General features: G+C 60.5%; 99 protein-coding genes, 1 tRNA gene, 1 other RNA gene and 2 pseudogenes (1 of these 103 running past the window's edge). 45 read left to right on the top strand and 58 right to left on the bottom strand.

Translation table 11 applies throughout. From position 1 onward, the window contains the following. The 3 genes from OC445_RS13150 to OC445_RS13140 form a co-directional block, all read right to left on the bottom strand. Positions 1 to 55, bottom strand: partial view of a YbaB/EbfC family nucleoid-associated protein gene (locus OC445_RS13150; protein ID WP_003193199.1) — the 5' portion only. 284 nt of this gene lie to the left of the window's left edge; only the first 55 of its 339 coding nucleotides appear in the window; it begins with the start codon at positions 53 to 55; the stop codon falls past the left edge of the window. A gap of 43 nt (positions 56 to 98) precedes the next feature. Continuing rightward, positions 99 to 2,174, bottom strand: coding sequence for a DNA polymerase III subunit gamma/tau (gene dnaX, locus OC445_RS13145; protein ID WP_054898606.1), 2,076 nt, complete (start codon positions 2,172 to 2,174; stop codon positions 99 to 101). Positions 2,175 to 2,251: 77 nt separating this feature from the next. Beyond that, positions 2,252 to 3,193, bottom strand: coding sequence for a DMT family transporter (locus OC445_RS13140; protein ID WP_198791448.1), 942 nt, complete (start codon positions 3,191 to 3,193; stop codon positions 2,252 to 2,254). A gap of 98 nt (positions 3,194 to 3,291) precedes the next feature. Here OC445_RS13140 and OC445_RS13135 point away from each other — a divergent pair, with 98 nt between their 5' ends. After that, the gene (locus OC445_RS13135; protein ID WP_060772981.1) at positions 3,292 to 4,155 is read left to right on the top strand and encodes a LysR family transcriptional regulator; all 864 of its coding nucleotides are present in this window, start codon (positions 3,292 to 3,294) and stop codon (positions 4,153 to 4,155) included. Positions 4,156 to 4,296: 141 nt separating this feature from the next. Here the strand turns inward: OC445_RS13135 and OC445_RS13130 are convergent, their stop codons facing one another. From OC445_RS13130 to OC445_RS13110, 5 genes are all read right to left on the bottom strand, one after another. Further along, positions 4,297 to 4,887: a hypothetical protein gene (locus tag OC445_RS13130; RefSeq protein WP_034128387.1), complete on the bottom strand. Its 591-nt coding sequence runs from the start codon at positions 4,885 to 4,887 to the stop codon at positions 4,297 to 4,299. Between the two features lies 1 nt (position 4,888). Beyond that, a complete protein-coding gene (locus OC445_RS13125; protein WP_034128386.1) occupies positions 4,889 to 5,935 on the bottom strand; it encodes an N-acetylmuramidase family protein in 1,047 nt (348 codons plus the stop codon). Between the two features lie 158 nt (positions 5,936 to 6,093). Next, a complete protein-coding gene (locus tag OC445_RS13120) occupies positions 6,094 to 8,055 on the bottom strand; it encodes a hypothetical protein (RefSeq protein ID WP_054898609.1) in 1,962 nt (653 codons plus the stop codon). Positions 8,056 to 8,205: 150 nt separating this feature from the next. Further along, positions 8,206 to 8,302, bottom strand: an RNA gene (gene ffs / locus OC445_RS13115) — signal recognition particle sRNA small type. Between the two features lie 98 nt (positions 8,303 to 8,400). Further along, a complete protein-coding gene (locus tag OC445_RS13110; protein WP_034128384.1) occupies positions 8,401 to 9,567 on the bottom strand; it encodes a putative zinc-binding metallopeptidase in 1,167 nt (388 codons plus the stop codon). 77 nt (positions 9,568 to 9,644) lie between these two features. Here OC445_RS13110 and OC445_RS13105 point away from each other — a divergent pair. Further along, a pseudogene (locus tag OC445_RS13105) lies at positions 9,645 to 9,734 on the top strand (outer membrane lipoprotein carrier protein LolA); the annotation flags it as partial. A gap of 120 nt (positions 9,735 to 9,854) precedes the next feature. Here OC445_RS13105 and ligA read toward each other — a convergent pair. The 4 genes from ligA to OC445_RS13085 form a co-directional block, all read right to left on the bottom strand. After that, complete coding sequence (gene ligA / locus OC445_RS13100) at positions 9,855 to 12,221, bottom strand: NAD-dependent DNA ligase LigA (RefSeq protein ID WP_034128382.1); 2,367 nt, start codon at positions 12,219 to 12,221, stop codon at positions 9,855 to 9,857. 87 nt (positions 12,222 to 12,308) lie between these two features. Further along, positions 12,309 to 13,172, bottom strand: coding sequence for a cell division protein ZipA (gene zipA / locus OC445_RS13095; protein WP_198791447.1), 864 nt, complete (start codon positions 13,170 to 13,172; stop codon positions 12,309 to 12,311). 259 nt (positions 13,173 to 13,431) lie between these two features. After that, complete coding sequence (gene smc / locus OC445_RS13090; RefSeq protein WP_198791446.1) at positions 13,432 to 16,920, bottom strand: chromosome segregation protein SMC; 3,489 nt, start codon at positions 16,918 to 16,920, stop codon at positions 13,432 to 13,434. Between the two features lie 2 nt (positions 16,921 to 16,922). Next, positions 16,923 to 17,582 (bottom strand): GntR family transcriptional regulator, encoded by a 660-nt coding sequence (locus OC445_RS13085; protein WP_034128379.1) that lies wholly within the window; start codon positions 17,580 to 17,582, stop codon positions 16,923 to 16,925. A gap of 280 nt (positions 17,583 to 17,862) precedes the next feature. On the opposite strand from OC445_RS13085, the gene xdhA reads away from it, so the two are divergent. From xdhA to guaD, 4 genes are all read left to right on the top strand, one after another. Beyond that, the gene (gene xdhA / locus OC445_RS13080) at positions 17,863 to 19,311 is read left to right on the top strand and encodes a xanthine dehydrogenase small subunit (RefSeq protein WP_054898613.1); all 1,449 of its coding nucleotides are present in this window, start codon (positions 17,863 to 17,865) and stop codon (positions 19,309 to 19,311) included. Next, a complete protein-coding gene (gene xdhB, locus OC445_RS13075) occupies positions 19,304 to 21,730 on the top strand; it encodes a xanthine dehydrogenase molybdopterin binding subunit (RefSeq protein WP_198791445.1) in 2,427 nt (808 codons plus the stop codon). Before xdhA ends, xdhB begins: the two co-directional genes overlap by 8 nt. 65 nt (positions 21,731 to 21,795) lie before the next feature. Next, positions 21,796 to 22,635 carry a xanthine dehydrogenase accessory protein XdhC gene (gene xdhC / locus OC445_RS13070; RefSeq protein WP_198791444.1) on the top strand — a complete coding sequence of 280 codons (840 nt, stop codon included), beginning with the start codon at positions 21,796 to 21,798 and terminating at the stop codon, positions 22,633 to 22,635. A 12-nt stretch (positions 22,636 to 22,647) separates the two neighbouring features. After that, positions 22,648 to 23,952: a guanine deaminase gene (gene guaD, locus OC445_RS13065; RefSeq protein ID WP_198791443.1), complete on the top strand. Its 1,305-nt coding sequence runs from the start codon at positions 22,648 to 22,650 to the stop codon at positions 23,950 to 23,952. A 155-nt stretch (positions 23,953 to 24,107) separates the two neighbouring features. On the opposite strand, the gene OC445_RS13060 is transcribed toward guaD, so the two are convergent. Then, on the bottom strand, positions 24,108 to 24,872 hold the full coding sequence (locus OC445_RS13060; protein WP_014719469.1) for a GntR family transcriptional regulator: 765 nt from the start codon (positions 24,870 to 24,872) through the stop codon (positions 24,108 to 24,110). A 222-nt stretch (positions 24,873 to 25,094) separates the two neighbouring features. Here OC445_RS13060 and OC445_RS13055 point away from each other — a divergent pair, with 222 nt between their 5' ends. Then, positions 25,095 to 26,285, top strand: coding sequence for a benzoate/H(+) symporter BenE family transporter (locus OC445_RS13055; protein ID WP_019820510.1), 1,191 nt, complete (start codon positions 25,095 to 25,097; stop codon positions 26,283 to 26,285). Positions 26,286 to 26,322: 37 nt separating this feature from the next. On the opposite strand, the gene OC445_RS13050 is transcribed toward OC445_RS13055, so the two are convergent. Further along, positions 26,323 to 26,667 carry a YggL family protein gene (locus OC445_RS13050; RefSeq protein WP_003193255.1) on the bottom strand — a complete coding sequence of 115 codons (345 nt, stop codon included), beginning with the start codon at positions 26,665 to 26,667 and terminating at the stop codon, positions 26,323 to 26,325. 236 nt (positions 26,668 to 26,903) lie between these two features. On the opposite strand from OC445_RS13050, the gene dacB reads away from it, so the two are divergent. Continuing rightward, the gene (gene dacB / locus OC445_RS13045) at positions 26,904 to 28,364 is read left to right on the top strand and encodes a D-alanyl-D-alanine carboxypeptidase/D-alanyl-D-alanine-endopeptidase (protein WP_034128373.1); all 1,461 of its coding nucleotides are present in this window, start codon (positions 26,904 to 26,906) and stop codon (positions 28,362 to 28,364) included. A 120-nt stretch (positions 28,365 to 28,484) separates the two neighbouring features. Here the strand turns inward: dacB and OC445_RS13040 are convergent, their stop codons facing one another. Continuing rightward, positions 28,485 to 30,869 carry a GGDEF domain-containing protein gene (locus tag OC445_RS13040; RefSeq protein ID WP_198791442.1) on the bottom strand — a complete coding sequence of 795 codons (2,385 nt, stop codon included), beginning with the start codon at positions 30,867 to 30,869 and terminating at the stop codon, positions 28,485 to 28,487. 226 nt (positions 30,870 to 31,095) lie between these two features. Then, positions 31,096 to 33,360 (bottom strand): bifunctional 23S rRNA (guanine(2069)-N(7))-methyltransferase RlmK/23S rRNA (guanine(2445)-N(2))-methyltransferase RlmL, encoded by a 2,265-nt coding sequence (gene rlmKL, locus OC445_RS13035; RefSeq protein WP_198791441.1) that lies wholly within the window; start codon positions 33,358 to 33,360, stop codon positions 31,096 to 31,098. Positions 33,361 to 33,892: 532 nt separating this feature from the next. Between rlmKL and rmf the strand changes: the two genes are divergently transcribed. Next, entirely contained in the window at positions 33,893 to 34,108 is a 216-nt protein-coding gene (gene rmf / locus OC445_RS13030; protein WP_002553055.1) for a ribosome modulation factor, read from the top strand. Between the two features lie 127 nt (positions 34,109 to 34,235). Here rmf and OC445_RS13025 read toward each other — a convergent pair whose 3' ends face one another. The 5 genes from OC445_RS13025 to OC445_RS13005 all read right to left on the bottom strand — a co-directional run bounded on the left by OC445_RS13025 (position 34,236) and on the right by OC445_RS13005 (position 37,499). After that, positions 34,236 to 35,255 (bottom strand): quinone-dependent dihydroorotate dehydrogenase, encoded by a 1,020-nt coding sequence (locus tag OC445_RS13025; protein ID WP_034128370.1) that lies wholly within the window; start codon positions 35,253 to 35,255, stop codon positions 34,236 to 34,238. A gap of 85 nt (positions 35,256 to 35,340) precedes the next feature. Further along, entirely contained in the window at positions 35,341 to 35,808 is a 468-nt protein-coding gene (locus OC445_RS13020; RefSeq protein WP_054897185.1) for a transglycosylase SLT domain-containing protein, read from the bottom strand. Next, positions 35,795 to 36,184, bottom strand: a complete 390-nt coding sequence (locus tag OC445_RS13015) for a winged helix-turn-helix domain-containing protein (RefSeq protein WP_054897216.1) — start codon at positions 36,182 to 36,184, stop codon at positions 35,795 to 35,797. Before OC445_RS13015 ends, OC445_RS13020 begins: the two co-directional genes overlap by 14 nt. A 164-nt stretch (positions 36,185 to 36,348) precedes the next feature. Next, complete coding sequence (locus tag OC445_RS13010) at positions 36,349 to 36,564, bottom strand: FliM/FliN family flagellar motor switch protein (RefSeq protein ID WP_054897186.1); 216 nt, start codon at positions 36,562 to 36,564, stop codon at positions 36,349 to 36,351. A 14-nt stretch (positions 36,565 to 36,578) separates the two neighbouring features. Continuing rightward, positions 36,579 to 37,499: a secretin N-terminal domain-containing protein gene (locus tag OC445_RS13005; protein WP_262020174.1), complete on the bottom strand. Its 921-nt coding sequence runs from the start codon at positions 37,497 to 37,499 to the stop codon at positions 36,579 to 36,581. Positions 37,500 to 37,745: 246 nt separating this feature from the next. Between OC445_RS13005 and OC445_RS13000 the strand changes: the two genes are divergently transcribed. From OC445_RS13000 to cobA, 8 genes are all read left to right on the top strand, one after another. Beyond that, complete coding sequence (locus OC445_RS13000) at positions 37,746 to 38,945, top strand: CmpA/NrtA family ABC transporter substrate-binding protein (RefSeq protein WP_198791440.1); 1,200 nt, start codon at positions 37,746 to 37,748, stop codon at positions 38,943 to 38,945. Positions 38,946 to 38,958: 13 nt separating this feature from the next. Then, positions 38,959 to 39,534, top strand: a complete 576-nt coding sequence (locus tag OC445_RS12995) for an ANTAR domain-containing response regulator (protein WP_003193274.1) — start codon at positions 38,959 to 38,961, stop codon at positions 39,532 to 39,534. Positions 39,535 to 39,680: 146 nt separating this feature from the next. Further along, a complete protein-coding gene (locus tag OC445_RS12990) occupies positions 39,681 to 40,892 on the top strand; it encodes a nitrate/nitrite transporter (protein WP_032903097.1) in 1,212 nt (403 codons plus the stop codon). Next, positions 40,892 to 42,559: a bifunctional protein-serine/threonine kinase/phosphatase gene (locus OC445_RS12985; RefSeq protein WP_198791439.1), complete on the top strand. Its 1,668-nt coding sequence runs from the start codon at positions 40,892 to 40,894 to the stop codon at positions 42,557 to 42,559. Before OC445_RS12990 ends, OC445_RS12985 begins: the two co-directional genes overlap by 1 nt. Before the next feature lie 232 nt (positions 42,560 to 42,791). After that, the gene (gene nirB, locus OC445_RS12980; protein WP_198791438.1) at positions 42,792 to 45,245 is read left to right on the top strand and encodes a nitrite reductase large subunit NirB; all 2,454 of its coding nucleotides are present in this window, start codon (positions 42,792 to 42,794) and stop codon (positions 45,243 to 45,245) included. Further along, the gene (gene nirD / locus OC445_RS12975; RefSeq protein ID WP_014719483.1) at positions 45,242 to 45,559 is read left to right on the top strand and encodes a nitrite reductase small subunit NirD; all 318 of its coding nucleotides are present in this window, start codon (positions 45,242 to 45,244) and stop codon (positions 45,557 to 45,559) included. Before nirB ends, nirD begins: the two co-directional genes overlap by 4 nt. Further along, on the top strand, positions 45,559 to 48,267 hold the full coding sequence (locus OC445_RS12970) for a nitrate reductase (protein WP_198791437.1): 2,709 nt from the start codon (positions 45,559 to 45,561) through the stop codon (positions 48,265 to 48,267). Before nirD ends, OC445_RS12970 begins: the two co-directional genes overlap by 1 nt. A gap of 10 nt (positions 48,268 to 48,277) precedes the next feature. Continuing rightward, positions 48,278 to 49,021: a uroporphyrinogen-III C-methyltransferase gene (cobA, locus tag OC445_RS12965; RefSeq protein ID WP_054897190.1), complete on the top strand. Its 744-nt coding sequence runs from the start codon at positions 48,278 to 48,280 to the stop codon at positions 49,019 to 49,021. A gap of 60 nt (positions 49,022 to 49,081) precedes the next feature. Here cobA and OC445_RS12960 read toward each other — a convergent pair whose 3' ends face one another. From OC445_RS12960 to ppsA, 8 genes are all read right to left on the bottom strand, one after another. Beyond that, positions 49,082 to 50,062: an OmpA family protein gene (locus tag OC445_RS12960; RefSeq protein ID WP_019820540.1), complete on the bottom strand. Its 981-nt coding sequence runs from the start codon at positions 50,060 to 50,062 to the stop codon at positions 49,082 to 49,084. Between the two features lie 107 nt (positions 50,063 to 50,169). Further along, positions 50,170 to 50,760, bottom strand: a complete 591-nt coding sequence (gene sigX, locus OC445_RS12955; RefSeq protein WP_003193286.1) for an RNA polymerase sigma factor SigX — start codon at positions 50,758 to 50,760, stop codon at positions 50,170 to 50,172. An 87-nt stretch (positions 50,761 to 50,847) separates the two neighbouring features. Continuing rightward, positions 50,848 to 51,672: a mechanosensitive ion channel family protein gene (locus OC445_RS12950; protein ID WP_003193288.1), complete on the bottom strand. Its 825-nt coding sequence runs from the start codon at positions 51,670 to 51,672 to the stop codon at positions 50,848 to 50,850. A gap of 2 nt (positions 51,673 to 51,674) precedes the next feature. Further along, the gene (locus OC445_RS12945; protein ID WP_014719486.1) at positions 51,675 to 51,920 is read right to left on the bottom strand and encodes a hypothetical protein; all 246 of its coding nucleotides are present in this window, start codon (positions 51,918 to 51,920) and stop codon (positions 51,675 to 51,677) included. 86 nt (positions 51,921 to 52,006) lie between these two features. Further along, a complete protein-coding gene (locus OC445_RS12940) occupies positions 52,007 to 53,002 on the bottom strand; it encodes a zinc transporter ZntB (RefSeq protein ID WP_054897192.1) in 996 nt (331 codons plus the stop codon). 25 nt (positions 53,003 to 53,027) lie between these two features. Beyond that, positions 53,028 to 53,519, bottom strand: coding sequence for a ribonuclease E activity regulator RraA (rraA, locus tag OC445_RS12935; RefSeq protein WP_014719488.1), 492 nt, complete (start codon positions 53,517 to 53,519; stop codon positions 53,028 to 53,030). Between the two features lie 229 nt (positions 53,520 to 53,748). Then, positions 53,749 to 54,738, bottom strand: coding sequence for an alpha/beta fold hydrolase (locus tag OC445_RS12930; RefSeq protein ID WP_034128358.1), 990 nt, complete (start codon positions 54,736 to 54,738; stop codon positions 53,749 to 53,751). 106 nt (positions 54,739 to 54,844) lie between these two features. Then, positions 54,845 to 57,220 carry a phosphoenolpyruvate synthase gene (gene ppsA, locus OC445_RS12925; RefSeq protein ID WP_003193296.1) on the bottom strand — a complete coding sequence of 792 codons (2,376 nt, stop codon included), beginning with the start codon at positions 57,218 to 57,220 and terminating at the stop codon, positions 54,845 to 54,847. Positions 57,221 to 57,398: 178 nt separating this feature from the next. Here ppsA and OC445_RS12920 point away from each other — a divergent pair, with 178 nt between their 5' ends. After that, on the top strand, positions 57,399 to 58,217 hold the full coding sequence (locus tag OC445_RS12920; RefSeq protein ID WP_003193298.1) for a pyruvate, water dikinase regulatory protein: 819 nt from the start codon (positions 57,399 to 57,401) through the stop codon (positions 58,215 to 58,217). 123 nt (positions 58,218 to 58,340) lie between these two features. Here OC445_RS12920 and OC445_RS12915 read toward each other — a convergent pair whose 3' ends face one another. Then, positions 58,341 to 59,765, bottom strand: coding sequence for a PLP-dependent aminotransferase family protein (locus OC445_RS12915; protein ID WP_054897194.1), 1,425 nt, complete (start codon positions 59,763 to 59,765; stop codon positions 58,341 to 58,343). A gap of 109 nt (positions 59,766 to 59,874) precedes the next feature. On the opposite strand from OC445_RS12915, the gene OC445_RS12910 reads away from it, so the two are divergent. The 5 genes from OC445_RS12910 to OC445_RS12890 are packed head-to-tail and all read left to right on the top strand — an operon-like array spanning position 59,875 to position 65,403. Beyond that, complete coding sequence (locus OC445_RS12910; protein ID WP_034128416.1) at positions 59,875 to 60,819, top strand: DMT family transporter; 945 nt, start codon at positions 59,875 to 59,877, stop codon at positions 60,817 to 60,819. A gap of 23 nt (positions 60,820 to 60,842) precedes the next feature. Then, complete coding sequence (moeB, locus tag OC445_RS12905) at positions 60,843 to 62,705, top strand: molybdopterin-synthase adenylyltransferase MoeB (RefSeq protein ID WP_054897195.1); 1,863 nt, start codon at positions 60,843 to 60,845, stop codon at positions 62,703 to 62,705. 16 nt (positions 62,706 to 62,721) lie between these two features. Then, positions 62,722 to 63,636 (top strand): PLP-dependent cysteine synthase family protein, encoded by a 915-nt coding sequence (locus OC445_RS12900; protein ID WP_181124874.1) that lies wholly within the window; start codon positions 62,722 to 62,724, stop codon positions 63,634 to 63,636. 37 nt (positions 63,637 to 63,673) lie between these two features. Then, positions 63,674 to 64,666, top strand: coding sequence for a serine O-acetyltransferase (locus tag OC445_RS12895; RefSeq protein WP_034128354.1), 993 nt, complete (start codon positions 63,674 to 63,676; stop codon positions 64,664 to 64,666). 2 nt (positions 64,667 to 64,668) lie between these two features. Further along, positions 64,669 to 65,403 carry an alanyl-tRNA editing protein gene (locus tag OC445_RS12890; protein WP_072447400.1) on the top strand — a complete coding sequence of 245 codons (735 nt, stop codon included), beginning with the start codon at positions 64,669 to 64,671 and terminating at the stop codon, positions 65,401 to 65,403. 133 nt (positions 65,404 to 65,536) lie between these two features. Here OC445_RS12890 and prpD read toward each other — a convergent pair whose 3' ends face one another. The 6 genes from prpD to OC445_RS12860 form a co-directional block, all read right to left on the bottom strand. Next, on the bottom strand, positions 65,537 to 67,021 hold the full coding sequence (gene prpD, locus OC445_RS12885; RefSeq protein WP_181124873.1) for a 2-methylcitrate dehydratase: 1,485 nt from the start codon (positions 67,019 to 67,021) through the stop codon (positions 65,537 to 65,539). 158 nt (positions 67,022 to 67,179) lie between these two features. Then, the gene (gene prpF / locus OC445_RS12880; RefSeq protein ID WP_181124872.1) at positions 67,180 to 68,370 is read right to left on the bottom strand and encodes a 2-methylaconitate cis-trans isomerase PrpF; all 1,191 of its coding nucleotides are present in this window, start codon (positions 68,368 to 68,370) and stop codon (positions 67,180 to 67,182) included. An 11-nt stretch (positions 68,371 to 68,381) separates the two neighbouring features. Continuing rightward, positions 68,382 to 70,976, bottom strand: coding sequence for a Fe/S-dependent 2-methylisocitrate dehydratase AcnD (gene acnD, locus OC445_RS12875; RefSeq protein ID WP_198791433.1), 2,595 nt, complete (start codon positions 70,974 to 70,976; stop codon positions 68,382 to 68,384). Positions 70,977 to 71,159: 183 nt separating this feature from the next. Next, on the bottom strand, positions 71,160 to 72,287 hold the full coding sequence (gene prpC / locus OC445_RS12870; RefSeq protein WP_054920630.1) for a 2-methylcitrate synthase: 1,128 nt from the start codon (positions 72,285 to 72,287) through the stop codon (positions 71,160 to 71,162). 42 nt (positions 72,288 to 72,329) lie between these two features. Further along, entirely contained in the window at positions 72,330 to 73,223 is an 894-nt protein-coding gene (gene prpB, locus OC445_RS12865) for a methylisocitrate lyase (protein WP_003193320.1), read from the bottom strand. Then, on the bottom strand, positions 73,220 to 73,933 hold the full coding sequence (locus OC445_RS12860) for a GntR family transcriptional regulator (protein ID WP_057976273.1): 714 nt from the start codon (positions 73,931 to 73,933) through the stop codon (positions 73,220 to 73,222). Before OC445_RS12860 ends, prpB begins: the two co-directional genes overlap by 4 nt. A 270-nt stretch (positions 73,934 to 74,203) precedes the next feature. Here OC445_RS12860 and OC445_RS12855 point away from each other — a divergent pair, with 270 nt between their 5' ends. From OC445_RS12855 to OC445_RS12830, 6 genes are all read left to right on the top strand, one after another. After that, positions 74,204 to 74,728: an ATP-dependent zinc protease gene (locus OC445_RS12855; protein WP_262020173.1), complete on the top strand. Its 525-nt coding sequence runs from the start codon at positions 74,204 to 74,206 to the stop codon at positions 74,726 to 74,728. An 18-nt stretch (positions 74,729 to 74,746) separates the two neighbouring features. Next, a complete protein-coding gene (locus tag OC445_RS12850; RefSeq protein ID WP_181124870.1) occupies positions 74,747 to 76,279 on the top strand; it encodes an inactive transglutaminase family protein in 1,533 nt (510 codons plus the stop codon). Next, on the top strand, positions 76,279 to 77,265 hold the full coding sequence (locus OC445_RS12845; RefSeq protein WP_003193326.1) for an alpha-L-glutamate ligase-like protein: 987 nt from the start codon (positions 76,279 to 76,281) through the stop codon (positions 77,263 to 77,265). The genes OC445_RS12850 and OC445_RS12845 overlap by 1 nt, the downstream gene beginning before the upstream one ends. 186 nt (positions 77,266 to 77,451) lie before the next feature. Further along, positions 77,452 to 78,795, top strand: a complete 1,344-nt coding sequence (pabB, locus tag OC445_RS12840) for an aminodeoxychorismate synthase component I (RefSeq protein WP_054920624.1) — start codon at positions 77,452 to 77,454, stop codon at positions 78,793 to 78,795. A 227-nt stretch (positions 78,796 to 79,022) separates the two neighbouring features. Beyond that, entirely contained in the window at positions 79,023 to 79,325 is a 303-nt protein-coding gene (locus OC445_RS12835; protein ID WP_034128346.1) for a type II toxin-antitoxin system HigB family toxin, read from the top strand. Then, positions 79,325 to 79,687: a type II toxin-antitoxin system HigA family antitoxin gene (locus tag OC445_RS12830; RefSeq protein WP_034128345.1), complete on the top strand. Its 363-nt coding sequence runs from the start codon at positions 79,325 to 79,327 to the stop codon at positions 79,685 to 79,687. The genes OC445_RS12835 and OC445_RS12830 overlap by 1 nt, the downstream gene beginning before the upstream one ends. A 120-nt stretch (positions 79,688 to 79,807) precedes the next feature. Here OC445_RS12830 and thrH read toward each other — a convergent pair whose 3' ends face one another. Further along, a complete protein-coding gene (thrH, locus tag OC445_RS12825; RefSeq protein WP_014719505.1) occupies positions 79,808 to 80,425 on the bottom strand; it encodes a bifunctional phosphoserine phosphatase/homoserine phosphotransferase ThrH in 618 nt (205 codons plus the stop codon). Positions 80,426 to 80,576: 151 nt separating this feature from the next. On the opposite strand from thrH, the gene OC445_RS12820 reads away from it, so the two are divergent. From OC445_RS12820 to OC445_RS12810, 3 genes are all read left to right on the top strand, one after another. After that, a complete protein-coding gene (locus tag OC445_RS12820; protein WP_054920611.1) occupies positions 80,577 to 81,311 on the top strand; it encodes a phosphoadenylyl-sulfate reductase in 735 nt (244 codons plus the stop codon). Positions 81,312 to 81,801: 490 nt separating this feature from the next. Beyond that, positions 81,802 to 83,331, top strand: coding sequence for an NCS1 family nucleobase:cation symporter-1 (locus OC445_RS12815; RefSeq protein WP_181124869.1), 1,530 nt, complete (start codon positions 81,802 to 81,804; stop codon positions 83,329 to 83,331). 13 nt (positions 83,332 to 83,344) lie between these two features. Continuing rightward, positions 83,345 to 84,073: an aspartate/glutamate racemase family protein gene (locus OC445_RS12810; protein ID WP_181124868.1), complete on the top strand. Its 729-nt coding sequence runs from the start codon at positions 83,345 to 83,347 to the stop codon at positions 84,071 to 84,073. A 105-nt stretch (positions 84,074 to 84,178) separates the two neighbouring features. On the opposite strand, the gene OC445_RS12805 is transcribed toward OC445_RS12810, so the two are convergent. Continuing rightward, the gene (locus OC445_RS12805; RefSeq protein ID WP_054920603.1) at positions 84,179 to 85,102 is read right to left on the bottom strand and encodes a LysR family transcriptional regulator; all 924 of its coding nucleotides are present in this window, start codon (positions 85,100 to 85,102) and stop codon (positions 84,179 to 84,181) included. Positions 85,103 to 85,209: 107 nt separating this feature from the next. Between OC445_RS12805 and OC445_RS12800 the strand changes: the two genes are divergently transcribed. Next, positions 85,210 to 85,956 (top strand): 3-oxoacyl-ACP reductase family protein, encoded by a 747-nt coding sequence (locus OC445_RS12800; RefSeq protein WP_057976282.1) that lies wholly within the window; start codon positions 85,210 to 85,212, stop codon positions 85,954 to 85,956. Positions 85,957 to 86,084: 128 nt separating this feature from the next. Here OC445_RS12800 and OC445_RS12795 read toward each other — a convergent pair whose 3' ends face one another. After that, entirely contained in the window at positions 86,085 to 86,771 is a 687-nt protein-coding gene (locus OC445_RS12795) for an HAD-IA family hydrolase (protein WP_054920599.1), read from the bottom strand. A 224-nt stretch (positions 86,772 to 86,995) separates the two neighbouring features. Between OC445_RS12795 and OC445_RS12790 the strand changes: the two are divergent. The 3 genes and pseudogenes from OC445_RS12790 to OC445_RS12780 all read left to right on the top strand — a co-directional run. Beyond that, a pseudogene (locus OC445_RS12790) lies at positions 86,996 to 87,247 on the top strand (type II toxin-antitoxin system RelE family toxin); the annotation flags it as partial. Next, a complete protein-coding gene (locus OC445_RS12785; protein ID WP_096143563.1) occupies positions 87,231 to 87,557 on the top strand; it encodes a helix-turn-helix domain-containing protein in 327 nt (108 codons plus the stop codon). The pseudogene OC445_RS12790 and the gene OC445_RS12785, both read left to right, overlap by 17 nt. Positions 87,558 to 87,608: 51 nt before the next feature. After that, positions 87,609 to 87,965: a DUF2784 domain-containing protein gene (locus OC445_RS12780; protein ID WP_014719513.1), complete on the top strand. Its 357-nt coding sequence runs from the start codon at positions 87,609 to 87,611 to the stop codon at positions 87,963 to 87,965. Here the strand turns inward: OC445_RS12780 and OC445_RS12775 are convergent. Beyond that, a complete protein-coding gene (locus OC445_RS12775) occupies positions 87,952 to 88,920 on the bottom strand; it encodes an NAD-dependent epimerase/dehydratase family protein (RefSeq protein ID WP_181124867.1) in 969 nt (322 codons plus the stop codon). The genes OC445_RS12780 and OC445_RS12775 overlap by 14 nt on opposite strands. Before the next feature lie 94 nt (positions 88,921 to 89,014). On the opposite strand from OC445_RS12775, the gene OC445_RS12770 reads away from it, so the two are divergent. The 4 genes from OC445_RS12770 (at position 89,015) to OC445_RS12755 (ending at position 92,155) form a co-directional block, all read left to right on the top strand. Beyond that, the gene (locus OC445_RS12770; RefSeq protein ID WP_054920598.1) at positions 89,015 to 89,899 is read left to right on the top strand and encodes a LysR family transcriptional regulator; all 885 of its coding nucleotides are present in this window, start codon (positions 89,015 to 89,017) and stop codon (positions 89,897 to 89,899) included. A gap of 53 nt (positions 89,900 to 89,952) precedes the next feature. Then, positions 89,953 to 90,531, top strand: a complete 579-nt coding sequence (locus OC445_RS12765; protein ID WP_003193347.1) for a DUF4337 domain-containing protein — start codon at positions 89,953 to 89,955, stop codon at positions 90,529 to 90,531. A gap of 178 nt (positions 90,532 to 90,709) precedes the next feature. Next, positions 90,710 to 91,045 carry a hypothetical protein gene (locus OC445_RS12760; RefSeq protein WP_003193349.1) on the top strand — a complete coding sequence of 112 codons (336 nt, stop codon included), beginning with the start codon at positions 90,710 to 90,712 and terminating at the stop codon, positions 91,043 to 91,045. A 69-nt stretch (positions 91,046 to 91,114) separates the two neighbouring features. Then, positions 91,115 to 92,155: a DMT family transporter gene (locus tag OC445_RS12755; RefSeq protein ID WP_198791432.1), complete on the top strand. Its 1,041-nt coding sequence runs from the start codon at positions 91,115 to 91,117 to the stop codon at positions 92,153 to 92,155. Between the two features lie 148 nt (positions 92,156 to 92,303). Here the strand turns inward: OC445_RS12755 and OC445_RS12750 are convergent. After that, positions 92,304 to 92,393: transfer RNA gene (locus OC445_RS12750), tRNA-Ser, on the bottom strand. Positions 92,394 to 92,714: 321 nt separating this feature from the next. On the opposite strand from OC445_RS12750, the gene OC445_RS12745 reads away from it, so the two are divergent. The 3 genes from OC445_RS12745 to OC445_RS12735 all read left to right on the top strand — a co-directional run bounded on the left by OC445_RS12745 (position 92,715) and on the right by OC445_RS12735 (position 95,461). After that, the gene (locus OC445_RS12745; RefSeq protein ID WP_054920502.1) at positions 92,715 to 93,407 is read left to right on the top strand and encodes a crotonase/enoyl-CoA hydratase family protein; all 693 of its coding nucleotides are present in this window, start codon (positions 92,715 to 92,717) and stop codon (positions 93,405 to 93,407) included. A gap of 212 nt (positions 93,408 to 93,619) precedes the next feature. Continuing rightward, positions 93,620 to 94,342, top strand: a complete 723-nt coding sequence (locus OC445_RS12740) for a 1-acylglycerol-3-phosphate O-acyltransferase (RefSeq protein ID WP_054920500.1) — start codon at positions 93,620 to 93,622, stop codon at positions 94,340 to 94,342. Positions 94,343 to 94,489: 147 nt separating this feature from the next. After that, on the top strand, positions 94,490 to 95,461 hold the full coding sequence (locus OC445_RS12735) for a magnesium and cobalt transport protein CorA (RefSeq protein WP_003193449.1): 972 nt from the start codon (positions 94,490 to 94,492) through the stop codon (positions 95,459 to 95,461). Here the strand turns inward: OC445_RS12735 and OC445_RS12730 are convergent. From OC445_RS12730 to OC445_RS12720, 3 genes are all read right to left on the bottom strand, one after another. After that, the gene (locus tag OC445_RS12730) at positions 95,458 to 96,183 is read right to left on the bottom strand and encodes an amidotransferase (RefSeq protein ID WP_054920497.1); all 726 of its coding nucleotides are present in this window, start codon (positions 96,181 to 96,183) and stop codon (positions 95,458 to 95,460) included. The two genes, OC445_RS12735 and OC445_RS12730, sit on opposite strands and share 4 nt — an antisense overlap. 203 nt (positions 96,184 to 96,386) lie before the next feature. After that, entirely contained in the window at positions 96,387 to 98,531 is a 2,145-nt protein-coding gene (locus OC445_RS12725) for a 3-hydroxyacyl-CoA dehydrogenase NAD-binding domain-containing protein (RefSeq protein WP_262020172.1), read from the bottom strand. A gap of 16 nt (positions 98,532 to 98,547) precedes the next feature. Then, positions 98,548 to 99,753 (bottom strand): acetyl-CoA C-acetyltransferase, encoded by a 1,206-nt coding sequence (locus OC445_RS12720; protein ID WP_034126758.1) that lies wholly within the window; start codon positions 99,751 to 99,753, stop codon positions 98,548 to 98,550. A gap of 647 nt (positions 99,754 to 100,400) precedes the next feature. Between OC445_RS12720 and OC445_RS12715 the strand changes: the two genes are divergently transcribed. Further along, on the top strand, positions 100,401 to 101,201 hold the full coding sequence (locus OC445_RS12715) for a c-type cytochrome (protein ID WP_127881152.1): 801 nt from the start codon (positions 100,401 to 100,403) through the stop codon (positions 101,199 to 101,201). Between the two features lie 171 nt (positions 101,202 to 101,372). Here the strand turns inward: OC445_RS12715 and OC445_RS12710 are convergent, their stop codons facing one another. The 14 genes from OC445_RS12710 to OC445_RS12645 all read right to left on the bottom strand — a co-directional run bounded on the left by OC445_RS12710 (position 101,373) and on the right by OC445_RS12645 (position 113,053). Continuing rightward, positions 101,373 to 102,155: a transglutaminase N-terminal domain-containing protein gene (locus OC445_RS12710; protein ID WP_198791657.1), complete on the bottom strand. Its 783-nt coding sequence runs from the start codon at positions 102,153 to 102,155 to the stop codon at positions 101,373 to 101,375. Further along, entirely contained in the window at positions 102,152 to 103,102 is a 951-nt protein-coding gene (locus OC445_RS12705) for an alpha-E domain-containing protein (RefSeq protein WP_034126756.1), read from the bottom strand. The genes OC445_RS12710 and OC445_RS12705 overlap by 4 nt, the downstream gene beginning before the upstream one ends. Before the next feature lie 4 nt (positions 103,103 to 103,106). Then, positions 103,107 to 104,516, bottom strand: a complete 1,410-nt coding sequence (locus OC445_RS12700) for a circularly permuted type 2 ATP-grasp protein (protein WP_197900424.1) — start codon at positions 104,514 to 104,516, stop codon at positions 103,107 to 103,109. Positions 104,517 to 104,961: 445 nt separating this feature from the next. Next, positions 104,962 to 105,303: a ribonuclease E inhibitor RraB gene (locus OC445_RS12695; protein ID WP_003193463.1), complete on the bottom strand. Its 342-nt coding sequence runs from the start codon at positions 105,301 to 105,303 to the stop codon at positions 104,962 to 104,964. A gap of 213 nt (positions 105,304 to 105,516) precedes the next feature. After that, the gene (locus OC445_RS12690) at positions 105,517 to 105,777 is read right to left on the bottom strand and encodes a hypothetical protein (protein WP_034126755.1); all 261 of its coding nucleotides are present in this window, start codon (positions 105,775 to 105,777) and stop codon (positions 105,517 to 105,519) included. Positions 105,778 to 105,856: 79 nt separating this feature from the next. Next, a complete protein-coding gene (locus OC445_RS12685) occupies positions 105,857 to 106,462 on the bottom strand; it encodes an START domain-containing protein (protein WP_034126754.1) in 606 nt (201 codons plus the stop codon). Positions 106,463 to 106,503: 41 nt separating this feature from the next. After that, positions 106,504 to 106,758, bottom strand: coding sequence for a YkgJ family cysteine cluster protein (locus OC445_RS12680; RefSeq protein ID WP_034126753.1), 255 nt, complete (start codon positions 106,756 to 106,758; stop codon positions 106,504 to 106,506). A gap of 162 nt (positions 106,759 to 106,920) precedes the next feature. After that, positions 106,921 to 107,412, bottom strand: coding sequence for a hypothetical protein (locus OC445_RS12675; RefSeq protein ID WP_034126752.1), 492 nt, complete (start codon positions 107,410 to 107,412; stop codon positions 106,921 to 106,923). A 93-nt stretch (positions 107,413 to 107,505) separates the two neighbouring features. Continuing rightward, positions 107,506 to 108,945, bottom strand: coding sequence for a PLP-dependent aminotransferase family protein (locus OC445_RS12670; protein ID WP_003193472.1), 1,440 nt, complete (start codon positions 108,943 to 108,945; stop codon positions 107,506 to 107,508). Positions 108,946 to 109,214: 269 nt separating this feature from the next. Further along, on the bottom strand, positions 109,215 to 110,027 hold the full coding sequence (locus tag OC445_RS12665) for an OmpA family protein (protein ID WP_034126751.1): 813 nt from the start codon (positions 110,025 to 110,027) through the stop codon (positions 109,215 to 109,217). Next, positions 110,024 to 110,386, bottom strand: a complete 363-nt coding sequence (locus tag OC445_RS12660; RefSeq protein ID WP_003193475.1) for a DUF4398 domain-containing protein — start codon at positions 110,384 to 110,386, stop codon at positions 110,024 to 110,026. The genes OC445_RS12665 and OC445_RS12660 overlap by 4 nt, the downstream gene beginning before the upstream one ends. Before the next feature lie 9 nt (positions 110,387 to 110,395). Further along, positions 110,396 to 111,211, bottom strand: a complete 816-nt coding sequence (locus OC445_RS12655; protein ID WP_054922611.1) for a substrate-binding periplasmic protein — start codon at positions 111,209 to 111,211, stop codon at positions 110,396 to 110,398. 160 nt (positions 111,212 to 111,371) lie between these two features. After that, a complete protein-coding gene (locus tag OC445_RS12650) occupies positions 111,372 to 112,301 on the bottom strand; it encodes an electron transfer flavoprotein subunit alpha/FixB family protein (protein ID WP_096143571.1) in 930 nt (309 codons plus the stop codon). A gap of 2 nt (positions 112,302 to 112,303) precedes the next feature. Further along, on the bottom strand, positions 112,304 to 113,053 hold the full coding sequence (locus tag OC445_RS12645; RefSeq protein WP_014719538.1) for an electron transfer flavoprotein subunit beta/FixA family protein: 750 nt from the start codon (positions 113,051 to 113,053) through the stop codon (positions 112,304 to 112,306). A gap of 516 nt (positions 113,054 to 113,569) precedes the next feature. Here OC445_RS12645 and OC445_RS12640 point away from each other — a divergent pair. Next, the gene (locus tag OC445_RS12640) at positions 113,570 to 115,234 is read left to right on the top strand and encodes an electron transfer flavoprotein-ubiquinone oxidoreductase (RefSeq protein WP_034126749.1); all 1,665 of its coding nucleotides are present in this window, start codon (positions 113,570 to 113,572) and stop codon (positions 115,232 to 115,234) included. Positions 115,235 to 115,343 lie beyond the last annotated feature (109 nt).

Raw genomic sequence — 115,343 nt, 5'->3', positions numbered from 1 at the left:
TTTCCTGCATCTGCTGCGCCTGCTTCATCAGGCCGGCCATGCCACCTTTCATCATGGGAATCACCTCAAAAGTACGTGGATCAATGAGTAGCCCGGTGTCATGACGCTTGGGGCACCGGGGCTTCGACAGGTTCAATAGTATCGTGGCGGACGACCGCACCGAACTGTTGCATCATTTGTTGGATAAGCGGATCTGCGTGGATCGAGTCCTCGGCCTCGCGCTGGCGGTTAAGGCGCCGACGGGTCGCTGCCTGGGCCGGGGTTTCCTGCTCGGGCTTGATCAGCTCGATGGCGATGGTCAGCGTGCGCCCATGGTACTGGTTGAGCGCATCGTTGAGCCGGCGCTGCTGGGTGGCGTTGAACAAGGCGCTATGGGCCGGGTCCAGGTGCAGCAGCCAGTGGTCGCCTTCGATGGAAATCAGGGTGCAGTTGGCGGCGATACTGCCGGTCATGCCGGAGATCGGCAATTTCGGAAACAATTCCAGCCATTGCAGGGCCAGGCCGGTAGCCGGGGCCGCGGCAGGTTCTGCCTCGGGCTCGGGCGCAGGTTCCGCGGTGTGCTCACTGGCCAAATCATCCAGGTAGCTGTAGGCCGAATCCATGTCCGGCTCGATGTAGTCTTCATCCAGCGGCGGTTCGTCGTCCAGGTCAATGCCGGGAGTGGCCGCGTCGACCTGGGCGACCGTCGGTTCAGGAACGGGGGCCGATACCCACTCAGGGGCATCCGGCACCACGCTGTCCGGAGTCGGCGCAGGCATCGGCGTCAGCTCGGGTTGCTCGCCGGTGGTTTCCAGCACGGGCTCCACGGCGGGCTGTTGCTCGGGCTCTACTTGCGCTTCGACCGGGTCATTCCAAGGCAAGTCGACCACGGGCTCGGGCTCGATGACCGGCTCGGGCTCGACCACCGGTGCGACGGCAACCGGCGCAGGTTCGGGCTCAGGTGCCGGCGCAACCGGCTCAGGCACAGCAACCGCAGGCGCAGTAACTACTGGCGCGACAACGGCCGCGCCAGCCACTGGTTTGGCGGAATCAACTGTGGCCTGGCTGATCCCCACTGGCTTTAGCGGCTGTCTCGGTGCGTCTGCCGAATCTGCCGGCCGGAATGCCAGCATGCGCAGCAGCACCATTTCAAAGCCACCCCGAGGGTCGGGTGCCAGGGGCAGGTCGCGGCGACCGATGAGGCCCATCTGGTAGTAGAACTGTACGTCTTCGGCCGGCAAGGCCTGGGCCAGGGCCAATACGCGATCTCGGTCGCCATGGCCGTTGTCCACGCCTTCCGGCAGGGCCTGGGCGATGGCGACGCGATGCAATACGTTGAGGATTTCCGAAAGCACGCCATTCCAGTCCGGGCCTTGCTCCGACAGGTGGCGCACCGCTTCGAGCAACGCCTTGGCGTCTCCTTCGATCAGCGCGTGGAGCACGTCGAACACCTGGCCGTGGTCCAGGGTACCGAGCATGGCGCGCACGTCGGCGGCCATGACCTTGCCTTCACCAAACGCGATGGCCTGGTCGGTGAGGCTCATGGCATCGCGCATCGAACCATCAGCGGCGCGGCCCAGCAACCACAGCGCGTCGTCTTCGAACGGTACGTTCTCGACGCCCAGCACATGGGTCAAATGCTCGACCACACGCTCGGGGGTCATGTTTTTCAGGGAGAACTGCAGGCACCGCGACAAAATCGTTGCCGGAAGTTTCTGCGGGTCGGTGGTGGCCAGGATGAACTTGACGTAGGGCGGCGGCTCTTCCAGGGTTTTCAACAAGGCGTTGAAGGAGTGGCTGGACAGCATGTGCACTTCGTCGATCAGGTAGACCTTGAAGCGGCCACGGCTCGGCGCGTACTGCACGTTGTCCAGCAGCTCGCGGGTGTCTTCGACCTTGGTTCGGCTCGCGGCATCGATCTCGATCAGGTCGACGAAACGCCCCTCGTCGATCTCACGGCACACCGAACAGGTGCCACACGGCGTCGAGGTAATACCGGTCTCACAATTCAGGCACTTGGCGATGATGCGCGCAATCGTGGTCTTGCCCACCCCACGCGTACCGGTGAACAGGTAGGCATGGTGCAGCCGTTGGCTGTCCAAGGCATTGATCAGAGCCTTGAGCACATGGGTCTGGCCGACCATTTCGCGGAACGAGCGCGGGCGCCATTTACGTGCAAGAACCTGATAACTCATCGAAAACCGTCGCAACTGGGAAGCAGAAGCCGGTAATGCTAGCGGAGCAAGGGGGAAATTGCATCCGGCACGCTCGTCTAATCTGACGAAGCTTGTTCGATTGGCCTCCCGGAGGGTACCTGCGGGCGTTTTGCTGGCACCTTGGGGCGCCAATTCCCTTCCAGACTGATAGCGGCGACACTTGCCAGCACGATCACCGCGCCCAGCATCACCTGCAGGGTGACGTGTTCGCCAAGCAGCGTGGCGGCCATCAGCATGGCAACCGGTGGAATCAGGTACATCGCCACCGACGCACGACTGACCTCGACGTGCTTCAACACGTAACCCCAGGCCAGATAGGCCAAGGCACTGGGAAAAATGCCCAGCACCAGCACGGCAAGATTCTCCACCATCGGTGCCTGCACGATGGCGACGGGCAGGCCCGGCAGGTTCACGCACAGCATCAGGGTGCCGGACCACACCATGTAGCACGCCATCGTCAACGGGCTGTAGCGATGGGCGTAATGTCGCTGAATGGCGAAGTACACACTCCATGAGCAGGCCGCCAACAAGATCAGCAAACCCCGTGGGTTGATATCGCCTATGCCCCGGTCGCCCCAGATCACCACCACTACGCCGGCCAACCCCAACAGCACGCAGCCCCAGCGCCAGGCGCTGACCTGCTCCTTCAAGCACAAAAACGCAATCAACACACTGAACAACGGCGCCGACTGTGCCAACACACTCGACGCAGCCGCCGTCACCCATTGCTGCCCATGATTGAGACTGGTGTGGTGCAGGAACACCCCGAAAAAGCCCAGCACCAACAACCACGGCAGGTCGCGCAATGGTGGCCGTCCAATTCCCACCACCGAGGCCACGCCGCCCATGAATACCGACGCGATCAAAAACCGCAGCAGCGCCAATTGGCCGGGGCTGTAACTGTGCAGCCCCATGTGCACGCCGATGGGGGAATACGCCCAACAGAGGATGACGCTGGCAATGACTAGCGTAAGCTTCAGAGGTGACGGAGTATTCATCGACAGCATCCACGCAAAAGGAATGCTGCCAGTCTTGGCCCAGGCAAGGCATAGGACAATTAAGCGTTTCTGACTTCTGAAATCATTGGAACTGAGCAATGGAACTGGCCCAACTGAAAATGGTGCGAGCCGTGGCGCAAACCGGCAGCGTGGCCCAGGCTGCGCTGCAATTGCACTGCGTGCCGTCCAATATCACCACGCGCATCAAGCAGCTGGAAAGCGAGTTGGGCACACCGCTGTTTATCCGTGCTGGCCGAGGGCTGGCGATCAGCGCCGCGGGAGAGATCTTCCTGGATTACTGCGAACGTATCCTGGCCTTGGTGGATGAATCCAAACGCGCCGTGGATGCCAGCGCCATTCCCCGTGGCACCTTGCGCATCGGTGCGGTGGAATCCAGCGCCAGCGGGCGCTTGCCGCCGCTACTGGCGGAATACCACCGGCGTTATCCCGATGTCAGCCTGGAACTGGTCACCGGTGCCTGGGCGCAACTGCTGGACGACCTGCAGCACCACCGCCTGGATGTGGCGCTGGTGGCTGCCGGCGGCAAACGCACGAAGCTGGAACAGAGCGTGGTCTACAGCGAGCGCCTGGTGCTGATCGCCAGCGCGTGCAGCGCACCTATCAACAGTGCCGAGGACCTGGCCGGCCGAACCCTGCTGGTGTGGCCGCCGGGCTGCCCTTATCGCGCCGCCCTGGAAAACTGGCTCAAGCCCCATGACATCAAGCCAGCAATCGCCAGCTACGCCAGTTGGGGCACGATCATCGGATGCGTGAGCGCGGGGATTGGCGTGGCGTTGGCGCCCGAGGGGATCCTGGCGCGCTATGAACAGGCCAATCAGCTGGCATCGTATCGCTTTGAAGCACTGGCGCCCGTGGACAACCTGTTGTTCTGGCACACGGACACCCAGCGGCACCTGGCGCGAGATGCGTTTGCCGGGCTACTGCGCGAGACCTTTGGCTGACACAGTCCTAAATGTGCGACGAAAATCGCCCTGATACCAAGTAGGAGCGAGCTTGCTCGCGAAAAACTCACAAGCGCCGCGTTTATTCAGGAGGCACGCGTTATCGTTGACGTTTTTCGCGAGCAAGCTCGCTCCTACAATTCAGGGCTTCGGCGCAGCCAACCGTGCGTACTGGCCCTGGCTGATCCAGCCCGTGAACGAACGGTCGTCAGCGTTGATGAACTCCACCTGCGCCCAACCGTCCTTGAACGCCAGTACGCCCACCACGTCATGCTTGACGATGTAGGGCCGCTTTGCCGCTTTGGCGCCCGGCGTTTTCAGCAAGTAAGCCTTGTCGGCAGACACCGTCACCAAGCCTATCCATTGTTTGCTGGCCGTCTGGCTCAGCTCCAGGCCGGTGGCGATTTCCGGCATCAGCACATTGATGCAGCCGGGGTGTTGACGGCCCTGCGCCACGGTCAGGGTCACCCCGTCGGACGCCGCTGCCACACTGCCTGGGTAGGCAGCGTCCAGCCAGGTGGTGAGCGCTTCGGGTTTGCCTTGCAAGTAGAACGTGCAACCACGGGCCACACCCTCGCCCATCGACTCCTGGTAGAAACCCTCCACCTGATGCCCCGGCGTCACCGCCAGCATCAGCCCTTCATATTTGCCTGAATGCAACGCCGCCGAGCCGGCCAACGCAGGCGCCACGGCGCACCACGACAACACTCCCATCGCCAGATAACGAATCATCTTATTTCTTCCCTTCAAAGGCTTCGTAGGCTTGTTTCATCAGGACGTCATAGTTGCCGTAATCATCGCCGTTATAGTTTCGGGCCATGGCGGTAAAATCCTTGTTTTTCATGGCACTCAATAATGCCGAGTTGTGGCTGCAAAGGCTGAGATAGGCTTTGAGTTGGTTACCGGCATTGATCTTTAATGACGCCACGAACTCAAACACCGTCTTGAATCCGCACGCAGCAAAATTGAACCCCATGATTTGAAACATGCCCCAGGAGGCCGACATCAAGGCGGCTTCCTGGTCCAGCGCAAAGGCAGTGGCCATGGTCTCCCAGGCCTTGACCTGATCCTTATTGTTCGTCTGCCATTGCGGGCCGGCTTTTTTCTTGTAGATATACGACAGCAACGGCTGCGACTGGTCGTAGATGTGCTTGGTGTACTTGCGAAAGTGGTGCCCTTCAAAAGCGATGATCGGCAACTTGGCGGGCCCGAACCCCACCTTCCCGCCCGACTCCACCGTGGCGAACGCCTTGACCACATTCACCGAAATGCCGTTGCCCAATTGCTTGGCGGCGTTCTGGAAATCCGTGTCGCTCAATGTCGTCCCGCCATCGCAGGTGGACTGCATCATCAACTGCCGGTTACGCCGCTCGGCCTCGATCACCGCACGCACGCGGTCCAGGTACACATTGACCGTGGCCTGTACCGCATCGACGTTGTTATTGCCGAAAATGTTGAGAAACGTCGGAATGCGCGTATTGGGAAAAGCCCGCACCGGTACCTTCAGCGCCTCTTCGATCAGACTGTTGAACGTCCGCCCGGTGGGGTCGATCACGCCATCGGGATGGGCGTACTTGAGATGGCGAAACTGATACTGGCTGATGCATTGCACCAACTGGCCGTCGCACTTGCCGTTTTCCAGCAAGGCAAACCCCATCTTGGGAATGATCAAATTGAATAAATACTGGATGCACTGAACATCGGCGGGCAAGTTGCGGGCTTTGCCGGGCGTCCCTACCGACGCGCTGATAAGACGAGGCAACCCTTGCAGGCTTTTCATGACAGACATCCTTGTGAGTGAAAGAAGTGATAGCACTTCAATATCAAATCCAAGCCCTTGTCATATTCTGAAACAAGTGGCCGGCGCAAGCTAACAAGGCGGTCTGCGGATTGTCCAGAGGACGTTATGAAAGTTGTGAAACAGCCGGATTAAATCCGTCAGTAACCGTGGGATTCACGGGTCTTTTGATACTTGTGATAGTCGAGCCACTCGACCACATCGTAGGGCAGGTACAACTGCACCCTGGCCCGTGAAATCGCGATATACACCGCACAGAGTCGTTGATCGAACGCGTAAGCGTCCTGGAACTTCACATTGGTCAACAATTCCGGGGTGAGCAGTACCCGGTCGAACTCCATGCCGCCCGCATCCTGCGCCAGCATCAACAGGACGCGCTCGTCCGGATGGCCAATCAACCTGTTCAAACGCGTGACATCCGCCACGTTAAAGCCTTTTTCCAGCTCGGCCTCGACCCACAGAAACGCCTCATCGAACTGGCAGGCTTCGCGCACCTGCTGCCAATCGGCCATGTCGCTGAAAAACGCATGGGGGCCGAGGTCATTGAACTCATTGCTATAGAAATCGGGTTTGAACAACGCGATAACCGTGTCCATGAAATGCTTGAGCGACTGCTGGGCCTCTTTGCTCGCGAGGCCGAACGCACAGCGGGCGTGGCTCAACTGGATCGCCCACTGCATGGTGTCCCAATGGGAAGCGGTCAACACCACGCAACCTTGCGGGGGCACGAAACCCTGCGGATAAAACTCAATGCCGACATCGGCATCGCGCGCGCCCTCGAAAAGCGATTTGCTTTTTTCCGAGTGCAAGCTGATCAACGGGTTGACCAGGCGCTCGACATTGCGCCCGGAACGCACGGAGTAGCACACGTCGGTATGGCGAACCTCACGGGCACGCTTGACCACGCCGCCACTGGCCTGCTGATATTCATCCCCCAAAGTGATCAGCACCTGGCGCCCGCGCTCGATGATTTGCAACAGCGGCGCCGGGATGTCCTGGCTCTCATCGATGAGCACGTGGGTATAGCGCTCGGGCACCACGCAGCCTGCAAGGCTGGCGCGCTTGATCATCAACAAGGCTTCAAACCCGGTATGCCGGCCCCAGGCCGGGTTAGCCTCTAGGTAGCCCCATAACCGGCTGGCATATTCGAGCAGCGCCCTGGCATCGACGCCGGCGAGCGGTTGCTTGAAATGCGGCAAATGCTGGGCCGACAAGCTGTACTCCCAGGAGCGGCAGTAGGCCTCAAGCACCTTGAGGCACACCTCCACCACCGCTTGCCCTTCCAGGCGGCGGAAACCAAAGATATTCAGTTCTTGAGCGAGCGCCTGCTTGGTCGGCACCCTCACCGGCGTATTCAGCGGCTTTGGCCTCGGGCCATGCAATAGAGCATGGGCGAAGTCCTGGAAGGTATGCCCGGCCTTACGCTCCCGCGCTCCCACCATGCGCGCACGCAGGGTTTCGAGTTTTGCCGGGGTGCGTGCCAACAGTAAGGTCTTTTCCGGGCGCAGGTGCTCCAGCAAGGCCACCAGCAGGTGACTCTTGCCAATGCCTGCATAGCCTTGAACATGCAGGTCTTCGTTCAGGTTGGCGCGGAAGGTTCTGAGCAGCTTGTCTTGCTCGGCGCTCAACCAGCGCTCGCGATGCCTGGGCGTGATTACCTGCTGGCTGAACGGATCATTGGCCTTGAGGTGGCGGACTTTATACTCGACGTCCCATTTGCCACTGGGCAACAGATAGTCCCGAGCCTGTACTTCCTCCTCCAGCAGAAAGCGCAGCTTCAGGCTTTTGACCACATTGAGGCCGAAATACAGCTTCCTCTGATCGAACAGCCGCTGCGCTTCAGAGAGCAGGGACACACTGGCCGAATGGCTGGCATCGACTGCCCAGTCAACCAGTTTGGCCAACACTTTTTCAGCACCATTGGCGCTCAGCTCGCTTTCCGGCACCTGCGCCAGGTTCTGGATCACCAACACCGCCGCCAATTCGGGCTCACTCAGGGCTACAAGCGCATCGATACCCTCGCCGCCCAACAAACCCGCACAGGTGTGCTCGGTGATCGGCAAGAATACGGGGCTGGATAAGTCGAAATGTTCCGAGTGCATAGAGCCTCGTAGCCAGGGAAAGAGACGCTTGGGAGTATGCCACTAGACGCGAAATGACCGTCATGCACTGTGCAAGAAGCATCACAGATGACTGGCTGAAAATAACTTGAGTTTTAGAAGGGACTGCAGAAGGGAGCGTTATGGAGGCAACCCCACCAGCCACACCCCGGCACACAATGTTCCCGCTGTGGCTGCTGCCTTCCGGCTCTGACCAGGTTCACGGGTAATCGTTGCGGGGGGACCGATGGGGTCACCATAACGACGCTGCCTCTCGGCAAGCCGCGCCATTGTACCCATCTCATCGGAAGTTACAACCGTTGGTTCCGGATTAAAAAATGAGAAGGCTCAAGCACTTGCCATAACCCCATCGGCCCTGCCGCCCTCTTCCTGGATGACCAGGTGAATAAAGTGCAGCTTGGCAATCACCGCGGGCGGCAGCACGAAGGGGTAGAAATCCGGCTGGCCCATGGCGCGGGACAGTTCGTTGAGCATGCCGGCCAGTTCGATCCAGGCATTGACGAAGCAGAGGAATGCCGGGCCGCCAGGGTGTTGAGGGTCGTAGAGCGTGGTCAGGGGGAATGGCTGGTAATCCAGGTCCATCTCGCGGGCGCTCATACCAAAGCCCAGGGCCGTGTCCACGGCGTCCATCATGTGCAGGTAGTGAGCCCAGGTTTCGGCCCAGTCTTCCCAGGGGTGCATGGTGGCGTAGGCGCTCACGCAGGTGAGTTGCCAGTCCGGGCGCGGGCCGTTCTGGTAGTGCCGGTCGAGGGCCTCGGCATAACTGGCGCGTTCGTCACCGAACAGGTTGCGAAAAGGTGTGAGCCAGTGACTGTTGGCGATCAGGCGATCCCAGTAGTAATGGCCGACTTCATGGCGAAAATGGCCAAGCAAGGTCCGGTATGGCTCGCGCATCTGTACACGGACTTTTTCGCGGTGGGCGTCGTCGGCTTCCTTGATGTCCAGGGTGATCAGCCCATTGGCGTGGCCGGTGGTGGGCGCGTTGCCTTCCAGGTCGATACCGATGAAGTCGAAGGCCAGGCCAGCCTCTTCGTCAACGCTTTTGGGCACCACTTGCAGGCCTAGACTGATCAGTTGCGCCACCAAGCGGCGCTTGGCGGTTTCAACCTTGCGCCAGCGTTCGGGGTTTTCCGGAACCGAGAGATCAGGAATGGTGCGGTTCAGGCTACAGGCCACGCACAACGGCGCGGTGCTGTGGGCAGGAATCAGCCAGTTGCAGGCGGCGGGTGAATCGAGGTTTGCACAGCGCCGGAATGCGCCGGCATCGAGATTATCGTCCGCCAGCCAAGTACCGACCGCCGGCCCAGGTTGCAAGGACGACAGGCGGCTTTGCTGCGGCTGGTAACCCAATGCCGCCTGGCAGGCCAGGCACTGGCTGTTGCGAAAAAACAGCGACTGGCCACACCGGCATTGCCACACCTTGCTGTTGCGCGAGGTTTCGGCCATGAACGGAGCGGCGATGCGCGTGCTGAGTTGCTCGAAGTAGCGGAACATGGCGATCTCTCCCTGGGTGACAGAGACTAGATCATTTCTCGCTCGGGATCGTTCAACTGCTCCCTGTAGGAGCGAGCTTGCTCGCGAAGATCATCAACGATAACGCGGGCTGCCTGGTTCACAGCGGCGTCCTCCGGTTCTTCGCGAGCAAGCTCGCTCCTACAGTGTTGAGAGATCGTTCCCACGCTCCGCGTGGGAATGCCGCCTTGGACGCTCTGCGTCTGCGCGAAGGCCGTGACGCGGAGTGTCACAGGATGCGTTCCCACGCGGAGCGTGGGGACGATCAATCAGACGGTGATGTTGTGCTTGGCCAGGAAGGCGACGAAGGCCTCTTCGTCCAGTACTTTCAGGCCCAGCTCATTGGCCTTGGCCAGTTTCGAGCCAGCGCCCGGTCCCGCCACCACACAGTGGGTTTTCGCCGAAACGGAACCGGCCACCTTGGCCCCCAGGCTTTCGAGCTTGTCCTTGGCCACATCGCGGCTCATCAGCTCCAGGGAGCCCGTGAGTACCCAGGTGTGCCCGGCTTCGGGCAAGCCTTCAACGACCTTTTTCTCGCTCTGCCAATGCATACCAAAGTCCTTGAGCTGCTGCTCGATGGCCAAGGCATGGCTGGCGTTGTCGGCATTATCGAAAAAGTCCCGCACAGCCTTGGCTTGCTTCTCGGGCAGCGCCTGGCGCATATCGAGCCAGTCAGCCTTGATGACGCCTTCCAGCGAACCGAACTTGTCCGCGAGTTTCTGCGCAGCACCTGGCCCCACCGACGGCACGTGCAGCTTGTCGAGCAAACCGCCCAAGGTGGTGCTGGCGGCGAATTCCGCGCTGAGTTCGCCCTGCTCCTGCAATTGCAGGCCGCATTCGTCTGGCGACAACAGCGCGCCAATCACCTGCTGGTTGTGCCCGTCTTCAAAGAAGCTATGGATCTCATGGGCCACTTCCAGCCCAACATCCGGCAAGTACGTCAGCACCTCTGGCAACGCCTTTTGAACGCGCTCCAGGGACGCCAGCGAGCGCGCCAGGACCTTGGCCGTCTCCTCGCCCACATCGGGAATGCCCAAGGCGTAGATAAAGCGTGCCAGGGTCGGGGTCTTGCTGTTTTCGATGGCGCTGATCAGCTTCTTGCTGGAGATATCGGCAAAGCCTTCCAGGTCGATGATCTGTTCATATTTGAGTTTGTAGAGATCGGCCGGCGAACCAATGAGCTGTTCATCCACCAGTTGCTCGATGGTCTTGTCGCCCAGGCCGTCGATGTCCATGGCCCGGCGCGAGACGAAATGAATGATTGCCTGCTTGAGTTGCGCACCGCAGGCCAGGCGCCCGACGCAACGGTACACCGCGCCTTCGCTGACGGTTTCCTTGCCCTTGCTACGCTTGACCAGTTGCGTGCGCTCCACATGGGAACCGCACACCGGGCAATTCTGCGGGATCTGCACGGCGCGGGCGTTTTCCGGGCGGCGCTCGGTGACCACCGAGACCACCTGCGGAATCACATCACCGGCGCGGCGGATGATCACGGTGTCGCCAATCATCAGCCCCAGGCGTGCCACTTCGTCCATGTTATGCAGGGTGGCATTGGACACGGTCACGCCGGCCACCTTGACCGGCTTGAGGCGCGCCACCGGCGTGACCGCACCGGTACGACCGACCTGGAACTCCACGTCGAGCAGCTCGGTGAGTTCTTCCATGGCCGGGAATTTGTGCGCGATCGCCCAGCGCGGCTCGCGGGCACGGAAGCCCAGTTCACGCTGGTAGGCAATGCTGTTGACCTTGAACACCACGCCGTCGATTTCATAGCCCAGCGCATTGCGGCGCTCGCCGATGTCGCGGTAGTAGTCCAGACATTCCTGGATACCCTTGGCCAGCTTCAATTCGTGGCTGATCGGCATACCCCACTTCTGCAACTGCTTGAGGTTGCCGATATGGGTGTCGCTGATATCCGCGGTCACCTGGCCGATGCCATAGCAGCAGAATTCCAGCGGACGACTGGCGGTGATCTTCGAGTCCAGTTGGCGCAGGCTGCCCGCCGCGGCGTTGCGCGGGTTGGCGAAGGTCTTGCCGCCCACTTCCAGTTGCGAGGCGTTCAACCGCTCGAAACCGGCCTTGGACATGAACACTTCACCGCGCACTTCCAGGGTGGCTGGCCAGCCCGTGCCGTGCAGTTTCAGGGGGATATTGCGCACGGTGCGCACATTGACGCTGATGTCCTCGCCGGTGGTGCCGTCGCCCCGGGTGGCACCGCGCACCAGCTCGCCATCCTGGTACAGCAGGCTGACCGCCAGGCCATCCAGCTTCGGCTCGCAGCTGTATTCCACCGCCGCGCCAGCGCCAAATAGATCGCCCACCGGCAGATCAAGGCCCTCGGTGACCCGGCGATCAAACTCCAGCATGGTGGTTTCATCGAAGGCGTTGCCCAGGCTGAGCATCGGGATCTCGTGCTTGACCTGGGTGAACGCCGACAATGCCGCACTGCCGACCCGCTGCGTCGGTGAGTCACGCGTCACCAGTTCCGGGTGCTCGGCCTCCAGGGCCTTGAGCTCGTGGAACAGGCGGTCGTATTCGGCGTCCGGAATGCTCGGCTCGTCGAGGACGTGGTAGCGATAGTTGTGCTGATCCAGCTCAGCGCGCAGTTCGAGGATGCGGGTTTGGGCGGCGGTCATGGGTGTTCTCTCATAAAGCAAAAGAGCAGCCGAAGCTGCTCAATATGTTAGTGCACGGATTCTACAGACAACGCTTAAGATCGATCCTCAGCGTTTCTGTGTCAGGGCGCGACGCTCGAACTCGACGATGCGCTGACGGTAGTGTTCGATGGTCTGGGCGGTGAGCACGCTGCGCTGGTCGTCCTTGAGCTCGCCGTTGAGCTCCTGGGACAGCTTGCGGGCAGCGGCCACCATCACGTCGAACGCTTGTTTGGGGTGACGCGGGCCTGGCAGGCCAAGGAAGAAACTCACCGCCGGGGTGCTGAACAGGTCGATATCGTCCAGATCGAACGTGCCCGGCTTGACCGCGTTGGCCATGGAGAACAGCACTTCGCCGTTACCGGCCATGCTTTCGTGACGATGGAAGATATCCATCTCGCCAAAACGCAGGCCGCTTTCGAGGATGTTCTGCAACAGCGCAGGGCCCTTGAAGCCACCGGCATCGCGGCAGATCACGCTGATGACCAGGACTTCTTCGGCAGCCGGCTGATCGTTGACCGATTGGCGCGCCGCACTCTTGGCGGACATCTCGTCCGGGAAATCGTCATCGCGGCTGCTGAAGCTCGGGCCATCATCGACGTCAAGGTTCAGGTCGCCCTGGTGCGGCTCGGCAACCGCCGCGCTACCGCGCTTGCCACGCTTGGACGACGGCTCGCGGGCTTCACGCAGCGGGGCGCTCATCGACGGCAGGTCGTGCTCGTCCAGTTGCGGCTCTTTATGGGTATCCAGCACACGGGGCGGCCCCAGCAGCTCGGCGGCGCCGTCATCGTCAGGCAAGTTGGACAGGTTTCGGTCCAGCCGGAACTTGAGCTTGCCCTTGCCACCGCGCATGCGGCGCCAGCCATCAAAAAGAATACCGGCAATGACAATAATGCCGATGACGATCAGCCACTCGCGCAGACCGATTTCCATGTAATCCCGTGCCTCTAATAAAAAATGCTGAAAAATAAGGGGTTTAGCACCGTGCAAACCGCTTTAAAACGTGGCGCCAACTCTATGTTCTGACTGACGTTTTGCCCACGCACACGAAAAATTGACATTAAACTAGCACGACCAAAGATAACTTTACACCGTCTGTCAAAATGCCTTGAACAAATATGTCCATTTGCCACTTTCCCCAGACCGGTAAATCGCCCTACAGCGTGCTGTAAATTCTCTCTCCCGGCGTGGCTCAGGATTCCACCATCGCCATCGCCTCTTCCACATCCACCGCTACCAATCGCGAACATCCAGGCTCATGCATCGTCACCCCCATCAACTGGTCGGCCATTTCCATGGCGATCTTGTTGTGGGTGATATAGATGAACTGCACGGTCTGGGACATCTCTTTGACCAACCGAGCGTAGCGTCCAACGTTAGCGTCATCCAGCGGCGCGTCAACTTCGTCGAGCATGCAGAACGGCGCCGGGTTCAACTTGAAGATGGCAAATACCAGGGCCAATGCGGTCAGGGCTTTTTCGCCGCCAGACAATAAATGGATGGTGCTGTTCTTCTTGCCCGGAGGCCGCGCCATGATCGTTACCCCTGTATCGAGTAGATCTTCGCCCGTCAGTTCCAAGTAGGCGCTGCCACCACCGAAAACTTTTGGGAATAACGCCTGTAAACCGCCATTAATCTGATCAAAGGTATCTTTGAAGCGGTTGCGGGTTTCCTTGTCGATCTTGCGGATCACGTTTTCCAGGGTGTCCAGGGCTTCAACCAGATCGGCGTCCTGGGCATCCAGATAACGTTTACGCTCGGACTGCTGCTGGTACTCATCGATAGCGGCGAGGTTGATCGCGCCCAGGCGTTGAATACGTGCGGCAATCCGTTCAAGTTCTTCTTCGGCGTCTTTCTCGTTGGCCTGGGCGGTCAGGGTGTTGAGCACGCCGTGCAGGTCATAGCCGTCTTCCAGCAATTGGTCTTGCAAGGTCTTGCGGCGCACGGTGAGGGCTTGCCATTCCATACGCTGTTGTTCGAGCTGGCCGCGGATCAACTGCGATTGCTGCTCGGCCATGGTGCGACGCTTTTCGGCGTCGCGCAGTTCACGGTCGGCGTCTTCCAGGGCGATCTGGGCGGTCTTGAGTTCGACATCGACGGTCATGCGCTTGTCGAGCAATTCCTCAAGCTTGAGGCGCAGCTCTTCCAGCGGCGCCTCGCCCTCCTCCAGGTTGAGGCTCAGTTGCTCGCGCTTTTCGGTCAGGCGTTCGGACTGCATCTCCAGGCGCTCAAGGGCCTGGCGCGTGGAATCATGCTGGGCGCGCAACGAGCCCAGGCGTACGGCCAACTGATGGGCGTGGTCCTTGTGCTGCCGGGCTTCCTGGCGCACGCGGTCAAGGCGCTCGCGCAGGCTGTCGCGCTGGGCCAGCAGCAACTCGCGCTGTTCGGTGTCCAGGGCCATGCTGTCGAGGGCCTCCTGCAAGTGCAGGCGCGCTTCACCGATCTGTTCATGTTCCAGGGCGCGCTGTTCGCCCATCTCGGCCACTTCTTCGTCAAGACGGGTGCGGCGCAGGGTCAATTGCTCGACCTTGGCTCTGCTCGCGGAAAGTTGGGCTTTCAACTCGCCTTGCTGGCGCGCTTCGTCCTGCAACAGCCGACGCAGGTGTTCGCGGCCGGTTTCCTGCTGGCGCTGGGTAGCGCGCAGGGTTTGCAGTTCGGTTTCCAGGCTTTCCAGTGTGGCTTCGCGTTCTTCACGCTCGGCGCTCAGGTTGACGATTTCCTGGCCACGGGCCAATACGCCACTTTCCGCCTCACTGGCGCGGCGCACGCGCAGGAAGTGGCGGCCGACCCAATAACCATCGCGGCTGATCAAGCTTTCGCCGGTCGCCAATTGGCCGCGTTGGGCCAAGGCTTGCTCAAGGGTCTCCACGGGCCTGACCTGGCCCAGCCATGGCGACAGATCCATCGCCGCCTCGACCTTGTCCAGCAAGCTGCCCGGCACCCGTGCACCCTCGGGCGCCGGGCTGAGCAGGCGCAAATCGCCCTGGGCAAACCCGACCAGGTCGAAACCCGCAAAATCATCCACCAGCACCGCTTGCAGATCGGCACCCAGCACGGTTTCCACCGCCAGTTCCCAGCCGGCTTCGACTTTCAAGCCTTCAGCCAGGCGCGGGCGCTCGGCCAAATGCTGGTCGCGCAGCCATTCGGCGGTGCCGGTGCCTGGGTCGAGCGCGGCCTGCTGCAAGGCTTCCAACGAAGCCAACCGACCATTGAGCCGCTGCAAGTCGCCCTGGGCTTGCTGCTGCGCCTGGGTCGCGGTGTGCAATTGCTGGCGCAGTTGCTCCAGGCGCTCCACTTGCTGTTCTTCGCTGGCCTCCAGCTCTTCCAGGGTCATTTCGCTTTCGGCCAGCTGTTCGCTCAGCGCCATGATCGCCGCGTCTTCCGGATCGGCAGCGAGCAATACGCGCTCCTCCTGCAACCGACGCTGGCGCTCGGCCAGGCGTTCCATGCTGGTTTCCAACTGCTGGATGCGCGACTGCTGCACCTCGGCCTGGCGGCGTGGCTCGGCGGATCGCAGATTGAAGGCGTCCCACTGTTCCTGCCAGCCGTGCATGGTGGCTTCGGATTCTTCCAGGGCGGCGGCGGCTTCTTCGGCGGCGGCGCTGGTGATTTCCTGCTCGGGGGTGAGCATGTCCAGCTCTTCGCCCAGGGTCAGCAGCAAGGTACGGTCATGGCCCAGGTGCGACTCGGTCTCCAGGCGTGCGCGCTCGGCTTCCTTCAAGTCATCCTGCAACTGGCGCAAACGCTGCTGGCCGTGCTGGATACTCTGCTCGACCCGGGCAATGTCACCGCCCACCGAATAGAAGCGGCCTTGCACCAGATTGAAGCGTTCGGACAACTCATGGTGACCGTCACGCAGGCGCTCAATGCTGGCGTCGGCATTACGCTGCTCGGCCACCAATGCTTCAAAACTGACTTCCTGGGTGCCAATAATCGCTTCGCGCTGGCCCACCTGGTCATTCAATGCTTGCCAGCGCAGCGCCGACAATTGCGCCTTGAGCTGGCGCTCTTCACCCTTGTATTCCTGATACTTCTCGGCGGCCTGGGCCTGGCGGTGCAGGCGTTCGAGCTGGCGCTCCAACTCTTCGCGCAGGTCGGTGAGGCGGGCGAGGTTTTCATGGGTGCGGCGAATACGGTTTTCGGTCTCGCGGCGGCGCTCCTTGTACTTGGAGATACCAGCCGCTTCTTCGATAAAGTTACGCAGGTCTTCGGGCTTGGCCTCGATCAGCTTGGAGATCATGCCCTGCTCGATGATCGAGTAGCTGCGCGGGCCCAGGCCAGTGCCAAGGAAGATATCGGTGATATCGCGACGGCGACACTTGGTTCCGTTGAGGAAGTAACTGTTCTGGCTGTCGCGGGTGACTTTACGACGGATGGAAATTTCCGCGTAGGCTGCGTACTCGCCGATCAGGGTGCCGTCGGAATTATCGAATACCAGTTCGATACTGGCCTGGCTCACCGGCTTGCGGCTGGTGGAGCCGTTGAAGATGACGTCGGTCATCGACTCGCCGCGCAGGTTTTTCGCCGAGCTCTCGCCCATCACCCAGCGCACGGCGTCGATGATGTTCGACTTGCCGCAGCCATTGGGCCCCACCACCGCCGCCATGTTGCTGGGGAAGTTGACGGTGGTCGGGTCGACGAAGGATTTGAACCCCGCCAACTTGATGCACTTGAGCCGCACGCTTAAGCGTCCGCCAAGGCTGCGATGACCAGCGAACTGCTGCGCTGGCAATAGGCTGTGAGCACCAGGCGAATCTGCACCAGATCACGGGCCAGTACTGCGGCGAGCAATTGCTCGAACAGCGCCAGGAACTCGCTCATGGACGCCTTGCGCTGATCCAGCGCCAAGTAATAGGCGCGGTTCATCGCCGGTTGCAGGTTTTCGACGGTTTCCTGCAAGTACGGGTTGTTGGCGAAGGGGTACGCGGCGCGCATCACATTGAAGCTTTCTTCGACGAAGGCGCGGATGTCCTCGCGCTCCAGGCTCAGCTGCAGGCGTTGCTGGATCTGCAGGAACGGAGCCATGTCGGCCTGGGTCTGCCAGCCTTCGGCAACCGCATTGCCGAGCAGGATGTACATCTCGCCCATCAACGTACACAGGCTCTGCACCTTGTGCGCGGTGAGTTCGGTGACGTGGGCGCCACGGCGCGGCAGGATCGCAATCAGATGGCGGCGCTCAAGGATCAGCAAAGCTTCGCGCACGGAACCACGGCTGACGTTGAGCGCCAGCGTGACTTTCTGTTCCTGGATTCGCTCCCCAGGCATGAGATCGCCGCGAATGATACGTTCGGCGAGGTGGTGAGCAATTTGCTCGGCGAGACTGTCCGGCGCCTTGAACGTCATGTTTTCCCTTCGAAATCTGCTATCGGTACAAGCGCGGCAGTGTAGCGCATTGGCCCGCTGATGGCGCTACGCCCACCTTGGCGAATTTGGCACGAAATAAGCAACGTTGAAAGCCTGTAAGCCGCCAAAAACGCCGGTTCCAGAAGACTGGACCATAATTGAAAGTGTTGTGATCGTATTTTCTTGACCCTTAGGTCAGAAAACCATTGACCGAAAAGTCAGACATGACTAGATTCGGCGCAAAGCGGTTAACAACAATAATGAGTCTGCGAGGCCTTCCGTGATCCAGTTTTTACTTAACCAGGAACTCCGTAGCGAGCACGCCCTGGACCCCAACCTGACCGTGCTCAATTATCTGCGCGAGCATGTGGGCAAATCCGGTACCAAGGAAGGTTGCGCCAGCGGCGACTGTGGCGCGTGCACCGTGGTGGTCGGCGAGTTGCACACCGACGAGCAAGGCGTCGAGCAGATTCGTTATCGCAGCCTCAATTCCTGCCTGACGTTCGTGTCGTCACTGCACGGCAAACAACTGATCAGCGTCGAAGACCTCAAGCACCAGGGCCAACTGCACAGCGTGCAACAGGCCATGGTCGAGTGCCACGGTTCGCAGTGCGGCTTTTGTACCCCAGGTTTTGTGATGTCGCTGTTTGCCCTGCAAAAGAACAGCGATGCACCCGACAGCCAGAAAGCCCATGAAGCCCTGGCCGGCAACCTGTGTCGTTGCACCGGATATCGCCCGATCCTCGCCGCCGCCGAACAGGCCTGCTGCAACAAACCCCAGGATCAATTCGACAGCCGCCAGGCTGAAACCATCGCCAGCCTCAAAGCCATCGCGCCGACGCAAACCGGTGAACTCAACAGCGGTGACAAGCGCTGCCTGGTGCCACTGACCGTCGCCGACCTGGCCGACCTCTATGACGCCTACCCGCAAGCCCGCCTGCTGGCCGGCGGCACTGACCTGGCGCTGGAGGTCACCCAGTTCCACCGCACCCTGCCGGTGATGATCTACGTCGGCAACATTGAAGCCATGAAGCGCATCGAGCAGTTCGACGACCGCCTGGAAATCGGCGCGGCCACCGCCCTCTCCGACTGCTACGCCGCGCTGCACCACGAATACCCGGACTTCGGCGAACTGCTGCAGCGCTTCGCCTCCCTGCAAATTCGTAACCAGGGCACCCTGGGCGGCAATATCGGCAACGCTTCGCCGATTGGTGATTCGCCGCCGCTGCTGATTGCCCTGGGCGCGCAGATCGTACTGTGCAAAGGCAACACCCGCCGCACCCTGGCGCTGGAAGACTATTTCATCGACTACCGCGTCACTGCGCGCCAGGACAGCGAGTTCATCGAGACCATCATCGTGCCCAAGGGCCACACGCTGTTCCGGGCCTACAAGGTGTCCAAGCGCCTGGACGACGATATTTCCGCGGTTTGCGCAGCGTTCAACCTGAACATCGACAACGGTGTGATCAGCGCGGCTCGCGTTGCCTTCGGAGGCATGGCCGCCACACCAAAACGCGCAAAAAATTGCGAGGCCGCGTTGGTGGGCGCCATCTGGAACTTGGCCACGGTCGAGAAAGCCTGCGCCGCCCTGGCACAGGACTTCACCCCACTCTCGGACTTCCGCGCCAGCAAGGAATATCGCCTGCTCAGCGCGCAAAACCTGCTGCGCAAATACTTCATCGAACTGCAAACGCCGCACATCGAGACTCGGGTGACCGCTTATGTCTAACCATCACGCCGTGGTAAAAACCGAGGCTGAACTTGCCGCACTCTTTGCCCAGGACCTCACCACCGGGGTAGGTCGCAGCGTCAAGCATGACAGCGCCGCCAAGCACGTCAGCGGTGAAGCGCAGTACATCGACGACCGCCTGGAATTTCCCAACCAGTTGCACCTGTATGCGCGCATGTCCGACCGCGCCCATGCCCGGATCATCAGCATCGACACCGCGCCCTGCTACGCCTTCGACGGCGTACGCATTGCCATCACCCATGAAGACGTACCGGGACTGAAAGACATTGGCCCGTTGATGCCCGGCGACCCGCTGCTGGCCATCGACACCGTGCAGTTCGTGGGCCAGGTGGTACTGGCCGTGGCCGCCCGCGACCTGGAGACCGCACGCAAGGCGGCGATGGCGGCGGTGATCGAATATGAAGACCTGGAACCGGTACTGGATGTGGTCGAGGCGTTTCGCAACAAGCACTTCGTGCTCGACAGCCACACCCACCAGCGCGGCGATTCGGCCACTGCGCTGGCAAGCGCCAAGCACCGTATCCAGGGCACCTTGCATATCGGTGGCCAGGAACACTTTTATCTGGAAACCCAGATCTCTTCGGTGATGCCCACCGAAGACGGCGGCATGATCGTCTACTGTTCCACGCAAAACCCCACCGAAGTGCAGAAGCTGGTGGCCGAAGTGCTGGATGTGTCGATGAACAAGATCGTGGTCGACATGCGCCGCATGGGTGGTGGCTTTGGCGGCAAGGAAACCCAGGCCGCCAGCCCGGCGTGCCTGTGCGCCGTGGTGGCGCGCCTCACTGGCCAGCCGACCAAGATGCGCCTGCCACGGGTCGAAGACATGCTGATGACCGGCAAGCGTCACCCCTTCTATATCGAATACGACGTGGGGTTTGACGACAACGGCCGACTGCACGGCATCAACCTGGAACTGGCGGGTAACTGCGGTTGTTCGCCGGACCTGTCCAACTCGATTGTCGACCGCGCCATGTTCCACGCCGACAACTCATATTACCTGGGCGACGCCACGGTCAATGGCCATCGCTGCAAGACCAACACTGCCTCCAACACGGCCTATCGCGGCTTCGGCGGCCCCCAAGGCATGGTCGCCATCGAAGAGGTAATGGACGCCATCGCGCGCCATCTGGGCCAAGACCCGCTGGCGGTGCGCAAGGCCAACTACTACGGCAAGACCGAGCGCAACGTCACCCACTACTACCAGACCGTCGAGCACAACATGCTCGAAGAAATGACCGCCGAACTGGAAGCCAGCAGCCAATATGCCGAGCGCCGCGAAGCAATCCGCCTGTACAACGCCCACAGCCCGATCCTAAAAAAAGGCCTGGCGCTGACCCCGGTGAAATTCGGTATTTCGTTCACCGCCAGCTTCCTCAACCAGGCCGGCGCGCTGATCCATATCTACACCGATGGCAGCATCCACCTGAACCACGGCGGCACCGAGATGGGCCAGGGCTTGAATACCAAGGTCGCGCAAGTCGTGGCCGAGGTATTCCAGGTCGAAATCGACCGCGTCCAGATCACCGCCACCAACACCGACAAGGTACCCAACACCTCGCCCACCGCTGCCTCCAGCGGCGCCGACCTGAACGGCAAGGCCGCGCAGAATGCGGCCGAAACCATCAAGCAGCGCCTGGTGGAGTTTGCGGCGCGCAAGTACGACGCAAGCGAGGCGGACGTGGAGTTTCGCAACGGCCATGTGCGCGTGCGCGAGCAGATCCTGAGCTTCGAGGCGTTGATCCAGCAGGCGTATTTCGCCCAGGTATCGCTCTCCAGCACAGGTTTCTACAAAACCCCGAAAATTTTCTACGACCGCAGCCAGTCACGCGGGAGACCGTTCTACTACTACGCCTTCGGGGCGGCTTGCTGCGAAGTGATCGTCGACACTCTGACCGGTGAATACAAGATGCTACGCACCGACATCCTGCATGACGTCGGCGCTTCGCTGAACCCGGCCATCGACATCGGCCAGGTGGAAGGCGGCTTCATCCAGGGCATGGGCTGGCTGACCATGGAAGAGCTGGTGTGGAACAACAAGGGCAAGCTGATGACCAACGGCCCGGCCAGCTACAAGATCCCGGCCGTGGCCGACATGCCGCTGGACCTGCGGGTGAAGCTGGTAGAGAACCGCAAGAACCCGGAGGACACGGTGTTCCATTCCAAGGCCGTGGGCGAGCCGCCGTTCATGCTCGGGATTGCTTCGTGGTGTGCGATCAAGGATGCGGTAGCGAGCTTGGCTGACTATCGCCAGCAGCCCAGGATCGATGCGCCGGCCACGCCCGAGCGGGTGTTGTGGGGGTGTGAACAGATGCGGCAGTTGCGGGCGCTAAAGGCTGTTGATCGTTCCCACGCTCCGCGTGGGAATGCCGCCCTGGACGCTGTGCGTCCGCTCTAGTGACGCTGAGCGTCACGGTATGCATTCCCACGCGGAGCGTGGGAACGATCTGACTGGAGGTAGACATGGACAACTGGATCAGCGCCCTCGCCACCCTGCAAAACCAGGGCGAACCCTGCGTGCTCGTCACCATCATCGAAGAACTCGGCTCAACCCCGCGCAACGCCGGTTCCAAAATGGTCATCAGCGCCGCGCAAGCCTTCGACACCATCGGCGGCGGGCACCTGGAATACAAGGCGATGCAGATCGCCCGGGACATGCTGGTGCGCGGCCAGCAGAACACCCATCTGGAGCGCTTCAGCCTCGGCGCCAGCCTGGGCCAGTGCTGCGGCGGCGTGACCGTGCTGCTGTTCGAACCCATGGGCCAGGCGCAAGCGCACATCGCCGTGTTTGGCGCCGGCCACGTCGGCCGTGCGTTGGTACCATTGCTGGCGAGTCTGCCCTGCCGGGTGCGCTGGATCGATTCCCGCGAGCAGGAATTCCCGCAGCACATCCCCGAAGGCGTGCGTAAAATTGTCAGCGAAGAGCCGGTCGACGAAATTGCCGACCTGCCTGCAGGCAGCTACTGCATCGTCATGACCCACAACCACGCGCTGGACCTGGAACTGACCGCCGCCCTGCTCAAGCGCAACGACTTCGCCTACTTCGGCCTGATCGGCTCGAAAACCAAGCGGGTCAAATTCGAACACCGCCTGCGTGATCGCGGCTTTGACGCCGCGCAGTTGCAACGCATGCGTTGCCCCATGGGCCTCCCCGAGGTCAAGGGCAAGCTTCCGATGGAGATCGCCATCTCCATCGCCGGTGAAATCATCGCCACCTATAACGCCAATTTCGGCCAGCATCTTGCCGGCGCCGAACCTATTGCCAAACTGCTGCCGGCTTCGCGCCGCAGCCACGCTATCTGAATTGAGACGATCATGCCTTTGACTCGCAAAGCCTACCGTGCCGCCATCCTGCACAGCATCGCCGACCCTGCCATCGTGGGGATCGAAGCCTCTTATGAATATTTCGAGGACGGCCTGCTGGTGATCGACAACGGCCAGATCAGTGCCCTCGGGCACGCCTGCGACCTGCTGCCGAGCCTGCCCGCCGATATCGACATCACCCATTACCAGGACGCGCTGATCACCCCTGGCTTGATCGACACCCATATCCACCTGCCGCAGACCGGTATGGTCGGCGCCTATGGCGAGCAGTTGCTGGACTGGCTCAACACCTACACCTTCCCCTGTGAAAGTCAGTTTGCCGACAAGGCTCACGCCGAAGAAGTCGCCGATATCTTCATCAAGGAACTGCTGCGCAACGGCACCACCACAGCGCTGGTGTTCGGCAGCGTGCACCCGCAATCGGTGAATGCATTCTTTGAAGCGGCCGAGAAACTCGACCTGCGCATGATCGCCGGCAAGGTGATGATGGACCGCAACGCGCCGGACTACCTCACCGACACCGCCGAATCCGGCTACCAGGAAAGCAAGGCGCTGATCGAGCGCTGGCACGGCAAGGGGCGCCTGCATTACGCGGTGACGCCACGCTTCGCCCCTACGAGCACGCCGGAGCAACTGACGCTGGCCGGTCAGCTGCTGGGCGAGTACCCGGATTTGTACATGCAGACCCACATCAGCGAGAACAAGCAGGAAATCGAGTGGGTCAATGAGCTGTTCCCGGAGCGCAACGGCTACCTGGATGTCTACGACCACTACAAGCTGCTCGGCGAGCGCTCGGTGTTTGCCCACGGCGTACACCTGTGCGACGACGAATGCGCACGGCTGGCAGAGACCGGCTCGGCGGTGGCGTTCTGCCCGACTTCGAACTTCTTCCTCGGTAGTGGGTTGTTCAACCTGCCGATGGCCGAGAAACACAACTTGAACGTGGGCCTGGGCACCGACGTGGGCGGCGGCACCAGCTTCTCGCTGCTGCAAACCCTGAACGAAGCCTACAAGGTCATGCAACTGCAAGGTGCGCGGCTGAGCCCGTTCAAGTCGCTGTACCTGGCGACCCTGGGCGGCGCTCGAGCGCTGCGCCTGGAAGACAAGATCGGCACGTTGCAACCAGGCACCGATGCAGACTTCCTGGTGTTGGATTACAACGCCACGCCGCTGCTGAGCTACCGCCTGAAACAGGCCAATAACATTGCCGAGACGTTGTTTGTGCTGATGACGTTGGGGGATGACCGGACGGTGTTGCAGACCTATGCAGCCGGGCAGCTCGTTCACCAGCGCTGATCTCAGAGCCCCCCCACAAAACCAATGTGGGAGGGGCTTGTGTGGGAGCCGGGCTTGCCCGCGATGCAGGCACCGCGGTATGTCAGTTACACCGCGGTGATGCTATCGCAGGCAAGCCAGCTCCCACACAAGCCTGCTCCCACATTTGATTGGGTTTACAACTTTACAGACGAGCGCCCAGGTTTTTTAGTCTGTAAAAGATGCGAAAACACCGCATGCAAATCATCCGACGCACTCTCTTCATCGAGGTTGAGCTTGCTGTCGATGTGATCCATGTGATGCATCATCAAGTTCACCGCCAACGTCGCATCCCGGGCTTCGATCGCGTCGATCAACTGGGTGTGCTCATCGTAGGAACAGTGCGAGCGGTTGCCGCTTTCGTACTGGGCGATGATCAATGACGTCTGAGAAACCAGGCTGCGCTGGAAGCTGATCAGCGGCGCGTTCTTCGCGGCTTCGGCCAGCTTCAAGTGGAACTCGCCAGAGAGACGGATACCGGCGCCACGGTCACCGCGCGAGAAGCTGTCTCGCTCGTCGTTGACCATCTGGCGCAACTCGGCCAACTGCTCGGCCGTGGCGTGCTGCACCGCCAATTCTGTGATCGCCCGCTCCACCAGGCGCCGGGCCATGAACACCTGGCGTGCTTCTTCGACGCTTGGGCTGGCAACCACCGCACCGCGATTGGGCCGCAGCAGTACCACGCTTTCATGGGCCAGGCGCGACAGCGCGCGGCGAATGATGGTGCGGCTCACGCCGAAGATCTCGCCCAGTGCCTCTTCACTCAATTTGGTTCCGGGCGCCAGGCGTTGTTCAAGGATCGCCTCGAAGATATGCGCATAGACGATATCGTCCTGGGTTCCGCTGCGACCGGCCTTGCCGGCTCGCGGTTGTTTCTTGAGAGGTTGCAACTGTTCGTTCATGGGCACTCGGGTTTGAGAACGGCGAATTAACGGTAATACGGCAACAGCGTGTCGCTGGCAAGTATCACCTAAAAACAGCGCACATTGTACACAACCCACTGCGCCAACACACTGTACGGCTGTTTGCGGGCTCGGCTGTATTGCAATGACTCGTTACGTTTGAGTTTAGGCTTGAATCAGAGCCGCCAGCGGCAAATTCCCGGCAATAAGGAACACCTCTCCATGACCGACGCCACCCAAGCGCCCTTGCGCCCGCTGGCCGACACTTCTGCGTCGGCCGTCGTCGCCGGCTTTATCGCCATGATGACCGGCTACACCAGCTCCCTGGTGCTGATGTTCCAGGCCGGCCAGGCCGCCGGCTTGACCACGGCGCAGATTTCTTCGTGGATCTGGGCGATTTCCATCGGCATGGCGGTGTGCAGCATCGGCCTGTCCCTGCGCTATCGCACACCGATCACCATCGCCTGGTCCACCCCTGGCGCGGCGCTGCTGATCACCAGCCTGGGCGGCGTGAGCTATGGCGAGGCCATCGGTGCCTACATCACCTGCGCGGTACTGGTGACGCTCTGCGGGTTGACCGGCAGCTTTGAGAAACTGGTCAAGCGGATTCCGGCGTCACTGGCGGCGGCGTTGCTGGCGGGGATCCTGTTCAAGATCGGCAGCGAGATTTTCGTCGCCGCCCAGCATCGTACCGGGCTGGTGCTGGGGATGTTCTTCACCTACCTGATCATCAAGCGCCTGTCGCCGCGTTATGCCGTGCTGGCCGCCTTGCTCATCGGTACCGCCTTGTCAGGGCTGATGGGGCTGCTGGATTTCAGCGGTTTTCATCTGGAGGTGGCGACGCCTGTTTGGACGACGCCGCACTTCTCGCTGGCGGCGACCATCAGCATCGGCATTCCGCTGTTCGTGGTGGCCATGACCTCGCAGAACATGCCCGGCGTAGCCGTGCTGCGAGCCGACGGCTACACCGTGCCGGCGTCGCCGTTGATCACTACCACTGGCCTGGCGTCATTGGTGCTGGCACCGTTCGGCTCCCACGGCATCAACCTGGCGGCGATCAGCGCCGCGATCTGCACCGGGCCGCACGCCCATGAAGACCGCAACAAGCGCTACACCGCTGCGGTGTGGTGTGGGGTGTTCTATGGGATTGCCGGGGTATTCGGCGCCACGCTGGCAGCATTGTTCGCAGCCCTGCCCAAGGAACTGGTGCTGTCGATTGCGGCGTTGGCGTTGTTTGGCTCGATCATCAATGGCTTGAGCATCGCCATGAATGAGCCGAAGGAACGGGAAGCGGCGCTGATTACCTTTATGGTCACGGCGTCAGGCTTGACGTTGTTTTCCATCGGGTCGGCGTTCTGGGGGATTGTGGCGGGGGTGTTGACGCTGCTGATTCTGAATTGGCGCAAGGCATAAAAAAACGGCGACCCTCAGGTCGCCGTTTTTTTCAGTATCACTTAGCCGCGTTGATCGGCTTTTCCGGATACCACACGTCCAGCAACGGGCTGACTTCAGCCTTGGTCAGCTCGGAACGGGTTTTCAGCCAGGCTTCGACCGCAGCACGCTGCTCTTCGGAGACCGAGCCACGCTTTTGCAGGCAAACCAGACCGTAGTCATCGCCGCCGACATAGCCCAGGCCATTGGCTTCCATGGCTTCTTTGATGAATGCTTCGAGGAAAGCGTCGATAGCTTCTTCACTCAGGCCTTCGTTGAAGTCCAGGTTCAGTTCGAAACCCAGCTCTTGAAATTCATCAACGCACAGTTTTTTGCGCAGACGCTGGGAACGGTTAGTCGCCATTGGAACAATCCTCATAAGTATTAACGGGCGGCACTTTAGCAGTTTAAGGCGGCAATTGCCCGACTCTCTGGGACCGACGGGCAAATGCGCGCAAAAAAACCGCAATTAGCGGCTATCGTTCAGCTACAAGCAGCGCCAGCTTGGGGCATAATGCCGACACTTTCGTGACCAATGAGGGATTTTCTTCCGTACCCCTCGCCTTTTTCACCCTCCTCAGCAGTAGGGTTTTATTTCTTATGATCAAATCTTTGCGTTCAGTGTTACTTGCCAGTGTTGTCTTGCCCCTGGCCTTTTCCGTTTCCGCTGCTCCCGTCAATAACACCCTGCCACCCAGCGTTGCGCAGGCCTTGCAGAAGGCCAAGCTGCAAAATACCGCGCTGTCCCTGGTGATGCTGCCCCTGAACGGCCCTGGTACCCCTACGGTTTTCAACGCCGACGTCTCGGTGAACCCGGCTTCCACCATGAAGCTGGTCACCACTTACGCGGCCCTGGAAATGCTCGGCCCCAACCATCAGTGGAAGACCGAGTTCTACACCGATGGCACCCTCAGCGGCGGCGTATTGCGTGGCAACCTGTACCTCAAGGGCGGCGGCGACCCCAAGCTGAACATGGAAAAGCTCTGGCTGCTGATGCGCGACCTGCGCGCCAATGGCGTTCAGCAAGTCACCGGCGACCTGGTGCTGGACCGTAACTTCTTCAACCAGCCGCAATTACCCGAGTTCAACGACGACGGCAACGATGAGAACAAGCCGTTTCTGGTCAAGCCCGACGCCTTGCTGGTCAACCTAAAGGCCCTGCGCTTCGTGACCCGCAATGATTCGGGGCGGGTGATCGTATCGGTCGAGCCGCCGATTGCCAGCATTCGCATCGACAACCAGGTGAAAGTCACCAACGCCAAGCAGTGCACCGGTGACGTGCGCTACAGCCCGGTGACCGCCGCCGACGGCAGCGTGACCGTGACCGTCAGCGGCCAACTGGGTGATGGCTGCAGCTCGCAGACTTACCTGTCGCTGCTCGACCACGCCACCTACACCGCAGGCGCCGTGCGGGCGATCTGGAAAGAGTTGGGCGGTACCATCCAGGGCCGTGATATCCAGGCACCGGTGCCCAAGGATGCCAAGGTGCTGGCGCGCGCCTTCTCGCCGGACCTGGCGGAGATCATCCGTGACATCAACAAATACAGTAACAACACCATGGCCCAGCAGTTGTTCCTGAGCCTGGGTGCACAGTTTCGCAACGATGCCGATGGCGACGATGCCAAGGCCGCGCAACGCGTCGTGCGCCAGTGGCTGGCCAAGAAAGGCATCACCGCGCCGCACCTGGTGATGGAAAACGGCTCCGGCCTGTCCCGCGCCGAACGGGTCAGCGCCCGGGAGATGGCGGCCATGCTGCAAGCGGCGTGGAAAAGCCCTTATGCAGCAGAGTACATCAGCTCGATGCCGATCGCCGGCACCGACGGCACCATGCGTAAACGCCTGAAAACCACCGCCTTGCGCGGCGAAGCCCACGTAAAGACCGGCACCTTGAACACCGTACGCGCCATTGCCGGTTACAGCCGCGACAACAATGGCAATACCTGGGCGGTGGTGGCGATTCTCAACGACTCCAAGCCTTGGGGAGCCTCGTCGGTGTTGGATCAGGTGCTGCTAGACCTGTATCGCCAGCCGAAGGCCGTTGCGGCCGCGCCGGTCCTCTAAGCACCCCTCTGATCGTTCCCACGCTCTGCGTGGGAATGCTTTTTTGGACGCTCTGCGTCCGCGCTCAAGGCGTGACGCGGAGCGTCTTAGGATGGATTCCCACGCGGAGCGTGGGAACGATCATTCAAGCATCAGGGCTTCCTCGACCCGATCCCTGCCCGCCTGCTTGGCCACATACACCGCCGAATCAGCGCGCAGCAGCAACCCATCGATGCCTTCGTCAACCCGCCAACTGGCCACGCCGAAGCTGGCGGTGACCACTCCCACCGGTTCCATCGCCGCATCGCGCAACGACTGCCACAACTGTATCGCCAGGCTGTAGGCCTGAGCGCCATCGGTGTTGGGGCACAGCACCACGAACTCTTCCCCGCCGATCCGGCAAAACACATCGGTGCGGCGCAAGCGTTGGCCGATACGCTTGCACAACTCCTGCAACACGCTGTCGCCCACGGCATGGCCGTGCTGATCGTTGATGCGCTTGAAGTGGTCGATATCGAGCATGATCAACGACAGCGCGCCAGATATACGGTTGAGCCGAAGCATTTCGCCCTTGAGACGATCCTGGAAATAGCGCCGGTTATAGATCCCTGTCAGGGAGTCGGTGATGGACAGCGCGCGCAGTTCTTCCTCGACCCGTTTGAGATCAGAAATATCCGATACATAACCGTGCCAAAGCGTACCGCCTCCCGGCAACTCTTCCGGCGTCGCTTCGCCGCGAATCCAGCGCAGGCCTCGCTGGGGTAATTGCACGCGGTACTCTTCTCGCCAATGGCTCATTTGCAACGCAGAAAGGCGTATCGACGCACGCACTCGCTCCAGATCCAAAGGGTGAATGCGCTCCAGGACCGTGCGCGCATCCTTCTGCAGCATGCCCAGCTCGATTTCATAGATATCGCGCATGCCTTCGCTGGCATAGATGAAACGCCCGTTGTCCTGGGGCTCCAGGGTGAACTGGAAGATGCCACCAGGCACATGGGCGCTGAGTTTTTTCAGCAGGCGGTCGCGGACGGCAAGGGCCTCATAGGCGCGCTTTTGCTCGGTGACATCCAGGTAAATCGCCAAGTGCCCGACCCATAGGCCATGGTCATCCAAGAGCACGGTCGGCAACATGTTGACCGTCAACTGGCTGCCATCCTTGCGCACCAGCGTCCACTCACGTCCTTCATGTTGACTGTCTGGGCTCTCCACCAGCATCGCCTGACTCGCTGGAATGCGCTTGCCCAGCGCCCTGCTCAACGGCTCGGCGCGGGCGTCAAGTTCCACGGCCACATGCAGACGGTCCAAGGTCATATGCCCAAGCACCTCCTCGGCCTTGAAGCCCAACATCTGTTCGGCACCGGCATTGAAGGTGTTGATCACACCGCGCAGGTCAGTGGCAATGATCGCCACTTGAGTCGCCGCATTCAACACGCTGCGCAGTTGCCCATGGGCGCCACGCAACTCCTGCTCACGGGCACGCAATTGAACGGTGCGTTGCTCCACCAATTTCAGTGCGCGCTGGCGCTGGCTGACCAACATGTAAAGCAGCGCACTGAGCAAGGCGCTGAGCAACACACCCATCGCCAGAATGGCGTGCATCGAAGAATGGTTGGCCCTGTCGAACACTTCGCTGGCGCTCAGGCTAAGAGCGTAGACATGATCGCCCAGGGAGAGGCGGCGTGCAGCCGTCAAGCCACTGCTGCCCAACGCGTTACTGGACGCATATAACACCCGTTGCTGGGTGTCGGAGGTGTCTACGATCTGCATCACCAGGTTGTCACGGTTGGGCCTGGGCAACCCCTCGGCCACCAGCTGGCGCATGCTGATCACCGCCATCACAAAACCATAAGGCTCGGCCCCCGCGACTTTGCTCACGGGCGCCACCAATAACACGCCTGCCGCATAAGCGGGCTCCACCCCCACCAATTGCATGGGCTGTGACACCGCCAACTGGCCGCTTTGTTGTGCACGCTCCAGCGCTGCACGGCGCAGGGGCTGCGCCAGCAAATCAAAGCCCAGCGGCGAGCCCAGCAAACTTTGCGTCTGGCTGTACAGCACCGGTACGTATTCATCGCGCTCGGCCGCTGGCGCCAATTCACCGGAGGTATTCAGTTCGCGGATACTGAAGGGAATGCCACGCTGGCGAGAAATGTCCTGTTCAAACAGGCTGCGCTGCGTGCGAAATATCCGTGGTGCCCAGGCATAAGCACGGGCATGCAACAACAGCGGTTTGGCGAAACCGTCGAACTCGGTGCGGGACACCTCGCCGGAATTGACGAAGAAACGCTGCAGGCTACCCAGGCGTTGTTCCTGGTCTTCAAAACGTTCCTGGATGCGGCTGTAGCGCTCGTTGACCAGCAACTGGAACCGCTGGCGCACCTGTTGCTGATACAGGTCGGACGCCGCCCACGCGACGACCACCGTCAGCGCGCTACCAACCACTAACACCACCAATGCCACCAGCCAAGCCGATGCCTGCTCACTGATAAAACCAAGGATTTTCGGGCGAACGACTTGCATCGGCATAGGCAACACTCACAGCGCCAGTGTGCGGGGGTGTCACTTTGGCTAGGGCTTAAGTTATAGCCATCGGTCATGGGTTTGACCAGCGCAAAACCGTCAACTGGCTTATTGTGGCGAGGGAGTTTGCTCCCGCTCGGGTGCGAAGCGCCCGCAAGTTTCCGGGGGGCCGCTGCGCAGCCCAGCGGGAGCAAGCTCCCTCGCCACAGAAGCTCGCTCCTACAGGGAAAAATCAGCGTGCGGTGATTTTCCAGGCGCGGTGGATCTTGGCATTGCGCGCAAAATCCGGGTCGATGGTCTTGTCGCTGATCTCCTCGACCGCATAGCGTTCGCTGAGGTTGTCTTCCAGCTGGAACTTGCGGAAGTTGTTGGAGAAGTACAGCACGCCACCCGGCGCCAGGCGCGCCATGGCCAGGTCGAGCAACTGCACATGGTCACGCTGCACGTCGAAGATGCCTTCCATGCGCTTGGAGTTGGAGAAGGTCGGCGGGTCGATGAAAATCATGTCGAATTCATCGCGGCTCGCTTCCAGCCACGCCATCACGTCACCCTGTTCCAGGCGGTTCTTGTCGGAGAAGCCGTTGAGGGAGAAATTGCGACGCGCCCAGTCCAGGTAGGTCTTGGACAGGTCGACGCTGGTGGTGCTGCGCGCGCCGCCCTTGGCAGCATGCACACTGGCTGTGGCGGTGTAGCAATACAGATTGAGGAAGCGCTTGCCCGCCGCTTCCTTCTGGATGCGCATGCGCATCGGGCGATGGTCGAGGAACAGGCCGGTGTCCAGGTAATCGGTGAGGTTGACCAGCAACTTAACGCCGCCTTCACTGACCTCGGTGAATTTACCTTGGGCACTCTGACGCTCGTATTGCTTGGTGCCGCTCTGACGCTCACGACGCTTGACCACCACACGGCTCTTGTCGACGTTCAGTGCCTGGGGAATTGCCGCCAGGGCATCGAACATGCGGGCCGAGGCTTTTTCCGGGTCGATGGATTTAGGCGCGGCGTATTCCTGTACGTGCACCCAATCGTGGTACAGGTCGATGGCCATGGAGTATTCAGGCATGTCGGCGTCATACACACGGTAGCAATCCACCCCTTCGCGCTTGGCCCATTTGCCCAACAGCTTGAGGTTCTTCTGCAGGCGGTTGGCGAACATCTGCCCGCCTTCGCTCAAGCGCGCCTGTTCCACCACGGGGGCCGGGGCGGGCTTGATCGGGTTGCCGTTCTTGTTGTACTGACGCTCTGCCGGCTCGCTCGGGGCCTGGTCGTAGGCCGCTTGCTCACGTTCGGCCTGGCGCTGTTCAGGAGTGCGGCGCTCGCCCGTGACGAACTGATCCGGGTTGACCTTGATCAGCAGCAACTTGCACGGCAATGCGCCGTTCCAGAACGAATACTGTTTGTGGCTACGGATACCCATGCGCTTGCCCAGGTCCGGCGCGCCGGTAAACACCGCCGCTTCCCAGCCCATGCAGGCCTGGCGCAGGCGCTCGCCGAGGTTCTGGTAGAGGTACAACAGGCTGGCTTCATCACCCAGGCGCTCGCCGTAAGGTGGGTTGCAGATGACCAGGCCTTTCTGGTTCTGGTCCGGGCGCGGCTCGAAAGTACCGACTTCGCCTTGGTACACCTTGATCCAATGGCTCAGCCCGGCGCGCTCGATGTTATTGCGAGCAGGCTGGATCAAGCGTGGGTCGGCTTCATAGCCACGCACCCACAACGGCGACTTGTTCATGCCGATAGCGGCGCGCTCAGTGGCTTCTGCGTGCAGTTTTTTCCACAGCGCCGGGACGTGGCCCAGCCAGGTGGTGAACCCCCACAGTTCACGATTGAGGTTGGGGGCCATGTCGGCGGCGATCATCGCGCCCTCGACCAGAAAGGTACCCACACCGCACATCGGGTCTGTCAGCGCGCCGCCTTCGGCCGCAATACGCGGCCAGCCGGCGCGGATCAGGATCGCCGCCGCCAGGTTTTCCTTCAGCGGTGCCGCGCCCTGCTGCAGACGGTAGCCGCGCTGGTGCAGGCTGTGGCCGGAAAGGTCCAGGGACAGGATGGCTTCGCCACGGTCCAGGCGCAGGTGAATGCGCAGGTCAGGGTTGATCTTGTCGATGGACGGACGTTCGCCGGTCGGGGTGCGCAGTTTGTCGACGATCGCATCCTTGACCTTCAGCGCGCCGAAGTGGGTGTTGTCGATGCCCGAGCCGTGCCCGCTGAACTCCACCGCAAGGGTACCGTCGGGGACCATGTGGTCAGCCCATTCGATGTCCAGCACGCCGTGGTAAAGATCTTCGGCGTCCTTCATCGGGAAGCGTTTGAGCACCAGCAACACACGGTTGGCCAGGCGCGACCAGAGGCACAGGCGGTAGGCGGTTTCCATGTCGGCCATGCCGCGCACGGCCGAGGTGTGCTCGCGGGCTTCCTCAAGGCCAAGCCCGACGGCTTCCTCGATCAGCAGGCCTTCGAGGCCCTTGGGGCAGGTGAGGAAGAGTTCAAAACGGTCCGACATGGGGCATTCCAGGCTTTTCAGCAATAAGTGAACAGGCGACGCATCGCCGGTTCGATTTTCAATCAAGCACTTTTCTCGAAGAGTGCTCGCGTGGCACGAATGTGCCGTTCCACCCCGTCTGACGGGCCCTTGAGCCTTTATTGGCGAGGCAGAAGAAGAATGTTGTGCAATAAAAAGAAATATTCCGACCCTTCGTCGAATAATAACCGACTGCAACAGGCGGTCATTCTCACCAAGGGATTAAACCTTTCCTCTGTGCAGGGCACATCATAGCTGGCTTTGCCCTATAAAAGGGGCGAATAACCATCCCAGCTTATGGCTATAGCATCGTTATCGTTACGTGCTTATGACAAAACGATCATTGAATACATGTGACCTATTGGTTAGAACTCAACACAGGTTGGCGCCGTAACGGTGCCGACACATCGGCTCGCCACGCCGGCAGCGAGCCCACCAACGGCAGAAAAACTCTGCCCGGCCTTGGACAAGGCCGAAGGATATCTAGACAGTCAACAAGTGAGGGAAACACCCTATGAGAAGACTTAAGCGTGATCCGTTGGAAAGAGCATTTTTACGCGGATATCAATATGGCGTTCATGGAAAATCCCGTGAGCTTTGCCCATTTACTCTACCGTCGGTACGCCAAGCCTGGATCAACGGCTGGCGAGAAGGACGCGGCGACAACTGGGACGGTATGACTGGCACTGCGGGCATCCACAGACTCAACGAACTTCACGCCGTCGGCTAATCAGGGGCACTTTATTCCGACACACATCTCTGAACGAGTAACGACTTAACCACGCGCGCCCCATCCGGGCGGCGGGCTTCGGCCCAGGGGCTCCTTTATGGAGCCCTTTTTATTGCCCAGCAGATTGTCAGCGCAAGGCAGCGATGGCATCCACCGACTGGCGAATCAATGCCGGGCCTTTGTAGATGAAGCCGGAGTACAACTGCACCAGGCTGGCGCCGGCCGCGATCTTCTCAGCCGCGTGTTTGCCTTCGGTGATACCGCCCACCGCGATGATCGGCAAACGCCCGGCCAACTCGGCCGCCAGCACCTTGACGATATGGGTGCTCTTGTCACGCACTGGCGCGCCCGACAGGCCGCCCGCCTCGTCACCATGGGCCAGGCCCTCGACACCCATGCGGCTGAGGGTGGTATTGGTTGCAATCACCGCGTCCATCCCTGAATCCACCAGGGCCTGGGCCACCAGGACGGTTTCTTCATCGCTCATGTCCGGCGCGATCTTGATGGCCAGCGGCACACGCTTGCCATGACGCACGGCCAGGTCTTCCTGGCGCTGACGCAAGGCTTCGAGCAGTTGCTTGAGGGAATCGCCAAATTGCAGGCTGCGCAGGCCCGGAGTGTTGGGCGAGCTGACGTTGACGGTGACATAGCTGGCGTGGGCGTAGACCTTGTCCAGGCATATCAGGTAGTCATCCACCGCACGTTCCACAGGGGTGTCAAAGTTCTTGCCGATGTTGATACCCAGGATGCCGGTGTATTTCGCCGCCTGAACCCGCGACAGCAGATGGTCGACGCCGAGGTTATTGAAGCCCATGCGATTAATGATCGCCTCCGCTTCCGGCAGGCGGAAAATGCGGGGCTTGGGGTTGCCCGGTTGCGGCCGTGGGGTCACGGTGCCGATTTCGACAAAGCCGAAACCCAACTGCGCAAACCCGTCGATGGCGGCGCCGTTCTTGTCCAGGCCGGCTGCCAGCCCGACCGGGTTGGGGAAGTCGAGCCCCATCACCGACACCGGCATTTTCGCCGGTGCCTTGCATACCAGGCCATTGAGCCCCAGGCGGCCACCAGCACCGATCAGGTCCAGGGACAGATCGTGGGAGGTTTCCGGGGAGAGTTTGAACAACAGCTGGCGGGCCAGGTTATACATGGGCGGGCTAGACTCGGATGGCGGTAAAAGGTGGCGGTGATTATAGCCGCGGCGGTGGGTTGCATGCGAGGCATGACACTCGATCTCATTGACGCTGCGCCATCAAGGCCTCATAGCGCACCCAGATCCTCTCGGCGTAGCGCAGGCGTAATGCCTCACGCTGAGGGCCGGGGCCGGGCCCAACGTTGTAAGCGCCCACTGCCGTCCAGTTGTAGCCAAAACGCTGTATAAAATCGGCAAGAATCGAGGCGCCTACTTCCACCGACAGGCAAGGTTCGTTCAACAACCGCTCTTCGGTAATACCCTGCTTGAGCAAACGAGGCAGGTGAATGCTGTTTATCTGCATCAAGCCAATATCCCGTGTGCCGTTTCGGTTGCTGTAGTTCATCGCTTGCGCACGGGAACCCGACTCGACTGAGGCGATAGCCTGCAGTAACTCTGGCTCGAGATCGTAGCGGCTGGCCGCCTCTTCCCAGCAATAGGCCCATGCCGGGTTACAGCCCATCAGCACACTGAACAACAGGCCTCTGCCCCCGACCCTAACTTTTAACATTACTGGCCTGACCACAGACGGCGCACAGGTGCAGGACAGCCCTCGGTTGATCACCCACCCGTACCGGGCATGTAAAGCGATAGCCCTTGCCATAAATAGTCTTGATAAAGCCTTTGTCGGCCCTCAAGTGCTTGCGCAGGGAATAAATACAACGCGTAAGTGACTCATCGGCTACCTCGCCCCGAGGCCAGGCCAGTTCCAGCAAGCGGTCCTTGGTCATCAGTGCGCCACCGGAGGCCAGCAGCAACCTCAGCACCTGCCCCTCCTTGGGAGGCAGCTGTATATCCGCATCCGCGCCTATCAAACGACCATCGCCGTGCAAGGTCCAGCGAGCGAAGACCAGGGATGCCGCCGCTTCTTGCGTCACGACGGCCATACGCACCTCTGTATCGACTACTGACATTCAAATCCTTACTGTGTGAACCGGCTCACCTGCCATTGGCACGACTATAAAAACCGCCCCGCAGACTCGCGTTAGGAAAAAACCCATTCAATGGTTTTTTTTGGGCCGCTGCCGGTCAGACAAATCGCTTGCACCCCTTATCGCGACAGCCACTCCTGGAAAGTCTCCTGCAACTCAACCCCTAGCCGGTCCTCCAACTGCACCAACTCACCTAACGCCATCAGTTGTCCATTGACCCGCACCTCCACACATCGTGTGACGCCTGGGTCCAAGGGCAGCACCTTTCCCGGCGCGAACGCGGCCAAACGCTTGCGGCTGATCAATCGCTCCTGCAGCAGTATTTCCAGGTGCATGGACAAATGCCTTTTCAGGGGGAAAACTCGCGCTCCGTCCGTAGGAACGCACGTTGCACACGCTCATATTGCGCGGCGGTCAACTGAGGTGGCCCGACCTGCGGGTCGCCACCACCGGCATGCGCCTGCCCTGGCAAGGTTTCACTCAGCACCTGGGCCACATCCAGCTCGGCCAGCAGTTTCTCGATAACTTTCACCTGGGCAGGCGAGCCCTTGATCAACACACTGTTGGTATCCGGATAGGCCAGCAACGCAAGGCGGCCGTCGGCCAACCGGACCCTCTGCGCCTGGGATAGCCGGGCATGGATCATCGAGAGCATGCCTGGTACCCGGCCCCTGTTGGTACCCACGCCGTGCGGGTGATCTTCCACCGGGAAATTGATCACTTGCACCACGCCAAATGCAGGCGGGCGCTCTGGCGCCTTGCGAGGGGGCAGATCCATCAGTTGCGTCAGCCGCAATATATGATCGACATAGCTGGGAGGCCCGGACACGTAGAACATGCGCGCCCCGTTTGCGCGCAGCGGATAACGCGGCTCATCCAGCCCTGCACGTCGCATGATGCCACGCAGCCTGTCGACACTAATATGTTGCAGCGCCACCGCCGAGCTTCTCGCTTCGTCGGCAGCGTAGACGTGCAACACTTGGCCATCGCTGTGCCAGATCAAGCCTTCGCGCGCGGCGAGCGTTTCAATGACCTGTTGCGGCGCCGCAAAATCGAACGCTCCGCTCACCTGCCTACTAGCCACGGCACGGCTGGTCACCACGGGCATGCCCAATGACACAGACAACGCAGCAAAGAAAGCCGGCAGCCCCTCATCCTGTGCCTGGTACACCTCGCCACAGGCGGTGCGACTGCCCAGCAACAGCGCGGCGCACAGCAGCACGCTGTACAGCCAGCGGCAATTGAGGGTTGCGAGGAAATCAGCGTGCACCGTGGGAATGCCTGGCGGTCTGGCCTGAGGAAGCGGCCATACTGCGAGGCGCACGAGGTTCAATCATGATGGAAAGTTGACGGCCAGTTGCACCGGCCCACCCATGGCATGTGCCTTGCTATGCACTCTGTATCAGGCTCGCACCAACGGCGGCACGGGCCTACGGACAAAGGCGTCGTTTCCCTGCAATGGCCTGTAACGCCAGCCTGGGAAACGGCGCTTTTTTTTCAGAAAAGGCAGGTATTGATGAACGATCCGCTGGCTTGGGTACACGGCAGCGATGCCCCGGAAAAGAGCAGCCTGGACCTTGGGTTCATGGCCCTGACCGATTGCGCCTCGTTGGTGGTCGCCGCCACCCAGGGCTTCGCCCAACCTTACGGCCTCACACTCAACCTCAAGCGCCAGGCGTCCTGGGCCAACCTGCGCGATAAGCTGGTCAGCGGTGAACTGGACGCCGCCCACAGTCTCTACGGGCTGATCTATGCCGTACACCTGGGCATCGGCGGCGTCGCCGCCAGCCCCATGGCAGTGCTGATGGGGCTGAACCAGAATGGCCAGGGCATCAACCTGTCCCACGGCCTGCAACAGCAAGGGGTGATCACTCCTGAGGCGTTGAAAGGCCATGCGCACCAAAGCCGGACAAAACTGACCTTCGCTCAGACGTTTCCCACCGGCACCCACGCCATGTGGTTGTATTACTGGCTGGCGAGCCAAGGCATTCATCCATTGCAGGATGTGAACAGTGTGGTGGTGCCGCCGCCGCAAATGGTGGCGCACCTGCAAGCCGGACGCATCGACGGACTTTGCGTAGGTGAACCCTGGTGCGCCAGCGCAGTGCAACAGAACCAGGGCTTTACCCTGGCGACCAGCCAGGCAATCTGGCCGGACCACCCGGAAAAAGTCCTGGGCTGCACCCAAGCCTTCGCTGACGCGTACCCCAATACCGCACGCGTGCTGGTCATGGCGATTCTCGAGGCCAGCCGGTTTATCGAACAGAGCCGTGAAAACCGCCGCTCTACCGCCCAGTTGCTCAGTGCCAGTGAATACCTCGACGCACCTGTGGGCTGCATCGAACCGCGCCTGCTGGGGCACTATGACGATGGCCTGGGCAACCACTGGCAGGATCCCCATGCACTGCGCTTTTTCGCCGACGGCGAGGTGAACCTGCCTTACCTCAGCGATGGCATGTGGTTCATGACCCAGTTCCGGCGCTGGGGCTTGCTGCGGGAAGACCCTGACTACCTGGGCGTTGCCCGGCAAGTTCAGCAATTGGCACTGTATCGCCAGGCTGCCGAGGCGCTGGGCATTAACGCAGGCAACTCGGACATGCGCCGCAGCCAGTTGCTCGACGGCAAGACCTGGGACGGCAGCGACCCCGCTGGCTACGCCCGCAGCTTCCACCTGCATGCCCTGGCCGATGATGCCAATCGCCAAGCGCTGCGCTGACAGGAGCCCGACGATGCTGCGAATCCTGTTGATCAACGACACCCCGCGCAAGGTCGGGCGCCTCAAGGCCGCATTGACCGAGGCCGGCTTCGAGGTGATCGATGAGTCCGGCTTGACCATCGACCTGCCCGCACGCGTCGAAACAGTGCGTCCTGATGTGATCCTGATCGATACCGAGTCACCCGGGCGCGATGTGATGGAGCAAGTGGTGCTGGTCAGCCGCGATCAGCCACGGCCCATCGTGATGTTCACCGACGAGCACGACCCGAATGTAATGCGCCAGGCCATCAAGTCTGGCGTCAGTGCCTATATCGTCGAAGGTATCCAGGCCCAGCGCCTGCAACCGATCCTCGATGTGGCCATGGCGCGCTTCGAGAGTGACCAGGCCCTGCGCGCCCAGCTTCATGCCCGCGACCAGCAACTGGCCGAACGCAAGCGCATCGAGTTGGCCAAGGGCCTGCTGATGAAGATGAAGAGCTGCAACGAGGAAGAGGCCTACACCCTGATGCGCCGCCAGGCCATGAGCCGTCAACAGAAACTGATCCAGGTGGCGGAGCAGATTATTGCCATGAGCGAGTTGCTCGGCTGATCTGGCTCAGCTCTTGCTAAAGAATTATCACAGGTAGCCAACGGCGGTTGCCCCCTCACGACAAAGACGTCGCCCACCCGGTTTGCCCTCGCGAACCCGGTGGCGGCGTTTTTTCGTTTCTAGACCCCCAACCGTTGAGGTGCGTGATGAAATCAAGCTTCTGGAAATCCGGGCACACCCCGACCCTGTTTGCCGCGTTCCTGTATTTCGACCTGAGCTTCATGGTCTGGTACCTGCTGGGCCCCCTGGCGGTGCAGATTGCCGCTGACTTGCACCTGACCACCCAACAGCGCGGCCTGGTGGTGGCCACCCCAATCCTGGCGGGCGCGGTACTGCGCTTCTTGATGGGGATGCTGGCCGACAAGCTGTCGCCCAAGACCGCCGGGCTGATTGGCCAAGTGATTGTGATCGTGGCGCTGTTCTGCGCCTGGAAACTGGGGATCCACAGCTACGAACAAGCGCTGCTGCTGGGCATGTTCCTGGGCATGGCCGGTGCGTCCTTCGCGGTCGCCCTGCCTTTGGCGTCACAGTGGTACCCCGCGGAGCACCAGGGCAAGGCTATGGGCATCGCCGGCGCCGGTAACTCCGGCACCGTGTTTGCGGCGTTGCTGGCGCCCGTGCTGGCGGCCGCCTTTGGTTGGAGCAATGTATTCGGCTTTGCGCTGATCCCACTGGTGCTGACCCTGATCGTATTCGCCTGGCTTGCGCGCAATGCGCCTGAACGGCCGAAAGCCAAATCCATGGCCGACTACTTCAAGGCCCTGGGCGACCGCGACAGCTGGTGGTTCATGTTTTTCTACAGCGTGACCTTCGGCGGGTTTATCGGCCTGGCCAGCGCCCTGCCCGGCTACTTCAACGACCAGTACGGCCTGAGCCCGGTGACCGCCGGCTATTACACCGCCGCCTGTGTGTTCGGTGGCAGCCTGATGCGCCCATTGGGTGGCGCTCTGGCAGACCGGTTCGGCGGGATCAAGACCCTGCTTGGCATGTACAGCGTGGCGGTGATCTGCATTGCGGCAGTGGGGTTCAACTTGCCCAGCTCCTACGCAGCCTTGGCGCTTTTTGTCTGCACCATGCTCGGCCTGGGCGCCGGCAATGGCGCAGTATTCCAACTGGTGCCGCAGCGTTTTCGCAGTGAGATCGGCGTCATGACCGGCCTGATCGGCATGGCCGGTGGCATCGGTGGCTTCGCCCTTGCGGCGGGCATGGGCGCCATCAAGCAGAGTACTGGCAGCTATCAACTGGCCCTGTGGTTGTTCGCCAGCCTCGGTGTGTTGGCCTGGTTCGGCCTGCATGGGGTGAAACGGCGCTGGAGAACCACCTGGGGTTCGGCCGCCGTGACCGCCGCCCGCGTCTGATGAGCCTGCAACTGAGCGTCGCCCAGGCCAGTGCCATCGGCCCGCGCAGCGAGAACCAGGACGCGCTGCGGGTGGTCACGCCCATGGCGGAACTGGCCGCGAGCAAAGGCTACCTGTGCGCACTGGCCGACGGCGTCAGCCAGTGCGCCGACGGTGGCCTGGCCGCACGCTCGACCCTGCAGGCCCTGGCCCTGGACTACTACGCTACGCCACAGACCTGGGGCGTGGCCCAGGCGCTGGAGCGCTTGTTACTGGCGCAGAATCGCTGGTTGCAAGCCAACGGCGGCGGCCAACCGTTGCTCACCACCCTGAGCGCCCTGGTGTTTCGCGGCCAGCGTTTCACCCTGGCCCATGTCGGTGATTGCCGGGCGTATCGTTGGCTTGACGGAGAGTTGCAACGCATCAGCGAAGACCATGTGTGGGAACAGCCGGGCATGCAACATGTGCTCAAGCGCGCCCTCGGCCTGGATCAGCATCTGGTGCTGGATTTCCTCGATGGCCCGTTGCGCGAGGGCGAGTGTTTCCTGCTGCTCAGCGATGGGGTGTGGGCCACGCTGGGCGATCACAGCATCGGCGCGATCCTGCGCGAACAAAGCGACCTCGAGCTGGCCGTCAACACCCTAGTCAACGCCGCCCACCTGGCGGGTAGCCAAGACAACGCCAGCGCCTTGCTGGTGCGCATCGATCAACTCGGCGCGGCCACCCTCGGCGACGCCTTGGTGCAGTTGCAGCAATGGCCACTGCCGCCACTGCTGAAAGTCGGGCAAACCTTTGAAGGCTGGCAGGTGCAAAGCGTGCTGGCGCAGAGTCGGCAGTCGTTGCTGTACCGAGTGCACGACGCCCAGGGGCAACCCTGGCTGCTCAAGACCTTGCCGTTGCGTTGCGACGATACCGACGCCGCCCAGGCTTTGTTATCGGAGGAATGGTTTCTGCGCCGGGTCGCCGGCCGGGCCTTTCCCGAAGTGCATGCCGCCAGTGGCCGTCAGCATTTGTACTACGTGATGCGCGAATACGCCGGGCAAACTCTGGCCCAACTGTTCCAACAACAGGGCCCGCTGCCGTTGGCACAATGGCAGTCGATTGCCGAACGCTTGCTGCGCGCCGTGGGCCTGTTGCATCGCCGGCAGATCCTGCACCGCGACATCAAGCCAGAAAACCTGCTGCTGGGAGAAGATGGCGAACTGCGGGTGCTGGACTTCGGCCTGGCCTATTGCCCCGGGCTCTCCGAGGACCGTGCCCACCTGCTGCCCGGCACCCCGAGTTTCATCGCGCCCGAGGCGTTCGCTGGCGAGCAGCCTACGGCACAGCAGGATTTGTACAGCGTCGGCGTGACCTTGTATTACCTGCTGACCGGGCATTACCCCTACGGTGAAATCGAGGCCTTCCAACGGCCCAGGTTTTCCCAACCCGTCAGCGCCAGCCGTTATCGCCCTGACTTGCCAGAGTGGTTGCCCCATAGCCTGGAACGAGCGGTGACCGCTGTCCCGGCCCAACGTTATGAAACCGCCGAAGAATGGCTGTTGGTGCTGGAGCAGGCCGATCGCCGCGAATTGAGCGTACGCCCACGCCCCTTGCTCGAACGCGAACCCTTGAAAGTCTGGCAGACCCTGGCGATGGCCTCGCTTTTGCTCAATCTGGTGCTGCTGTACTGGTTGATGCACCACTAACGGGCAGAATGCGCCGACGCTCCGTGTAAACGCCCAGTAAACCTGGGCTATAGGGACTTGGCACAGCTGCTGCATTAACGTTCTCAACACCCCACATATAGCCGCTCCTTCAACGACGAAGGGCCGAGCTTCCCGATAGAACGGGACCAGGACAAAGGCGTCCTCGCTAGCTGACTAGCGGGGATGCCTTTTTTGTTTGCGCACGATTTGTCGAGCCATTGCGGAGAACGACATGAAAAAACTCAAACTGGTGATGATCGGCAACGGCATGGCCGGGGTTCGCACCCTTGAAGAACTGCTCAAGCTGAGCAACGAGCTGTACGACATCACCGTGTTCGGCGCCGAGCCTCACACCAACTACAACCGCATCCTGCTGTCGCCAGTACTGGCCGGTGAGCAAACCTTCGAAGAGATCGTGCTCAACGACCTGGATTGGTACCTGGACAACAACGTCAAGTTGCTGCTCAACCGCAAGGTGGTGCAGATCGACCGGGTCAAGCGCAAAGTCATCGCCGAAGACGGCACCGAAGCCGAATATGACCGCTTGCTGATCGCCACCGGGTCCACGCCGTTTATCCTGCCGATTCCCGGCAACAGCTTGCAGGGCGTGATTGGTTACCGCGACATTGCCGACACCCAGGCGATGATCGACACCGCCAAGACACACAAGCATGCGGTGGTGATCGGCGGCGGCCTGCTCGGCCTGGAAGCGGCCAACGGCCTGATGCTGCGCGGCATGCACGTGACGGTGGTGCACATCGGTGAATGGCTGCTGGAGCGGCAACTGGACAAGACCAGCGGCCAGCTATTGCAAACCGAACTGGAGAGCCGCGGCCTGGTGTTCCGCCTGTGCGAGCAAACCCAGGCCCTGCACGATGCCGGCAATGGCCGCGTCGGCTCGGTGCAGCTCAAGAATGGCGACATCATCCCCGCCGACCTGGTGGTGATGGCTGCCGGCATCCGCCCCAATACCGAACTCGCGGAAAAGTCCGGCATCCCCTGCAACCGTGGGATCCTGGTCAACGACACAATGCAAACCTACGACCCGCGTATCTATGCGATCGGTGAATGCGCCAGCCATCGCGGCATCGCCTATGGCCTGGTGGCACCCTTGTTCGAACAGGCCAAGGTCTGCGCCAACCACCTGGCCCAATTGGGCTTTGCCACTTACAAAGGCTCAGTGACCTCGACCAAGCTGAAAGTCACCGGCATCGACCTGTTCTCCGCCGGCGACTTCATGGGCGGCGAAGGCACCGAAACCATCACGCTCTCCGACCCGATTGGCGGCGTGTACAAGAAGCTGGTGATCAAGGACGACATCCTGGTCGGCGCCTGCCTGTACGGCGATACCGCCGATGGCGGCTGGTATTTCCGCCAGATCCGTGAGAACCACGCCATCGGTGAAATCCGCGATCACCTGATGTTCGGTGAAAATGCACTCGGCGATGTCGGCCACCAAGGCCAGGACAAAGCCATGAGCATGGCCGACAGCGCCGAAGTCTGCGGCTGCAACGGCGTGTGCAAGGGCACCATCGTCAAGGCGATCCAGGAACAAGGGCTGTTCAGTGTCGATGAGGTGAAAAAACACACCAAGGCCGCCAGTTCCTGCGGCTCCTGTGCCGGGTTGGTCGAGCAGATACTGATCAACACCGTGGGCGGCGCCGCCGACGTCAAACCCAAAAGTGAAAAAGCCATCTGTGGCTGCAGCGACCTCAACCACGGGCAGATCCGCCAAGCCATCCGCGAGCAGCACCTGCTGACCATCGACAGCACCATGCGTTACCTGAACTGGCGCACCCCCAATGGCTGCGCCACCTGCCGCCCGGCCCTCAACTACTACCTGATCTCCACCTGGCCCGGTGAAGCCAAGGACGACCCGCAATCGCGGCTGATCAACGAACGGGCCCACGCCAATATTCAAAAAGACGGCACCTACTCTGTGGTCCCACGGATGTGGGGCGGCGTGACCAATCCTTCGGAGTTGCGCCGCATCGCCGATGTGGCCGACAAGTACAACGTGCCGATGGTCAAGGTCACCGGCGGCCAGCGCATTGACTTGCTCGGTATCAAGAAGCAGGACTTGCCAGGGGTATGGAAGGACCTGGATATGCCGTCCGGGCATGCCTATGGCAAATCCATCCGCACCGTCAAAACCTGTGTGGGCAGCGAGTTCTGCCGGTTTGGCACGCAGAACTCGACACAACTGGGCATCGAGCTGGAGCATGACCTGTTCAATATGTGGTCGCCCCACAAGGTCAAGTTGGCGGTCTCCGGGTGCCCACGCAACTGCTCGGAAGCGGGCATCAAGGACGTAGGCATTATCGGTGTCGACTCGGGCTGGGAGATGTACATCGGTGGCAACGGCGGGATCAAGACCGAAGTCGCGGAGTTCTTCGTCAAGGTGAAAACCGCCGAGGAAGTACGCGAATACAACGGCGCATTCCTGCAGCTATACCGCGAAGAAGCCTTCTACCTGGAGCGCACCGTGCACTACCTGCAGCGGGTGGGCATGGAGCATATCAAGAAGGCTGTGCTGGAAGACCCGGCCCGCCGCCAGGCCCTCAATGAGCGTTTGCAGTTCTCGTTGTCATTCGAGCAGGACCCATGGAAGGAACGCCTGGAACAGCCGCTGCTGAAAAAGGAATTCGACGTGATCCCCGTCAAACAACTGGAGGTCTCGCTATGAACTGGCTGGATATCTGCGCGCTCGATGAAATCAACGCCCTGGGCTCGCGCATCATCAGCGGGCCGAAAGGTGACATTGCGATTTTTCGCACCAGTGACGATGAAGTCTTTGCCCTCGACGACCGCTGCCCACACAAAGGCGGGCCGCTGTCCCAAGGCTTGATCTACGGCAAGCGAGTGGCCTGCCCGCTGCACAACTGGCAGATCGACCTGGCGACTGGCCAAGCCCAGGCCCCGGATATCGGCTGCGCCCACCATCATCAAGCCCGGGTCGAAAACGGCCGGGTGATGCTGGCCCTGCGGGACGCGGGTTGATGAACCGCCAGACCACCGCGTCCACCTGTTGTTATTGCGGGGTGGGCTGCGGCGTGCTGATCGAGCATGACGGCGAACAGATCCTGGGGGTGCAAGGCGACCCCAGCCATCCGGCCAACTTCGGCAAGTTGTGCAGCAAAGGCGCGAGCCTGCACCTGACCGGCGACTTGAGCGCCCGTGCTCTTTACCCGCAATTGCGCTTGGGCAAAGAACTGGCGCGCACCCGCACCGACTGGGACACCGCCCTGGACCACGCGGCCAACGTGTTCGCCGATACTATTGCCGAACACGGGCCCGACAGTGTGGCGTTCTATATCTCCGGGCAACTGCTGACCGAGGACTACTACAGCTTCAACAAGCTGGCCCGCGCATTGGTGGGCACCAATAATATCGACAGCAATTCTCGGCTGTGCATGTCTTCGGCGGTGGTCGGCTACAAGCGCAGCCTGGGCGCCGATGCGCCGCCGTGCAGCTATGAAGACCTGGAAAACAGCGACTGCGTGATGATCGTCGGCAGCAATATGGCCTACGCCCACCCGGTATTGTTCCGACGCCTGGAGCAAGCCAAGGCGCAACGCCCGCAGATGAAAGTGCTGGTGATTGACCCTCGGCGTACCGACACCTGCGACTTGGCCGACCTGCACTTGGCCATCTTGCCGGGAACGGATGTGGCGTTGTTCCACGGCATTTTGCATTTACTGCTGTGGGAAGACTGGGTCGACCGTGCGTTTATCCAGGCCCATACCGAAGGCCTGGCCGAACTCAAGCGCCTGGTGCATGACTACACGCCGCAGATGGTCACGCAGCTGTGCGGCATCAGCGTCGAACAGCTGCGCCTGTGCGCACAGTGGGTCGGCACCTCCAGCAGCTTTTTGTCGCTGTGGTGCATGGGGCTTAACCAATCCACCGCTGGCAGCGCCAAAAACAGCGCGTTGATCAACCTGCATCTAGCCACGGGGACCATTGGCCGGCCGGGCTGCGGGCCGTTTTCCCTGACCGGCCAACCGAACGCCATGGGCGGGCGCGAAACCGGCAGCCTGTCCAACTTGCTGCCGGGCCACCGCGAAGCGGCCAACCCTGAACACCGCGCTGAAGTAGCGGCCTATTGGGGCGTGGAACAACTGCCCGCGACTACGGGCCTTACCGCCATCGAACTGTTTGAACAGGTGCAGGCTGGCAAGATCAAGGCGTTGTGGATCGCCTGTACCAACCCAGCCCAATCGCTGCCCGACCAGAACGCGGTGCGTGCCGCCTTGGCCGCGTGCCCGTTCGTGGTGTTACAGGAAGCGTTTCGTACCACCGAAACCGCCGCCTATGCCGACCTGCTACTGCCCGCCGCCAGTTGGGGTGAAAAAGACGGCACGGTGACCAACTCCGAGCGGCGTATTTCCCACGTGCGCCGCGCCATCAACCCACCGGGTGAAGCACGCGCGGATTGGGCGATCACGGTGGATTTCGCACAGCGCCTGGAGCGTCGTCTGCGTCCGGGGTTGCCGAGCCTGTTCGCCTTTGAGCAAGCGGCGCAGCTGTTTGATGAATTCAAGCCACTGACCCAAGGCCGTGACCTGGATATGTCCGGCATCAGCCACTCCCTGCTCGACCGGCTCGGCCCGCAGCAGTGGCCCTTTCCCGAGGGTGCGCAAGCGGGTACGTCGCGCCTGTACACCGACGGCATTTTCCCTACTGACACGGGCCGGGCGCGATTTGTCGCCGAGCCTTACCGCGCCGCCAAGGAACAGCGCGATGCGCGATTCCCCCTGACCCTGATCACCGGTCGCCTGCGTGATCAATGGCACGGGATGAGCCGCACCGGCACGGCAGCGCAGCTGTTCGGGCACGTCAGTGAAGCATTGTTGAGCCTGCATCCGGATGAGCTACGCCGCCACCGCTTCAAAGAGGGTGACCTGGTCAGCCTGAAAAGCCGTCGCGGCAGCGTGATCGTCGCCGTCGGCAGCGATGACAGTGTGCGTCCCGGCCAAGCGTTTCTGCCCATGCACTGGGGCGACCGCTTTCTCAAGGGCGGCGTCAATACCCTCACTCAACCGGCGTTCGACCCATTGTCCAAGCAGCCGGAGCTCAAGCACAGCGGCGTGCGCCTGGAAGCAGTGCAACTGCCGTGGCAGCTGTTTGCGCTGATCGAAGGCGATGTACAGCAACACTTCGAAGCCTTGCGCCCACTGTGTGAAACCTTTGCCTACGTCAGCCTGAGCCTGGCTGGCCGTGAACGCCCCGCGCTGCTGGTGCGCGCCGCGCATACCGAGGCGCCCGACCTGCAACTCTTGACCCGTATCGACCACCTGCTGGGCCTCAACGACGGCCCGGTAATGGCCTATGACGACCCGCGCCGCTCAATCGGCAAGCGCGTAAAAATCGAGAAAGGTCGCATCACCGCCCTGCGCCTGGCCGGCGAAACCCTGGCCCGTCACTGGCTGCAAAGCCTGTGGCTGGAAGGCCGGGCCGACGAGCAACTGCGGCGCTGGTTGCTGGCGCCCTTGAGCGCGCCGCCGGGCGGTGCAACGGCCAGCAACAAGATTGTGTGCAACTGCAAGAACGTCAGCGAAAACGCCGTGTGCGCCGGTATCGGCAGCGGCCTGGACCTGGATGGCCTCAAACAGGCCCTGGGCTGCGGCACCCAATGCGGCTCCTGCGTGCCGGAAATCAAACGTCTTTTGGCCAGCAACCCGCAGCCAATCGCCATCAGTGTGTAAGGGGAACAACATGAGCGCAAAAGTGTGGCTGGTAGGCGCAGGACCGGGTGACCCGGAGTTGCTGACCCTGAAAGCGGTCCGGGCTCTGCAGGCAGCGGACGTCGTGCTGATTGATGATCTGGTCAACCCGGCAGTACTGGAACACTGCGCCAGCGCTCGGGTGATTACCGTTGGCAAGCGCGGGGGATGTCGCTCTACACCGCAGGATTTCATTCACCGCCTGATGTTGCGTTATGCACGCCAGGGCAAATGCGTAGTACGTCTTAAAGGCGGTGACCCGTGTATTTTTGGCCGCGGTGGCGAGGAGGCAACCTGGCTGCGCGAGCGTGGAGTCGATGTGGAATTGGTCAATGGCATCACCTCAGGGCTGGCCGGGGCGACCCAGTGTGACATCCCTTTGACCTTGCGCGGGGTGAGCCGTGGAGTGACCTTGGTCACCGCGCATACCCAGGATGACAGTAGCTTGAACTGGCGTGCGCTGGCGGAGGGTGGAACCACGCTGGTGGTATATATGGGCGTGGCGAAGCTGGAAGAAATCCGCGAACAGCTGCTCAACGGCGGCATGGCTGCGGATATGCCGGTGGCAATGATCGAAAACGCTTCATTGCCCCAGCAACGCGAATGCCGCAGCTCCCTGGCGGCCATGCATGAAGCTGCAAAAGCCTTTGCACTGAAGAGCCCGGCCATCCTGGTGATTGGCCAGGTTGCCGGCGCCGCACAGATGGCTAGCATCGCCGCTGCGGCAAGCGCCTGAGGCAAATCGCAGGCGAAAAAAAGCCCGGCCTGAGCCGGGCTTTTCTTTACTACTCAGTAATTACTGAGCGGTAGCTTCAACCGACGCTTCTACGCGACGGTTAACAGCGCGACCAGCTTCAGTTGCGTTGTCAGCAACTGGGCGGGATTCGCCGTAACCAACAGCAGTTACACGGCTAGGAGCAACGCCGTCTTTAACCAGGACTTGCTTAACAGCGTCAGCACGACGCTGGGACAGCTTCTGGTTGTAAGCGTCTGGACCTACGGAGTCAGTGTGACCAGCAACTTCTACGTTGGTAGCTGGGTACTGAGCCATGAAGTCGGCCAGGTTTTTAACGTCGCCGTAGCTGTTAGGCTTAACAACGGCCTTGTCGAAGTCGAACTTAACGTCCAGCTCAACACGAACAACCTGAGCAACCGGAGCTTCTGGCTCTGGAACTGGCTCTGGAGCTGGTGCTGGGGTAGGAGCTGGAGCAGCTGCGCCAGCGTTACCGCCGAAGTTCACGCCCAGGCCAACCAGTGCGGAGTAGTCCCACTTGCCGTTGTCCAGACCGTAGTCAGCTTCAACACCAGCACGAGCGTACAGGTTGTTGGTGAAGTAGTACTTCACGCCGGTACCGATGGTAGCGAAAGTGGTCTGGTCGCGACCGCTGTGGCCGTCAGCCTGAACGTTGGTACGGCTCTGGTGGCCGAAACCGCCTTCAACGTATGGACGCAGGCTATCAACGCCAGCCTGACCGAAGTGGTACTGAGCAACGAGGCTGCCAGTGTCACCTTTGATCTTCTGGTTGCCAGTGCCGTCGTTCGAACGGGTGTGGTTGGTCTTGTCGTACGACAGATTCAACGACAGATCGTCGGTCAGGAAGTAACCAATGCGAGCGCCTGGGTTGAAGCCGTCTTCGATGTGCTTAACGCTATCGTTGTACTGCTTCTTGTAGAACAGCTCGCCTTCAACTGCGCCTTGGCCTTGTGCCAGAACGCCGAAAGAAGTAGCGGCAATAAGAGAACCAATGGCCAAGCCCAAGGTGTTTTTCAGTTTCATCCGTTAAATCCCCATCTGGTGATTGTAAAGCAGTCCCACAAACCGGGGGACAACTCGGCGACAAGTCTAACAGAACTTGCCTACACGTAAGAGATATTTGCTACGCACTAAGTTTCAGTCTCGCCCGCAAATTTCTCACGTAATTTATCAAGAGCACGCTTGTACCGCATTTTTGTAGCACTCAAACCCATATGCATGATGTCAGCGATTTCCTGAAATTCCAGCTCTGCGACAAATCGAAGCACCAGAATTTCGCGGTCAATCGGGTTCACATGCACCAACCAGCGATCAAGTCCGCCCTTTTCCTCGGGTGCCGGCGCCTTCTCTTCAGACGCCTCCTCAAGGGGGTCCAGACTCAAAGCGTCCATCAAGCGACGCTTTCGCCGTTCCTTCCGATACTGCGTGATGCACTCGTTGTACGTGATGCTGTACAGCCAGGTCTTGAACTTCGATTTGCCCTCGAAGTTCTTCAGGCCGTATAGCACCTTGAGCATCACTTCCTGACAGACATCATCCGCGTCTCTATCGTTCCCCAAATACCTTGAACAAACGTTGAACAGAGTGCGTTGATACCTGCGCATCAATTCTTCGTACGCGCGTGTTACGTGAAACAGCTCCGTGTGCGAGCGCGCGACCAACTCCTCATCAGAGAGCTCACGGGGGTCATAGCGCGTGGACAGCGTTTGGGCTTTATTCAAAACAAGTCGTGCCGACAGTCAGGTCAATGTCCGCTGCAACCCGGTCACCCGGGTTTGCGGCGGCGTACATTAGCAGGATTTGCCGGATTAGCGGCTACTGACCTGCTGCTCCAGGAGAATCCGGTTGGACAGCGACACCAGTTCCCCGTCATCGGTCAGCACGGTCGTCTTGACTGTGCCGATCTCCTCGATTTGCCCTTCGACCTCGCCCACACGCACCTGTTGCCCAACTTGATACAGCTCACGCACATAGATTCCCGCAAGAATCTGACCGGCAATTTCCCGGCTTCCCAACCCCATGGCCAGCGCAACTGCCAGACCAACGGTAATCAAAACAATCACAATAACGTGGTTGAGCAGGTCAGTCTTGACCTCCAACTGGCTGATCGCGACGGAAATACTGATGATGATCACCAGCCCCTGTGCGATTCGCCCCAGGCCTGCCGCGTAGTCCAACCCCACGCCTTCGGCGGCCCCGCGCACCAGCCCGTTGGCCAGTTGCGCGAGTAAAACCCCCACCAGCAGCACCAGCGCGCCGCCGAAAACTTTCGGCAAATACAGTGCCAGCATGTCGAGCGTAGCTGAAACTCGCTCAAGTCCAAGGGACTGCGCTGCAGAAACCAGAAAAATAAGTAGAACAAACCAATAGACGATCTTGCCGATCAGGGTCGAAATCGGTACTTGCAACCCCGCGCGGCCGAGCAATTTGGTCAGGCCAGTGCCCGCCATCAGGCGATCGAGCCCCAGTTTGGCGAGCAATTTGGACAGCAGGGTATCGAGCAGCTTGGCCACGACAAAACCCAGCAATACCAGGACCAGGGCACCAAACAGGTTGGGAATGAAATTCGCCACCTTGGTCCACAATGCGGTCATCGCGGTGACCAGGCTCTGGGTCCAGAGATCAAGTTCCATATTCAATCAGCCTTATCAGCAGTGCTAGCAAGAGGTTTACGACGGGAAACCGGTGACACATGGGCCGAACCGTTGTTCAGGGCCATCATCAACGCCGGCAACCAACGCCCGAGCAGACCGAACAGGTCACCCGCCCCTACCTGACGGTTGGCGGTTTTCAGTACGCGGCCCAGGCAGGCATCGTCATCACGGTTGGATGGCGAAGCATTGAGCATGTCACGCAAAGACTGTTCGAACGGATCGTGCATAGAGACCTCTCGCAAGTGATTTAAAAGACGAGGGTAAAATTCATCGGGTCACATCGGCCGTTTCTTACGTTCAGGTCATATTCAGGTCAAACCCAGCGCAATCGCCGAAACAGCCACCATTGCCCCAGTGCCACAGACACCATCAACAGGCACGCAATCATGAATCCATAAGGGCTGGCAGAGAACGGAATGCCGCCCACATTGATACCGAGCAAACCGGTAAGAAAACTCATCGGCAAGAAGATCCCGGTGATGATCCCGAAGCGGTACATGGTGCGGTTCATGCGCAGGCTCAAGCGCCGGTCTTCAGCCTCCAGCACAAGCCCCACGCGCTCTCTGGCCAATTCCAGCTCTTCCAGGTAACGGGTCAGGCTGTTGTGCAGTTCGTTCCAATAGTCCGCATCGTCGTCGCAGAACCACGCCAATTTGATTCGTGTCAGCTGGGCGAAAATATCCCGCTGGGGGGCCAGGAAGCGCTTGAGTCCGGCGGCTCTTCGACGGATCTGCAGAACGCTGCCGTGCTCCGGGGTATACCGTTCGTCGGCATCGAGTTTTTCTTCCTCGGAATCGACGATTTCAGACAAGCCAGCGACCAGATCCTGCACTTTGTTGGTCAGGTACTGAGCCATATAAAGGATGAGTTCAGACGCCGTCCTGGGGCCTTTGCCGTCTGCCAGTTGCACCAGCAACTCATCGGTAGCGCGCAAGGGGCGCAAACGCAGGGAAATCACTCGGTTGGCGGCGGCGAAGATGCGCACCGACACCATGTCTTCCGGCTCCGCGCCTGGGTTGAGATTGATCCCGCGCAGAAACAACAGCAATTCGGCGTCCGGCAGCGGCAACAGGCGTGGACGGGTGTTTTCCTCCAGCAGCAAGTCACAGGCAAACTCGCTCAGGCCGCTGGATTTACGCAGCCAGGTCTGGGTTTGAGGATGGCTGCGATCCCAGTGCAGCCACAGGCTTTCCTGGGGCTGCAACTGCAAATCGTCGAGCTCAGTCCGGGCAATCGAACGCGCACCGCCTTTACCGTCCAGCACCAGGGCATGCACCAGCCCCCATTGCGCGTTTTCTTCTTCGAACATCCTCACCCCGATCGGTTGCGGCAGTTTATTCAGGCATTTTCAGCGGGCTGGGTGACACGATCACCCCGTTGTTATCGGCATAAATGTACTCACCGGGGCGGAACGTCACGCCTGCGAATGTCACCGGCACGTTCAGGTCGCCAAGGCCGCGCTTGTCGGTTTTTTTCGGATGAGAGGCCAGGGCCTGCACACCCAGGTCGGTCTGGGCGATGACGTCTACGTCACGGATGCACCCGTAGATCACCAGCCCTTCCCAACCATTTTTCGCGGCTTTCTCGGCAATCATGTCACCCAGCAACGCGCAGCGCAGCGAACCACCACCGTCTACCACCAGCACTTTACCAGCGCCCGGCAGGTCAGCCTGCGCCTTGACCAGCGAGTTATCCTCGAAACATTTGAGGGTGACTATCTCGCCACCAAAGGAGTCTCGGCCACCGAAGTTGCTGAACATCGGTTCCACTACCTGCACCAGCTCCGGGTAGGCGTCACACAGGTCGGGGGTCACGTAATGGTTCATCGAGAAACTCCTGTCATCAAAGAAGAGGTCGAACATCCACGGTGTACATCAAGAAAACGCCCCGCGACAGGCATTCTTTAAGCGCCTGCGGGTGGGCGGCGGCCATGATCAAACCACGATCAGCGCAACGCAATACACGTTACGCGACTGAATATGACCAGAAGCGCGTGGCGCGTCATATCTTAGCCGCAACCATTCAAGAGTGAAACGCCCTTGGTAGAGCGTTTCGTCAAACCGCTGCGGACACCTCGGGCTGCGTACCCAACAAGGGTGTCAGCGGGTCGTTCAACCAACGCTCGACCAAAGGCCACACTTGGGCCTGGGCCGCTTTGCTGACCAGCATCTGCACATGGCCGAAATCCTCGCTGAAACCTTGCTGACGTCCCAGGCACAGGTACTGGCGATGCTCGCTGCCCACTTGCTCGAAGAGCTTGCGGCAGGCCCAGTCCGGGTCTTGCCGGTCGCCCGCTGCGCTCACCGCCAACAGCGGCACATCGACCTGCGCCAAGCCTTTCCACCAGTCATGCTCGGCATCGCCAAACCGGCCGAACAGGCCGTTCCAACGCATCGCTTCGATCATCACGCCGGCCGGCTCGTCCTCGGGCCCACGCTTGAAGCGCGGGCCGGACAGATGGGCAAGGCGCTTGAGGATAAAGCGACCGCTCCACTCCACCGGTGGAATTTTCAACGGCCAGTGGGTGCGACTGACCTGGCAGCCGAACAACGCCACCGAGGCCACCCCTGATGCATCCAAGTGCCGCCCACCCAAGGCCGCAGCCAGGGTAGTGGCACCGAGGGAATGCCCGATCCAGTGCGGAATCTGCCCGCTTTGCTCACACACAAACGCCCCCACGGCCGGCAAATCGTAGCGCGCGTAATCGGCGACACGGTTTCTGGCGTAGTCGTGATTGCGTTTGGACAAACCATGGCCGCGCATTTCCGGGATCCACACATCAAATCCGCGACGCGCCAGGTAAGCCCCCAGGCCGATACCTTTGGGCGAATACCAGAAACGCCGGTTGGAAAAACTGCCATGCAACAAAATAATCGGCGTGCCCCGGTTTTCCGGGACATCGGCCAGGCCCAAACGGGTAACCGCCAGTTCGACGGTGCCGTCCGGGCTGTTACCGGGTTTGAGCCGGTAGACGTCTTCACTCAGATCGCCGCGACGTTCAGCGCTGATCAGGGCGACAGGAAACAGATGGCTGCTGCTTTGCATAATGCTCTTGCACAAAAAAGGGCGGCGTCCGCAAGGATTCCCGCCCTGTACAGATAAGAATGCCGGTCACCCGCAACGAGTGACCGGCACTTTTGACCTTACGCCCTTAGGCGGACGCTTGGCCTTCAGCCAGGAAGAACCAGGTTTCCAGCACGGAATCGGGGTTCAGCGAGACGCTCTCGATCCCCTGCTCCATCAGCCATTTGGCCAGGTCAGGGTGGTCCGAAGGGCCTTGGCCGCAGATACCGATGTACTTGCCAGCCTTGTTACAAGCCTGGATGGCGTTGGCCAGCAGCTTCTTGACCGCTGGGTTACGCTCGTCGAACAGGTGGGCGATGATCCCCGAATCGCGGTCCAGGCCCAAGGTCAACTGGGTCAGGTCGTTGGAGCCGATGGAGAAACCGTCGAAGAACTCCAGGAACTCTTCAGCCAGGATGGCGTTCGACGGCAATTCGCACATCATGATCACGCGCAGGCCGTTCTCGCCGCGGGTCAGACCGTTTTCTGCCAGCAGGTCCACGACCTGGCTCGCTTCGCCCAGGGTGCGCACGAACGGCACCATGATCTCGACGTTGGTCAGGCCCATCTCGTTGCGCACACGCTTGAGCGCACGGCATTCGAGCTCGAAGCAGTCACGGAAGGCTTCGCTGATGTAACGCGAGGCGCCGCGGAAACCCAGCATCGGGTTTTCTTCTTCCGGCTCGTAGAGCTTGCCGCCGATCAGGTTCGCGTATTCATTGGACTTGAAGTCCGACAGGCGCACGATGACCTTTTTCGGGTAGAACGCCGCAGCCAGGGTGCTGATGCCTTCGACCAGTTTCTCGACGTAGAAACCTACCGGGTCGTTGTAGCCGGCGATGCGCTTGTCGACGCTTTCCTTGATGTCCAGCGGCAGCCCGTCATAGTTCAGCAGTGCCTTGGGGTGCACGCCGATCATGCGGTTGATGATGAATTCCAGGCGGGCCAGGCCCACGCCGGCGTTCGGCAACTGCGCAAAATCAAAGGCGCGGTCCGGGTTGCCGACGTTCATCATGATCTTGAACGGCAGGTCGGGCATGGCATCGATGGAATTTTGCTTGATATCGAAGCCCAGCTCACCTTCGAAGATAAAGCCGGTATCGCCTTCGGCGCAGGAAACGGTTACGCCCTGGCCATCCTTGAGCAATTGGGTGGCGTTGCCGCAACCCACGACTGCCGGAATTCCCAGCTCACGGGCAATGATCGCCGCGTGGCAGGTACGCCCGCCACGGTTGGTGACAATGGCACTGGCGCGCTTCATCACCGGTTCCCAATCCGGGTCGGTCATGTCGGAAACCAGTACGTCACCTGGCTGGACCTTGTCCATCTCGGACACGTCCTTGATGATCCGCACCTTGCCTGCGCCAATGCGCTGGCCAATGGCACGGCCTTCCACCAGCACGGTGCCGGTTTCCTTGAGCAGGTAGCGCTCCATGACGTTGGCCGAAGTGCGGCTCTTCACGGTTTCCGGGCGAGCCTGCACGATGTACAGCTTGCCGTCGTCACCGTCCTTGGCCCACTCGATGTCCATCGGGCACTTGTAGTGCTTTTCGATGATCATCGCTTGTTTGGCCAACTCGCTGACTTCAGCGTCGGTCAGGCAGAAACGCGCACGCTCGGCCTTGTCGACCTCAACGGTTTTGACCGAGCGACCGGCCTTGGCCTCGTCGCCGTAGATCATCTTGATGGCCTTGCTGCCCAGGTTACGGCGCAGGATGGCCGGGCGACCCGCTTCGAGGGTGCCCTTGTGTACGTAGAATTCGTCGGGGTTGACCGCGCCTTGTACGACGGTTTCGCCCAGGCCGTAGGCGCCGGTGATAAACACCACGTCACGGAAACCGGATTCGGTATCCAGGGTGAACATCACGCCGGCAGTGCCGGTTTCCGAACGCACCATGCGCTGCACGCCGGCAGACAGGGCCACCAGCTTGTGGTCGAAACCCTGGTGTACGCGGTAGGAAATCGCACGGTCATTAAAGAGGGAGGCAAACACTTCCTTGGCCGCGCGGATCACGTTTTCGACGCCGCGAATGTTGAGGAAGGTTTCCTGCTGGCCGGCAAAGGAGGCGTCCGGCAAGTCTTCGGCGGTGGCCGAGGAACGCACGGCAACAGCCATGTCCGGGTTACCGGCCGACAGAGTGGCGAAGGCGGTGCGAATTTCTTCGTTGAGCTTCTCGGGGAACTCGGCTTCCATGATCCACTGGCGGATCTGGGCGCCGGTCTTGGCCAGGGCGTTGACGTCATCGACGTCCAGGGCGTCCAGCGCGGCGTGGATCTGGGCGTTGAGGCCGCTCAGCTCGAGGAAGTCGCGGTAAGCCTGGGCCGTGGTGGCGAAACCACCGGGCACCGAGACACCAGCGCCTGCAAGATTACTGATCATCTCGCCGAGGGATGCGTTCTTGCCCCCCACATGCTCTACATCATGGACGCCGAGCTTATCGAGGGAAACTACGTACTCTACCAAGGTGATCTCTCCACTTTCTGTGTTGGAAAAGCTCAGGACGCGGGTTGCTCAGTAGGAGCTAACGCCAGCGCTTGTGGCCTGGACCTGGAAAATAAGTGAGAATGCGGCCCACTGCGGGACGGCAAAATCGCGCCTATCATATCCAAGATTCGCCATCAGCTTAAGGCCCAGGGCTCAAATGAAACGATCTGCTTTCTTTATTTCCGACGGCACCGGCATCACAGCCGAAACATTGGGCCAGAGCCTGCTCGCGCAGTTCGAAAACATTACCTTCGCCAAATTCACCCGGCCTTATATAGACAGCGTGGATAAAGCGCGGGCCATGGTACAACAAATCAATCTGGCGGCTGAAAAAGACGGTTTTCGCCCGATCATTTTCGACACCATCGTCAATCAAGACATTCGTGAGATTCTCGCAACGTCGAATGGTTTCATGATCGACATTTTCTCTACCTTCCTGGCGCCGCTGGAACAGGAGTTGAGTGAACATTCGTCCTATTCCGTCGGAAAGTCCCATTCCATCGGGCATAACTCCAACTATATGGAGCGTATCGAGGCGGTGAACTTCGCCCTCGACAACGACGACGGTGCCCGCACCCACTACTACGACAAGGCCGACCTGATCCTGGTGGGCGTGTCGCGTTGCGGCAAGACCCCCACCTGCCTGTACATGGCCATGCAATTCGGTATTCGTGCGGCCAACTACCCGCTGACCGAAGACGACATGGAGCACCTGACCCTGCCCGCCGCCTTGCGCGCGCATTCACACAAGCTGTTCGGCCTGACCATCGACCCGGACCGGCTGACCGCCATCCGCAACGAACGCAAGCCCAACAGCCGCTACTCCAGCTATGCCCAGTGCGAATTTGAAGTGCGTGAAGTAGAAAATCTGTTTCGCCGGGAGAATATTGCGCACATCAATTCCACGCATTTTTCGGTGGAAGAGATTTCGGCGAAGATTCTGGTGGAGAAGGGTGTGGAGCGGCGCTTCAAGTGATCTGATCGTTCCCACGCTCTGCGTGGGAACGCCGCCTGGGACGCTCCGCGTCCCGCAATAGCGACGCGGAGCGTCGCAAGATGGATTCCCACGCAGAGCGTGGGAACGAGCAATAACGCGGTCTCACAGATGAAACCGCCCGCCCCCCTGCCCCAACGCCGTCGCCAGCGCATCAAACCCCTCGCGCAATAACTGATCATCACCCGACGTGTTGCAGATACTCGCCCGAATAAACTGCGGCACCGCCGTCTGCCCCACGGCAAACGCCTCGGCGGTGGCGATCAGGTAATTATTCTGCTTGAGCTCTGCCTCGATTTCCGAGGCCCGCCAGGGCTCCGGTACTTCGATCCAGAAGTGCGGGCTATTGAGGTGGGTGCGATAGGCCAGGCCGGTCAATAAATCTTCGACCAGCGTCTTGCGACGGCTGATCTCGTTGATCTGCTGACGCAACAAATATTCCGCCGTGCCGTTTTCAATCCACTGGGTCGCCAGTTCCAGGGTCACAGGTGTGGCCATCCAGCAGGTCGAACGCAACGCCGCCGAAATGCGACTGACCAGCGCCGGCGGCGCATGCACGTAGCCCACCCGCAAACCGGCCGATACCGCCTTGCTCAGGCTGCTGATCAAGATCGTACGCTCAGGCGCGAAATAACTGAGGGGCGGCGGACGGTCCTCCACCAGCACACCGTGGGCTTCGTCCTCCAGAATCAGCAGGTTATGTTCGCGACACACCCTGGCCAAGGCTTCGCGGCGCGCCACCGACAACACAGCGGTGGTCGGATTCTGGATAGTCGGCGTGCAGTACAACGCCGAAATACGGTGATTGCGACAGACCTCATCCAGCGCCGTGGGCAGTACGCCTTCCTCATCCATCTCCAGGCCGATCAGCCGCACCCCCAACATGCGTGCGGCGGTAATCAGCCCGGGATAAGTCAACTGCTCGGTGACCACCGTATCGCCAGCACGCAGCAACGCCATCATGGCGCACAGCAAGCCGTGCTGGCCGCCGTTGACGCAGATGACCTGCTCGGGAATCGGATGAAACTCGCGCTGTACCAGCCATTGCGCGCCCGCTTCACGGTAACGCGGCAGGCCGGCGTCGGGGGTGTAGGCGCTGATGTCCTGGAGGAACTTGGCGTTGGTCGACAGGGTTTGAAAGCTCTGGGCGAGAAACACCGTCTCTTGCCCGGGAATGTGCATGTTGCGGCTCATGTCGAAGTACTGGCGCGGCTCCTCGCTGAAATTACGAAAGCCCTCATCACGCTGGCGCTCCATCCCACGCTTGCGCACGAAGGTGCCGTCACCTACCCGTGCAACCACCAGGCCCAGGCGTTCCAGTTCACCGTAAGCCCGGCTGATGGTGCCGATGGTCACGCCTAAATTGTCGGAAAGCACCCGATGGGGCGGCAGTTTTCGTCCCGGTTCAATCAAGCCTTCGAGGATGCCCCGTTCCATCACATCAGACAGGCGCTTGTACTTCACGCCCTGCCCGTTGGACAGGCCCTCACGCATAATTGACACCATGTCAATATTTGTTTTGACAGCCATCTTTCGCCCTAATAGTGTGCTTTTACGGGTTCAATCGCCGATAAACATAACTCATTACAAGTTCAATATAGAGTTCAATTTCGGCCCAGGGAAGCAATAAACGATGCCAATGTCCGCCGTTCTCGAAAACACTGCAAAAACAAAAACGCAAAAACAGTGGCTCGCCGGGCTGGTGACCAGCGTGATGTTCCTTATCGTGTGCCTGAGTTGGGGCACTACGTGGCTGGGCATCAAGATCGCCGTCGAGAGCGTGCCGCCGCTGACATCTGCCGGCCTGCGCTTTCTCATCGCGTTTCCGCTGTTCCTGTGTTTTGCCATGGTGCGCCGTGAGCCGATCCTGTTTCCCCGGGAAAGCCGCTGGTTCTTCGTATTCGTGACCCTGTCCTACTTCAGCGTTCCCTACTATTTGCTCAATTACGGCGAAATGCATGTGTCGTCGGGCCTCACGGCCCTGCTGTTCAGCTGCATGCCAGTGTTCATCCTGATCTTCTCCGCGCTGTTCCTGCGCGAGCGCATCTATTTCTCCCAGGTGGTCGGCATCGGCATTGGTTTCGGCAGCCTTTACATGATCATCAAGAGCCAGGGCCTGCATCTGGACCACGCCGAGTTCTTCGGGGTGCTGGCCATTCTGAGCGCCGCGATCATGCACGCCTTGTGCTATGTCATTACCAAGCAAAAAGGCAGCGCCATCAGCGTCATCACCTACAACACCCTGCCCATCGGCATTGCCGGGCTGATGCTGTTCCTGGCCGGCCTGTGGTTTGAAACACCGACGTTCGACGACATCACCCTGCGCTCCTGGAGCGCGCTGTTCTACCTGGGGCTAGTGGCCTCGGTGGGTGGGTTCATTGTGTATTTCATGCTGCTCAAGCGCCTGAGCCCGATCATCCTGTCGTTCGTCTTCATCATCTTCCCGGTGTTCGCGGTCATCATCGGAGCCTGGTACGAAGGCGTGGAAATTTCCCGCGACCTGATGCTGTACTCGGCGATCCTGCTGGCCGGCTTTGCGATTACCAAGTTGCCGATCGAAAAACTCATGGCCAAGAAAAAGTGACCCTCAACCAACGCGAGAGAAACATGGACGTCCTCCGCCCCACCGCCCTGGAACAGATCTACGCCCACGCCAGCCGCAGCTACCCCGAGGAGTGCTGTGGTTTCGTCTTCGCCGACGGCAGCGTGTACCTGGGCAGCAATATCCAGAATGAGCTGCACCGCAAGAACCCCGAGATGTACCCACGCAGCGCGGCCAATGGCTACACCTTTTCGGTGGCCGACACCTTGCTGATGAACAAGGCGTTTCGCAGTGACAACCCGGTGGTGGTGATCTACCACTCACACCCGGATGTCGGCGCCTATTTCAGTGACGAAGACCAGGACAAGGCACTGTTCCTGGGCGAGCCGATCTTCCCCGTCAGCTATTTGGTGGTGGATGTCCGCCAGGGCCAGGCCCTGGGCTCCAAGCTGTTTGCCTGGGATGGCAAGCATTTCTCCCTTCAACCTTTCAACGACCTGCACACGGAGTTGTCCATGAACGCTGTCTCTTTCCCCGACATTCTGGTTCGCGTGGCCAAGCTGCCGGAATCGACCCTTGAGGGCGCCGGATCGACATTGCGCGAAGTCATTGAAAATCTCTGCACCCATCACCCCCAATTGCGTCAGCACCTGTTCCATGAAAAGAACAACCAGCTCAAGGAACACTTCCTGTTTACCGCCGAGGAGGCGCTGATCGAAGCCGATGAAGCCCTGCCGCCGAAATCCCGGATCGAAGTGTTGCTCGCCACCTCAGGTGGCATGGACATCGATACCCTGAGCAACGAAGAAGTGCAGCGCTACGTGCGCCACATCACCCTGCCGGGCGTGGGCCGCGAAGGCCAATTGAACCTGAAGAAAGCCAAGGTGCTGGTCATCGGTACCGGCGGGCTGGGCTCGCCCATCAGCCTGTACCTGGCGGCGGCCGGCATCGGCACCCTGGGTCTGGTGGACTTTGATGTGGTGGAAAGCAGCAACCTGCAACGCCAGATTGTGCATGGCAACAGCACCCTGGGCATGCCCAAGGTCGAGTCCGCCAAGCAGCGCCTGCTGGACCTCAATCCGCATATCCAGATCAACGCGTACAACACCGCGCTCAACAGCGACAACGCCCTGGAACTGGTGGGCGCCTATGACCTGGTGATCGACGGAACCGACAATTTCGACACCCGCTACCTGGTCAACGACGCCTGTGTGCAGTTGGGCAAACCTTTGGTGTACGGCGCTATCTACCGTTTCGACGGGCAGATCAGCGTGCTCAACTATAAAGGTGGGCCGTGCTATCGCTGCCTGTTCCCCAAGGCCCCACCCGCAGAGTTGGCACCCAATTGCAGCGCGGGCGGTGTGATCGGCGTGTTGCCGGGCGTGGTCGGTATGATCCAGGCAACTGAGGCGATCAAATTGCTGATCGGTATTGGCGAACCCCTGTCCGGCCGTTTGATGCGCTTTGACGCACTGGCGATGAAGTTCAGCGAGATCCGCTTCAAGCGCCGCGCTGATTGCCCCTGCTGCTCGGACCTGCGCCATAGCGAAACCGTCGCGCCGGCCACCTGCGCCGATGCCGTACCGAGCTTGCCCTCCCTGGCCGCGGAACGCTACATCAAGCCCCAGGTGCTCAAGCAAGTGCTTGAACACCCCAGCAGCGCCGATGTATTGCTCGACGTGCGTGACGCCAGCGAACTGGAAGTGTGCAAATTACCGGGCGTGGTGCATATCCCGTTGGCAGAACTGGATGGGCAACTCGCCAGCCTGAGCCGCGACAACACCCACTACCTGATCTGCTACGCAGGCGCCCGTGCCGAGCAAGCCGCCAGCACCCTGTTGGCGGCCGGCTTTGCCAACACCAAAGTCCTCCAGGGTGGCATGAAACATTGGGTTCGCGACGTCGAACCTGACATGCCGTTGTACTGAAAGTGGGGACGTGCTGATGCTGCATAACTCCATTCTCGACGTCATCGGCCAAACGCCGATCGTGCGTCTGGCCCAGTTTTCCGAAGACCTCGGCATCGAGGTCTACGCCAAGCTGGAGTCCCTCAACCCCGGCGGCAGCCACAAGGCGCGCATCGCCCTGGGCATGATCCTGGATGCCGAGCGCCGCGGCGTGCTGATCCGTGATTCCGGGCAGACCATCATCGAACCCAGTGGCGGCAACACCGGCATTGGCCTGGTGATGGCCGGCAATGTGCTGGGTTACAAAGTAGTGCTGGTGATCCCTGACAACTACAGCCCGGAAAAACAGAAACTGCTGCGTCTGTATGGCGCCAGGGTAGTGCTGTCCGACAGTCGCCTGGGCAATAACTCCCACGGCGAAAAGTGCATGGAGCTGCAGTTGGAGAACCCCAACTATGTGATGCTCAACCAGCAACGCAATGGCGCCAACCCCCAAACCCACCGCGACACCACCGCCCCGGAAATCCTTCGCGCCTTCGGTGAACAGCGCGTGGACTACTTCGTCAGCGGCATTGGCACCGGTGGACACATCACCGGTATCGGCGAAACCCTCAAGGCCGCCTGGCCGGCGCTGCGGGTGATGGGTGTAGAACCGGAAGAGTGCGACCTGCTCAAAGACCAACACGCAGCGCACTGGATCCAGGGCCTGTCGATTGGCCTGATCCCCAGCATCCTCAACCTGGACGTGATCGACGGCATGCTCAAGGTGTCGCACGCCGATTGCCTGGACATGATCAAACGCATCATGCGCACCGATGCCATCAGCCTCGGGCTGTCTTCGGCCGCCAACATGGTTGCCATCGCCCAACTCGCCCCCGAACTGCCGCCTGAAACGGTGGTGTTGACCATGGTCTACGACAATGCCGACAGCTACCTGCCCAGTTTCGAATAACGGGGCTTCCAACCATTCAATGTACGGGGGTGTCTCCATGGGGGGCTTTATCGACATGCAACAGCTGCACGATGAGTTGCTCACCCACCTCATCACCACCCTGACGCCCAGACAGATGAAGCAGCTGGAGCCGCACCTGGCACCGTTGATCCAGACCGCCGCCCAGGCGGTGGCCGAGGACCTGATTGCCTATGCCTATCGCGACCCCGCGTCCCGTGGGCGCGGTGAGTTGATCCTGGAATCCTACGCCTCGTTCAAGGCCGTGCTGTTCTACCGCCTTGCGCACCTGGTGTGGCATTTCCAGGCCGCTGACCACGGCGATTTTTCGCGCATGGCCCTCAAACTGAGTAACCAGGGCAAGATTCTCTCCGGCGCCGAGATTCACCCGGCAGCGCGCATCGGCCGGCGCTTTGTGCTGGACCATGGCTACGGCACGGTCATCGGCGAGACCTGCGTGATCGGCAACGACTGCTACATCCTCTGCGGCGTGACCCTGGGTGCGCGCGGTATTGCCAACAACCCGGACGGCAAACGCCACCCGCGCCTGGGCAACAACGTCGAAGTCGGCGCCGGCGCCCGGGTGCTGGGCTATGTTTCGATCGGCGATAACGTGTTTATCAGCCCCTCCTGCGTGATTACCCAAGACGTGCCGGCAGGCACCAAGGTCAAGGTGGTCAACCAGATCCAACTGCAGAAAAACGATGAATCGGACCACAGCAACTACCTCGGCGCCTTTGCCCTGGATGAGCGCTTGCACGTGGTGGGCGAAGTGAGTGCCGGCCACAAGGTCACCGTGCTGGACGCCGACTTTCATCCGCTGCAAGGGCTGATGCTCGAACCCACGGTAAAAGAGCGGCACCACCTGCAGTTTCGCCTGCGTCGCCTCGACAACGACGAGCAACTGCCACGCCTGCCGCTGAACCTGAAGGTGTGCGGGCCGGAATTTGAAATCACCCTGCTCTCTCCCCCTGGTTTGAGCGCACTGGTGCGCCACCTCTTGCAAGCCACCCCATTGATCGTCGGAGGTTGAACATGTCCGTGCATACCATGGAAACCCTGGCGCTGTTTGACAGCGCGCCCTACCAGAACGCCTTCAGCGCCCGGGTGATTGCCGTCAGCGAACAGGGTGTCGCCCTGGAGCACACCCTGTTCTACCCCACCGGCGGCGGGCAACCAGGCGATACCGGCCACTTCACCCTGGCCGATGGCACACGGGTCGAGGTGACAGGCACCGTGCGCGACCCGGTGTTGCGCTCGATCATCTGGCATCAGGTAGACCATTGCCCCGAACAGTTGGCCGCTGGCGTCCAGGTCGACGCCGGGCTGGATTGGGAGCGGCGCTACCAGCACATGAAGATGCACACTTGCCTGCACTTGCTGTGCTCCCTCATCGACGCGCCCGTGACCGGTTGCAGCATCAGTGCGGATAAAGGCCGACTGGATTTCGACCTGCCGGAGATGACCCTGGACAAAGACGGCCTCACCCGTGACCTCAACGCCCTGATCGAGCAGGCCCACGCGGTGAAAACGCTGTCGATGCCTGCCACCGAGTACGCGACCCTGCTGCAGATCACCCGCACTCAGGCGGTTGCGCCGCCGGTGGTCTCAGGTTCGGTACGGGTGATTGAAATCCCCGGCATCGATATCCAGCCCTGCGGCGGTACCCATGTGCTCAATACCGAAGAAATCGGCCGGGTGTTCTGCGAGAAGATCGAGAAAAAGAGCAAGCACAACCGCCGGGTGATACTGCGGTTTGGACACGCTTGAGCCTGCGTCATTGCCTCTGTAGGAGCGAGCTTGCTCGCGAAAAACCCATAGGCGCCGCGCTTACTCAGGAAGCACGCGGCATCGTTGACGTTTTTCGCGAGCAAGCTCGCTCCTACAGTGACTGTGCTGTTTTTCAGATAGTGAGCAGGTCCATGAAACGGTTGACTGGAGTAGCCTCAAGCCGTGCCTGATCCTTGTACAACGCAAAGATTTCGGCGCTGCGTTGCGCGGTGAACCGCGTGGCCAGGTTGGCCTTGAACTTGTCTTCCAGCAGTGGAATGCCGTCCACCCGACGGCGGCGATGGCCAATCGGGTACTCCACCACCACCTGCTCGGTGCAGGTGCCATCCGTGAAAAACACCTGCACCGCGTTGGCAATCGAGCGCTTGTCGGCCTCCAGGTATTCGCGGCTGTAGCGCGGGTCTTCGATGACGACCATCTTGTCGCGCAGCTCATCGATGATCGGGTGGGCCGCGTGGAAATCATCTTCATACTGCTCGGCCACCAGATTGCCGAACGCCAAGGGCACGGCGGTCATGTATTGCAGGCAGTGGTCGCGATCGGCGGCATTCGCCAATGGGCCGACCTTGGAAATAATGCGAATCGCCGACTCATGGGTAGTGATCACGATACGGTCGATTTCATGCAAACGATGCTTGACCTGCGGATGCAGGGCGACTGCCGCTTCACAGGCGGTTTGCGCGTGAAACTCGGCCGGAAAGCTGATCTTGAACAGCACGTTTTCCATCACATAGGTGCCGTAGGCTTGGGGCAGGCTGAAAGCTCGCTTGTCCTCGGGCTTGAGCGCCAGGTCCTTGTTGGTGTGGCTGAACAGCACGTCATAGAAGCCCCACTGCGGCGCACTCAACACGCCGGGGATGCCCATTTCGCCACGCAGGGCGATGTCTGCCAGGCGCACGCCGCGGCTCGACGCATCGCCCGCCGCCCAGGATTTGCGCGAGCCGGCATTCGGTGCATGACGATAGGTGCGTAGCGCCTGACCATCGACAAAAGCGTGGGACAACGCCGATAGCAACTGCTCGCGGTTGGCGCCCATCAGCTTGGCGGTGACCGCCGTGGTAGCGACTTTCACCAGCAACACATGGTCGAGGCCTACCCGGTTGAAGGAGTTTTCCAAGGCAATCACGCCTTGGATTTCGTGAGCCATGATCATCGCTTCCAGCACTGCACGCACGGTCAGCGGCGCGTCGCCATTGGCCAGGCGCTTTTGCGACAGGTGATCGGCCACGGCGAGGATGCCGCCAAGATTGTCTGAAGGGTGGCCCCATTCGGCGGCAAGCCAGGTGTCGTTGTAGTCGAGCCAGCGCACGATGCAACCGATATCCCAGGCGGCCTTGACCGGGTCCAGGCGAAACGAAGTGCCCGGCACCCGTGCACCGAACGGCACCACGGTACCCTCGACCATCGGCCCCAGGTGCTTGGTGCACTCGGGGAAGCGCAGGGCCAGCAGGCCACAGCCGAGGGTGTCCATCAGGCAGTTGCGGGCGGTATCCAGGGCGTCCTGGGAGTCAATGCGGTAGTTGAGGACGTAGTCGGCGATGCCCTGCAAAACCGGGTCGTAGTCGGGGCGGTTGTTCTGGTCGACGTTGGCGCTCATGGCAGTTCTCCTAAAAGGTGGGGTTGTTCCTCAAGGTCAAGGTTGATGTTGATCGTTCCCACGCTCCGCGTGGGAATGCATCCCGTGACGCTCTGCGTCACAGCAGGACGCAGAGCGTCCCAGGCGGCGTTCCCAAGCGGAGCGTGGGAACGATCAAGCTAAAAGGCGTCGCCGGGGATGCGCACGTAGCCTTCCATCAACACCCGCGCACTGCGGCTCATAATGGCTTTTTTCACCACCCATTCACCGTCCACCTGGCTGGCCTCGGCCCCCACACGCAAGGTGCCGGACGGGTGCCCGAAGCGCACGGCATTGCGCTCTACGCCGCCCGCCGCCAGGTTGACCAAGGTGCCGGAAATCGCCGCGGCGGTGCCAATCGCCACCGCCGCAGTGCCCATCATCGCGTGGTGCAGTTTGCCCATCGACAAGGCGCGCACCAGCAGGTCCACATCGCCGGCCTTGATCGCCTTGCCGCTGGAGGCCACGTAATCGGCTGGCTTGGCGACGAACGCCACCTTGGGCGTGTGCTGGCGCTGGGCGGCTTCGTCCAGGTGTTTGATCAGGCCCATGCGCAACGCGCCATACGCCCGCACGGTCTCGAACATCGCCAGGGCCTTGGGGTCGCTGTTGATCGCGCCTTGCAGCTCGGTACCGGCGTAGCCGAGGTCTTGGGCGTTGATGAAAATCGTCGGGATACCGGCGTTGATCAACGTGGCCTTGAAGGTACCGACGCCGGGTACCTCCAGGTCGTCGACGAGGTTGCCAGTGGGAAACATCGAGCCACCACCGCCCTCTTCTTCCGCCGCCGGGTCCATGAATTCCAACTGCACTTCGGCAGCCGGGAAGGTCACGCCGTCCAGTTCAAAGTCGCCGGTTTCCTGCACCGCGCCGTCAGTGATTGGCACGTGGGCGATGATGGTCTTGCCGATATTGGCCTGCCACACCCGCACCACGGCCACGCCGTTATGGGGTACGCGGGCCGCATCGACCAGGCCGGCACTGATGGCGAACGAACCCACCGCCGCCGACAGGTTGCCGCAGTTGCCGCTCCAATCGACAAATGGCTTGTCGATGGAGACCTGGCCAAACAGGTAATCCACGTCGTGATCGGCGCGGCTGCTTTTGGCCAGGATCACGGTCTTGCTGGTGCTCGAGGTGGCCCCACCCATGCCGTCGATCTGCTTGTCATAGGGGTCGGGGCTGCCGATCACCCGCAGCAACAAGGCGTCGCGTGCAGGGCCCGGCACCTGCGCCGCTGCGGGCAGGTCCTGGAGGCTGAAGAACACGCCCTTGCTGGTGCCGCCACGCATGTAGGTGGCGGGGATCTTGATTTGCGCTACGTGTGCCATGGTTATCCTCTTCAGGCGGTCGCCTTTGATTCCAGGAAGTCCTGGGCGAAACGTTGCAACACGCCACCGGCCTCGTAGATCGACACTTCTTCGGCGGTGTCCAGGCGGCAGGTCACTGGCACCTCGACACGTTCGCCATTCTTGCGGTTGATCACCAGGGTCAGTTGCGCACGCGGGGTGCGCTCGCCGACCACGTCATAGGTTTCACTGCCGTCGATTTGCAGGGTGTGGCGGTCGGTGCCCGGCAGGAACTGCAGGGGCAACACGCCCATGCCCACCAGGTTGGTGCGGTGGATACGCTCGAAGCCTTCGGCGGCAATGGCTTCCACACCGGCCAGGCGTACGCCCTTGGCCGCCCAGTCACGGGACGAGCCCTGGCCATAGTCGGCGCCCGCGATGATGATCAACGGCTGTTTGCGTTCCATGTAGGTTTCAATCGCTTCCCACATCCGCGTGACCTTGCCTTCCGGCTCGATACGCGCAAGAGAGCCCTGCTTGACCTTGCCGTTTTCCTGCACCATTTCGTTGAACAGTTTCGGGTTGGCGAAGGTGGCGCGCTGCGCCGTCAAATGGTCACCCCTGTGTGTCGCGTAGGAGTTGAAGTCGACCTCGGGCAAGCCCATTTTCGCCAGGTATTCACCGGCGGCGCTGTCCAGCATGATCGCGTTGGACGGCGACAAGTGGTCGGTGGTGATGTTGTCTGGCAGCACCGCCAGCGGGCGCATGCCTTTGAGCGGCCGTGCACCGGCCAGCGCGCCTTCCCAGTACGGCGGGCGGCGGATATAGGTGCTTTGTGGGCGCCAGTCGTACAGCGGCGTGACCTTGGGCCCGGTGTCTTCGTGGATGGCGAACATCGGGATATACACCGCACGGAATTGCTCGGGTTTCACCGAAGCCTTGACCACCGCGTCGATCTCTTCATCGCTCGGCCAGATGTCTTGCAGGCGGATTTCGTTGCCGTCGGCATCCAGGCCGAGCACGTCCTTCTCGATGTCGAAACGGATGGTACCGGCAATCGCATAGGCCACCACCAGCGGCGGCGACGCCAGGAAGGCTTGCTTGGCGTAAGGGTGAATGCGCCCGTCAAAGTTGCGGTTACCCGACAACACCGCGGTGGCGTACAGGTCGCGGTCGATGATCTCTTGCTGGATCACCGGGTCGAGCGCGCCCGACATGCCGTTGCAGGTAGTGCAGGCAAAGGCCACCACGCCAAAACCGAGTTTTTCCAGCTCATGGCCCAGGCCGGCTTCTTCCAGGTACATGGCCACGGTTTTCGAGCCCGGCGCCAAAGACGACTTGACCCACGGCTTGCGGGTCAGCCCCAGCTTGTTGGCGTTGCGTGCCAACAGGCCGGCGGCAATCACGTTCCGCGGGTTGCTGGTGTTGGTGCAACTGGTGATGGCAGCGATGATCACCGCGCCGTCGGGCATTTGCCCCGGCACGTCATCCCATTGGCCGGCAATGCCTTTTGACGCCAGGTCGCGGGTGGCCAGGCGGGCATGGGGGTTGCTCGGGCCGGCCATGTTGCGCACGACGCTGGAGAGGTCGAAGCTCAGGCTGCGCTCGTACTGCGCGCCTTTCAAGTCGTCCGCCCACAGGCCGGTGTGACGTGCGTATTGCTCGACCAAGGCGACTTGTTCGTCTTCGCGGCCGGTGAGTTTGAGGTAAGCGATGGTTTGCGCGTCGATGTAGAACATCGCGGCGGTGGCGCCGTACTCCGGGGCCATGTTGGAGATGGTGGCACGGTCACCCAAGGTCAGTGCCGAGGCCCCTTCGCCGAAGAACTCCAGCCAGGCGCCGACCACCTTTTGCTGGCGCAGGAATTCGGTGAGCGCCAGCACCATATCGGTGGCGGTGATGCCCGGTTGCAGCTTGCCGGTCAATTCCACGCCCACGCTTTCCGGCAGGCGCATCCACGACGCGCGGCCGAGCATCACGCTCTCGGCTTCCAGGCCACCGACGCCGATGGCGATCACACCCAGGGCGTCTACGTGAGGCGTATGGCTGTCGGTACCGACACAGGTATCCGGGAAGGCCACACCGTCACGCACTTGAATCACCGGGGACATTTTCTCCAGATTGATCTGGTGCATGATGCCGTTGCCCGGCGGGATCACATCAACGTTCTTGAAGGCCTTTTTGGTCCACTCGATGAAGTGGAAACGGTCTTCGTTGCGACGGTCTTCAATGGCGCGGTTTTTTTCGAAGGCTTGCGGGTCAAAACCACCGGCCTCGACGGCCAGGGAATGGTCGACGATCAGTTGGGTAGGCACCACCGGGTTGACCTGCGCCGGGTCGCCGCCTTGCTGGGCGATGGCATCGCGCAGGCCGGCAAGGTCGACCAGAGCGGTCTGGCCGAGGATGTCATGGCACACCACGCGGGCGGGGAACCACGGGAAGTCGAGGTCGCGCTTGCGCTCGATCAGTTGACTCAGGGACGCGTCGAGGGTGGCCGGGTCGCAACGGCGCACCAGGTTCTCGGCGAGCACACGCGAGGTGTAGGGCAACGTGGCGTAGGCGCCGGGGGTGATTGCCTCGACCGCCGCACGGGCGTCGAAGAAATCCAGGCGGCTGCCGGGGAGTGGTTTGCGAAATTCAGTGTTCATCGTCAGGACTCGGTCACGGTAAGTTCGAAAGGTGAACTGTCGACACTGGCTTTGTTTCCTGTGGGAGCTGGCTTGCCTGCGATGGCATCACTGTGGTGTGACAGGTACACCGAGGTGATGCAATCGCAGGCAAGCCAGCTCCCACAAACAAGCACATGAGCCAGCGGGCACAGCCCATCCCATTCAGCGACGTTCGATTGGCACGAACTTGCGCTGCTCAACGCCGGTGTACTCGGCGCTTGGACGGATGATGCGGTTGTTGGCGCGCTGCTCGAACACATGCGCAGCCCAGCCGGTCAGGCGCGAGCATACGAAGATCGGCGTGAACAACTTGGTCGGGATGCCCATGAAGTGGTACGCCGAGGCATGGTAGAAATCGGCGTTGGGAAACAGCTTCTTCTGTTCCCACATGGTCTTGTCGATGGCTTCGGAGACCGGGAACAACACGGTGTCGCCCACTTCGTCAGCGAGTTTTTTCGACCAGCCCTTGATCACCTCATTGCGCGGATCGCTGTCTTTATAGATCGCGTGGCCAAAGCCCATGATCTTGTCTTTGCGCGCCAACATGCCAAGGGTGCCTTCAACCGCTTCCTGGGCCGAGGAGAAACGCTCGATCATTTCCATCGCCGCTTCGTTGGCACCGCCATGCAGCGGGCCGCGCAGGGAGCCGATGGCAGCGGTGACGCAGGAATACAGGTCGGACAATGTCGATGCACACACCCGTGCGGTGAAGGTCGAAGCGTTGAATTCGTGTTCGGCGTAGAGGATCAGTGACACGTTCATCACTTTGACGTGCAGCTCGCTCGGTTTCTTGCCATGCAGCAGGTGCAGGAAGTGGCCACCGATGCTCGGCTCGTCGGTCACGCAGTCGATGCGCTGGCCGTCGTGGCTGAAGCGATACCAGTAGCACATGATCGCCGGGAACGCGGCGAGCAGGCGGTCGGTGACATCGCGCTGCACGCTGAAATCTTTCTCCGGCTCGATATTGCCCAGGAACGAGCACCCGGTGCGCATCACGTCCATCGGATGGGCGTCGGCGGGGATGCGTTCGAGCACTTCTTTCAGGGCCTGGGGCAGGTCACGCAGTTTGCTCAGCTTGTCGCTGTACGCGGCCAGTTCTGCCTGGGTTGGCAATTCACCGTACAGCAGCAGGTAGGCGACTTCTTCAAACTGGGCGTCAGCGGCCAGTTCGCGTACGTCGTAGCCACGGTAGGTCAGGCCGGCGCCGGCCTGGCCCACGGTGGACAGTGCAGTCTGCCCGGCGACCTGGCCACGCAGGCCAGCACCACTCAATACTTTTGCTTCAGCCATGTTCGTTCTCCAATTTTGTAGTTGTTCAGGGAACCACAGGGTTTATTTTTTCGCGGCGAACAGCGCGTCGAGCTTCTGCTCGAAGGTGTGGTAGTCGATGCGATCGTAAAGCTCCATGCGCGTTTGCATGGTGTCGATCACGTTCTGCTGGGTACCGTCGCGACGAATCGCGGTGTAGACATTCTCGGCGGCCTTGTTCATGGCACGGAAGGCCGAGAGCGGGTACAGCACAATGGAAACATCCGCAGATTTCAACTGTTCGGTGGTGTACAGCGGTGTGGCGCCGAACTCGGTGATGTTCGCCAGGATCGGCGCCTTCACGCGGGAGGCGAACAGCTTGTACATCTCCAGTTCAGTGATGGCTTCCGGAAACACCATGTCGGCACCGGCCTCGATGCACGCGGCTGCACGCTCCAGGGCGGACTCCAGGCCCTCGACTGCCAGGGCGTCGGTGCGCGCCATGATCACGAAGCTGTCATCGGTACGCGCATCCACGGCGGCCTTGATGCGGTCGACCATTTCCTGCTGGGACACGATTTCTTTGTTGGGGCGATGACCGCAGCGCTTGGCGCCCACCTGGTCTTCGATATGGATGGCGGCGGCACCGAACTTGATCATCGACTTGACGGTACGCGCCACGTTGAACGCCGAGGAGCCGAAACCGGTGTCCACGTCCACCAGCAGCGGCAGGTCGCACACGTCGGTAATGCGGCGCACGTCGGTGAGCACGTCATCCAGGCCGGTGATACCCAGGTCCGGCACGCCGAGGGAGCCGGCGGCTACACCGCCACCTGACAGATAAATCGCCTTGAAGCCGGCGCGCTTGGCCAACAGCGCATGGTTGGCGTTGATGGCGCCCACCACTTGCAAGGGCTGTTCACTGGCGACGGCGTCACGGAAACGCTGGCCGGGAGTGCTGTTGTTGTTGGAACTCATGACTCACCTCGTGATGAAGGCGCACCGTCCGGGAAGTGACGGGCAATGTTGCGTTTGGAGGCGCCGATATGCCGGCGCATCAACAGTTCGGCCAGTTCACCGTCGCGATCGGCAATCGCGTCCAGAATGCGGTGATGCTCGGCAAAGGCCTGGCGTGGACGATTGGGGGTGGCGGAGAACTGGATGCGGTACATGCGCACCAGTTGATACAGCTCGCCGCAGAGCATTTGGGTGAGGGTGCGGTTACCGGCACCTTGAATGATGCGGTAGTGAAAATCGAAGTCGCCTTCCTGCTGGTAATAGCCGACACCGGCCTGGAACGCCGCATCCCGTTCGTGGGTGTGCAACACCTGGCGCAGCTCCTCGATCTCTGCGTCAGTCATGCGCTCGGCGGCCAGGCGACAGGCCATGCCTTCCAGGGACTCGCGAATCTCATACAGTTCGACCAGCTCGGCATGACTCAAAGACACCACGCGTGCGCCGACATGAGGCACCCGCACCAGCAGGCGCTGACCTTCCAGGCGATGGATCGCTTCGCGCAGCGGGCCGCGACTGATGCCGTAGGTGCGCGCCAGCTCCGGCTCGGAAATCTTGCTGCCGGGGGCGATTTCGCCTTTGACGATGGCGGCCTGGATACGCCGGAAGACGTTCTCCGACATGGTCTGGGAATCGTCTGGTACTACCGATGGTTTTTCCAGTTGCCCCAGCATATTGTCGACACCTTTAAAATCAATGCCGCAAAAACTAGCCAATAAGCCTCTCACAGTCAAAGAATAAATACACATTGTCGACAATCGTCTAATAACCCCCTCATTCGCTTGCCAAGGCATGGCCGCCTGCCAGCGCTGGCGCCAAAAAAGCATCATGTTAGAATGCCCGCCGCTTTTGCCTGACATCAAATGATGAAAGGGCGCACCCGAGATTGCGCAGCAATGCCAGTCCCCATGAAATGAACAGTGCACTGCCCTGCCTCAGGATTTATGAGACTCAAGCCTTACCTACTAGTGATGTGCCTGCTGTGCATACCGAGCCTTGGCGCTGGCGCCGAGAAGACCGTGTACGGCCTGAATGAATACGCCAAGCTTGCGGGTATCGACCTGGAAGTGGCGGCCAAACTCGACACCGGCGCCAAGACCGCCTCGTTGAGTGCCCGCGATATCAAGCGCTTCAAGCGCAATGGCGAATCCTGGGTACGCTTCTACCTGGCCATCGACACCGCCCATTCCCACCCCATCGAACTGCCCCTGGCGCGTGTCAGCAAGATCAAGCGCCGCGCCGGCGACTACGACCCCGATGAGGACAAGAACTACACCGCCCGCCCAGTGATTGCGCTGGATATCTGCATGGGCAGTGCTTTACGCAGCATCGAAGTGAACTTGACTGACCGCAGCGCATTCCAATACCCGCTGCTGATTGGCTCCGAAGCCTTGAAACGCTTTGATGCGCTGGTCGACCCCAGTCTTAAATATGCAGCAGGAAACCCCGCCTGCGCCGCCGACGCTTAATACCGCCGAGTAAACCGAATGCGCTCTCTGACCCTGCACCTGAAAATCCTGATCACCTTGCTGGTGGTGCTGGGCATTTCGGTCACCGCTTATCAGATCTTCGTGCTGGGAATTCCCGTCACCGAAGATGCCACCGACGACTTGTGGAACATCGACGCCAAGGTCGAGTTCGTCGCCAACCCGAAAGACCCGGTCAAGATCCAGATGTTCGTGCCGCCCTTGAGCCGCGACTTCGTCAGCCTCAATGAGAGCTTTATCTCGAACAACTACGGGGTGAGCGTCAACCGCATCGACGGCAACCGCAAGGTCACCTGGTCGGCGCGTCGGGCCAAGGGCAACCAGACCCTCTATTACCGCCTGGTGCTGACCAAGCGCTACAGCGGCGAAAAGGTCAAGATCAAAGGCCCGACCTTCCGCGACAGCATCGCCGTTGAAGGCCCCGAGAAGATCGCCGCCGAAGCCTTGCTGGCCCCGATCCGCCAGCACTCGGCCGACGTCGAGACCTTTATCAGTGAAGCCATCAAGCGCACCAACAACCTCAACGACGACAATGTGAAGTTGCTGCTGGCCGGCGACCCCTCGACGTCGCACAAAGCCAAGATCGTCGAACTGCTGCTGTCCATCGCCCACGTGCCGGTAGAGAAAGTCCACACCATCCGCCTGGTGGCCGACCAGCCGCAAACCCCGGAACTGTGGCTGCGCAGTTTCAACGGCAACGACTGGCTGTACTTCAACCCGGAGACTGGTGAACAGGGCCTGCCCGCCGACCGCCTGCTGTGGTGGACCGGCGATGAAAACCTGATCACCGTCGATGGCGGCAAGAAAGCCATGGTGACCTTCAGCCTGAACAACAGCGAGATGAACGCCATCCGCCTGGCCAAGCTGACGGACGAAAACACCGACGCCAACTTCCTCGAATACTCGCTGTACGGCCTGCCGCTGCAAACCCAGCAGACCTTCATGATCATGGTGATGATCCCGATAGGCGTGCTGGTAATCTTGATCCTGCGCAACCTGATCGGCCTGCAGACCCTGGGCACCTTCACCCCCGTACTGATCGCCCTGGCATTCCGCGAGACCCAGTTGGGCTTCGGGATTGTGCTGTTCACGATCATCACGGCACTGGGCCTGTCGCTCCGGTCGTACCTTGAACACCTTAAACTGCAGATGCTGCCGAGGCTGTCGGTGGTGCTGACCTTCGTGGTGGTGCTGATTGCCGCCATCAGCCTGTTCAGCCACAAGCTGGGGCTGGAACGCGGTTTGTCGGTGGCGCTGTTCCCGATGGTGATCCTGACCATGACCATCGAACGCCTGTCGATCACCTGGGAGGAGCGTGGCGCCAACCACGCGCTGAAAGTGGCGATTGGCACGCTGTTCGCTGCGTCCCTGGCGCACCTGATCATGAGCGTGCCGGAGCTGGTTTACTTCGTGTTCACCTTCCCGGCGATCCTGCTGATTCTGGTGGGCTTCATGCTGGCCATGGGTCGCTACCGCGGCTATCGCCTCACCGAGCTGGTGCGTTTCAAGGCGTTCCTGAAGGCTGATTCTTGATGTTCGGCTTCTGGAAGACCTGGAAGGCCCTGGAAGCGCGGGGAATCATGGGCATTAACCGGCGTAATGCCGACTACGTGCTCAAGTACAACAAGCGCAGCCTGTACCCCATCGTGGATGACAAGATCATCACCAAGGAACGGGCCCTGGCGGCCGGCATCCATGTACCGGAAATGTACGGGGTGATCTCCACCGAGAAGGAAATCGACAAGCTCGACGAGATCATCGGCGGGCGCAGCGACTTCGTGATCAAGCCCGCCCAGGGCGCCGGCGGTGACGGCATCCTGGTGGTGGCCGACCGGTTTGAAGGGCGCTATCGCACGGTGTCCGGCAAAATCATCAGCCATGAGGAGATCGAGCACCAGATTTCCAGCATCCTCACCGGCCTGTATTCCCTCGGCGGCCACCGCGACCGCGCGTTGATCGAGTACCGCGTGGTGCCCGACCAGATCTTCAAAAGCATCAGCTATGAAGGCGTGCCGGACATCCGCATCATCGTGCTGATGGGCTACCCGGTGATGGCGATGCTGCGCTTGCCCACCCGCCAGTCCGGCGGCAAGGCCAACCTGCACCAGGGCGCGATCGGCGTGGGTGTAGACCTGGCCACCGGCCTGACCCTGCGCGGCACCTGGCTGAACAACATCATCACCAAGCACCCCGACACCACCAACGCGGTGGATGGCGTGCAACTGCCCAACTGGGACGGTTTCATGAAGCTCGCCGCCGGCTGCTATGAGCTGTGCGGGCTGGGTTATATCGGCGTGGACATGGTGCTGGACCAGGAAAAAGGCCCATTGATCCTTGAGCTGAACGCTCGGCCTGGGCTGAACATCCAGATTGCCAACGATTGCGGCCTGACTTTGCGCACCCATGCGGTGGAGGCACGGCTTGAAGAGCTCAAGGCAGCCGGGGTGACAGAAACCCCCGAGGAACGGGTGAAGTTCGTGCAGGAGATGTTCGGGCATATTCCGCCGGTTGAAGGCTAAGCAGCGCATCGCAGGCAAGCCCGGGCTCGATAGGTGGGAGCTGGTTTGCCTGCGATAGCTTTCTGACAAGCCACTTGCCCCTCAGGCTATACCCTCTATCGAGCTATCACCGACATCCCCTCTAGGAGCAAGTCCTACAGAGGACTACAATCCCCTCCCCCCCGCCACTGGCTGATTCACCCTCGCATGTCGACCTGCTCCGTTTACCCCTTACCCTACCGGGCCAACCCCGCCGAGTACTTTGCGGCTATTCGCCATGCGCCTGGCGCGGTGCTGCTCGACAGCGGCCGCCCGGCTGCCGAGCGGGGGCGTTATGACCTGCTCAGCGCCTGGCCCGAAGCGACCTTGACGGTTGGGCCGGATGAACGCGGCAGCGATTTCCTGCAACGCCTGCGCGAGAACCTGGCGCAGTTGGGTGAGGCGGCCCTGCCTGCTGGCGTTGAATTGCCATTTGCCGGCGGTTTGATCGGTTACTTGAGCTATGACTTCGGCCGGCACTTGGAACAGGTCTCGCGCCTGGCCGTGGACGACCTGCATCTGCCGGATGCGCGCCTGGGGCTGTATGCCTGGGCACTGGTCAGCGATCACCTGGCGCACACCAGCCAACTGGTGTTTCACCCGGTGCTGGCCGATAGCGAGCGGCAACGTCTGATCGCCCTGTTCAGTCATGCAACAGGTGACACCCCCACCACCTTCAAGCTCCAGGGCACCATGGCGCCGGACCTCAGCGTGGATGCGTACCAGCAGGCCATCCTGCGTATCCAGGATTACATCCAGGCCGGCGACTGCTACCAGGTCAACTTTGCCCAACGCTTTCGTGCGCCGTGCATCGGCGATCCATGGGCAGCCTACTGCGCGCTGCGCGAAGCCTGCCCGACGCCGTTTTCCGGGTTCCAGAGTTTGCCCGATGACGGCGCGGTGCTGAGCCTGTCGCCGGAGCGCTTCGTGCGCATCAGCGAAGGCCAGGTCGAAACCCGCCCGATCAAGGGCACCCGCCCTCGCGGTTTAACACCGGAAGAGGACGCTGCCAACGCCGCTGAGCTGCTCGCCAGCCCCAAGGACCGCGCAGAAAACCTGATGATCGTTGACCTGCTGCGCAACGACCTCGGCCGCAGTTGCCGAATCGGCTCAGTGAAAGTGCCGGAGCTGTTCAGCCTGGAAAGCTACCCCAACGTGCACCACCTGGTGAGCAGTGTCACTGGCATATTGGCCGACGACAAAGACGCCCTCGACCTGATAGCCGGCAGCTTCCCTGGCGGCTCCATTACCGGCGCGCCAAAGATTCGCGCCATGCAGATCATCGATGAGCTGGAGCCCACCCGCCGCGGGTTGTATTGCGGCTCGCTGGTGTACCTGGACGTGCGCGGCGAAATGGACAGCTCCATCGCGATTCGCAGCTTGCTGGTCAAGGATGGGCAGGTGTGTTGCTGGGGTGGCGGCGGGATTGTGTCGGATTCAGAGTGGCAGGCGGAGTATCAGGAGTCGCTGACGAAGGTGCGTGTGTTGTTACAAACGTTGGAAAATCTGTAGGGCACAGCCCCTTCCTAGCGTTCGAGTAGAACGCCATGCGATAGAAAAAGCCTGAATCAGAACCGCTGTGGACGGGATAGACGCTTGCAGATAGCGTCCGGAGCGACCGTCCACCCGCCACCTGTGAAGGATCACATGAAGCGACTACCTCCTCGTCTGGAAATATTTCCGAGTTTGCCTATCCACGCAATCGCACCTATGATCTCCCAAAACGGGAGGTTGAAGCGATGCGGATAATCGCTCTATCTACCCTACGAATATTCTGGGAAAGCCATTCAGCTTATAGCGACGCCAGAACACCGCTGGTCGAGTTGTATCGGCACATGGAAAAGGCCAATTATCCAACACCGCAAGCACTCAAGGCCGAACTCAGAACAGCGAGCATTCTTAAGGGTGGCAGGGTCGTGTTCAACGTTGGCGGCAACAAGTATCGAGTGATCATGGCGATCGACTACCAGCGACAACTAGGGTTTATACGGTTCGTGGGGACCCACGCTCAGTACGACCAGATCAACGCGGAGACTGCGTGATGAACATCAAACCTATTCACTCCCAGGAAGACCTGACTGCGGCACTCGTACGAGTCGAGCAGGTATGGGGAGCACCACCCGGCTCGCCTGAAGGTGATGAGCTGGAAATCCTGGCAGTCCTCATCGAGAAGTACGAAGCCGAGCATTACCCCATGCCCCCTTCGGATCCGGTAGAGGCTATCAAGTTTCGCATGGAGCAATTGGGCATGACCGCCCGCGATCTGGAGCCGTTTATCGGCACCAGTGGGCGGGTGTCAGAGGTGCTGAACCACAAGCGCAAGCTGAGCCTGTCGATGATCAAGCGTCTGCATGAAGGCTTGCGTATTCCTTATGAGCGCTTGCTGGCCGAGGGTAAGGTGTGACGGCGCCGACGCCATCGCAGGCAAGCCCGACTCCCACAGTTGACCGCGTCGTTTGACGTTACATGGTCAAAGGTGGGAGCTGGCTTGCCTGCGATGGGGCAATCAGCCGCGCCGCATAACTTACAGGCTCAACTGCCGATTCGACGCCTTGATAAACTCTTTCTTCAGGTCTTCAAACGTATGCACCGCCGGGAACTGCGGGAATTCGCGAATCACATTGTCCGGCGCATGGAACAGAATCCCACGGTCAGCTTCACCCAGCATGCTGGTGTCGTTGTAGGAATCACCGGCAGCGATCACGCGGTAGTAGAGGGTCTTGAATGCCAGCACCGATTGGCGCTTGGGGTCTTTCTGGCGCAGTTGGTAGCTCACCACCCGATCGTTTTCATCGGTGATCAAGCGGTGGCAAAGCAAGGTCGGGAAACCCAGCTGACGCATCAGCGGCTGGGAGAACTCATAGAAGGTGTCGGACAGGATCACCACCTGGAAGCGCTCGCGCAGCCAATTGACGAACTCAATGGCGCCGTCCAGCGGCTTGAGCGTGGCGATAACGGCCTGGATATCGGCCAGCTTGAGCCCATGCTCGTCGAGGATGCGCAGGCGCTGTTGCATCAGCACGTCGTAGTCGGGGATGTCACGGGTGGTGGCCCGCAGGGACTCAATGCCGGTTTTCTCGGCAAAGGCGATCCAGATTTCCGGAACCAGTACCCCTTCCAGGTCAAGGCAGGCAATTTCCACACGACACTCCTGTTAGATATTGTTAGTTGAGCGAGCAAAAGGACTGCCGAACTCTAGCGACTCAAGCCCGCCACCGCAACGCGGGACAGTTTTTGATACCATCGCCCTCCTAGAGAGCGCTCAGCGCCACTGACCTGTAGGAACCGTCCTGATGAACCAAGCCTTCGACGTCGTTGAACTCGCCACGACTTATGCCAACAAGTCTGCCCAGGACATTCTCAAGCTGGCGTTCAGCCAGTTCGGCGATGACTTGTGGATTTCCTTCAGCGGTGCCGAGGATGTGGTCCTTGTGGACATGGCCTGGAAGCTGAACAAGAACGTCAAGGTGTTCAGCCTCGACACCGGCCGCCTGCATCCGGAGACCTACCGGTTTATCGAGCAGGTGCGTGAGTTCTACAAGATCGACATCGAGCTGGTCTCGCCAGACCCGAGCAAGCTGGAGCCCTTCGTCAAAGAGAAAGGCCTGTTCAGCTTCTATAAGGACGGCCATGGCGAATGCTGCGGCATCCGCAAGATCGAACCGCTGCGCCGCAAACTCGCCGGTGTCAGCGCCTGGGCCACCGGCCAGCGCCGCGACCAGAGCCCCGGCACTCGCAGCCAGGTGGCGGCGCTGGAAATCGACACGGCGTTCTCCACACCGGAACGCACCCTGTACAAGTTCAACCCGCTGGCGCAGATGACCAGCGAAGAGGTCTGGGGCTACATCCGCATGCTGGAGTTGCCGTACAACAGCCTGCATGAGCGCGGGTTTATCAGCATCGGCTGCGAGCCCTGCACTCGGCCGGTATTGCCCCGCCAACATGAGCGTGAAGGCCGCTGGTGGTGGGAAGAAGCCACGCAGAAGGAATGCGGGCTGCATGCGGGGAATATCATCAGCAAGGCTTGAGCCTACGATGCCACCGCCTCTGTAGGAGCGAGCTTGCTCGCGAAAAACTCACGGACGCCGCGTTTATTCAGGAAGCCCGCGTTATCGTTGACGTTTTTCGCGAGCAAGCTCGCTCCTACATAAAGCGATATTTGCTTTGGGGGTCGGGTAAATCTGTACACAACCTTGTAACCATAGGTGCCATTTTTGTGTGCAACTTAATGTGCAACGCACCAAAACGTAACATCTCCCTGCGCCAATGGCGCTGCATATAAATAACCCTGCAATTAATGAAAAAATAAATACCTGTTCAAACGGTCAACTTATAGTGCCTGTAATTCAGTAAGTTATTCGCGACCTATATAAAAACGAAATTAGCCAAGATTTTCATATATCGAGAATTGGCACGCATATGGCTTAGGCAGAAGTGCGCTTTGTATACAATCAATACAAAACCTACATACACTTTGCCATCCGCCGCTTTGCTGCAGATGCGCTGGAGCCTGCCGGAATGCGTACAAGTCTCTCGAACAACCTCGCACTGGATCTGCCCTCCTCCCCCCTGAATCCTGCAGCCACAGGCCCCGGCCCGCTGGTACTCAGCCCGCGCCTGCACAACAAGGACCTGGCGCCCACCAAGGTCGAAGGCCGACGCTGGGGGCGCTATAGCATCTTTGCGCTGTGGACCAATGACGTGCACAACATCGCCAACTATTCATTCGCCATTGGGCTCTATGCCCTGGGCCTGGGCGGCTGGCAAATATTGCTGTCCCTGGGGATCGGCGCGGCGCTGGTGTACTTCTTCATGAACTTGTCGGGCTACATGGGGCAGAAGACCGGTGTGCCGTTTCCGGTTATCAGCCGCATCAGTTTTGGCATTCATGGGGCGCAGATTCCGGCGTTGATTCGGGCGGTAATTGCGATTGCCTGGTTTGGGATCCAGACCTACCTGGCCTCGGTAGTTTTCCGCGTGCTGCTGACCGCCATTCATCCAGGGTTTGCCGATTATGACCACGACTCGATTCTCGGGCTGTCGACCCTGGGCTGGGCGTGTTTTGTGGCGATCTGGCTGGTGCAGTTGGTGATCCTCGCCTACGGCATGGAAATGGTACGTCGCTATGAAGGCTTCGCCGGGCCGGTGATACTGCTGACCGTGGCCGCACTGGCCGGCTGGATGTACTTCCAGGCGAACGGGCAGATCGCCTGGTCGATCCGCGAGCCCCTGAGTGGCGGCGAGATGTGGCGCAATATCTTTGCCGGCGGCGCGCTGTGGCTGGCCATCTACGGCACCCTGATCCTCAATTTCTGCGACTTCGCGCGTTCATCGCCGTGCCGCAAGACCATCCAGGTCGGGAACTTCTGGGGCCTGCCGGTCAATATCCTGGTGTTCGCCGCGATTACCGTGCTGCTGTGCGGCGGACAGTTCCAGCTCAATGGCCGCGTGATCGAAAGCCCGACCGAAATCATCGCGGCGATCCCCAACACCTTCTTTCTCGTGCTCGGCTGCCTGGCCTTCCTGATCGTCACCGTGGCGGTGAACATCATGGCCAACTTCGTCGCCCCGGCCTTTGTACTGAGCAACCTGGCGCCCAAGTACCTGAACTTCCGGCGCGCCGGGTTGATCAGCGCCTTCGTTGCCGTGCTGATCCTGCCGTGGAACCTCTATAACAGCCCACTGGTGATCGTGTATTTCCTCTCTGGCCTCGGCGCGCTGCTGGGGCCGTTGTACGGGGTGATCATGGTCGATTACTGGCTGATTCGTAGAAGCCAGGTGGATGTACCGCAGTTGTACAGCGAAGACCCCCAAGGCATTTATTACTACAGCCGCGGGGTGAATATGCGTGCGGTGGCCGCGTTCATTCCGGCGGCAGTGATCGCCATCCTGCTGGCGCTGTTGCCGGGGTTTGCCAGCGTCTCGCCGTTTTCCTGGTTGTTTGGCGCCGGCATTGCCGGGTTGCTGTACCTGCTGATTGCCAAGCGTCAACCGCACTACGCCGATGTCAGCGGCGAAAGCATTGCCGTCGATAACGTCAGTCATTAAACAAGGACTTTCCATGCGTATCCTCGTGGTCAACGTCAACACCACCGAATCCATCACCGACACCATTGCCCAGCAAGCACGGGCCGTGGCTTCACCGGGCACCGAGATTGTCGGGCTCACCCCGTACTTCGGCGCAGAATCGGTGGAAGGCAACTTTGAAAGTTATCTGGCAGCCATCGCCGTGATGGATCGGGTCATGGCCTACGACCAGCCCTTTGATGCGGTGATCCAGGCCGGTTATGGCGAGCATGGCCGTGAAGGGTTGCAGGAATTGCTCAACGTGCCGGTGGTGGATATCACCGAGGCGGCGGCCAGCACCGCGATGTTCCTGGGGCACGCCTACTCGGTGGTGACCACCCTGGACCGCACGGTGCCGCTGATTGAAGACCGGCTGAAACTCGCCGGCCTCTACCAGCGTTGCGCTTCGGTGCGTGCCAGCGGCATGGCGGTGCTGGAGCTGGAAGAAGACCCGGTGGGCGCCATGGAAGCCATCGTGCAGCAGGCGGAACTGGCCATTCGCGACGACAAGGCCGAGGTGATCTGCCTGGGCTGCGGCGGCATGGCCGGGCTGGACGAGCAGATTCGCCAGCGCACCGGGGTGCCGGTGGTGGACGGGGTAGCGGCGGCGGTGATGGTGGCCGAGTCGTTGGTGCGGTTGGGGTTGTCGACTTCGAAGGTCAGAACTTATGCGACACCGCGGCCGAAGAAGGTCATCGGCTGGCCGGGCAAGTTCGGGCGGTAGACCGATGCGCCTGCATCGCGGGTGAGCCCGGCTCCCACATTGGATTGCGATCACTGTGGGAGCCGGGCTTGCCCGCGATGGCCACGACTCGATGCAAGGCCCTGCTCAGATAGCACTGAACCGTTGAGCCAGTTTCTGCTCGGCGAACTGCTCAATAATGAAATCCACAAACGCCCGCGTCTTGCCCGGCAGCAATTTATGCTCTGCGTAGTAGATGGAAATATTGCCGTCGTCCACATACCAATCGGGTAACACTCGCACCAACGCACCGCTGTCCAGGAACGGCACCGCCATCGGCATGCTCACCAGCGCGATGCCAAGGCCCTGGGCACTCGCGCAGCAAGCGGCTTCGGAGTCGCTCATGGTCATCGCCGGTTTCAGCACTAAAGGGCTGTGCTCGCGCTCACGATGGGTCAGTTGCCATGAACGCACCCGGCCTGTCTGCGGCGAGCGGATCAAGATGCCAAGGCAGTGCGACAGGTCATCGGGCGCCAGCACCAGCGAGCACCGCGCCAGGTAATCCGGCGACGCCACCAGCACCCGGTGCGCCGGGGTCAACTTGCGCGCCACCACGCCTTGGGGCAGCTCAAACCCGCCGCCAATGGCCGCATCGAAGCCTTGCCCGATCAGGTCGACCTGGCGGTTATCGAAATGCCAGTCCGGGCTGATATCCGGACAACGCCGCATAAATTCGCCCAGCAACGGCACCACGTACCGGTTCCCGAACACTGGCCCCATGCTGACCTTGAGCGTGCCCACCGGCCGCCCTTCGGCACTGGCCAGGTTGGCGACCGCATTCTGAATGGTGGTGAGGCTGCCGCTGACTTCCGCCAGGAACATCTTGCCGGCTTCGGTCAGCGCCAGACGCCGAGTGCTGCGCTGGAACAGTCGCACACCGAGGCGCGCCTCCAACTTGGCAACGCTTTTACCCACCGCCGCCGGGGTCAGGCTCAGGTGCCGAGCAGCCTCGGCAAAGCTGCCACCCTCGGCGCTGCGCACAAAGCATTCGATACTGCCAAAGCTTTCCATATCGCCAAACTCTAAACTTTTGGTTTACACAGACTATAGCAACCACGGGCTACCGAGCAGCGCGGGTGAGGTCGATACTCGCTCCATCAACTACCTCGGAGATCGACATGACCACACACAACCTCACCGGCAAAGTCGCCTTGATTCAAGGCGGTTCCCGCGGCATCGGCGCCGCCATCGTCAAGCGCCTCGCCGACCAGGGGGCAGCGGTTGCCTTTACCTACGTCAGCTCGGCCGCCAAGGCTGAAACACTGCAGAACGAGGTGATCAGCGCAGGGGGTCAGGCTCTGGCGATTCACGCCGACAGCGCCGATGCCACGGCGATTCGCGCTGCGGTCAACGCCACGGTCGAGGCGTTTGGACGCCTGGATATCCTGGTGAATAACGCCGGCGTGCTGGCCATCGCGCCGCTGGACGAATTCAAGCTGGAAGACTTCGACCAGACCTTGGCGATCAACGTACGCAGCGTGTTTATCGCCACCCAGGAAGCCGCCAAGCACATGGGCGAAGGTGGCCGCGTGATCAATATCGGCAGCACCAACGCCGAACGCATGCCCTTTGGCGGTGGCGGGCCCTACGCCATGAGCAAGGCGGCGCTGGTGGGGTTGACCAAGGGATTGGCGCGGGACCTGGGGCCACGGGGCATCACCATCAACAACGTGCAGCCTGGGCCGGTGGACACCGATATGAACCCGGCGAACAGTGATTTTGCCGAAAGCCTGATCGGGTTGATGGCGGTAGGACGGTATGGGCATGTGGAGGAGATTGCCAGTTTTGTGGCCTATCTGGCCGGGCCGGAAGCCGGCTATATCACGGGCGCCAGCCTGACCATCGATGGTGGTTTCAGCGCCTGATTTTTGCAGAACCGCAACCCAAATGTGGGAGTGGGCTTGCTCGCGAAGGCGGTGTGTCAGTGCAGCATCTGTCACTGCACTACCGCTTTCGCAGGCAAGCCAGCTCCCACATTTTTGACCGCGCGGGGTCAGGCCATGGGGGGCAAGCCGTAGGCGGCCAAATCAAAGTCGGCGAGCTTGCGAATAATCTGGTCAGCATGCTGGTACTTGCTGTCAGCCATCGCCTCATCGGGCACCGCAATAGCGGTCATATGCGCAGCCTTCGCCGCCGTCACGCCGAACGGCGAGTCTTCGAACACCAGGCAATCCTCAGGCGCTACACCCAACCGGCGCGCGGCGGTGAGGAAGATATCCGGCGCTGGCTTGGCGGCGCCGACTTCCGGGTCATCGGCAGTGACGATGGTGTCGAACAGGCCAAACCATTCACGGTGCAGGGTGGTCTTGTGGCCAAACGAGTTACGCGATGAACTGGTGCCCACCGCAATCGGAATATTGTGCGCCTTCAAATGCCGCACCAACGCCTCGGCGCCGGGCATGCCCTGGGCCTTGGGAAAGCGCTCGCTCATCAGCGGTTCGCGTATTTCCAGAAACTCGGCGGGCGTGATCGGCAGGTCCAGGGCCTTGACCACGTAATCGGCCAAATCCTGGGCACCCCGCCCGATGATGTGCTGCTTGATGCTCCAGTCGTAGGTACGACCATAGCGTTCGGCAATGATCTGCGTGACTTCGGTGTAGATGCCTTCGGTATCCAGCAACAACCCGTCCATATCGAAAATAACGGCTTTGATCGGGACAGCGGTACGCGGTGCATTCATCACAACACAACCTTGGGGCGAGGACTAAAAGGATTCAGCACAATAACGGCCCTCATTGCCTGCAAGCAACCTTCGTGGGCCTTCCGTTGATTCATACCACGCAACAGTTTTACCCGTCGGCGCTGACGGCGGCCGTCTAGGGTTTGAAAGGAAAACGTCATGACCCGTTGACGCGGATCTGAAAATACCGATTGCAAACCTTATAAAAGACTTATTAACCTCCCATGAATTCAATCCAATGGACGCGAAAAGCCGTCAAACAATTGCTTCGGTTGCATTCGTATCATCAGCAACAGGTACGCGATGCCGTGTCCGCTCTTGAACACATGCCCGATGCAATCAACGTCAAGGCGCTGGTTAACCATCCTCACAGCTATCGCTTGCGGGTAAGTCATTACCGGGTCCTTTTCGACTGGGACGGCAGCATCCAGGTCGTCAGCATCCAAGAGGTTAAAAAACGTGACGAGCGAACCTACTGCCGTACAGATCATCCACAATACGCAGGGCGAGCCAGCCTATGTGGTGATTCCCTATGAACACTATGTGGCGCAGCAAAACGATCCAAACCTGATACCCCATGCGGTAGTCAGCCGCCTGGTGGATGGCGCAACACCTATTCGCGCGTGGCGCGAGCACCTGAGCCTGACCCAGGAAGAAGTCGCCAAACGCCTGGGTATTTCACAGTCGGCATTTGCCCAGCAGGAAGCGGTCAGCAAACCCCGCCGCACCACGCGAGAAAAGATAGCCAAAGCGTTCGGTATCAATGCCCGTCAACTGGAGCTATAACGGCACGCTGCAAAACTTCACCTATCCCTTCACCTTACATCGAGCTCACACATGCTCTACCGCCTAGCCGCCGACGGCCTCGTGCTGTTCCACCTGGCCTTTATCCTGTTCGTGCTGTTCGGCGGCCTGCTCACCCTGAAGTGGCCCCGGGTAATGTGGCTGCACCTGCCCGCCGTTGCCTGGGGCATCGCGGTAGAGGTGCTGCACCTGCCCTGCCCACTCACCCGTTGGGAAAACCTGTTTCGCCACTTGGCCGGGCAGGATGGTTATGGCGGTGGGTTTATCGAGCATTACATTCTGACGATGATCTACCCAGCCGGGCTGACTGCGAATACTCAATTAGTGCTGGGGGCCGTGGTGGTGGTGGTCAACCTCGCCGTGTATGCACGCCTGATCAAACGCAAGTAGGCAGGCAACCCAGGCCAACCAGGGTGGCCTCCACCGCCTGTTCCAGCGGTGTGTGGGGCTCATGGCCGAGCGTCGCGAGCAGGCGCTGGTTATCCAGGCGCAACGGTGTTTGCCACAGGTAGCGCATCTCCTGCATCTCACGCACGGTGACGACAAAAGGCGCCGCCCAGTTCAACAACCACCAGGGAAACGCGCCGACCCTGGGTTGCTGGCCCGTCCTGCGCAGCACCACACGCTGGATCGTCTTAGCCATCTGCGCACCGTCCGCATCCATGTACCCAGCCATATGAAAGCAGGCGAAGGCGCCAAGACTGGCACGACGCTCAATCAACTCAAGCATTGTACGCGCTACGTCCGGCAGATAAGCCCATTGATGGGCCACGCCGTAATCGCCTGGGTAGCGGATGGTGTGCACCGGTTTGCCGGGTTTGACCAAGCCTTGGGCAAACCAGTTATTGGCCACCCTGGCGCCGAAAAAATCCCCAGCGCGCACAATCACCACCCGGGCGCCCTGAGTGGAAGCGGCTCGCAAGCGCTGCTCCATCTGCACACGGATCGCGCCCTTGCGAGTCAGCGGGTGCTGGGGTGAGTCTTCGTGCAGCACAGGGAATGCATCCGGCCCGAAGTTGTAGACCGTGCCGGGCAGCACGACTGTCGCGCCTTCGCAGATGGCCGCCGCAATGGAGTTGTCGATCATCGGCAACACCCACTCGGCCCATTTGCGATAACCCGGCGGATTGACGCCGTGCACGATTACCGCGCAGCCCCGGGCGGCCGCGATCACGTCGTCGCGATTCAGGGCATCGCCTTTTAGCCACGTAAAAACAGGATTTTGGCTGCGAGCCTTGATCAGATCCCGAGTCAACGCCCGCACCTCCCAGCCCGCCGCGCTCAACTGCCGCGCCACTTCGCCACCAATGCCACCGGTTGCACCCAAAACCAGAACCTTGCTCATCACCCTCTCCCACTGTTGGTTGATGAGGGTATGTTGGATGCGGAACAGCTATAGAGGAATTGCCCAAGAGTATCGAGCCGCTATACATTTATGTATGGCTACGAATATCGGTTGGGAGCTTTACCGGTCATTTCTCGGTGTACTCAAGGAAGGATCGCTGTCGGGGGCCGCACGGCAGCTCGGCATCACCCAACCCACGGTAGGGCGGCACATCGCCGCGCTGGAAACGGCGCTGGGCGTCGTGTTGTTCACCCGCTCGCCCTCAGGCTTATTACCCACTACGGTCGCCCACACACTGCGGGCGCATGCAGAAACCATGGCGCGTACCGCCGCCGCCCTTGAACGCGCCGCCTCGTCCCAAGGCGATGAGGTGCGCGGCGTGGTACGAGTATCGGCCAGTGAAGTGGTGGGTGTGGAGGTACTGCCGCCGATCATCACGCAATTGCACCGGGAACACCCGCACCTGAAGGTGGAACTGGTGCTGACCAACCGCTTGAGCGACCTGCTGCAGCTGGAAGCCGACATTGCCGTGCGCATGGTGCGCCCCAGCCAGGAGCAGCTGCTGGCGCGGCGTATCGGCCTGATCGAAGTCGGCCTGCATGCCCGTGACGATTACCTGCAGCAACACGGCATCCCCCAACACATGCACGACCTGGCCGGCCACTCCGTCATCGGCTTTGATCAAGCCACTGCATTTATCCGCAGCCTGGCAATCAAGGGTTTTGAGCGCAACGCCTTCGCCATCAGTAGCGACAGCGACCTGGCGCAACTGGCAATGATCCGCGCCGGTGCCGGCATCGGTGGGTGCCAGGTACAACTGGCCCAGCGCGACCCACGTCTGCGCCGAGTGCTGCCTGACGGCTTCGCGTTTAAAATGGACACTTGGGTCAGCATGCACGAAGACCTGCGCAACAGCCCACGCTGCCGGGTGACATTCGATGCACTGGTGGCAGGTTTGCAGCGTTACGTACAGGCTTGAGACAGCTGCGCTGGTGAACAATCAGCGCACCTCAATCCGTTCGCGGTCGCCCCATGTCCGAAGCCTTCGAAGTTCCCAGCCCCCACGAAAAACACCTTGAACACACCACCGAGCATGCTCACGGCCGCGGCGATAGCTTTGCCAGTCGTATCGCCGTGATGACCGCGATCATGGCGACCGTCGGTGCCATGCTCAGCTATCAGGCCGGCTCCAGCGAAAGTGAAGCTGCGATGGACAAGAACAACGCCGCCATCATCAAGACCGAAGCCGCTAACCAGTGGAACTACTACCAGGCCAAATCCAGCCGCCAGAACCTGGCAGAACTGGCCAGCCATATTCCCGGCGTGGATGCGGCGCATTACCAGGCGGAGATCGAGCGCTACAAGCGCCAGAAGGAAGAAGTGCGTAAACAGGCCGAAACGCTTGAGGCCACTTCACGGGACTGGGACCACAAATCCGAGGAAGCGCTGCACCAGCACCATCGCTGGGCCCAGGCGATGACGGCGATTCAGATCGCGATTTCATTGGCGGCGATTACCCTGCTCACGCGCAAGGAATGGCTCAAACGCATGTCGTACACCGCCGGCGGGGTGGCGGTGATGTTGGGTGGCCTGGCGTGGCTGCATCTCTGACACGCCGAAGAATAAATGTGGGCGCTGTCGAGCCCCAACCAGGCTGCAATGGGATCACCGCGCAGTACCCGCCAGACTGCGACCCAGCCTCGCTGATTGATTTCAATCTGCCAACTGAGCGCTTAGAGTGTCGCCCCCCCGAGAATTGAATCTCGAGATTGAATTTATGGAGTTATAAGTGAAATACGTCAGTAAAGTCGTTGCAGCAGCCGTACTTGGTTTCACCCTGGCAGGTTGCACCGGCACCGCCATGAAAACCCAGCAATACGACGCCAGCCAATACACCGTCCTCGGCCACAGCGAAGCCAGCGCCACCGGCATCATGCTGCTGGGCGTCATCCCCATCGGCCAGAACAACCGCTTCGTACGCGCCCAGGATGCAGCCATCAAGGCCAAGGGCGGCGACGCGTTGATCAACACACAAGTGCAGGAAAAGTGGTTCTGGGCTTGGGTATTGAACGGTTACACCACCAAAATCTCCGGTGATGTGATCAAGCTGAAAACCGCGCAATAAAGTACGAAATTGCCAGGGCGCTGACCCCGGCAAGCGACGTATCATGGGCCTGACTTTCGAGGATGGCCCATGAACCTCAGCATCATATACGCCCTCGCGGCCGCCGCCCTGTTCGGCGCCAGCACCCCGCTCGCCAAAAGTCTTGGCCTGGGCCTCTCGCCCATCCTGCTCGCCGGCCTGCTCTACCTCGGCAGCGGCATTGGCCTTGCCGGTGTGCGCTTGATCCGTGATCGCGGCTGGAAACCTACCGGGCTAACCCCATCGGAATGGCCCTGGCTACTTGGCGCCATCGCCTTCGGCGGCCTCCTCGGCCCCGTTGCACTGATGTTCGGCCTGACCCGCACCACCAGCGCCAGCGCCTCCCTGATGCTCAACCTTGAGTCGGTACTGACCGCCGTGATCGCCTGGGTCGTGTTCCGCGAAAACGCCGACCGACGCATCGTCCTCGGCATGCTCGCCATTGTGTTGGGCGGCGTGGTGTTGTCGTGGTCCGGTGCTGACAGCAGCCATCAGGACTGGACCGGACCGCTCGCCGTTGCGCTGGCGTGTTTGTGCTGGGGCATTGATAACAACCTGACGCGCAAGGTGTCGGCGTCTGACGCGCTCTTTATCGCTGGGGCCAAGGGCTTGATTGCGGGGTTGGTGAATTGCAGCCTGGCGCTTTACCTGGGGGCGCAGATTCCGGGCGTGGCGCAACTGGCGCCGATTCTACTGGTAGGTTTCCTCGGCTATGGCATCAGCCTGGTGATGTTCGTGCTGGCCCTCCGCGGGCTGGGCAGCGCGCGCACCGGCGCTTACTTCTCCACGGCACCCTTTCTCGGTGCTGCAGTGGCGTTGCTGGTATTTGGCGAGTCGGTGACCGCGGCCTTCTGGATTGCCTCGGCGCTGATGGCCGTGGGCGTGTGGCTGCACCTGACGGAGCGGCATGCCCATGAGCATCTGCATGAGGCAACGCAACATGGGCACTGGCATGTGCATGATGAGCATCATCAGCATGAGCATGGGTTTGAGTGGGACTCGAAGGTGCCTCATAGCCATGTGCATGCACATGGAGTGATGAGGCATAGCCATGCGCACTTTCCGGATGTGCATCATCGGCATAGGCATTGAGGGCGGGCTTAGGCACAGGGTGTGACGTCATGGGGCCGCAGACTGAAAGGCCAGACAACTGAACTGATAAAAGTTGTACTTTTCAAACCCCAGAAATCACAAAACCCCTGGTTTCTTTCGAAACCAGGGGTTTTGTTTACATCGAATTTGGCGGTGAAGGAGAGATTCGAACTCTCGATACAATTTCTTGTATACACACTTTCCAGGCGTGCTCCTTAAGCCACTCGGACACTTCACCGTATCTCGTCAAACCAGTTCAGTCTGTCGAGGCGCGCTAATGTAGTCGAAAGCCTTTCTGATGGCAAAGGTTTTTTTCAGAATTTTCATGCGGTTAGACCGTTATGCCATTCACCGCGCGGCAAGGGGTGGTGATTGTGCCATTCTCAGGCAGCGGCGGCACGCGTCTGGAGCGCTTGCTGCGCCCTGCTGCGGGGTGTCTACCCTTGGGGATGGGGCAAAAGCCTGACTGGGTAGTCAGTCACGGCGCTTTACCCGCGGGGGCGTGGTGAGTAACGTCTGCGCATCTACCTCTATAACAAGCCCTACAAGGAACCGCGTCATGAGTGAGTTGATTGCCTACCACTTCGAAGACGGTATCGCGACCCTGACCCTGAGCAACGGCAAAGTGAATGCCATTTCTCCGGCGGTGGTCAGTGAGTTTAATGCGGCGCTGGATCAGGCCGAGAAGGATCGGGCGGTGGTGATCATCACGGGCACGCCGGGGATTTTGTCGGGTGGCTATGACTTGAAGGTGATGACCGCCGGCCCTAAAGAGGCAATCAGCCTGGTGACCTCGGGTTCGACCCTGGCGCGGCGGATGTTGGCGCATCCGTTCCCGGTGATTGTGGCCTGCCCTGGGCATGCGGTGGCCAAGGGTGCGTTCCTGTTGTTGTCGGCGGATTATCGGATTGGCGTCGAAGGCGCGTTCAGCATTGGCCTCAATGAAGTGGCGATTGGCATGACCATGCACCACGCCGGTATCGAGTTGGCGCGGGATCGCCTGCGTAAGTCGGCGTTTCAGCGTTCGGTGATCAATGCCGAGATGTTTGATCCGCAAGGCGCCTTGCACGCCGGTTTCCTCGACAAGGTGGTGGCACCCGAAGAACTGCACGCTGCAGCATTGGAAGCAGCGCGGCAGTTGAAGAAGATCAATATGAACGCGCACAAGCACACCAAGTTGAAAGTGCGCCGCGCACTGCTTGAAGCCCTGGACGATGCAATCATCCAGGATCAGGGCCATAGCCTGAGCTAAGTCCTACACCTGCTGTGCCTGAGCCCGACCTTGAGTCGGGCTTTTTCTTACCTATAAATGTGAAACGTCCGTAGCCGCTCTAGCTAGCCGTTATCGGCTCATGTGGAAACATGCGCTTAAACATCGGCTATCTCCTACGTCTGTAGGGGCAATTGCCGAATACAGTGCACATCCGTACACTGCGCCACCTTTTGTCCCTATGGGCCGTGTCGATGCTTTTTCTGTTGCGTATGTTGTTGATGGGCCTGCATTTTATGATCGCTGGCGTGCTGGGTGTGCTGGTCGGTGTGTGCAGGCCGTTCAACCCGGACAACAGCCGTCTCTGCGCTCGCCTCTATGCGTTGCCGGCCATGCGGATCCTGGGCTTGAACGTAAAGACCGACGTCGACTCGCTGCGCAACAAGCCCGGTACCTGCGTGGTGATCGCCAACCATCAGTCCAATTACGATTTGTTTGTGTTCGGCAATGTAGTGCCCCACCGCACGGTCTGCATCGCCAAGAAAAGCCTGAAATGGGTACCACTGTTCGGCCAGTTGTTCTGGCTGGCGGGCAATGTGTTGATCGACCGTGGCAATGCGCACAAGGCCCGGCGTGCGATGCTGACCACCACGCATACCTTGCAGCATGAGGACACGTCAATCTGGGTGTTCCCGGAAGGTACGCGCAACCTGGGCAAAGGGTTGTTGCCGTTCAAGAAAGGCGCATTCCATATGGCGATTGCGGCCGGTGTGCCTATCGTGCAGGTGTGTGTCAGCAATTACGTGACGCAGATGAAGCTCAATCGTTGGGACAGTGGCAGTGTGCTGATACGCTCGTTGCCGCCGATTCCTACCTGTGGCTTGACGGTGGATGACATCCCTCAGTTGCTGCTGACGTGTCAGACGCAGATGGATGAGTGCATTGCACAGATGGATCGCGAACTGCAACGCGCGTAGGCGCCCGCTTAGGGTGACGCGGAGCGTCACGGGCGGCATTCCCACGCAGAGCGTGGGAACGATCAGTGATATCAGCCAGCAACAACGGAACGCCATTCAGGCTAAGCTGCCCAACATCTGTCCTCTTGATAAGAAGTGATCAGCACCATGGGTAGAGTTGTTGCGGCTGCCGTCTACAGCGCCGGTAAGAAAGTCTCGGATATCACTCTCGATGAAGGCGCGGCCTGGGCCGCCAAACCTGGGCACTTTGTGTGGATCGGCCTGGAAGAACCCAGCGCCCAGGAACTGAACAACCTGCAACGCCAGTTCAACCTGCACGAGCTGGCGATTGAAGACGCCATGGAAAAACACAGCCGCCCGAAGCTGGAAACCTTCGGCGACGCGCTGTTTATCGTCACCTACTCACCGGTGCGCGAGAACGGCAAGCTGGAGTTTATCGAAACCCATATTTTTGCCGGCAACGGCTACATCATAACCGCACGCAACGGTCACTCGGCGTCCTACGGCTTTGTGCGCCAACGCTGTGAGGCGCGGCCGCTATTGCTGGAGCATGGGGAAGATTTCGTACTCTATGCGTTGCTGGATTTTGTCACTGAAAACTACCAGCCGGTGAGCGAGGCGATCCATGCCGAGATCGATGAGCTGGAGCGCAACGTGCTGTGCAGTTCACTCAATGAGCGCGATATCCAGCACCTCCACGGGCTGCGTCGTGACGTCCTGCGGCTCAAGCGGCATGTGGCGCCGATGGTGGAAATCAGCCAAGAGTTGCAGAAGCTCAGCTTCCCGTTTATCGACAAGAACATGCGCCCGTATTTTCGTGATGTGCAAATCCACGTTACGCGACAGATGGAAGACCTCACCACCCTGCGCGACATTGCCAGCCAGACCATCGAGATCGGTGTGTTGCTGGAGGCTTCGCGCCAGAGCGTGGTGCAGCGCAAGTTCGCCGCGTGGGCGGCGATCCTGGCGTTCCCCACGGCGGTGGCGGGGATTTACGGGATGAACTTCCAGAACATGCCCGAGCTGCAATGGCACTACGGCTATTTTGCGGTGCTCGGTTTTATTACCTTGGGCTGTACCGGTTTATGGGCCAGCTTCAAGCGTTCGGGCTGGCTTTAAGCCTTGGCTTCAGGCTGGTGCGCCACAAAGCGCATCATCCACTCCGCCACGGTCACGCCGTGGTGGTCGCGCTCCAGGCTGGCCACGCCGTTGCTGTAGACCTTTTCACCCAGGGTTGTCTGAAGTATTTCCAGCAACTCACGGGAATAGTCGTGAACAAACTCCGGATGGCCCTGGAAGCACAGCACCTGGTCGCCAATGTGATACGCGGCAAACGGGCAGAATTCGCTGGAGGCGATCACGGTGGCGTTTTCTGGCAAGGTGGTGACTTGGTCCTGGTGGCTGATCAATAGCGTCAGCTCCGGCACCTCGGGGCTCATCCATGGCGTCTTGGCATCCAGTTTGTAGGCGTGGGTGCCCATGCCCCAGCCCTGGCTGGCACGTTCGGCCTTGCCGCCCAGCAGCAGCGCGAGCAACTGATGGCCGAAGCACACGCCCAGCAGCTTGTCGCCGCGCTCATAACGCGTGAGCAGGTAGGTTTTGAGCGTCTGGATCCAAGGGTCGATACCGAACGAATCGGCCTTGCTGCCGGTGATCAGGTACGCGTCAAACACTTCGTCATCCGGCGGGTACTCGCCTTGCACCACGTTGTAGACCACAAACTCGGCGGCTATCGGTTGCTTGGCGAACAGGCGCTTGAACATCTGCCCATAGCCTTGGTACTCATCGATCAAAGCGGGACGCAGAATATCGGTTTCCAGGATGCAGACGCGTAGCGACATAAAAAATACCTGACACGGCGATGGGAATATTGCACACCCAGAGCCTGCCTTGAAATACACCCCCAAAGCAAGCCCTCAATGGGCGCCCACACTCACTGTAGGAGCGCTTGCTCGCGAAGAACGTCAACGATAACGCAGGTATCCTGGATAAAAGCGTTGCCTGTGCGTTTTTCGCGAGCAAGCTCGCTCCTACAGTGAAACGTCTAAAACCGCTCGCCTTTTGCGGCTTTTTCCAACAACAACGTCGGCGGCGAGAAGCGCTCCCCGTACTCCTCGGCGAGGTAGCGGGCGCGGGCGATGAAGTCGTTCAGCCCGTACTGGTTGATAAACTGCAACGCGCCGCCACTCCAAGCGGCAAAACCGATGCCGAAGATTGAACCGACGTTGGCATCCGCCGTGGACATCAACACGCCCTCCTCCACGCAACGCACGGTTTCGATGGCTTGGATAAACAACAAGCGGTCGCGCACGTCCTGGGGTGAGATTTGCTCGTCGGGCTGTTCAAACCGGGTTTTCAGCTCAGGCCACAGGTGCTTCTGGCCGCCAGCGGGATAGTCGTAAAAACCACCGCCGGCCGCCTTGCCCGTGCGCTTGTATTCGTTCACCAACAGATCAATCACCGCCGTCGCCGGATGATTCGGCATAGCCTTGTCTTCGGCCTGCAGGTCCTTGGCCGTTTGCTGTCGGATATGGCTCATCAGGCTGAGGGACACTTCATCGGACACCGCCAACGGCCCCACTGGCATGCCGGCCTTGCGCGCTTCGGTCTCAATCATCGGCGCCGCCACGCCTTCGCCGAGCATGGCGATGCCTTCGTTGGTAAAGGTGCCGAATACTCGCGAGGTAAAGAAACCGCGACTGTCGTTGACCACAATCGGGGTTTTCTTGATTTGCAGTACGAAGTCAAAACCTCGGGCCAGGGTTTCGTCGCTGGTGCGCGCCCCCTTGATGATTTCCACCAAGGGCATCTTGTCCACGGGGCTGAAGAAGTGCAGGCCGATGAACCTGGCTTGATCAGGCACCGCCGTGGCCAGGCCGCTGATGGGCAAGGTGGAGGTGTTGGAGGCGATCACCGCGTCGGCCCCCACCACGCTTTGCGCTGCGGCCGAGACCTTGGCCTTGAGTGCGCGGTCTTCGAATACGGCCTCGATGATCAGGTCGCAGCCGGCCAGGTCGGCGTCATCCTGAGTAGGATGAATGCGCGCCAGGGTGGTTTCGCGCTGTTCGGCGGTCAATTGCCCACGGCTGACTTTCTTGTCCAGCAATGCGGCCGAATGAGCTTTGCCTTTTTCAGCGGCGGCCAGGGTGATGTCTTTGAGCACCACCTCGATCCCCGCACAGGCACTGACATAGGCGATGCCCGCGCCCATCATCCCGGCGCCGAGCACACCGACTTTGCGCGTTACATAAGGCGCAAAGCCCTGCGGGCGCGAGCTGCCAGCGTTGATTTGGTTGAGCTGGAACCAGAAGGTGCCGATCATGTTTTTTGCCACTTGCCCGGTCACCAGTTCGGTGAAGTAGCGGGTTTCGATCAGGTGCGCGGTGTCGAAGTCCACCTGGGCGCCCTCGACCGCCGCACACAGGATTTTCTCCGGCGCAGGGAAGCAGCCCTGGGTCTTGCTACGCAAAATCGATGGGGCAATGGCGAGCATCTGCGCGACTTTAGGGTGGGACGGCGCGCCGCCGGGAATCGAGTAGCCCTTGTTGTCCCAGGGTTGCCTGACCTGCGGATTAGCCAGAATCCAGGCACGGGCTTGAGCCAGCAATGCCTCGCGATCCGCCGCCAACTCATCAATCAAACCCGCTTGCAGGGCATGGGCGGGCCGCACCTTTTTGCCTTCGAGCAAATACGGCAAGGCTTTTTCCAGGCCAAGCATGCGCACCATACGCACCACGCCGCCGCCTCCTGGCAACAGGCCGAGGGTGACTTCCGGCAAACCCAACTGCACGGACTTGTCGTCCAGCGCGACCCGGTGATGGCAGGCCAGGCAAATTTCCCAACCACCGCCCAGGGCCGCGCCATTGATTGCGGCCACCACCGGTTTGCCGAGGGCTTCCAGGCGGCGTAATTGCGCTTTCAATACCAAGACACTGTCGTAGAACGACTTGGCATGGGCTTTATCGACCTTGACCAGCTCATTGAGGTCGCCCCCGGCAAAAAAGGTTTTCTTGGCCGAGGTGATCACCACCCCGGCGATCTCGTCCTTTTCCGCTTCCAGGCGCGCGAGGGTGGCCGCCATGGCTTCACGGTAGGCGGCGTTCATGGTGTTGGCGCTCTGGCCGGGCATGTCCAGGGTCAGTACCACGATCTGGTCCTGGCCTTTTTCGTAACGAATGGCATCGGTCATGACAAATTCCTTAGGCTCAGAGACGTTCGATAATGGTGGCGATCCCCATGCCACCGCCGACACACAAGGTGGCCAGGCCGTAGCGTTGCTGGCGCACCTCGAGCTCGTCGAGCAAGGTGCCGAGTATCGCGCAGCCGGTGGCGCCCAAGGGATGGCCCATGGCGATGGAGCCGCCGTTGACATTGACCCGTGCGGTGTCGATGCCCATGTCCTTGATGAACTTGAGCACGACCGAAGCAAAGGCTTCGTTGACTTCGAACAGGTCGATGTCTTCAACCCGCAGGCCGGCTTTGGCCAGTGCTTTGCGAGTGGCCGGCGCGGGGCCGGTGAGCATGATGGTCGGGTCGGTGCTGGTCACCGCCGTGGCGACAATACGCGCCCGCGGTTGCAGGCCCAGTTCACGGCCTTTGGCCTCGGAACCGATCAGCATCAGCGCGGCGCCATCCACAATGCCGGAACTGTTGCCCGGCGTGTGCACATGGTGGATGCGCTCCACGTGGCTATAGACCCGCAACGCGGTGGCGTCGAAGCCCATCTGGCCCATCATTTCGAAGCTCGGCTTGAGCTTGCCCAAGCCCTCGAGGGTTGAGTCGCCGCGGATAAATTCGTCATGGTCCAGCAGCACGATGCCGTTCTGGTCGTGCACCGCGATCAGCGACTTATTGAAGGAACCGTCTGCCCGCGCCCTGGCGGCTTTCTGCTGGGACTGTAGGGCAAAGGTGTCGACATCCTGGCGCGTGAAGCCTTCCAGGGTGGCGATCAGGTCGGCGCCAATGCCTTGGGGCGTGAAGTGGCTGTGCATATTGGTTTGCGGGTCGAGCACCCAGGCGCCGCCATCGCTGCCCATGGGCACGCGGGACATGGACTCGACGCCGCCAACAACCACCAGGTCTTCGAAGCCGGAACGCACCTTCATCGCCCCCAGGTTCACCGCCTCCAGGCCCGACGCGCAGAAGCGATTGACCTGTACACCGGCAACACTGACATCCCAGTCGGCCACCAGCGCGGCGGTCTTGGCGATATCGGCGCCCTGGTCGCCCACGGGGGTGACGCAGCCAAGGACGATGTCATCCACTTGGCGGGTGTCGAGGTCGCTGCGCTGCGCCAGCGCCGTGAGCAAGCCGGCCACCAGGTTTACCGGCTTGACGCTGTGCAGGGCACCGTCGGCCTTGCCTTTTCCCCGGGGCGTGCGTATCGCATCAAAGATCAAAGCTTGGGTCATGACATCCTCGAACCGCTATGGGTGTGTGCCCCTACCTTAGGCCCGATTGACACGGTTTCAATGACGGATGCGCTCATTGCTTTTGACCCCCTCGCTCGGACGAACGGTAGGTACCTACGGGAAATGCCTGATTAATCGTTTTAGCCGTCTAGCCCTAGGGCTGGCGCCAAGATGGCAATAAGCCTCATGCCGTTTTTAGCGCAAATACTTCTTAGCTGATATGAAATGAGTCTAAGCCAGAAAGAACGGGCGCTCTAAGGTTGAATCTGTAAGACGCTGCTGCCGGGTTTTGCTGGAGCAGCTGTAAGAAAAGTGCAACGTCACCTCGCGATACTGACTTCAACGGCACGCATTTGACGCTCAGGAATAACAACAAAAGAAAAGGCAGTCAGCCATGTTCAAACAATCAAAAGTACGTCAGGCGGGACTTATCCTGTTCGCCACCACCTTGATTCTGATCTTGCCCAATTTAACCAAGGTTATTGGGTGACACTCCCAGCTTCCGTGCACACACCGCACCAGGCCTGCAGCTTTTGGCAGCACCTGCCAGGACATTGCGCTTAGCGCTCCTGTTGCAGGGGCTGTCTTTTTACCTGCCGTTTTCCGTTATCGTGTGCGCCCTCACTCTCTCGCAACGGGCCTGTGCCTTGAAACCGATCCTCGCCCTTTTTGCCCTGCTGCTGAGCCTGCCTGCGGCGGCGGCACAGTTGACCATCGAGTTGGACCACACCCACAAAACCTGGGAGACCGCCGAGCTGCTCAAGCATCCCGACGCTCAGACGGTGCAGATCGTTGATGATGTGTCCTACAAGCGCAACATGACCTATCGTGCGGTGCCCCTCGCGGTGCTCTTGCCGGGCCTTAAATCTGCGAACCACCTGCAAGCCGTTGCCCTTGATGGTTTTGCCGCCGAACTTGCCGCCGCGCCGTTGCTGGAAAAAAACGGCGCCCGCGCCTGGCTGGCCGTGGAAGACCCGGCCCATCCATGGCCACCACTAGCACAGGGCAAGCCCAGCGCCGGACCGTTCTATCTGGTCTGGACCAACCCTCAAGCCGGACGTATCAGCCCGGAACAGTGGCCGTTCCAGGTCTCCAGGTTCAAACAGTTGCAGACGGTTGGCGAGCGTTTCCCGGCGTTATTGCCCGACCCTAAGCTGGCGGCGAACGACCCGATCAACCAAGGCTTCGCGTTGTTCCAGAAGAACTGCCTGGCGTGCCATCGCCTCAATGGCGGCGGTGATGCCCAGATGGGGCCGGACTTGAATGTGCCCTACAACCCCACCGAGTATTTCAGCGGCGATTTTCTCAAGCGTTACATCCGCGACCCGCAAAGCCTGAGGCATTGGCCACAGGCGAAGATGCCGGCGTTTACAGCCATTGTATTGCCAGACAATGAGTTGGACTTGCTGGTGGGGTATCTCCGGCATATGGCGGGCCGCAAGTTGTAGGGGCGAGCTTGCTCGCGAAAAGCCTGAGAGCACCGTCGATCGTTCCCACGCTCTGCGTGGGAACGCCTCTTGCGATGCTCTGCATCACGCTATGGGACGCGGAGCGTCCTGGGCTGCATTCCCACGCAGAGCGTGGGAACGATCAAGCAAGCTTGCTCCGACAGTTATCGGTCATTGCTGCGGCGCCACGAATACCTTGGCGTGCATCTGCTCATGCCCACCGCCACGGCGCATGCCGCGTACCGGGCAGGCGTCGAGGTAGTCCAGGCCCACCGCCAGCTTCAAGTGCCGCTCCGGCCGGGCCAGTTGGTTGGTCACGTCAAAGCTGTACCAGGCGTCATCCAGCCAGGCTTCGGCCCAGGCATGACTGGCCAGGTGCGCGCTGTCTTCGGTGTACAAATACCCCGACACATACCGCGCCGGGATCCCTAGGCTGCGTGCGCAGGCCAGGAACGCATGGGTATGGTCCTGGCACACCCCAGCGGCACCTGCGAAGGCTTGGGCGGCGCAGGTATCGACGTCGGTCGCGCCGGGGGTGTAGACCATGGTGTGGTTGAGCGCCTGCATCAAGTCGATAAGCGCCGTACGGTCGCGACGCTGACGGCAGTTTTGCTCGGCAAACCCGCGCAGGGCGTCGTCGGGCTCGGTGAGGCGCGTGGAGCGCAAAAACGGAAAGGCAGACTGGCTTTCGTGTTCGGCCTCGCGCAATTCATCGATCTCCACCACGCCCCGGGCGCCAATGATGATGGCGTCATGGGGCTCGTCCAGCGTGAGCACATGCAGGATGTTGCCGAACGGGTCCACCTGCGCCCGCACGGGGCGTGGAAGGTCGAGTTGCCAGCTCAGCACGTGCTGGCGCTCGCTGTCATGAGGGGTCAGGCGCAGGTACTGGATGCTGGCGCGCACTTGGTCTTCGTAGTGGTAGGTAGTGTCGTGGCTGATGGAGAGTCTCATGCCGCCTCCAGGTAGGAACTGTAGATGGCGTCGCCCAACTGGCGGACCAAAGGGATAAAGTCGGTCAGCCAGGCATGCAGGCCTTCCTCGAGGATTTCGTCGATGGCCGTAAAGCGCAGGCGCGCATCCATCTCGGCGGCCAGGCGCTGGGCCGGGCGACCATTGAGGCCTGGCAGGCTCGCGAGGATCTGGTCGATCTCTTCGCTGCAAGCACGCAGCGAACGCGGCACATCCGCGCGTAAGAGCAGCAGTTCGGCCACTTGCCGAGCGCCCGGCGCATCGCGATAAATCTCGGTGTACGCCTCGAACGACGACAGAGCCCGCAGCAACGCACTCCATTGGTAATACGCGTGAGCCGTACCATCGCTGACCGCCGCCGCCTGTTCGCCGGCCATTTCGTAGCGGGCATCCAGCAGGCGCAGGGTGTTATCGGCGCGCTCGATAAAGGTGCCCAGGCGGATAAAGCGGAAGGCATCGTTGCGCATGATGGTGCCGTACGTGGCGCCCCGAAACAGATGGGAACGCTCCTTGACCCACTCACAAAACCGGCTCATGCCGTAATGGCTGAGCCCCTGCTGGGCGATATCGCGAATGTCCAGCCAGGTGGCGTTGATGTTTTCCCACATGTCGGCGGTGATCCGCCCACGTACCGCATGGGCGCTGGCCCGCGCCGCACCCAGACAGCTGTAGATGCTCGCCGGGTTGGCCGCGTCCAATGCAAAAAAGTGCAGCAAGCGTTCAGCGTGCAACGGGCCATGGCGCTCGTGGTAATCGTCCAGAGTGCCGGTGATCAACAGCGGCATGGCCAATTCGTGCAGGCCATCGCCGCGCCCGTCCTGGGGCATCAGCGACAGCGAATAGCTGACATCGAGCATGCGTGCGAGGTTTTCGGCACGTTCCAGGTAGCGTGACATCCAGTACAAATCCGAGGCAGTTCTACTCAACATGGCATCAGTCCTCGACCACCCAGGTGTCTTTGGTTCCGCCGCCCTGGGACGAGTTGACCACCAGCGAGCCTTCGCGCAGCGCCACACGGGTCAGGCCACCCGGCACCACGCGGGTGTCCTTGCCGGACAACACGAAGGGGCGCAGGTCGATATGGCGCGGGGCGATTCCGTTTTCGACAAAGGTCGGGCAGGTGGACAAGCACAGGGTCGGCTGCGCGATATAGGCGTGTGGCTTGGCCTTGATACGCGCCCGGAACGCTTCGATTTCTGCGGTTGTAGACGCCGGGCCAACCAGCATGCCGTAACCACCGGAGCCCTGGGTTTCCTTGACCACCAGGTCGGGCAGGTTGGCCAGCACGTGGGACAACTCGTCAGGCTTACGGCATTGAAAAGTCGGAACGTTCTGCAGGATCGGCTCTTCATCGAGGTAGAAGCGGATCATCTCGATGACGAACGGGTAAACCGATTTGTCGTCCGCGACTCCGGTGCCAATGGCGTTGGCCAGCACCACATTGCCGCAACGGTAGGCGGCGAGCAGGCCGGGTACACCAAGCATCGAGTCGGGGTTGAATGCCAAGGGATCTAGAAATGCATCATCGAGGCGACGGTAGATCACATCGACAGCCTTGGGTCCATCGGTGGTGCGCATGAACACACGGTCATCGCGCACGAACAAATCCGCGCCTTCCACCAACTCCACACCCATTTCCCGAGCCAGGAAGGCATGTTCGAAGAATGCGCTGTTGAAACGCCCGGGCGTCAGTACTACCACACTGGGGTTATCCAGGGGGCTGGCGCTTTTCAGGGTGTCGAGCAGCAGGTTGGGGTAATGGTCGATGGGCGCGATGCGCTGGGCCGCGAACAACTCGGGGAACAGACGCATCATCATCTTGCGGTCTTCGAGCATGTAGCTGACACCGCTGGGCGTGCGCAGGTTGTCTTCGAGCACGTAGTACGTGCCGTCGCCATCGCGTACGAGGTCCACCCCGGAGATGTGCGAATAGATATCGCGGTGCAAGTCCAGGCCCTGCATTGCCAGTTGGTATTGCTCGTTGGCCAATACCTGCTCGGCGGGGATGATGCCGGCCTTGATGATGCGTTGGTCGTGGTACAGGTCGGTGAGGAACAGGTTCAGCGCCTTGACCCGCTGGATGCAACCGCGTTCGACAACCCGCCATTCACTCGCCGGAATGCTGCGGGGGATGGTATCGAAGGGGATCAGACGCTCGGTGCCTTGTTCGTCCCCGTAGAGGGTGAAGGTGATGCCGGCGCGATGGAACAGCAAATCGGCTTCACGCCGGCGCTGGGCCAGCAGTTCGGCAGGGGTGTCGGCCAACCAACGGGCGAACTCGCGATAATGGGGGCGAACCTGCCCTGCCCCATCGTACATTTCATCGTAATAAGTGCGGATCATGCCGTACTCCTTGTCACCCGGACGCAAGAACCTTCGCAAGGCCCGTGCCAGCGGCATAAACACTTGATAATCAAACAGTTGCATAATCCGAGGGGATTTGCGGCACCGTCCTGGTGCGCGCAATTGCCTGGGCCACGCCGTACGCTCCGTTGCAATGCGGTGTTTGGCTATCAACAGCATAGTCAGAGTTGATTTCACTGCCCGCCTGCACATGCGGATAATCGCCCACATCGGTTGAACAGGACGTGTCCTACAGCCAAACCCTTTGCACATTCAGTAACGTATTGACTCGTGTACTGATGACTCCTCGGTCTTCCCTTTCCGCCACCCCATCCGGGTGGCTTTTTTTTGCGCCTGAAACGGCAGTTTCCGTTGCGACGGTAGCCCAAACAAAATCGGCCGACCCAAAGGTCAGCCGATACGCTGTGCTGCTCATAAATACCAACTACATGGGTAACCCACGCACCTCCTGCTTGACGCCCCATCCTTCGATGATCCCTCCCAGGGGCTCGACCACCGCTTCAAAGTCTTGCTCGAAGTCTCCTATGCCGTCGTAGGTTGCGAACATGATTTTGCTCAGTTCCAGGTACCAGGCGCCATCGTCGCGCGCGCTGACCTGGGCGTTGAGGGACTCCCCACGAAATCGACCCGCAGCCCTGCGCGCCCGCTCCTCATCCGGGAAAATGGCGTAGAACTCGATGGGGTGAAAGCGCGAGAAATCAAAGCCGCCTTCTTTCATGCGGCGCAGTACGTTGGTGCTGATGTCTTCTTGATAGGCTGTGCTCATGAAACGTCCTCCTCACACCGATGGATAGACTTTCCGTGCTTCCTGAAGCCCCGCGCCCTGCTGGCGCGGGCACCACGGCATAACAACACCGCAGGAAAACAAGCATGTAGCTGACAAGACCAGACCTTAGCGATTCATTCGCTGATCTCGATTGCAGAGTAGCGTGAAGCTGTCACCACCACCAGAGGGGCTTGAAGGGTCTATAGAAAATGTTCAGGCCGCGGGTTCGACCTTGAGGTCCTTGATACCATTCTGATCATGCAGGCTCTTGACCGTGGGGTCGGGGACACGGTCGGCAAGATCGTTAAGGTCCAGCTTTTCCAACACCGGCGACACACGCACGCGCACCATTTGTGCGGCTTCTTCCAGCGTCGGCTCATGCTCGCAGTCGAATTGCTCGACTACCGGCTCGCCGCGGTCGTTGATGAAAGAAACATTCCACTTCGGCATCGGTGCCTCCTCGATAAAACCCATAGGTGGGCTTACTTCTATCTGGACCGTGAGGGCTCGCCAAACGTTCCACTCAAGGCCGGAGGCACCGGATCAACTGCACTTATTTTTCAGCGTGTTCTTTCAAGGCTTTCAAGGTGTTGAACGGCGCGTCCACCACAAACTTGTTGGCCAGCCACGACGGCACGCTGCCGCCTGGCTCGGTGTGTACCTGGTAGGTGACTTCGGTCTGGTTATCGCCCTTTGGCACCAGTTTCCAGAAACCCTCCACCTGGGCGACCCGCACGTAGCCTTTTGCTTCGGGCTTGTAGGTCGGCACACCTTCCAGTTTGCGCGTGACGGTGCCGTCAGCGGCTTTGGTGGTGGTGACGTGGATGTACGAGTCGCGGTCCGTCACGGGGAACGGGGCCTTGAACTGGGTGTAGGTCCAGGCCTCGTCGCCTTTCTTGTCGACGAGTTTCTGGGATTTGCATTCATGGATCCATGCGCAAGCACCGACCACATCTTCCTGCAGCGCCTGGACTTTGGCCAAAGGCGCCTTGATCACGGTCACGCCGCGATAGGCCTTGTACTTGGAACCGGCAATCTCGCTCAGGGACACCTTGATACCGTCTTCGTCCTTGGCGACTTGCCAATCCTCAGCCTGGGCAGTGGCCGCAAACAACAGCGTAAAACCGCACAGCACAGCCACTCGTTTCAGCGAACCCATCGTTGTATTCCTTATTGTTGAAGTTCCGATAGTAAAGCCCATCAAGCCGCCGTCATCTGCTCCCACCAGCCGATCAGCCGGATGGCATCGGCCTGGTCGTTGCCGCACACCTCAATATCGGCCTTGAAATCACTGCACACGGCGGGCCGCTGCGGTTGACCGAACAACTGGCACAATTGTTCCACCGACAGGTGCACGCAACGGACGCCAGCGGGTTTGCCCTGGGGCATTCCGGGTAGTGGCGAACTGATGGAGGGGGCAATGCAGCAGGCGCCACAGCCTTCACGGCATTTCATGACCAGCAGGTCCTCGACGACTCAATAGGGATGGCCGGGCTAGAGTACGCCCTTAAACAGCCGTTTTAAAATGGGCCAACAGGAGTTTTTCGCACAAAACAAAAATGACCGACCAGTCTGCGACAGATGGTCGGCAACCTGGGTCACCTGTGGCCCGAAAGTTTATTGCTTGAATTCGAAATCCAGCGCAGCGCCTTCAACATCACGGCGCTCTTCGTTACGCAGTTGCAGCTTCATCTCATTGCTGAGCAAGCGGCCGTTGATCTGGAACGCACTGTTGTCGGTGGGCTTTTCACCAAACATCGGCGGCAACAGAGGCACGCTCTTGGGCTTGGGCATGGTGCCAATGGGTTGCAAGTGCCTGACCATGTCCGAAGGCAGGGACAGGTCCAACTGTGCCGGTGGCAGTTTGGTCTGGGCGACCTCATGGGCCGACTTGGACTTGCTCGCCACGGGTGCACGCTTTTTGGTCGAAGCGGCTTTTTTTTGCGCGGCAGGGGATTTTTTCGCAGGCGTTGGCTGCTTGGCTGAGGTCTTTTGCTCGGCACCGACAACAGGCTTGCCTTCAGCCACCGGTGCTGCAGCCAGCACGCTACCGGCATTGCACAGGCTCAGCAGACCAAGCATCAACGTAACGCGAAAAATAGAAGTCATATCGCCAACAGCATTAACGGCAGAAGGCCATATGCTCGCTTGTTGTGCGCGGCATGACAAGGGCACAGATCAGTCTTGTCCCCTTTGCTCGCCTCAAAAACCCGCTGCGGCCTCTTGGCACAGCTGGCTGGCAAGCATTCCCAGGGTCATCAACGCCCTCTCCGCCTCGCGGTTCCACGGCGTGCCGCAATTGAGGCGAATACAGTGGTTGAACTGTTCGGTATTACTGAAAATCAGCCCTGGCGCAATGCTGATGCCTTGTTGCAGGGCACGCACATGCAGTTCCTGAGTATTGACCCGCCCCGGCAAACTGACCCACAGGATAAAGCCGCCGGTCGGGCGGGTCATCTGGGTGCCCTCGGGGAAATACTGCTGCACCGCCAATTGGAAGGCGCTGAGGTTCTTGCGGTATTCCTGGCGGATGTAGCGCAAATGACGGTCGTAGCCACCGTTTTCCAGATAGGCCGCGACGCCCATCTGGGTGACGCTGCATGCCGAATGCGTGCTGAACATCTGCAGGCGCTGGATTTCCTGCTGGTATTTACCGGCAATCATCCAGCCAATGCGTACGCCCGGCGACAAGGTCTTGGAAAAGCTTGAGCAATAGATCACCCGGTCGAGGCGGTCGTAGGCCTTGAGAGCTTTGGTGCGGCCGAGTTCGAACATCAACTCGCCGTAAATATCATCTTCGACGATCTGGATATCAAAGTCCGACGCCAGGCGCAGCAACTGTTTCTGCCGCTCCTCTGGCATGGTGCCGCCCAGCGGGTTACTCAAGCGCGTGGTCAGCACCAGCGCCTTGATCGACCATTGGTTGGCGGCCAGTTGCAGGGCTTCCAGGCTCATGCCCGTGGCAGGGTCACTGGGGATCTCGATCACCTTGAGGCCCAGCAAATCAGCCAATTGCAGCAAGCCGTAATAGGTCGGTGATTCAGCCGCGATCAGGTCGCCAGGGCGCGTCAGCACGCGCAACGACATTTGCAAGGCATCGACACAGCCGTGGGTAATCACCACTTCGGAAGGGTCCACTACCACCCCGGCATCGCGCATGCGGATCGCCACCTGGCGCCGCAGGGGTTCAAAGCCAGGGCTGAACATGTAGCTGAACGCCCGTGGGCTCTGGAAACGCGTGACCTTGGCCAATTGCTGATGCAATGCCCGCACCGGCAGGTAGTCGACACTCGGCACCGCCGCCCCCAGGGGAAAAACCCCTTCACGGCGCGACTCGACCAGCACCTGCTGGATGATACTGCTACGGGTGACCAACCCTGGGCGCTCGACCCGTGCGATATCAGGCGTAGGCGCCGTGAGTGCTGGCGTCTGGTGCACGTAGTAGCCCGACTGCGGCCGCGCCCGGATCAGCCCCTGGTCTTCCAGGTTGGCGTAGGCCTGCAGCACCGTGGCATGGCTCACATTGAGCTGGGAACTCATCTTGCGCACCGACGGCACGCGCTCCCCCGGTTGGTAAACACCGCGGCGGATGTCCTCAGCCAGTTGCTGGGCAATACGTTGGTAAAGCAACAGATTGGTCATGACGCAGCACTCGATTTCACGGGCATTTTATTTTTGTGTGAAACATACATACCGGCACAGTTTAGAAGTGTACGGGGACAGTTGCCACAATAGTCGAGCGTGGGCAGGAGTGACAGTAAAAACTGCCGGGGGAGCTGGGGTGGGCATCGCCGAAACGAAATGTGGGAGCGGGCTTGCTTGCGAAGGCGGTGTGTCAGTCAGCACATCCTGTACTGAGCCACCGCATTCGCGAGCAAGCCCGCTCCCACAATTTGGAGCTGCGTCAGCTGTTAGCGCGCAGCGCCCAATTGGCCCTTCTCGTCAGAGAAAACAATTTCCACCCGACGGTTTTGTGCACGACCACGCTCGGAGGCATTGGCTTCCACCGGGTATTGGTCGCCGTAGCCCTCGACTTCGATGCGCTTGTCATCGATGCCCAGGTCCATCAACAGGTCGGCCACCGATTGAGCCCGGTCGCGGGACAGTTTCAGGTTTTCCTGCTCGCCACCGGTGTTGTCGGTGTAGCCCTCGATGCGCACCCGACGCTTGGGGTTCAGTTGCAGGAATTGCACGATCTTGAGCACCGTGCGGTTGGCCGAATTCTGCAGCTCCGCTTCGCCGGTGTCGAACAGTACGTCGCCCAGGGTCATCACCAGGCCACGGTCGGTCTGGGTGGTGAGGCTGGCGATTTGCGCTTCAACCCACTTGCCCTGCTGTTGCACGCTGGCCAGCTTGTTTTCGCGCAAGGCCAGTTGCAGGCGCTGACGTTCCAACTCCAGTTGGGTGCCGCGCTCGGCATTCAGGCCCTGCTGGGTGTGCTCTCGGGCGATGGCGCTGTACCGCTGGCTCAGGTAGGCGTAATGCACCACATCGGAGCCGCTGCCCCAGTAGCTGGACAGGCGATCGGCGCGGGCCAGGGACTCTCCGGCGCGGATCACGTCCTTGGGCGCGAAGCGCAGCACGTTGGCGTCTTCCTTGACCTTTTGAAAGTCATCGCCGGCCTGCTGCAACGCCTGCTCACTCGTGGGTTGGCTCGCACAGCCGCCCAGGGCCACGCTGCCCAGCAGCAGTACACAGCTCAGGCCACGGATCATCGGGCTCATTGTGCTTCTCCCAACTGCAGCTGCTTACGCAGGCGAGTGATACGGGTATTGAGCACGTTCAATTGTTCCTGGCTCTTGCCGGTCAGCACTTTGGCTTCGGCCAGGCGTGCGTCCAGCTCAGCCTGCTCGGCGCGCATCCGCGCTCGCTTGTAGGATTGGTCGGCCATGTTGCCCTTGGCCCGGGCGAATTTTTCTTCGGCCAGCTTCAGTTCGGGGGATTCATCGGTGTTGGCCCCGACCGCGGTGGCTTGTTCCAAGGCTTGCTGGGTCAGGCGCATTTGTTCGATCGGCGCAGGATCGGTTGCGCATCCCGCCAGCGCGACAACGGCAAGGGCCGCGAAAAGAGCTCGAAAAATCACTGTAAATCCCTACTTTGTTGGGGTGCCGACAGGTTGTTGCAGTTGCGCTTTCCAACGCTCCAGATTGCGCTGCAGCGCGGCTTGAGCGGCACCGGAGGCGGGCAATTCTGTCATCTTTTTCGTCAGCTGTCCGCGAAGCCAAGGATCATTGCAGGCCGAGTTGTGGGAAATCGCCAGGTACAGGCCAGGCTGATCGACAGGCACCTCATGGGCCACCAGGTCATTACTCATGCCCAGGGTCTGGGCCATGGCCATGCCGGAATAGCGCCCAGCCAGCACGTAGTCCACCTCACCGAGCAACAGTTTCTGGAAAGCCGGCGTCAAATTGGGCAGGCGTTGCAGGTTGAGTTGCTGGCTGGCGAAGGTTTCGAACTCCGCGCTCAAACGCGCACGTTCCGAGACTGCGCCTTTGTGGCCGTGCAAATCGGCGGCGGTGGAATAGACCACGGCTGAATCCTTGCGCGTCCATACCAGGTAGTCGGTCTGCATCAGCGCCGGATGGATGTAGTCGAAGTGGTCCAGTTCACCCAGGTTCAGCGGTGCGTCGGCGAGAATGTCCATGCGCCCGCTGCGTGCTTCATCAAGGGCCAGGGAGCGTTTGCCGCCGTAGAGCAGGTCGATTTTCAGCCCGAGCTCCTTGCCCACTTGTTGCAGCACGTCAGCGGTCGCGCCGATCAGGTGCGTAGGGTCCTGGGGGTCGCGCCAGAGTAAAGGCGGTGCGTCCGGGCTGCCGGTGATCACCAGGCGCTCGCACTTGCCGGCGGCGAGCGTCAGGCTCGGCAGCAGCGTAAGGCCCAACAGTACAGTCCAGGGGCGCAGCGCCATGGCATGTTCCTTCCTAAAGTGCTCGCGAAAAACGTCAACGATAACGCGTGCGTTCTGAATAAATGCGGCGCCTGTGGTTTTTTCGCGAGCGAGCTCGCTCCTACAGGGAATAAAAAAGCCCGGTCATAAGACCGGGCTCTTTATAAGTGAAGCGGCTGGATTAGACCAGCTTCTCCAACTCAGGTACGGCTTCGAACAAGTCCGCCACCAGGCCATAATCGGCAACCTGGAAGATCGGAGCTTCTTCGTCCTTGTTGATCGCAACGATCACTTTGGAGTCTTTCATACCGGCCAAGTGCTGGATCGCGCCGGAGATACCGACGGCGATGTACAGCTGTGGCGCAACGATCTTGCCGGTCTGGCCGACCTGCATGTCGTTGGGTACGAAACCTGCGTCAACGGCTGCGCGGGAAGCGCCGACCGCAGCGCCCAGCTTGTCGGCCAGGGCGTACAGGTGTTTGAAGTTGTCACCGTTCTGCATGCCACGCCCGCCGGAAACGACGATCTTGGCAGCGGTCAGTTCAGGACGATCCGACTTGGCGAGCTCTTCACCGACGAAGCTGGAAGTGCCAGCGTCGTGGGCAGCGGAGACGGCTTCAACGGCAGCCGAGCCACCTTCGGCGGCAACCGGGTCGAAACCGGTGGCACGCACGGTGATGACCTTGACCGAAGCATTGGACTGCACGGTTGCGATGGCGTTACCGGCGTAGATCGGGCGCTTGAAGGTATCGGCGCTTTCTACCGAGATGATCTCGGAGATCTGGTCAACATCCAGCTGCGCGGCAACGCGTGGCAGGATGTTTTTGCCGTTGGAGGTGGCGGCAGCCAGGATGTGGGTGTAGCTCTTGCCCAACTCTGCCACTAGCGGTGCAACATTTTCCGGTAGCTGATGCGCGTAAGCGGCATTGTCAGCGTTCAGGACTTTGCTCACGCCTGCGATTTTTGCAGCCGCTTCAGCCACGGCGCCAGCGCCCTGACCAGCAACCAGCACGTGGATGTCCCCACCGATTTTAGCGGCAGCGGCCACGGTGTTCAGGGTGGCCGGGGCCAGTACCTTGTTGTCGTGTTCAGCGATTACCAAGATAGTCATGATTAGATTACCTTCGCTTCGTTTTTCAGTTTCTCGACCAGTTCAGCCACCGACTTGACCTTGATGCCCGCGCTGCGTGCAGCCGGCGCTTCGACTTTGACGGTCTTGTTGGTAGAGGCGGTGGAAACGCCCAAAGCGTCCGGAGTCAGCGTTTCCAGAGGCTTCTTCTTGGCTTTCATGATGTTTGGCAGGGACGCATAACGCGGCTCGTTCAAACGCAGGTCGGTGGTGACGATGGCCGGCAGTTTCAGGGAAACCGTCTGCGCGCCGCCGTCGATTTCACGGGTGACCGCAACGCTGTCGCCGCTAACTTCGACTTTCGAAGCGAAGGTGCCCTGGCCGTAACCGGTCAGTGCAGCCAACATCTGGCCAGTCTGGTTGTTGTCGCTGTCGATGGCTTGTTTGCCCAGGATCACCAGTTGTGGCTGCTCCTTGTCGACAACGGCCTTGAGCAGCTTGGCAACGGCCAGGGAGGTCAGCTCTTCAGCGGACTCCACCAGAATGGCGCGGTCGGCGCCCAGGGCCAAAGCGGTACGCAACTGCTCTTGGGCAGTGGTCGGCCCGATGGACACCACGACGATTTCCGTCGCCACGCCTTTCTCTTTCAGGCGTACGGCTTCTTCCACAGCGATTTCGCAGAAAGGGTTCATCGACATCTTGACGTTAGCAAGGTCGACGCCGGAATTGTCCGCCTTGACGCGAACTTTCACGTTGTAATCGACAACGCGTTTGACAGCTACAAGAACCTTCATGGATTCCTCGTTACTCTCCGGTGAAAAGAAAGTCGCCTAGGCGAACCTGGCGGTTGATGCTCATCGGCACACAAGGGCACCTCCAAAGATCTCGGCAGTGGCCTTGCACACGGGAAATGACGACCGTTCGTCAGTGGTGACTGAGAGGTCATTCTTTATCGCGGCGTGTAAACTGCGCTCCAACGTTTGGGTGCGCATCACCTTCATTGCCTTCAGCCTGTCTTTGGACGTGCTCTTGAAACCTGCAGTCTGCCTACGGGAAGCGCAAAGCCGACCGTATCTTGACCGGAACGCCTATTCTGGTCAATACGGCAAAATGGTCAGTCATAAGCCCCGTTGCTTTGATTTATCTAGGCTGCAGGCAATTCAAACAAACGTTTGTATTGGACGCTGTCAGTGGTCTATATATAATGCGCCACCTAGAGAGACAGGTGGGTGCTGCCTTCGCGCAGAACCACACCGAACCTCCATCCATTAGAAAAAAAAGCCTGTTGAGCCTTGAGTAGGAGATAGCCTGTGGAACGCGAATACATGGAATTCGACGTGGTCATCGTCGGCGCTGGCCCGGCTGGCCTGTCTGCCGCCTGCCGACTGAAGCAGAAGGCCGCCGAAGCCGGTAAGGAAATCAGCGTCTGCGTGGTCGAGAAAGGCTCCGAAGTCGGCGCCCATATCCTCTCCGGTGCCGTGTTTGAACCACGTGCCCTGAACGAGCTGTTCCCGGACTGGAAAGCACTCGGCGCCCCGCTCAACACGCCCGTGGTGCGCGATGACATCTATGTACTGCGCAGCCCGGAAGCCTCCACCAAGGTGCCCGACTTCTTTGTGCCCAAGACCATGCACAACGAAGGCAACTACATCATTTCCCTGGGCAACCTGTGCCGCTGGCTGGCCCAGCAGGCCGAGAACCTCGGCGTGGAAATCTACCCAGGCTTCGCCGCCCAGGAAGCGCTGTTCGACGAGAACGGCGTGGTACGCGGCATCATCACCGGCGACCTCGGCGTCGACCGTGAAGGCAAGCCAAAAGACGGCCTGTACACCCCGGGCATGGAGCTGCGTGGCAAGTACACGCTGTTCGCCGAAGGTTGCCGTGGCCACATCGGCAAGCAACTGATCCAGCGCTTCAACCTGGACAGCGACGCCGACGCCCAGCACTACGGCATTGGCCTGAAGGAAATCTGGGAAATCGACCCAGCCAAGCACCAGCCGGGCCTGGTGGTGCACACCGCCGGTTGGCCGCTGGACATCATGGGTAAAGAGAACACCGGTGGCTCGTTCCTTTATCACCTGGAAAACAATCAAGTCGTGGTCGGCCTGATCGTCGACCTGTCCTACAGCAATACCTTCCTGTCGCCGTTCGATGAATTCCAGCGCCTCAAGCACCACCCGGTGCTGGCCCAGTACCTGGAAGGCGGCAAGCGGGTCAGCTACGGCGCCCGTGCGATCTGCAAAGGTGGCCTGAATTCGCTGCCGAAGATGGTCTTCAAGGGCGGCGCGCTGATCGGTTGCGATCTGGGCACCCTGAACTTCGCCAAGATCAAAGGCAGTCACACCGCGATGAAGTCCGGCATGCTCGCCGCCGACGCCGTGGCTGACCGCCTGTTTGCCGAATCCGAGGGCGGTGATGAGCTGACCACATATGTCGACAGCTTCAAAGCCAGCTGGCTGTATGAAGAACTGTTCGCCAGCCGTAATTTCGGCCCGGCCGTGCACAAGTTCGGCGCAATCATCGGCGGCGGTTTCAACTGGCTCGACCAGAACATTTTCGGCGGCAAGATTCCTTTCACCCTGCACGACACCAAGCCGGACTACGCCTGCCTGAAGCTGGCCAAAGACAGCCAGAAGATCGACTACCCCAAACCCGACGGCAAGCTGAGCTTCGACAAGCTGAGCTCGGTGTTCATCTCCGGCACCAACCATGAAGAAGAGCAGCCGTGCCACTTGAAGCTCAAAGACCCAAGCATCCCGATCGGCACCAACCTGCCGCTCTACGATGAACCGGCGCAGCGCTACTGCCCGGCTGGCGTGTATGAAGTGGTGACCAAGGAAGACGGCGAGAAACGCTTCCAGATCAACGCCCAGAACTGCGTGCACTGCAAGACCTGTGACATCAAGGACCCTTCGCAGAACATCACCTGGGTGACGCCGGAAGGCGCGGGCGGGCCGACTTACCCGAATATGTAAGTCGTTCGCTTAACCAGAAAAGGCTCCCGAAATGGGTAATGCCAGTCAGTTAAGACAGAATCGGTAACTGTGGCGAGGGAGCTTGCTCCCGCTGGGGCGCGAAGCGGCC

Source organism: Pseudomonas sp. Pse35 (assembly GCF_024519715.1).
Classification (GTDB): Bacteria; Pseudomonadota; Gammaproteobacteria; order Pseudomonadales; family Pseudomonadaceae; genus Aquipseudomonas; species Aquipseudomonas paracarnis.
The sequence above is the reverse complement of the archived record's forward strand: the minus strand, read 5'-3'. Positions and strand labels throughout refer to the sequence as shown.

Excerpts from the sequence above, each read along its gene's own strand:
- OC445_RS12765 (WP_003193347.1), top strand. The coding sequence starts at position 89,953 with ATGTCCGAAGCCTTCGAAGTTCCCAGCCCCCACGAAAAACACCTTGAA.
- OC445_RS13110 (WP_034128384.1), bottom strand. The coding sequence starts at position 9,567 with ATGTTCCGCTACTTCGAGCAACTCAGCACGCGCATCGCCGCTCCGTTC.
- OC445_RS12735 (WP_003193449.1), top strand. The coding sequence starts at position 94,490 with ATGGGTAGAGTTGTTGCGGCTGCCGTCTACAGCGCCGGTAAGAAAGTC.
- OC445_RS13020 (WP_054897185.1), bottom strand. The coding sequence starts at position 35,808 with ATGTTAAAAGTTAGGGTCGGGGGCAGAGGCCTGTTGTTCAGTGTGCTG.
- xdhB (WP_198791445.1), top strand. The coding sequence starts at position 19,304 with ATGTCTAACCATCACGCCGTGGTAAAAACCGAGGCTGAACTTGCCGCA.
- OC445_RS13085 (WP_034128379.1), bottom strand. The coding sequence starts at position 17,582 with ATGACGTTCAAGGCGCCGGACAGTCTCGCCGAGCAAATTGCTCACCAC.
- OC445_RS12645 (WP_014719538.1), bottom strand. The coding sequence starts at position 113,053 with ATGAAGGTTCTTGTAGCTGTCAAACGCGTTGTCGATTACAACGTGAAA.
- OC445_RS12805 (WP_054920603.1), bottom strand. The coding sequence starts at position 85,102 with ATGGAAAGCTTTGGCAGTATCGAATGCTTTGTGCGCAGCGCCGAGGGT.
- OC445_RS12960 (WP_019820540.1), bottom strand. The coding sequence starts at position 50,062 with ATGAAACTGAAAAACACCTTGGGCTTGGCCATTGGTTCTCTTATTGCC.
- OC445_RS12995 (WP_003193274.1), top strand. The coding sequence starts at position 38,959 with ATGCTGCGAATCCTGTTGATCAACGACACCCCGCGCAAGGTCGGGCGC.
- OC445_RS12740 (WP_054920500.1), top strand. The coding sequence starts at position 93,620 with ATGCTTTTTCTGTTGCGTATGTTGTTGATGGGCCTGCATTTTATGATC.
- OC445_RS13000 (WP_198791440.1), top strand. The coding sequence starts at position 37,746 with ATGAACGATCCGCTGGCTTGGGTACACGGCAGCGATGCCCCGGAAAAG.
- dnaX (WP_054898606.1), bottom strand. The coding sequence starts at position 2,174 with ATGAGTTATCAGGTTCTTGCACGTAAATGGCGCCCGCGCTCGTTCCGC.
- OC445_RS12820 (WP_054920611.1), top strand. The coding sequence starts at position 80,577 with ATGAACCAAGCCTTCGACGTCGTTGAACTCGCCACGACTTATGCCAAC.
- prpF (WP_181124872.1), bottom strand. The coding sequence starts at position 68,370 with ATGGCACACGTAGCGCAAATCAAGATCCCCGCCACCTACATGCGTGGC.
- zipA (WP_198791447.1), bottom strand. The coding sequence starts at position 13,172 with ATGGAAATCGGTCTGCGCGAGTGGCTGATCGTCATCGGCATTATTGTC.
- acnD (WP_198791433.1), bottom strand. The coding sequence starts at position 70,976 with ATGAACACTGAATTTCGCAAACCACTCCCCGGCAGCCGCCTGGATTTC.
- ligA (WP_034128382.1), bottom strand. The coding sequence starts at position 12,221 with ATGACCGCCGCCCAAACCCGCATCCTCGAACTGCGCGCTGAGCTGGAT.
- OC445_RS12780 (WP_014719513.1), top strand. The coding sequence starts at position 87,609 with ATGCTCTACCGCCTAGCCGCCGACGGCCTCGTGCTGTTCCACCTGGCC.
- OC445_RS12690 (WP_034126755.1), bottom strand. The coding sequence starts at position 105,777 with ATGGGTTTTATCGAGGAGGCACCGATGCCGAAGTGGAATGTTTCTTTC.
- OC445_RS12900 (WP_181124874.1), top strand. The coding sequence starts at position 62,722 with ATGCTGCATAACTCCATTCTCGACGTCATCGGCCAAACGCCGATCGTG.
- xdhC (WP_198791444.1), top strand. The coding sequence starts at position 21,796 with ATGGACAACTGGATCAGCGCCCTCGCCACCCTGCAAAACCAGGGCGAA.
- OC445_RS12650 (WP_096143571.1), bottom strand. The coding sequence starts at position 112,301 with ATGACTATCTTGGTAATCGCTGAACACGACAACAAGGTACTGGCCCCG.
- OC445_RS12775 (WP_181124867.1), bottom strand. The coding sequence starts at position 88,920 with ATGAGCAAGGTTCTGGTTTTGGGTGCAACCGGTGGCATTGGTGGCGAA.
- OC445_RS13120 (WP_054898609.1), bottom strand. The coding sequence starts at position 8,055 with ATGCACTCGGAACATTTCGACTTATCCAGCCCCGTATTCTTGCCGATC.
- OC445_RS12845 (WP_003193326.1), top strand. The coding sequence starts at position 76,279 with ATGTTCGGCTTCTGGAAGACCTGGAAGGCCCTGGAAGCGCGGGGAATC.
- OC445_RS12655 (WP_054922611.1), bottom strand. The coding sequence starts at position 111,211 with ATGGCGCTGCGCCCCTGGACTGTACTGTTGGGCCTTACGCTGCTGCCG.
- OC445_RS12700 (WP_197900424.1), bottom strand. The coding sequence starts at position 104,516 with ATGATCCGCACTTATTACGATGAAATGTACGATGGGGCAGGGCAGGTT.
- OC445_RS13060 (WP_014719469.1), bottom strand. The coding sequence starts at position 24,872 with ATGAACGAACAGTTGCAACCTCTCAAGAAACAACCGCGAGCCGGCAAG.
- pabB (WP_054920624.1), top strand. The coding sequence starts at position 77,452 with ATGTCGACCTGCTCCGTTTACCCCTTACCCTACCGGGCCAACCCCGCC.
- OC445_RS12970 (WP_198791437.1), top strand. The coding sequence starts at position 45,559 with ATGAACCGCCAGACCACCGCGTCCACCTGTTGTTATTGCGGGGTGGGC.
- OC445_RS13140 (WP_198791448.1), bottom strand. The coding sequence starts at position 3,193 with ATGAATACTCCGTCACCTCTGAAGCTTACGCTAGTCATTGCCAGCGTC.
- OC445_RS12895 (WP_034128354.1), top strand. The coding sequence starts at position 63,674 with ATGGGGGGCTTTATCGACATGCAACAGCTGCACGATGAGTTGCTCACC.
- OC445_RS13015 (WP_054897216.1), bottom strand. The coding sequence starts at position 36,184 with ATGGCCGTCGTGACGCAAGAAGCGGCGGCATCCCTGGTCTTCGCTCGC.
- OC445_RS12800 (WP_057976282.1), top strand. The coding sequence starts at position 85,210 with ATGACCACACACAACCTCACCGGCAAAGTCGCCTTGATTCAAGGCGGT.
- OC445_RS13050 (WP_003193255.1), bottom strand. The coding sequence starts at position 26,667 with ATGGCGACTAACCGTTCCCAGCGTCTGCGCAAAAAACTGTGCGTTGAT.
- prpD (WP_181124873.1), bottom strand. The coding sequence starts at position 67,021 with ATGAGCGCCAACGTCGACCAGAACAACCGCCCCGACTACGACCCGGTT.
- OC445_RS12720 (WP_034126758.1), bottom strand. The coding sequence starts at position 99,753 with ATGACCCAAGCTTTGATCTTTGATGCGATACGCACGCCCCGGGGAAAA.
- OC445_RS12710 (WP_198791657.1), bottom strand. The coding sequence starts at position 102,155 with ATGAGACTCTCCATCAGCCACGACACTACCTACCACTACGAAGACCAA.
- OC445_RS13130 (WP_034128387.1), bottom strand. The coding sequence starts at position 4,887 with ATGATTCGTTATCTGGCGATGGGAGTGTTGTCGTGGTGCGCCGTGGCG.
- OC445_RS12990 (WP_032903097.1), top strand. The coding sequence starts at position 39,681 with ATGAAATCAAGCTTCTGGAAATCCGGGCACACCCCGACCCTGTTTGCC.
- OC445_RS13040 (WP_198791442.1), bottom strand. The coding sequence starts at position 30,869 with ATGCCGATGCAAGTCGTTCGCCCGAAAATCCTTGGTTTTATCAGTGAG.
- rraA (WP_014719488.1), bottom strand. The coding sequence starts at position 53,519 with ATGAACCATTACGTGACCCCCGACCTGTGTGACGCCTACCCGGAGCTG.
- nirD (WP_014719483.1), top strand. The coding sequence starts at position 45,242 with ATGAACTGGCTGGATATCTGCGCGCTCGATGAAATCAACGCCCTGGGC.
- OC445_RS12795 (WP_054920599.1), bottom strand. The coding sequence starts at position 86,771 with ATGAATGCACCGCGTACCGCTGTCCCGATCAAAGCCGTTATTTTCGAT.
- OC445_RS12745 (WP_054920502.1), top strand. The coding sequence starts at position 92,715 with ATGAGTGAGTTGATTGCCTACCACTTCGAAGACGGTATCGCGACCCTG.
- rmf (WP_002553055.1), top strand. The coding sequence starts at position 33,893 with ATGAGAAGACTTAAGCGTGATCCGTTGGAAAGAGCATTTTTACGCGGA.
- OC445_RS12730 (WP_054920497.1), bottom strand. The coding sequence starts at position 96,183 with ATGTCGCTACGCGTCTGCATCCTGGAAACCGATATTCTGCGTCCCGCT.
- dacB (WP_034128373.1), top strand. The coding sequence starts at position 26,904 with ATGATCAAATCTTTGCGTTCAGTGTTACTTGCCAGTGTTGTCTTGCCC.
- OC445_RS13135 (WP_060772981.1), top strand. The coding sequence starts at position 3,292 with ATGGAACTGGCCCAACTGAAAATGGTGCGAGCCGTGGCGCAAACCGGC.
- rlmKL (WP_198791441.1), bottom strand. The coding sequence starts at position 33,360 with ATGTCGGACCGTTTTGAACTCTTCCTCACCTGCCCCAAGGGCCTCGAA.
- OC445_RS13125 (WP_034128386.1), bottom strand. The coding sequence starts at position 5,935 with ATGAAAAGCCTGCAAGGGTTGCCTCGTCTTATCAGCGCGTCGGTAGGG.
- OC445_RS12695 (WP_003193463.1), bottom strand. The coding sequence starts at position 105,303 with ATGAGCACAGCCTATCAAGAAGACATCAGCACCAACGTACTGCGCCGC.
- moeB (WP_054897195.1), top strand. The coding sequence starts at position 60,843 with ATGGACGTCCTCCGCCCCACCGCCCTGGAACAGATCTACGCCCACGCC.
- OC445_RS13010 (WP_054897186.1), bottom strand. The coding sequence starts at position 36,564 with ATGCACCTGGAAATACTGCTGCAGGAGCGATTGATCAGCCGCAAGCGT.
- guaD (WP_198791443.1), top strand. The coding sequence starts at position 22,648 with ATGCCTTTGACTCGCAAAGCCTACCGTGCCGCCATCCTGCACAGCATC.
- OC445_RS12930 (WP_034128358.1), bottom strand. The coding sequence starts at position 54,738 with ATGCAAAGCAGCAGCCATCTGTTTCCTGTCGCCCTGATCAGCGCTGAA.
- OC445_RS12860 (WP_057976273.1), bottom strand. The coding sequence starts at position 73,933 with ATGCTGGGGCAACTGGAAAAACCATCGGTAGTACCAGACGATTCCCAG.
- OC445_RS13055 (WP_019820510.1), top strand. The coding sequence starts at position 25,095 with ATGACCGACGCCACCCAAGCGCCCTTGCGCCCGCTGGCCGACACTTCT.
- OC445_RS12855 (WP_262020173.1), top strand. The coding sequence starts at position 74,204 with ATGAGACTCAAGCCTTACCTACTAGTGATGTGCCTGCTGTGCATACCG.
- prpC (WP_054920630.1), bottom strand. The coding sequence starts at position 72,287 with ATGGCTGAAGCAAAAGTATTGAGTGGTGCTGGCCTGCGTGGCCAGGTC.
- OC445_RS12670 (WP_003193472.1), bottom strand. The coding sequence starts at position 108,945 with ATGACCAATCTGTTGCTTTACCAACGTATTGCCCAGCAACTGGCTGAG.
- OC445_RS12770 (WP_054920598.1), top strand. The coding sequence starts at position 89,015 with ATGGCTACGAATATCGGTTGGGAGCTTTACCGGTCATTTCTCGGTGTA.
- nirB (WP_198791438.1), top strand. The coding sequence starts at position 42,792 with ATGAAAAAACTCAAACTGGTGATGATCGGCAACGGCATGGCCGGGGTT.
- OC445_RS12890 (WP_072447400.1), top strand. The coding sequence starts at position 64,669 with ATGTCCGTGCATACCATGGAAACCCTGGCGCTGTTTGACAGCGCGCCC.
- OC445_RS12705 (WP_034126756.1), bottom strand. The coding sequence starts at position 103,102 with ATGTTGAGTAGAACTGCCTCGGATTTGTACTGGATGTCACGCTACCTG.
- OC445_RS12945 (WP_014719486.1), bottom strand. The coding sequence starts at position 51,920 with ATGCACGATCCGTTCGAACAGTCTTTGCGTGACATGCTCAATGCTTCG.
- OC445_RS12815 (WP_181124869.1), top strand. The coding sequence starts at position 81,802 with ATGCGTACAAGTCTCTCGAACAACCTCGCACTGGATCTGCCCTCCTCC.
- OC445_RS12680 (WP_034126753.1), bottom strand. The coding sequence starts at position 106,758 with ATGAAATGCCGTGAAGGCTGTGGCGCCTGCTGCATTGCCCCCTCCATC.
- OC445_RS12920 (WP_003193298.1), top strand. The coding sequence starts at position 57,399 with ATGAAACGATCTGCTTTCTTTATTTCCGACGGCACCGGCATCACAGCC.
- OC445_RS12685 (WP_034126754.1), bottom strand. The coding sequence starts at position 106,462 with ATGGGTTCGCTGAAACGAGTGGCTGTGCTGTGCGGTTTTACGCTGTTG.
- OC445_RS12830 (WP_034128345.1), top strand. The coding sequence starts at position 79,325 with ATGAACATCAAACCTATTCACTCCCAGGAAGACCTGACTGCGGCACTC.
- prpB (WP_003193320.1), bottom strand. The coding sequence starts at position 73,223 with ATGAGTTCCAACAACAACAGCACTCCCGGCCAGCGTTTCCGTGACGCC.
- OC445_RS12725 (WP_262020172.1), bottom strand. The coding sequence starts at position 98,531 with ATGACCGATGCCATTCGTTACGAAAAAGGCCAGGACCAGATCGTGGTA.
- OC445_RS12915 (WP_054897194.1), bottom strand. The coding sequence starts at position 59,765 with ATGGCTGTCAAAACAAATATTGACATGGTGTCAATTATGCGTGAGGGC.
- OC445_RS12835 (WP_034128346.1), top strand. The coding sequence starts at position 79,023 with ATGCGGATAATCGCTCTATCTACCCTACGAATATTCTGGGAAAGCCAT.
- OC445_RS12950 (WP_003193288.1), bottom strand. The coding sequence starts at position 51,672 with ATGGAACTTGATCTCTGGACCCAGAGCCTGGTCACCGCGATGACCGCA.
- OC445_RS13025 (WP_034128370.1), bottom strand. The coding sequence starts at position 35,255 with ATGTATAACCTGGCCCGCCAGCTGTTGTTCAAACTCTCCCCGGAAACC.
- OC445_RS12665 (WP_034126751.1), bottom strand. The coding sequence starts at position 110,027 with ATGAGCCCGATGATCCGTGGCCTGAGCTGTGTACTGCTGCTGGGCAGC.
- cobA (WP_054897190.1), top strand. The coding sequence starts at position 48,278 with ATGAGCGCAAAAGTGTGGCTGGTAGGCGCAGGACCGGGTGACCCGGAG.
- OC445_RS12675 (WP_034126752.1), bottom strand. The coding sequence starts at position 107,412 with ATGACTTCTATTTTTCGCGTTACGTTGATGCTTGGTCTGCTGAGCCTG.
- OC445_RS12850 (WP_181124870.1), top strand. The coding sequence starts at position 74,747 with ATGCGCTCTCTGACCCTGCACCTGAAAATCCTGATCACCTTGCTGGTG.
- OC445_RS12810 (WP_181124868.1), top strand. The coding sequence starts at position 83,345 with ATGCGTATCCTCGTGGTCAACGTCAACACCACCGAATCCATCACCGAC.
- OC445_RS12985 (WP_198791439.1), top strand. The coding sequence starts at position 40,892 with ATGAGCCTGCAACTGAGCGTCGCCCAGGCCAGTGCCATCGGCCCGCGC.
- OC445_RS12910 (WP_034128416.1), top strand. The coding sequence starts at position 59,875 with ATGTCCGCCGTTCTCGAAAACACTGCAAAAACAAAAACGCAAAAACAG.
- OC445_RS12755 (WP_198791432.1), top strand. The coding sequence starts at position 91,115 with ATGAACCTCAGCATCATATACGCCCTCGCGGCCGCCGCCCTGTTCGGC.
- OC445_RS12940 (WP_054897192.1), bottom strand. The coding sequence starts at position 53,002 with ATGTTCGAAGAAGAAAACGCGCAATGGGGGCTGGTGCATGCCCTGGTG.